The organism is Allobosea sp. OK403 (assembly GCF_900113835.1).
Lineage (GTDB): Bacteria > Pseudomonadota > Alphaproteobacteria > Rhizobiales > Beijerinckiaceae > Allobosea.
In genome coordinates this window covers 98467-211369 of record NZ_FOQV01000005.1, presented here as the reverse complement: position 1 = coordinate 211369, position 112903 = coordinate 98467, and the positions used below count along the sequence as shown (strand labels likewise).

104 protein-coding genes, 2 tRNA genes, 1 other RNA gene and 1 pseudogene are annotated in these 112903 nt (G+C 65.1%); 54 read left to right on the top strand and 54 right to left on the bottom strand.

Annotated elements, in window-relative coordinates; translation table 11 throughout:
* Positions 1 to 79: 79 nt before the first annotated feature.
* Positions 80 to 1069 (bottom strand): threo-3-hydroxy-L-aspartate ammonia-lyase, encoded by a 990-nt coding sequence (locus BMZ97_RS18965; protein ID WP_092173011.1) that lies wholly within the window; start codon positions 1067 to 1069, stop codon positions 80 to 82.
* Positions 1070 to 1261: 192 nt separating this feature from the next.
* A complete protein-coding gene (locus BMZ97_RS18960) occupies positions 1262 to 2668 on the bottom strand; it encodes a sodium:proton antiporter (RefSeq protein ID WP_244546501.1) in 1407 nt (468 codons plus the stop codon).
* Between the two features lie 174 nt (positions 2669 to 2842).
* Between BMZ97_RS18960 and BMZ97_RS18955 the strand changes: the two genes are divergently transcribed.
* Together BMZ97_RS18955 and BMZ97_RS18950 are read left to right on the top strand one after the other, a co-directional pair.
* A complete protein-coding gene (locus BMZ97_RS18955; protein WP_092173005.1) occupies positions 2843 to 3322 on the top strand; it encodes a hypothetical protein in 480 nt (159 codons plus the stop codon).
* Positions 3323 to 3551: 229 nt separating this feature from the next.
* A complete protein-coding gene (locus tag BMZ97_RS18950; protein WP_092173002.1) occupies positions 3552 to 4340 on the top strand; it encodes a class II glutamine amidotransferase in 789 nt (262 codons plus the stop codon).
* Positions 4341 to 4380: 40 nt separating this feature from the next.
* Here BMZ97_RS18950 and BMZ97_RS18945 read toward each other — a convergent pair whose 3' ends face one another.
* Positions 4381 to 5214, bottom strand: coding sequence for a hypothetical protein (locus tag BMZ97_RS18945; RefSeq protein ID WP_092173344.1), 834 nt, complete (start codon positions 5212 to 5214; stop codon positions 4381 to 4383).
* Between the two features lie 213 nt (positions 5215 to 5427).
* Here BMZ97_RS18945 and hrpB point away from each other — a divergent pair, with 213 nt between their 5' ends.
* On the top strand, positions 5428 to 7935 hold the full coding sequence (hrpB, locus tag BMZ97_RS18940; protein WP_092172999.1) for an ATP-dependent helicase HrpB: 2508 nt from the start codon (positions 5428 to 5430) through the stop codon (positions 7933 to 7935).
* A gap of 146 nt (positions 7936 to 8081) precedes the next feature.
* Here hrpB and BMZ97_RS18935 read toward each other — a convergent pair whose 3' ends face one another.
* The 3 genes from BMZ97_RS18935 to aroA form a co-directional block, all read right to left on the bottom strand.
* Complete coding sequence (locus BMZ97_RS18935) at positions 8082 to 8897, bottom strand: DUF1194 domain-containing protein (RefSeq protein WP_092173341.1); 816 nt, start codon at positions 8895 to 8897, stop codon at positions 8082 to 8084.
* Between the two features lie 136 nt (positions 8898 to 9033).
* Positions 9034 to 9720, bottom strand: coding sequence for a (d)CMP kinase (gene cmk / locus BMZ97_RS18930; protein WP_092172996.1), 687 nt, complete (start codon positions 9718 to 9720; stop codon positions 9034 to 9036).
* Complete coding sequence (gene aroA / locus BMZ97_RS18925) at positions 9717 to 11057, bottom strand: 3-phosphoshikimate 1-carboxyvinyltransferase (protein ID WP_092172993.1); 1341 nt, start codon at positions 11055 to 11057, stop codon at positions 9717 to 9719. The genes cmk and aroA overlap by 4 nt, the downstream gene beginning before the upstream one ends.
* Positions 11058 to 11222: 165 nt before the next feature.
* On the opposite strand from aroA, the gene BMZ97_RS18920 reads away from it, so the two are divergent.
* The 3 genes from BMZ97_RS18920 (at position 11223) to BMZ97_RS18910 (ending at position 12744) form a co-directional block, all read left to right on the top strand.
* The gene (locus BMZ97_RS18920; RefSeq protein WP_092172990.1) at positions 11223 to 11621 is read left to right on the top strand and encodes a TIGR02300 family protein; all 399 of its coding nucleotides are present in this window, start codon (positions 11223 to 11225) and stop codon (positions 11619 to 11621) included.
* 196 nt (positions 11622 to 11817) lie between these two features.
* Positions 11818 to 11893, top strand: a tRNA-Ala gene (locus tag BMZ97_RS18915).
* 272 nt (positions 11894 to 12165) lie between these two features.
* A complete protein-coding gene (locus tag BMZ97_RS18910) occupies positions 12166 to 12744 on the top strand; it encodes a hypothetical protein (RefSeq protein ID WP_139221258.1) in 579 nt (192 codons plus the stop codon).
* Between the two features lie 114 nt (positions 12745 to 12858).
* Here BMZ97_RS18910 and BMZ97_RS18905 read toward each other — a convergent pair whose 3' ends face one another.
* The 3 genes from BMZ97_RS18905 to BMZ97_RS18895 all read right to left on the bottom strand — a co-directional run bounded on the left by BMZ97_RS18905 (position 12859) and on the right by BMZ97_RS18895 (position 15011).
* Positions 12859 to 13110 carry a hypothetical protein gene (locus BMZ97_RS18905; RefSeq protein ID WP_092172985.1) on the bottom strand — a complete coding sequence of 84 codons (252 nt, stop codon included), beginning with the start codon at positions 13108 to 13110 and terminating at the stop codon, positions 12859 to 12861.
* Positions 13111 to 13671: 561 nt separating this feature from the next.
* On the bottom strand, positions 13672 to 13869 hold the full coding sequence (locus tag BMZ97_RS18900) for a hypothetical protein (RefSeq protein ID WP_139221257.1): 198 nt from the start codon (positions 13867 to 13869) through the stop codon (positions 13672 to 13674).
* Positions 13870 to 14399: 530 nt separating this feature from the next.
* On the bottom strand, positions 14400 to 15011 hold the full coding sequence (locus tag BMZ97_RS18895; RefSeq protein ID WP_092172979.1) for a histidine phosphatase family protein: 612 nt from the start codon (positions 15009 to 15011) through the stop codon (positions 14400 to 14402).
* A gap of 690 nt (positions 15012 to 15701) precedes the next feature.
* On the opposite strand from BMZ97_RS18895, the gene BMZ97_RS18890 reads away from it, so the two are divergent.
* Positions 15702 to 16214, top strand: a complete 513-nt coding sequence (locus tag BMZ97_RS18890; RefSeq protein WP_092172976.1) for a DUF4142 domain-containing protein — start codon at positions 15702 to 15704, stop codon at positions 16212 to 16214.
* 119 nt (positions 16215 to 16333) lie between these two features.
* Here BMZ97_RS18890 and BMZ97_RS18885 read toward each other — a convergent pair whose 3' ends face one another.
* From BMZ97_RS18885 to BMZ97_RS31295, 3 genes are all read right to left on the bottom strand, one after another.
* The gene (locus BMZ97_RS18885; RefSeq protein ID WP_092172973.1) at positions 16334 to 16528 is read right to left on the bottom strand and encodes a hypothetical protein; all 195 of its coding nucleotides are present in this window, start codon (positions 16526 to 16528) and stop codon (positions 16334 to 16336) included.
* A gap of 226 nt (positions 16529 to 16754) precedes the next feature.
* A complete protein-coding gene (locus BMZ97_RS18880; RefSeq protein WP_092172970.1) occupies positions 16755 to 17342 on the bottom strand; it encodes an SCO family protein in 588 nt (195 codons plus the stop codon).
* Between the two features lie 36 nt (positions 17343 to 17378).
* Entirely contained in the window at positions 17379 to 17555 is a 177-nt protein-coding gene (locus tag BMZ97_RS31295) for a hypothetical protein (RefSeq protein WP_158516160.1), read from the bottom strand.
* An 806-nt stretch (positions 17556 to 18361) separates the two neighbouring features.
* Here BMZ97_RS31295 and BMZ97_RS18875 point away from each other — a divergent pair.
* Positions 18362 to 19450 carry a hypothetical protein gene (locus BMZ97_RS18875; protein WP_092172967.1) on the top strand — a complete coding sequence of 363 codons (1089 nt, stop codon included), beginning with the start codon at positions 18362 to 18364 and terminating at the stop codon, positions 19448 to 19450.
* Between the two features lie 149 nt (positions 19451 to 19599).
* Here BMZ97_RS18875 and BMZ97_RS18870 read toward each other — a convergent pair.
* Positions 19600 to 19674 (bottom strand) — tRNA-Gly (locus BMZ97_RS18870).
* A gap of 344 nt (positions 19675 to 20018) precedes the next feature.
* Here BMZ97_RS18870 and BMZ97_RS18865 point away from each other — a divergent pair.
* Genes BMZ97_RS18865 through BMZ97_RS18850 form a run of 4 tightly spaced genes read left to right on the top strand, consistent with a single transcriptional unit; the run spans position 20019 to position 24586 of the window.
* On the top strand, positions 20019 to 20966 hold the full coding sequence (locus tag BMZ97_RS18865) for a DMT family transporter (protein WP_092172964.1): 948 nt from the start codon (positions 20019 to 20021) through the stop codon (positions 20964 to 20966).
* 34 nt (positions 20967 to 21000) lie between these two features.
* Entirely contained in the window at positions 21001 to 22059 is a 1059-nt protein-coding gene (locus BMZ97_RS18860; RefSeq protein WP_092172961.1) for a Glu/Leu/Phe/Val family dehydrogenase, read from the top strand.
* A gap of 8 nt (positions 22060 to 22067) precedes the next feature.
* Positions 22068 to 23171 (top strand): acetylornithine deacetylase, encoded by a 1104-nt coding sequence (gene argE / locus BMZ97_RS18855; protein WP_210188288.1) that lies wholly within the window; start codon positions 22068 to 22070, stop codon positions 23169 to 23171.
* 47 nt (positions 23172 to 23218) lie between these two features.
* Positions 23219 to 24586 carry an MFS transporter gene (locus BMZ97_RS18850; protein ID WP_092172954.1) on the top strand — a complete coding sequence of 456 codons (1368 nt, stop codon included), beginning with the start codon at positions 23219 to 23221 and terminating at the stop codon, positions 24584 to 24586.
* Positions 24587 to 24623: 37 nt separating this feature from the next.
* Here BMZ97_RS18850 and BMZ97_RS18845 read toward each other — a convergent pair whose 3' ends face one another.
* The gene (locus BMZ97_RS18845; protein WP_092172951.1) at positions 24624 to 25454 is read right to left on the bottom strand and encodes an AraC family transcriptional regulator; all 831 of its coding nucleotides are present in this window, start codon (positions 25452 to 25454) and stop codon (positions 24624 to 24626) included.
* 18 nt (positions 25455 to 25472) lie between these two features.
* Positions 25473 to 26102, bottom strand: coding sequence for a TetR/AcrR family transcriptional regulator (locus tag BMZ97_RS18840; protein WP_092172948.1), 630 nt, complete (start codon positions 26100 to 26102; stop codon positions 25473 to 25475).
* 272 nt (positions 26103 to 26374) lie between these two features.
* On the opposite strand from BMZ97_RS18840, the gene BMZ97_RS18835 reads away from it, so the two are divergent.
* The 9 genes from BMZ97_RS18835 (at position 26375) to BMZ97_RS18795 (ending at position 35931) form a co-directional block, all read left to right on the top strand.
* Complete coding sequence (locus tag BMZ97_RS18835; protein WP_175525618.1) at positions 26375 to 27154, top strand: IclR family transcriptional regulator domain-containing protein; 780 nt, start codon at positions 26375 to 26377, stop codon at positions 27152 to 27154.
* On the top strand, positions 27132 to 28241 hold the full coding sequence (locus BMZ97_RS18830) for an ABC transporter substrate-binding protein (RefSeq protein WP_210188287.1): 1110 nt from the start codon (positions 27132 to 27134) through the stop codon (positions 28239 to 28241). Before BMZ97_RS18835 ends, BMZ97_RS18830 begins: the two co-directional genes overlap by 23 nt.
* 105 nt (positions 28242 to 28346) lie before the next feature.
* Positions 28347 to 30053, top strand: coding sequence for an ABC transporter permease (locus BMZ97_RS18825; protein WP_092172942.1), 1707 nt, complete (start codon positions 28347 to 28349; stop codon positions 30051 to 30053).
* Entirely contained in the window at positions 30046 to 31122 is a 1077-nt protein-coding gene (locus BMZ97_RS18820; RefSeq protein WP_092172939.1) for an ABC transporter ATP-binding protein, read from the top strand. The genes BMZ97_RS18825 and BMZ97_RS18820 overlap by 8 nt, the downstream gene beginning before the upstream one ends.
* A 34-nt stretch (positions 31123 to 31156) precedes the next feature.
* A complete protein-coding gene (locus BMZ97_RS18815; protein ID WP_244546491.1) occupies positions 31157 to 32041 on the top strand; it encodes an HpcH/HpaI aldolase/citrate lyase family protein in 885 nt (294 codons plus the stop codon).
* A gap of 3 nt (positions 32042 to 32044) precedes the next feature.
* Entirely contained in the window at positions 32045 to 33271 is a 1227-nt protein-coding gene (locus BMZ97_RS18810) for a CaiB/BaiF CoA transferase family protein (protein ID WP_092172936.1), read from the top strand.
* Between the two features lie 51 nt (positions 33272 to 33322).
* A complete protein-coding gene (locus BMZ97_RS18805; protein WP_092172933.1) occupies positions 33323 to 34282 on the top strand; it encodes a Bug family tripartite tricarboxylate transporter substrate binding protein in 960 nt (319 codons plus the stop codon).
* 29 nt (positions 34283 to 34311) lie between these two features.
* Positions 34312 to 35178 carry an amidohydrolase family protein gene (locus tag BMZ97_RS18800; protein WP_092172930.1) on the top strand — a complete coding sequence of 289 codons (867 nt, stop codon included), beginning with the start codon at positions 34312 to 34314 and terminating at the stop codon, positions 35176 to 35178.
* A gap of 51 nt (positions 35179 to 35229) precedes the next feature.
* Positions 35230 to 35931: an RraA family protein gene (locus BMZ97_RS18795; protein WP_092172927.1), complete on the top strand. Its 702-nt coding sequence runs from the start codon at positions 35230 to 35232 to the stop codon at positions 35929 to 35931.
* Between the two features lie 260 nt (positions 35932 to 36191).
* Here the strand turns inward: BMZ97_RS18795 and BMZ97_RS18790 are convergent, their stop codons facing one another.
* Positions 36192 to 37544 (bottom strand): NAD(P)H-dependent oxidoreductase, encoded by a 1353-nt coding sequence (locus tag BMZ97_RS18790; RefSeq protein WP_092172924.1) that lies wholly within the window; start codon positions 37542 to 37544, stop codon positions 36192 to 36194.
* A 386-nt stretch (positions 37545 to 37930) separates the two neighbouring features.
* A complete protein-coding gene (locus tag BMZ97_RS18785; RefSeq protein ID WP_092172920.1) occupies positions 37931 to 38839 on the bottom strand; it encodes a LysR substrate-binding domain-containing protein in 909 nt (302 codons plus the stop codon).
* A gap of 391 nt (positions 38840 to 39230) precedes the next feature.
* On the opposite strand from BMZ97_RS18785, the gene BMZ97_RS18780 reads away from it, so the two are divergent.
* Positions 39231 to 40286 (top strand): TRAP transporter substrate-binding protein, encoded by a 1056-nt coding sequence (locus tag BMZ97_RS18780; RefSeq protein ID WP_092172917.1) that lies wholly within the window; start codon positions 39231 to 39233, stop codon positions 40284 to 40286.
* 23 nt (positions 40287 to 40309) lie between these two features.
* The gene (locus BMZ97_RS18775; protein ID WP_244546500.1) at positions 40310 to 42163 is read left to right on the top strand and encodes a TRAP transporter large permease; all 1854 of its coding nucleotides are present in this window, start codon (positions 40310 to 40312) and stop codon (positions 42161 to 42163) included.
* 188 nt (positions 42164 to 42351) lie between these two features.
* Here the strand turns inward: BMZ97_RS18775 and BMZ97_RS18770 are convergent, their stop codons facing one another.
* A complete protein-coding gene (locus tag BMZ97_RS18770; RefSeq protein WP_092172912.1) occupies positions 42352 to 43383 on the bottom strand; it encodes a 2'-deoxycytidine 5'-triphosphate deaminase in 1032 nt (343 codons plus the stop codon).
* A gap of 343 nt (positions 43384 to 43726) precedes the next feature.
* Here BMZ97_RS18770 and apaG point away from each other — a divergent pair, with 343 nt between their 5' ends.
* Entirely contained in the window at positions 43727 to 44119 is a 393-nt protein-coding gene (gene apaG / locus BMZ97_RS18765) for a Co2+/Mg2+ efflux protein ApaG (RefSeq protein ID WP_092172908.1), read from the top strand.
* Positions 44120 to 44163: 44 nt separating this feature from the next.
* Positions 44164 to 45294, top strand: coding sequence for an acetylornithine deacetylase (gene argE / locus BMZ97_RS18760; protein WP_092173331.1), 1131 nt, complete (start codon positions 44164 to 44166; stop codon positions 45292 to 45294).
* A gap of 200 nt (positions 45295 to 45494) precedes the next feature.
* Here argE (BMZ97_RS18760) and BMZ97_RS18755 read toward each other — a convergent pair whose 3' ends face one another.
* The 3 genes from BMZ97_RS18755 to BMZ97_RS18745 are packed head-to-tail and all read right to left on the bottom strand — an operon-like array spanning position 45495 to position 48724.
* The gene (locus BMZ97_RS18755) at positions 45495 to 46505 is read right to left on the bottom strand and encodes an Hsp33 family molecular chaperone (RefSeq protein WP_092172905.1); all 1011 of its coding nucleotides are present in this window, start codon (positions 46503 to 46505) and stop codon (positions 45495 to 45497) included.
* Entirely contained in the window at positions 46505 to 47452 is a 948-nt protein-coding gene (gene argF, locus BMZ97_RS18750) for an ornithine carbamoyltransferase (protein WP_092172902.1), read from the bottom strand. The genes BMZ97_RS18755 and argF overlap by 1 nt, the downstream gene beginning before the upstream one ends.
* Before the next feature lie 48 nt (positions 47453 to 47500).
* Entirely contained in the window at positions 47501 to 48724 is a 1224-nt protein-coding gene (locus tag BMZ97_RS18745; protein ID WP_092172899.1) for an aspartate aminotransferase family protein, read from the bottom strand.
* A 550-nt stretch (positions 48725 to 49274) separates the two neighbouring features.
* On the opposite strand from BMZ97_RS18745, the gene BMZ97_RS18740 reads away from it, so the two are divergent.
* A complete protein-coding gene (locus tag BMZ97_RS18740) occupies positions 49275 to 49829 on the top strand; it encodes a GcrA family cell cycle regulator (protein ID WP_092173328.1) in 555 nt (184 codons plus the stop codon).
* Positions 49830 to 49977: 148 nt separating this feature from the next.
* A complete protein-coding gene (locus BMZ97_RS18735) occupies positions 49978 to 51420 on the top strand; it encodes a C13 family peptidase (protein ID WP_092172896.1) in 1443 nt (480 codons plus the stop codon).
* Positions 51421 to 51538: 118 nt separating this feature from the next.
* Here BMZ97_RS18735 and BMZ97_RS18730 read toward each other — a convergent pair whose 3' ends face one another.
* The gene (locus tag BMZ97_RS18730) at positions 51539 to 52444 is read right to left on the bottom strand and encodes a hydrogen peroxide-inducible genes activator (protein ID WP_092172893.1); all 906 of its coding nucleotides are present in this window, start codon (positions 52442 to 52444) and stop codon (positions 51539 to 51541) included.
* A 194-nt stretch (positions 52445 to 52638) separates the two neighbouring features.
* On the opposite strand from BMZ97_RS18730, the gene katG reads away from it, so the two are divergent.
* Positions 52639 to 54816: a catalase/peroxidase HPI gene (katG, locus tag BMZ97_RS18725; protein ID WP_092172890.1), complete on the top strand. Its 2178-nt coding sequence runs from the start codon at positions 52639 to 52641 to the stop codon at positions 54814 to 54816.
* A 471-nt stretch (positions 54817 to 55287) separates the two neighbouring features.
* Here the strand turns inward: katG and BMZ97_RS18720 are convergent, their stop codons facing one another.
* The 4 genes from BMZ97_RS18720 to BMZ97_RS18705 all read right to left on the bottom strand — a co-directional run bounded on the left by BMZ97_RS18720 (position 55288) and on the right by BMZ97_RS18705 (position 60020).
* On the bottom strand, positions 55288 to 56337 hold the full coding sequence (locus BMZ97_RS18720; protein ID WP_092172887.1) for an amino acid ABC transporter permease: 1050 nt from the start codon (positions 56335 to 56337) through the stop codon (positions 55288 to 55290).
* Positions 56334 to 57497 carry an amino acid ABC transporter permease gene (locus BMZ97_RS18715; RefSeq protein ID WP_244546490.1) on the bottom strand — a complete coding sequence of 388 codons (1164 nt, stop codon included), beginning with the start codon at positions 57495 to 57497 and terminating at the stop codon, positions 56334 to 56336. Before BMZ97_RS18715 ends, BMZ97_RS18720 begins: the two co-directional genes overlap by 4 nt.
* A gap of 185 nt (positions 57498 to 57682) precedes the next feature.
* Positions 57683 to 58711: an amino acid ABC transporter substrate-binding protein gene (locus BMZ97_RS18710; RefSeq protein ID WP_092172881.1), complete on the bottom strand. Its 1029-nt coding sequence runs from the start codon at positions 58709 to 58711 to the stop codon at positions 57683 to 57685.
* A gap of 295 nt (positions 58712 to 59006) precedes the next feature.
* Positions 59007 to 60020 (bottom strand): AraC family transcriptional regulator, encoded by a 1014-nt coding sequence (locus BMZ97_RS18705; RefSeq protein WP_244546499.1) that lies wholly within the window; start codon positions 60018 to 60020, stop codon positions 59007 to 59009.
* A 370-nt stretch (positions 60021 to 60390) separates the two neighbouring features.
* Between BMZ97_RS18705 and BMZ97_RS18700 the strand changes: the two genes are divergently transcribed.
* The 4 genes from BMZ97_RS18700 to BMZ97_RS18685 all read left to right on the top strand — a co-directional run bounded on the left by BMZ97_RS18700 (position 60391) and on the right by BMZ97_RS18685 (position 64199).
* Positions 60391 to 61218 (top strand): hypothetical protein, encoded by an 828-nt coding sequence (locus tag BMZ97_RS18700; RefSeq protein WP_092172878.1) that lies wholly within the window; start codon positions 60391 to 60393, stop codon positions 61216 to 61218.
* Positions 61219 to 61470: 252 nt separating this feature from the next.
* Positions 61471 to 62268, top strand: a complete 798-nt coding sequence (locus tag BMZ97_RS18695) for a hypothetical protein (protein WP_092172875.1) — start codon at positions 61471 to 61473, stop codon at positions 62266 to 62268.
* Positions 62269 to 62309: 41 nt separating this feature from the next.
* Positions 62310 to 63143, top strand: a complete 834-nt coding sequence (locus tag BMZ97_RS18690; protein WP_244546489.1) for an acid phosphatase — start codon at positions 62310 to 62312, stop codon at positions 63141 to 63143.
* A 51-nt stretch (positions 63144 to 63194) separates the two neighbouring features.
* Entirely contained in the window at positions 63195 to 64199 is a 1005-nt protein-coding gene (locus tag BMZ97_RS18685) for a DUF1254 domain-containing protein (RefSeq protein WP_092172872.1), read from the top strand.
* Positions 64200 to 64677: 478 nt separating this feature from the next.
* On the opposite strand, the gene BMZ97_RS18680 is transcribed toward BMZ97_RS18685, so the two are convergent.
* The 6 genes from BMZ97_RS18680 to BMZ97_RS18655 all read right to left on the bottom strand — a co-directional run bounded on the left by BMZ97_RS18680 (position 64678) and on the right by BMZ97_RS18655 (position 70425).
* The gene (locus BMZ97_RS18680) at positions 64678 to 65277 is read right to left on the bottom strand and encodes a short chain dehydrogenase (RefSeq protein ID WP_092172869.1); all 600 of its coding nucleotides are present in this window, start codon (positions 65275 to 65277) and stop codon (positions 64678 to 64680) included.
* Positions 65274 to 65636 (bottom strand): MerR family transcriptional regulator, encoded by a 363-nt coding sequence (locus BMZ97_RS18675; RefSeq protein WP_092172866.1) that lies wholly within the window; start codon positions 65634 to 65636, stop codon positions 65274 to 65276. Before BMZ97_RS18675 ends, BMZ97_RS18680 begins: the two co-directional genes overlap by 4 nt.
* Before the next feature lie 171 nt (positions 65637 to 65807).
* The gene (gene rsgA / locus BMZ97_RS18670; protein WP_244546498.1) at positions 65808 to 66824 is read right to left on the bottom strand and encodes a ribosome small subunit-dependent GTPase A; all 1017 of its coding nucleotides are present in this window, start codon (positions 66822 to 66824) and stop codon (positions 65808 to 65810) included.
* Positions 66825 to 67020: 196 nt separating this feature from the next.
* On the bottom strand, positions 67021 to 68064 hold the full coding sequence (locus BMZ97_RS18665) for a GMP reductase (RefSeq protein WP_092172863.1): 1044 nt from the start codon (positions 68062 to 68064) through the stop codon (positions 67021 to 67023).
* A gap of 186 nt (positions 68065 to 68250) precedes the next feature.
* Entirely contained in the window at positions 68251 to 69186 is a 936-nt protein-coding gene (locus BMZ97_RS18660; protein ID WP_092172860.1) for an acetamidase/formamidase family protein, read from the bottom strand.
* Between the two features lie 144 nt (positions 69187 to 69330).
* The gene (locus BMZ97_RS18655; protein ID WP_175525616.1) at positions 69331 to 70425 is read right to left on the bottom strand and encodes a DMT family transporter; all 1095 of its coding nucleotides are present in this window, start codon (positions 70423 to 70425) and stop codon (positions 69331 to 69333) included.
* A 383-nt stretch (positions 70426 to 70808) separates the two neighbouring features.
* Between BMZ97_RS18655 and BMZ97_RS18650 the strand changes: the two genes are divergently transcribed.
* Positions 70809 to 71855 carry an AbrB family transcriptional regulator gene (locus BMZ97_RS18650; RefSeq protein WP_244546488.1) on the top strand — a complete coding sequence of 349 codons (1047 nt, stop codon included), beginning with the start codon at positions 70809 to 70811 and terminating at the stop codon, positions 71853 to 71855.
* A 15-nt stretch (positions 71856 to 71870) separates the two neighbouring features.
* On the opposite strand, the gene BMZ97_RS18645 is transcribed toward BMZ97_RS18650, so the two are convergent.
* Positions 71871 to 72677: a WecB/TagA/CpsF family glycosyltransferase gene (locus BMZ97_RS18645; protein ID WP_244546487.1), complete on the bottom strand. Its 807-nt coding sequence runs from the start codon at positions 72675 to 72677 to the stop codon at positions 71871 to 71873.
* Positions 72678 to 73341: 664 nt separating this feature from the next.
* On the opposite strand from BMZ97_RS18645, the gene BMZ97_RS18640 reads away from it, so the two are divergent.
* The 3 genes from BMZ97_RS18640 (at position 73342) to hemA (ending at position 76660) form a co-directional block, all read left to right on the top strand.
* A complete protein-coding gene (locus tag BMZ97_RS18640) occupies positions 73342 to 74088 on the top strand; it encodes an SDR family NAD(P)-dependent oxidoreductase (RefSeq protein ID WP_092172852.1) in 747 nt (248 codons plus the stop codon).
* 10 nt (positions 74089 to 74098) lie between these two features.
* On the top strand, positions 74099 to 75358 hold the full coding sequence (locus BMZ97_RS18635) for an allantoate amidohydrolase (protein ID WP_092172850.1): 1260 nt from the start codon (positions 74099 to 74101) through the stop codon (positions 75356 to 75358).
* 90 nt (positions 75359 to 75448) lie between these two features.
* Entirely contained in the window at positions 75449 to 76660 is a 1212-nt protein-coding gene (gene hemA, locus BMZ97_RS18630) for a 5-aminolevulinate synthase (RefSeq protein WP_092172848.1), read from the top strand.
* Between the two features lie 97 nt (positions 76661 to 76757).
* Here hemA and BMZ97_RS18625 read toward each other — a convergent pair whose 3' ends face one another.
* The 12 genes from BMZ97_RS18625 to BMZ97_RS18570 all read right to left on the bottom strand — a co-directional run bounded on the left by BMZ97_RS18625 (position 76758) and on the right by BMZ97_RS18570 (position 86490).
* Entirely contained in the window at positions 76758 to 77954 is a 1197-nt protein-coding gene (locus BMZ97_RS18625) for an O-succinylhomoserine sulfhydrylase (protein ID WP_092172845.1), read from the bottom strand.
* A gap of 116 nt (positions 77955 to 78070) precedes the next feature.
* The gene (locus BMZ97_RS18620; RefSeq protein ID WP_092172842.1) at positions 78071 to 78811 is read right to left on the bottom strand and encodes a pyrimidine 5'-nucleotidase; all 741 of its coding nucleotides are present in this window, start codon (positions 78809 to 78811) and stop codon (positions 78071 to 78073) included.
* Positions 78812 to 79144: 333 nt separating this feature from the next.
* Entirely contained in the window at positions 79145 to 80041 is an 897-nt protein-coding gene (argB, locus tag BMZ97_RS18615; RefSeq protein WP_092172839.1) for an acetylglutamate kinase, read from the bottom strand.
* A gap of 91 nt (positions 80042 to 80132) precedes the next feature.
* Positions 80133 to 80501, bottom strand: a complete 369-nt coding sequence (locus tag BMZ97_RS18610; protein ID WP_092172836.1) for a DUF423 domain-containing protein — start codon at positions 80499 to 80501, stop codon at positions 80133 to 80135.
* A gap of 3 nt (positions 80502 to 80504) precedes the next feature.
* Positions 80505 to 81263, bottom strand: coding sequence for an AAA family ATPase (locus BMZ97_RS18605; protein ID WP_092172833.1), 759 nt, complete (start codon positions 81261 to 81263; stop codon positions 80505 to 80507).
* A gap of 84 nt (positions 81264 to 81347) precedes the next feature.
* A complete protein-coding gene (gene yihA / locus BMZ97_RS18600; protein ID WP_069689186.1) occupies positions 81348 to 82013 on the bottom strand; it encodes a ribosome biogenesis GTP-binding protein YihA/YsxC in 666 nt (221 codons plus the stop codon).
* Between the two features lie 26 nt (positions 82014 to 82039).
* Positions 82040 to 82672, bottom strand: coding sequence for a CatB-related O-acetyltransferase (locus BMZ97_RS18595; protein ID WP_092172830.1), 633 nt, complete (start codon positions 82670 to 82672; stop codon positions 82040 to 82042).
* Positions 82673 to 82750: 78 nt separating this feature from the next.
* Positions 82751 to 84637 carry a membrane protein insertase YidC gene (yidC, locus tag BMZ97_RS18590; RefSeq protein WP_092173313.1) on the bottom strand — a complete coding sequence of 629 codons (1887 nt, stop codon included), beginning with the start codon at positions 84635 to 84637 and terminating at the stop codon, positions 82751 to 82753.
* 38 nt (positions 84638 to 84675) lie between these two features.
* Complete coding sequence (gene rnpA, locus BMZ97_RS18585; RefSeq protein WP_092172827.1) at positions 84676 to 85119, bottom strand: ribonuclease P protein component; 444 nt, start codon at positions 85117 to 85119, stop codon at positions 84676 to 84678.
* Positions 85120 to 85174: 55 nt separating this feature from the next.
* Positions 85175 to 85309, bottom strand: a complete 135-nt coding sequence (gene rpmH, locus BMZ97_RS18580; protein WP_067253664.1) for a 50S ribosomal protein L34 — start codon at positions 85307 to 85309, stop codon at positions 85175 to 85177.
* 222 nt (positions 85310 to 85531) lie between these two features.
* Positions 85532 to 85741 carry a hypothetical protein gene (locus BMZ97_RS18575; RefSeq protein ID WP_092172823.1) on the bottom strand — a complete coding sequence of 70 codons (210 nt, stop codon included), beginning with the start codon at positions 85739 to 85741 and terminating at the stop codon, positions 85532 to 85534.
* Positions 85738 to 86490: a COG4280 domain-containing protein gene (locus tag BMZ97_RS18570; RefSeq protein WP_092172820.1), complete on the bottom strand. Its 753-nt coding sequence runs from the start codon at positions 86488 to 86490 to the stop codon at positions 85738 to 85740. Before BMZ97_RS18570 ends, BMZ97_RS18575 begins: the two co-directional genes overlap by 4 nt.
* A gap of 121 nt (positions 86491 to 86611) precedes the next feature.
* On the opposite strand from BMZ97_RS18570, the gene BMZ97_RS18565 reads away from it, so the two are divergent.
* The 5 genes from BMZ97_RS18565 to recR all read left to right on the top strand — a co-directional run bounded on the left by BMZ97_RS18565 (position 86612) and on the right by recR (position 90339).
* Positions 86612 to 87178 (top strand): Chromate resistance protein ChrB, encoded by a 567-nt coding sequence (locus tag BMZ97_RS18565; protein WP_092172817.1) that lies wholly within the window; start codon positions 86612 to 86614, stop codon positions 87176 to 87178.
* 76 nt (positions 87179 to 87254) lie between these two features.
* Positions 87255 to 87351: signal recognition particle sRNA small type (gene ffs, locus BMZ97_RS18560), an RNA gene on the top strand.
* A 136-nt stretch (positions 87352 to 87487) separates the two neighbouring features.
* A complete protein-coding gene (locus tag BMZ97_RS18555) occupies positions 87488 to 89347 on the top strand; it encodes a DNA polymerase III subunit gamma/tau (RefSeq protein WP_092172814.1) in 1860 nt (619 codons plus the stop codon).
* Between the two features lie 52 nt (positions 89348 to 89399).
* Positions 89400 to 89720 (top strand): YbaB/EbfC family nucleoid-associated protein, encoded by a 321-nt coding sequence (locus BMZ97_RS18550; protein WP_092172811.1) that lies wholly within the window; start codon positions 89400 to 89402, stop codon positions 89718 to 89720.
* A gap of 13 nt (positions 89721 to 89733) precedes the next feature.
* Positions 89734 to 90339 carry a recombination mediator RecR gene (gene recR / locus BMZ97_RS18545; RefSeq protein ID WP_092172808.1) on the top strand — a complete coding sequence of 202 codons (606 nt, stop codon included), beginning with the start codon at positions 89734 to 89736 and terminating at the stop codon, positions 90337 to 90339.
* A gap of 22 nt (positions 90340 to 90361) precedes the next feature.
* On the opposite strand, the gene BMZ97_RS18540 is transcribed toward recR, so the two are convergent.
* A complete protein-coding gene (locus tag BMZ97_RS18540) occupies positions 90362 to 91060 on the bottom strand; it encodes an outer membrane protein (RefSeq protein WP_175525615.1) in 699 nt (232 codons plus the stop codon).
* Positions 91061 to 91244: 184 nt separating this feature from the next.
* On the opposite strand from BMZ97_RS18540, the gene BMZ97_RS18535 reads away from it, so the two are divergent.
* From BMZ97_RS18535 to BMZ97_RS18520, 4 genes are all read left to right on the top strand, one after another.
* Positions 91245 to 92750: a metallophosphoesterase family protein gene (locus tag BMZ97_RS18535; protein ID WP_244546486.1), complete on the top strand. Its 1506-nt coding sequence runs from the start codon at positions 91245 to 91247 to the stop codon at positions 92748 to 92750.
* Between the two features lie 36 nt (positions 92751 to 92786).
* Positions 92787 to 93836, top strand: a complete 1050-nt coding sequence (locus BMZ97_RS18530) for a YihY/virulence factor BrkB family protein (protein ID WP_092172799.1) — start codon at positions 92787 to 92789, stop codon at positions 93834 to 93836.
* A gap of 5 nt (positions 93837 to 93841) precedes the next feature.
* Positions 93842 to 95083, top strand: a complete 1242-nt coding sequence (locus tag BMZ97_RS18525; RefSeq protein ID WP_092172796.1) for an NAD(P)/FAD-dependent oxidoreductase — start codon at positions 93842 to 93844, stop codon at positions 95081 to 95083.
* Positions 95084 to 95207: 124 nt separating this feature from the next.
* A complete protein-coding gene (locus BMZ97_RS18520) occupies positions 95208 to 96089 on the top strand; it encodes a VOC family protein (protein ID WP_175525614.1) in 882 nt (293 codons plus the stop codon).
* Between the two features lie 15 nt (positions 96090 to 96104).
* Here the strand turns inward: BMZ97_RS18520 and BMZ97_RS18515 are convergent, their stop codons facing one another.
* The 5 genes from BMZ97_RS18515 to BMZ97_RS18495 all read right to left on the bottom strand — a co-directional run bounded on the left by BMZ97_RS18515 (position 96105) and on the right by BMZ97_RS18495 (position 99902).
* The gene (locus BMZ97_RS18515; protein ID WP_092172790.1) at positions 96105 to 96557 is read right to left on the bottom strand and encodes a GNAT family N-acetyltransferase; all 453 of its coding nucleotides are present in this window, start codon (positions 96555 to 96557) and stop codon (positions 96105 to 96107) included.
* Entirely contained in the window at positions 96554 to 97540 is a 987-nt protein-coding gene (cysK, locus tag BMZ97_RS18510; RefSeq protein WP_092172787.1) for a cysteine synthase A, read from the bottom strand. Before cysK ends, BMZ97_RS18515 begins: the two co-directional genes overlap by 4 nt.
* Before the next feature lie 84 nt (positions 97541 to 97624).
* Positions 97625 to 98077, bottom strand: a complete 453-nt coding sequence (locus BMZ97_RS18505; protein WP_092172784.1) for an RrF2 family transcriptional regulator — start codon at positions 98075 to 98077, stop codon at positions 97625 to 97627.
* Complete coding sequence (gene dut / locus BMZ97_RS18500; RefSeq protein ID WP_092172781.1) at positions 98074 to 98580, bottom strand: dUTP diphosphatase; 507 nt, start codon at positions 98578 to 98580, stop codon at positions 98074 to 98076. Before dut ends, BMZ97_RS18505 begins: the two co-directional genes overlap by 4 nt.
* Positions 98581 to 98582: 2 nt before the next feature.
* Positions 98583 to 99902: a phosphopantothenoylcysteine decarboxylase domain-containing protein gene (locus BMZ97_RS18495; RefSeq protein ID WP_092172778.1), complete on the bottom strand. Its 1320-nt coding sequence runs from the start codon at positions 99900 to 99902 to the stop codon at positions 98583 to 98585.
* Between the two features lie 1109 nt (positions 99903 to 101011).
* On the opposite strand from BMZ97_RS18495, the gene BMZ97_RS18485 reads away from it, so the two are divergent.
* The gene (locus tag BMZ97_RS18485; protein ID WP_244546485.1) at positions 101012 to 101347 is read left to right on the top strand and encodes a TIM barrel protein; all 336 of its coding nucleotides are present in this window, start codon (positions 101012 to 101014) and stop codon (positions 101345 to 101347) included.
* Between the two features lie 80 nt (positions 101348 to 101427).
* A pseudogene (locus BMZ97_RS31595) lies at positions 101428 to 101532 on the top strand (5-deoxy-glucuronate isomerase); the annotation flags it as partial.
* Positions 101533 to 101663: 131 nt separating this feature from the next.
* On the opposite strand, the gene BMZ97_RS18475 reads toward BMZ97_RS31595, so the two are convergent.
* The 3 genes from BMZ97_RS18475 to BMZ97_RS18465 all read right to left on the bottom strand — a co-directional run bounded on the left by BMZ97_RS18475 (position 101664) and on the right by BMZ97_RS18465 (position 105176).
* On the bottom strand, positions 101664 to 102980 hold the full coding sequence (locus BMZ97_RS18475) for an MFS transporter (RefSeq protein ID WP_092172770.1): 1317 nt from the start codon (positions 102978 to 102980) through the stop codon (positions 101664 to 101666).
* Positions 102981 to 103212: 232 nt separating this feature from the next.
* Positions 103213 to 104307, bottom strand: a complete 1095-nt coding sequence (locus tag BMZ97_RS18470; protein ID WP_092173309.1) for a mannonate dehydratase — start codon at positions 104305 to 104307, stop codon at positions 103213 to 103215.
* Positions 104308 to 104390: 83 nt separating this feature from the next.
* Positions 104391 to 105176, bottom strand: coding sequence for a FadR/GntR family transcriptional regulator (locus tag BMZ97_RS18465; RefSeq protein ID WP_092172767.1), 786 nt, complete (start codon positions 105174 to 105176; stop codon positions 104391 to 104393).
* Between the two features lie 209 nt (positions 105177 to 105385).
* On the opposite strand from BMZ97_RS18465, the gene uxuA reads away from it, so the two are divergent.
* The 7 genes from uxuA (at position 105386) to BMZ97_RS18430 (ending at position 112801) form a co-directional block, all read left to right on the top strand.
* Entirely contained in the window at positions 105386 to 106573 is a 1188-nt protein-coding gene (gene uxuA / locus BMZ97_RS18460; RefSeq protein ID WP_092172764.1) for a mannonate dehydratase, read from the top strand.
* Positions 106574 to 106584: 11 nt separating this feature from the next.
* On the top strand, positions 106585 to 107607 hold the full coding sequence (locus BMZ97_RS18455) for a phosphotransferase family protein (RefSeq protein ID WP_244546484.1): 1023 nt from the start codon (positions 106585 to 106587) through the stop codon (positions 107605 to 107607).
* A complete protein-coding gene (gene eno / locus BMZ97_RS18450) occupies positions 107604 to 108896 on the top strand; it encodes a phosphopyruvate hydratase (protein WP_092172761.1) in 1293 nt (430 codons plus the stop codon). The genes BMZ97_RS18455 and eno overlap by 4 nt, the downstream gene beginning before the upstream one ends.
* Before the next feature lie 4 nt (positions 108897 to 108900).
* Positions 108901 to 109830, top strand: coding sequence for a carbohydrate ABC transporter permease (locus tag BMZ97_RS18445; RefSeq protein ID WP_092172758.1), 930 nt, complete (start codon positions 108901 to 108903; stop codon positions 109828 to 109830).
* Positions 109831 to 109845: 15 nt separating this feature from the next.
* On the top strand, positions 109846 to 110685 hold the full coding sequence (locus tag BMZ97_RS18440; RefSeq protein WP_092172755.1) for a carbohydrate ABC transporter permease: 840 nt from the start codon (positions 109846 to 109848) through the stop codon (positions 110683 to 110685).
* Between the two features lie 39 nt (positions 110686 to 110724).
* Complete coding sequence (locus BMZ97_RS18435) at positions 110725 to 112002, top strand: ABC transporter substrate-binding protein (RefSeq protein WP_092172752.1); 1278 nt, start codon at positions 110725 to 110727, stop codon at positions 112000 to 112002.
* Between the two features lie 154 nt (positions 112003 to 112156).
* Positions 112157 to 112801, top strand: coding sequence for an RraA family protein (locus BMZ97_RS18430; RefSeq protein ID WP_092172749.1), 645 nt, complete (start codon positions 112157 to 112159; stop codon positions 112799 to 112801).
* Positions 112802 to 112903 lie beyond the last annotated feature (102 nt).

Here is a 112903-nt window from a genome sequence, read left to right as displayed (position 1 = left end):
CGCGGACCGTCGCGAGAGGCAGGCGTATAGTCGCTGCCGCGCCCGGCGTCAACGCCGGAATGCCCCGCGACCGCAGGTTTTAACCAGCCGGCGCGATGAAACGGGCAAAGCTCGCCAGATCGACGTTGCCGCCGCTCAAAATCACGCCGACGCGCTTGCCCGCGACCGGCACCGCACCGGTGAATGCGGCGGCGGCAGCCAGGCATCCGGTCGGCTCGACCACGAGCTTCATCCGCTCGGCGAAGAAACGCATCGCGTCGATCAGAGCGGCGTCGCTGACGGTGACGATGTCTTCGACCAGGGCCTGGATGATCGGAAAGGTGAGATCGCCCAGGAAGGCGGTCTGCGCGCCGTCGGCGATCGTCTTGGGCACCGCAATCTTGACGATCTTGCCGGAGCGGAAGGATTGCTGGCCGTCATTGCCGGCCTCGGGCTCGACGCCGAAGACACGGCAGCCCGGATTCAACGCCTTGGCGGCCAAAGCCGCTCCAGCCAGCAGGCCGCCGCCGCCGAGGCAGACCAGCAGGATGTCGAGGGGGCCGGCATCCTCGATAAGCTCCTTGGTCGCCGTGCCCTGCCCGGCGATGACATGAGGGTGGTCGTAGGGCGGGATCACCGTCAGGCCGCGCTCGGCCGCGAGCCTGCCGCCGATCACCAGGCGGTCCTGGCTGTAGCGGTCATAGCGCACGATCTCGCCGCCATAGGCCTGGGTCGCCTCGACCTTCGCCACCGGCGCATCCTCCGGCATGATGATCGTGGTGGGCACGCCGAGCAGCTTGCCCGCCAGCGCAATCGCCTGGGCGTGATTACCCGAGGAATAGGTCACGACGCCGGCGCGCTTCTGCTCCGGCGACAATGCGGCGATCGCATTATAGCCGCCGCGGAACTTGAAGGCGCCCATGCGCTGCAGGTTCTCGGCCTTGAAGACGAGGCTGGCGTCAGTGCGCCTGTTGGCGGTGGCCGAGGTCAGAACCGGGGTATGATGGGCGACGCCCCTGATGCGCACTGCTGCCGCCTCGACATCGGCATAGGTCGGCAGGGAGGGCTTGCTGGCGGCGGCGTCGGTCATGGAAGTGCATCCTGCGGCGTGATCGTCTCAACCCTATCTGCCAGCACAGGCAGCCAGGCTTCAAGTCAGAGACGGTGACATCAGCCATGCGTGGCGTTGATCAACGTGCAAGCCGCGATGCAAGCGGCCGGGAATCCGAGGCCCCCGGCAAGAGATGCGCGGATCAAGCCCGAGCCTGACGAGATCGCCGCTTCACCTGAAGAAAATCAGCGTCTGCAGCAGAAACAGCGGGATCAGGATCGCGCCTGACCAGAGCATGTAGCCGAAGAAGCTCGGCATCGCGACCTTCCGGTCCTTGGCGATGGCATAGACCATGAAGTTCGGCGCGTTGCCGATATAGCTGTTGGCGCCCATGAAGACCGCGCCGGCCGAGATCGCCGTCAGCGTCAGTGCACCCGTCGTCATCAACGCCTTGGGATCGCCGCCGGCGAGCTCGAAGAAGACGAGATAGGTCGGCGCGTTGTCGAGGAAAGAGGACAGCGCCCCGGTCAGCCAGAAATAGGCGATGTTGTTGGGCGTGCCATCGGCATGGCTGACCAGCGCGACCAGCGGCGCGAAGGCTCCGTTCCGGCCCGCCTGCAGCATTGCCAGCACCGGGATGATGCAGATGAAGATGCCGGCGAAGAGTTTCGCGACCTCCTTGATCGGCCCCCAGCTGAATTCATTGCCGGCGCGCACCGGACCCGGCGTCAGCTTCAGCGAAAGCCCCGCCAGCGCGAGCAGGATGACGTCGCGCGCCAGGTTCTGCCATTCCACCGCGATGCCGTGCACGGTGAAGGCGATGCCCGGCTTCCAGCCTGCCGACATCAGGATGGCGAGGATGACGCCGCCCAGCAGGGCAATGTTGATCTTGCCATAGAGCTTGATGTCGCGGTCCGGCGTCGGATCCTTGAGCGGCGGCAGGCCCTCCTCCTTGCGGTAGAACCAGCTGTCGAGCGCATAGAACAGCGCCAGCAGCACGATGACGGCAAAGCCGGTCTCCGGCAGCAGATGCGTGGTCGTCCAGAAGAAGCTCACCCCGCGCAGGAAGCCAAGGAACAGCGGCGGGTCGCCGAGCGGCGTCAGCGAGCCGCCGATATTCGAGACCAGGAAGATGAAGAACACGACGACATGGACGTTGAAGCGCCGCGCATCATTGGCGCGCAGGATCGGGCGGATCATGATGATCGAAGCGCCCGTGGTGCCGACGAAACTCGCCATCAGCGTGCCGATCGCCAGAAGGACCGTGTTGGTCGCGGGCGTGCCGTGCAGATTACCCATGATCAGGATGCCGCCGGCGATCGTGAACAGGGCGAAGAGCAGGATGATGAAGGGGATATAGTCGAGCAGCCCGGTATGGAGGAGCGCGCCCAGCGCCGGGTCGAAGCCGCGCGACAGAACCAGCGGCGCCAGCACCAGCACCGACCAGAAAGCAGCGAACTTGCCGTAGTTCCGCTCCCAGAAATGCGGAAACAGCACGGGGCCGAGCGCGATCGAGAGCAGCATGCCGGCGAAAGGCAGAGCCCAGGCCGCTCCCATCGTCGCGCCGCCGATATCGCCTGCGGCCAGCGCCGCGCTGGAGATCAGGCATAGCGCGAGCACCGCGCCGGTTCGTGTCAGAAAGCTCACTAAGGCCATCCCCCGCCCGCTTTTCGCGTGGTTGTCATCATCATCAATGCCTAGAGACTGTTATGGACTGTAGCTGGTTAGACGAGGAGCGAAAGCCTAGCAACCGAGGGCCAAATCAGTATAGGCCCGGTTGACGCAACGAGAGACGACGAGGGGATTTCGAGGATGCGAGCGCTTCTGCCAGTTCTGCTGGCCCTTATCTTCGTCCCGGCCCTGGCCAGTCCGGTCTTGGCCCAGGTCTCGGTCGCCGAGATCAGGGCCCAGATCTTCCTCGAACGCTCCGGCAAGCTCTCGGATAATCTCATTGGCGCCAACAAGTCGCTGCACAACACGGTCATCGGTGAGGGCGATGCCGGCGAGCCGGCAGATGCGGTTCTGGTGACATTGGTGTTCACCGGCGCAAAGAACACCAAATCCTCCGACAAGATCGCCCGCGACCTTGCCTCCATCACGGTCAAGCAGCGGACCAGGACCGGCGAGAAGACCCTGCTGCGGCGCGTTTATGGCGGGTTCCTGTTCGGCGAGAGCGGGCGCATCCACAAGGCCTTCCTGCTCGACAACGCGACCTGCGCGCCGCTCGATATCGAGGTCAAGGTCGGCCGCAGCGCCAAGAGCGCGAAGCTCGATTTCACCTGCGGCGAGTAGCCCGTCGTCATTCCGTGCCAGCCGCGGCACGGCGCGATGCCGTGCAGATGCGGGGCCGTCGTCAGGATGGGGCGCCCTCTCGTCTCGCGGTTCCGCATCCGCGCGAAGGCACTGCGCGCCGCAGCGCGTGCGGAATGACCCGCATTGGTCGATTGTTATGCCGGCATTCATCCCTGTAGAATAATCTCCTCCTAGCGGCATCCCGGCCGCGACCGATTCGGGACCGATCATGTGCCGTTTCCTTGCCTATTCAGGCGCGCCAGTCTTTCTTGAGGATCTCGTCGCGGCGCCCTGCCATTCGCTGATCCATCAGTCGCTCCATGCCGAGGAAACCAAGACCGGTACGAATGGCGACGGTTTCGGCGTCGGCTGGTATGGCGACAGGCGCGAGCCCGGGCTCTACCGGGAGGTCAGGCCCGCCTGGGCGGATGAAAACCTGCTCTCGATCGCGCGCCAGGTCCGCTCGCATCTGTTCTTCGCCCATGTCCGCGCCGCGACCGGCACTGCGACAACGCGGGCCAATTGCCACCCCTTCGCCCATGGCCACCACCTCTTCATGCATAACGGCCAGATCGGCGGCTACGGCCTGATCCGCCGCAAACTGGAGAGCCTGATTCCGGATGCGCTCTATGGCGTCCGCGTCGGCACGACCGATTCCGAGGCGATCTTCCTGCTCACCCTGGCCCGCATGGCCGAGGGAATGGCGCCTGGCGAAGCGCTGGCCTGGGCACTGGGCGAAGCGCTCGCCCTGATGCAGCAGGCCGGCATTCGCGAGCCCCTGCGCTGCGCTGCGGCGCTTGCCGATGGTGACAGCGTCCATGCCGTGCGCTGGTCCTCCGACCCCAAGCCGCCGACGCTCTATCTCTGCGACCGCGGCAACAGCGTCATCATCGCCTCCGAGCCGGTCGATGCCGCGCGCGATTGCTGGCAGGCGCTGCCGGCCAACACGCTGGTCACGGTGCGAACTGGCGCGGTCGTGCTGTCGCCCTTCGAGGTCGGGCTGAAGCAGGCCGCCTGAGGCGGAGATACCCGCCAAAGCGGGCTGTCTGCGTTCGAAACTAGGCCGGAAGCCTGACGATCCCATAGGGATTGAATTTGAATTCGTCCTCGTCATAGGTCGATGCGAATGACAGGCTCGCCTTGCGCTCGCGCAGCGTCGCCTCCAGCCCGCGCTTCGCGATCTCGTCGGCGACCTCGTCCATGAGCGCGACGACCGCCCGTTCGCTGCCCAGCGACTTCGGCGCATAGACCTCCGGCAGAGCGACGAGGTGAAAGCCGACGCTTTCCAGATAGCCCTTGGCCTCCAGCGGGCGTTTCGCGAAGGCCAGGCGGCAGATCCGGCCGAGCGCCAGCTTGTCGCCGGCTTCGCGTGCCATTTGCGCCTGCGCCGCCAGCTCCTGCCAGCGCGCCAGCCCATGCGCGATCCCGGCGCTTTCCCCTTTGACGGCCACCGCTCCGGCCTGGATGAGCCGTTGCACCAACAGCAAGGCGGTGGCGGAGGTCTCGACGGCCGTCTCGGCCGTCATTTGCGGCCCCATCACATAAAGCACCGAGCCATGCTCCGCGACGGCCCGCTCGTCCGAGGCCGTCCAGGCATTGGGCTGCACGCGGTCCCAGCACACCGCAAATGACCGCTCCATCCGGTCATCCGCCTCATCCTGGGAATAATCCGTGTCGATGCTGAAGCCCTTGGGCCCAGTGCCGATCACGTTGCGGGCGGCTTCGGACAACCGCGCCAGATCATGCGCGCGGCCGAGAAAACACAGGACATGGCGCGGCATGACGGAGGGTTGGGGCGTCGCGGGAATGGGCTTCGGTTCGCCGGCACGGGACGAGCCGCCCAGCGCCAGCGCGCCGATGAACCACATGAAGCCGCGACGAATGAGGCTCACATACATCTGATTTCTTGCATCTGATCTCTCGGAAGATGGGACGCACGTGGCGCCAGGCTGATGGTGCGATCCTGCCAAATCCCGCCGGCCCTGGGCAATCCCTTCCTGCTGCATGCAACCCCGATTGAGCACCAGGCCTTGCTGGAAACTCGGGCGCCGCATTCCGCTCAGAGGCTTGCGCTTCCCGTCTCGGCGCGCCACAGGCGAGGCGTCATGCGCGCCTTCGACACGAAGCTCCCCATCGATACCGTCTTGGACGAGCTCGCAGCCTCGCTGCGGGCGCGATCCAACGCCGTCCTCGTCGCGCCGCCCGGCGCGGGCAAGACCACGCGCGTGCCGCTCGCCTTGCTCGACGAGCCCTGGGCGAAGGGCGGCAAGCTGATCCTGCTGGAGCCGCGCCGGCTCGCAGCGCGCGGGGCCGCCAACCGCATGGCGCAGACGCTGGGCGAGCGCGTTGGCGAGACGGTCGGCCTGCGCGTCCGGCTCGGCTCCAGGATCGGCCCGAAAACCCGCATCGAGGTCGTCACCGAGGGCGTCTTCGCCCGGATGATCCTCGACGATCCCGGGCTCGACGGCGTAGCGGCCGTGCTCTTCGACGAGTTCCACGAACGCTCGCTCGATGCCGATTTCGGCCTGGCGCTGGCGCTCGATGCGCAGGCGGGCCTGCGCGAGGATCTGCGCATCCTAGTGATGTCGGCGACGCTCGACGGCGCCCGCGTCGCGCGACTGCTCGGCGAAGCACCGGTGATCGAGAGCCAGGGGCGGGCCTTTCCGGTCGAGACGCGCTATCGCGGCCGCGATCCGCTGAAGCGCATCGAGGACCAGGTCACGGAAGCCGTGCTTCTGGCACTGAACGAGCAGGCGGGCTCGCTGCTCGTCTTCCTGCCCGGGCAGGGCGAGATCCGTCGTGTCGAGGAGCGCCTGCGCGAGCGCATCCGCGAGGCTTCCGTCGAGATCACGCCGCTCTATGGCGCGCTCGACCAGGCCGAGCAGGACCGCGCCGTGCTGCCTGCGCCCAAGGGCCACCGCAAGGTCGTATTGGCGACCGCCATCGCCGAGACCTCGCTGACGATCGAGGGCGTGCGCGTGGTGATCGATTCAGGCCTTGCCCGCGTGCCGGTCTACGAGCCCGATATCGGCGTGACCCGATTGGAGACGCGCCGCGTCAGCCGCGCGGCGGCAGACCAGCGTCGCGGCCGCGCCGGGCGCACCGAGCCCGGCATCTGCTACCGGCTCTGGGAGGAGGCCGGCACCGGCGCGCTGGAGGCCTTCGCACGGCCCGAAATCCTCTCCGCCGACCTTGCCCCCCTGCTGCTCGATTGCGCCGCCTGGGGGGTGACCGACCCGACGAGCCTCGCCTTCCTCGATACGCCGCCCGCACCGGCCCTGAAGGAGGCGCGCGCCCTGCTGACGACGCTGCACGCGCTCGACGGCGATGGCCGCATCACGCCCGAGGGCAAGGCGCTCCAGGCGCTGCCCCTGCCGCCCCGGCTGGCGCGCATGGTCGTGGCAGCCGCGGGCTTCGGCCAGGCGAGCTCGGCCGCCGAGCTCGCCGCGCTGCTGGTCGAGCGTGGGTTGGGCGGCGATGCGATCGATCTGGCCGAGCGCCTGGAGCGTCTCGGTCGCGAGCGCGGCGGCCGCGCTGCGGATATGCGCCGGCTGGCCGAAGGCTGGGCGCGCGACGCGGAGAAAGCGAAACCGAAGCGGCGAGAGCTGGCACTGTCGCCGGGCCTTCTGCTGGCGCTGGCCTATCCTGACCGCATCGCCAGAGCACGCAGCGCGGGCTCCGGCCAGTACCTGCTCGCCAATGGCCGCGGCGCGGCGCTGGAGCCCTCCCAGCGGCTGGCGCGCGAGCCCTGGCTCGTGGTGGCGGAGGTGACCGGGGCCGCCCAGCAGGCGCGTATCATGGCGGCTGTGGCGATCACGGAGGCGGAGATCCTCTGGCTCGCGGGCGAGGGGCTCGCGCCTTTCACGATCGAGGAGCGCAGCGAGGTCACGTTCGAGCGGGCCGCGCGCGCGCTGCGTGTCCGCGCCGTCAGGCGCTATGGCGCGCTGCTGCTGGCCGAACGGCCCTTGCCGGTCGACGCGTCACTGGACAACGCCACGGCGCTGGCCGGGGGCATCGCAGCGCTCGGCATCGGGCTCCTGCCCTGGACAAAGGCGCAAGTGCAATTGCGCGAGCGCGTCGCTTTCCTGCGCACGGCGATGATGGCCTCGGGCGGCGACAATCCCTGGCCCGACCTGACGGATGAGGGCCTGGGGCTCGATGTCGCGACTTGGCTCGCGCCGCATCTTCTGGGGCGCTCATCGCTTGCGGCGATCCAGGCCTCCGATCTCGACGCGGCGCTGACCGAGCTTTTGCCCTGGGATCTGAAACGCCGGCTCGATGCCGAGGCTCCGACACATTTCGTCGCGCCGACGGGTTCCAACCTCGCGGTCGACTATGCCGCCGAGGCCGGCCCGACGATCTCGGTGCGGGTGCAGGAGCTCTTCGGGCTCGCCGTCCACCCGGCGCTGGCCGGCGGGCGCGTGCCGCTGGTGCTGGAATTGCTCTCGCCGGGGCACAAGCCCATCCAGATCACCCGAGACTTGCCTGGCTTCTGGCGCGGCTCATGGTCAGCGGTGAAGTCCGAGATGAAGGGCCGCTATCCGCGCCATCCCTGGCCGGATGATCCGGCCGCCGCTCCGCCGACGACAAGGGCGAAGCCGCGCGGGACTTGAGGCTCTGCCGTCATGCTCGCCCTTGTGGCGAGTATCCATGTCTTGAACACAAGCCTGGATCAGCGAAGACGTGGATGGTCGGGACAAGCCCGACCATGACGCAAGTCCGACCACGACGACGGAGTAGAATTCCCGCGTGTCGCTGTTCAATTCCCCATTCGGTCGCGCCATTGCCGCTCGCCTGCCAGGCAGTTCGGGTTCTGGCCCGTCGACTGCGCCTTCTGGACGAGCGCCTCGCCATCACGCGGCATCTCGGCGATCTCGCGCACCAGCTTGGTCCGCGTCGCATCGACGAATTGATGGCGCTCACGAATCGGGATCACGAAGGCGCCGATGCCGGTGACCACGCAGTCCTTGTAGTAGACGTCGAGGTTTTCGATATCGAAATAGCCCCCCTGCTTCAGCATGATCGGCAGGCCGTTGATGTTGATGCCCTTGGCGGCGGCTTCATCGCGTGCGCCGGTGACAGGGCGCCCGTCATTGTTGGCGCCGTCGCCGGAGATGTCGATGACCCGGCGCATCGCCGTAACGTTGGACTTTTCCAGAAGCGCCATGCCGAGGTCGATCGCCCCTGAGATCGAGGTGCGCCGGCCGCGCCGCGTCGGCGCCTCGCCCAGCTCCTCGGCGAAGGCCAGCGCCGATTGCGGCGTGTCGATGATCGTCCAGGACTTGACGATGTGCTGGAAGTCGGTGCCGGCCCATTCGAAATAGGTCACGGCGATCTTGCCGATCGCCCCCTTGGCGATGGCGTTATGCAGCTCCTTGGAGCGGAAGGCCTCGATATAGCCGTTTCGCTGCAAGGCGAGCTCGTCGATATCCATCGAATAGGACACGTCGAGCGCCAGGACGAGCGCGACATCGACCTCCTCAGTCGGTGCGGCGGGTTGCTGCGCCTTGGGCGCCGTACCGGTCAACAGACCCGCCGCCGTGAGACTCAAGAGACCGAACAGCCAACGCCGCATCGCCACCTCCGTCATCCTATCGTGACGGCAGTGTGCGCTTCGTATCAACTCCCGCCAAGGCCGAAAGCTGGGCAGGCTCAGTCGCTTATTATCGCATTCTCGTGACTTGGATTGGCGGGCGGATCGCCTGGAAAAGCTAAGAGCCTCCAGCAGAACCTGGAGGGCTCTCGACGCCAGCGCGACGGGCATCAACAATGCCGATCGCGGCCCCGGCCGCTTCCTCGATGGTCAGGGCCGAGGTGTCGAGCAGGACGGCGTCCTCCGCCAGCTTGAGGGGAGCGTCGCTGCGGCCGGAATCGCGCGCGTCGCGCCGGCGGATATCGGCCAGGATGCCTTCGAAAGTGGCAGGCTCGCCGCGTCCCGTCAGCTCGCGATGGCGGCGGGCGGCGCGCACTTCAGGCGTGGCGGTGACGAAGAGTTTCGCGCCCGCCTCCGGGCAGATCACCGTGCCGATATCGCGCCCGTCCAGCACCGCGCCGCCGGGTTGCCCGGCGAAGCGGCGCTGGCGCGCGATCAACCCGCTGCGCACGGCCGGCATCGCCGCGACAACGGAGGCTGCCTCGCCGATCTCGCGCCCGCGCAGGCTGTCATCGGGAAAGGCCGCTTCATCGAAGCTCGCGACGATCGCCGCGGCGGCATCCGCGTCCTGGATGTCGTGGCCCGCATCGAGCACGGCCCTGGCGACCATGCGGTAGAGCAGTCCGGTATCGAGATAGGGCAGGCCGTAATGCGCGGCGAGCCGGCGTGCCAGCGTGCCTTTGCCAGAGGCGGCCGGACCGTCGACCGCGATGACAAGCCGCTTCCGCCCGTCGTTCGAGCTCATGCGATGTCACCTCCAAGCCCATTCATCAGGGCGATGAAGCTCGGAAAGCTCGTCGCGATCATCGTGCCGTCATCGACCGTCATCGGTTTCCGCGTCGCCAGCCCCATCACCAGGAAGCTCATGGCGATGCGGTGGTCGAGATGGGTCGCGACCAGGCCTCCGCCAGCGACGCCGCCGCCACGCCCCTCGACGACGAGATCATCGCCTTCGATCGCGCAGGTGACGCCGGCGGCCTTCAGCCCGGCCTCGACGGCGGCCAGGCGATCGGATTCCTTGACGCGCAGCTCCTGCAGGCCGCGCATCCGCGTCGTGCCCGTGGCGAAGGAGGCCGCGACCGCCAGCACCGGATATTCGTCGATCATCGAGGGCGCGCGCTCGGGCGGAACCGTGACGCCCTTCAGGGCGCCGGCGCGCACGCGCAGCGTCGCGACCGCCTCGCCACCCTCATTCGCCTCGCTCTCGACGCTGATATCCGCGCCCATCTCGCGCAAAGTGGTCAAAAGCCCGCTGCGCAGCGGATTGGTCATCACGCTCTCGATCAGGATATCCGAGCCCGGCACGATCAGCGCCGCGACCAGCGGAAAGGCCGCCGAGGACGGGTCTGCAGGTACAACGATCGGCGCGGCCTGCAATTCGGGCTGGCCCTTGAGCACGATGCGCCGTCCATGAGCGCCATCCGGCGAAACCGAGACGTCCGCGCCGAAATGCCTCAGCATTGTCTCGGTATGGTCGCGCGTCGCCTCCGTTTCGATCACGGTCGTCTCGCCGGGAGCGGCCAGGCCCGCCAGCAGCACGGCGGACTTGATCTGCGCCGAGGCGACCGGCGTGCGATAGGTGATCGGCACAGCCTCCTTCGGCCCGCGCAGGGTCAGCGGCACGCGCCCGCCCTCCTCCTGCGCGACGATCGTCGTGCCCATCAATTCGAGCGGGTCGAGGATGCGCCGCATCGGGCGCTTGCGCAGCGAGGCATCGCCGTCGAAAACCGTGGTGATCGGGTGGGCGCCGCAGACGCCCATCATCAAGCGCGAGCCGGTGCCGGCATTGCCGAAATCGAGCACGCCGCCGGGTTCGCGCAAGCCACCGACGCCGACGCCGCGGACGCGCCAGCTGCCCGGCCTGTCATGATGGACAATCGCGCCGAGCGCGCGCGCAGCATCGGCCGTGCGCATCACGTCCTCGCCCTCGAGCAGGCCGCTGATCGTCGTCTCGCCGATGGCGAGCAGGCCGAAGATGAGCGAGCGATGCGAGATCGACTTGTCGCCAGGCACGCGCACGCGTCCCGCAAGTGGGCCCCTGCTGCGTGCGGTGACGGGGATCGGGGGCTGCGCGTGGGCCACTTTGGTCTCTGCCGGCTGGTCTGAGGGAAGCGCGGGCTGCCTAGCATGACCCTTAGCCAGGCGTCACGCGCGCCCCGGGGCGAAATCAACATTTGACAGGGGCGTCTGCCCCGACTAACGGACGCGCCTGCTTTTCAGAACATGAATGATTGAAGGTCCGACGCAGTGGCGAAACCGGAACTTGGCACTAAGCGCGTTTGCCCGACGACGGGCCGCAAATTCTACGACCTGAACAAGGATCCGATCGTCTCGCCCTATACCGGGCAGGCCTTCCCGCGTTCGATGTTCGAGCCCCAGGCGAAGGCGGCAGCCGTTGCCGCCAAGCCCGCCGATGACGAGGATGAGATCGAGGTCGCCGACGGCGCAGTCGAACTCGTTTCGCTCGACGAGGCCGATGCGGAAGCCACCGAGAAGGAAGCCGTCGTCACCAGCGAGGACGATATCGAAGTCGAGGACGACGACATCGCCCCCGAGGACGACACCTTCCTCGAGGAAGACGAGGAAGGTGATGACGACGTCGCCGACCTGATCGATGGCGACATCGAGGGCGACGAGGACGTCTGAGGATTCCGCCCTCTGGGCGGGGCTGTGAAGAAATGACGATTGCGCGACATTCTGCGCTTGAGTCTTCCGGCACTCCTGCCTATAGAGCGCTTCGTCGCTCGCAGCGGCGACAAGGACGGGACGGTCGATCACCGCAAAGGTGAGGAATGACCGCCCGGAAATATCCCGGCTGACCCCCAAATCAGCCGGCTAGCGTGGGGCCATAGCTCAGTTGGGAGAGCGCTTGAATGGCATTCAAGAGGTCGGCGGTTCGATTCCGCCTGGCTCCACCATCTCTTCTCCAAGCTGAATAGCTGGAACGCGGCGGGATTAGCCCGGTTCAACCGGGACTATCCCCGTCTTTACCCCCGACCGATCAGGATTGGCGACGGTTCCGACGAATCAGTCGGCAGCATGCTCCGCGACCGTGGCTAGTATCGGCCTGCGCGACACCGAGCTTTCGCCATAACCACTCGGGAAGTGGCTGAACGTCTTGTGCGGTTCGTACGGGGCGGTCACAAAATGACTTCCATAGTGCATGCGGAGCTCGCTGTTGGGGGGCGCCTTGGGTTTCTGGAGCAAGAAGGACACGCCGCCTCCCTCCCTGCCCAAGGAGTGGACCGCGGACCTATGGGACGAGTTCTCCCGCGAGAACCTTGCGACAAAGAGCTTCGTCGGCATAGACGCCATGGACACTGGGTGTGACATGGGCGACGCCGGTCGCCCCGCGGACATGAAGGTCCGATTTTTGGGGAGACTGGGCGCGGACGAGCAAAGTGCATTGAGGCAAATGCGGGTCCGCCTCGAGTTCAAGCCCATTTCCGAGCGCTTGCGCCTCGCCAGCCGGTTTGGTGAAGAGGCGATGGGTTATGGCCAGACGGCGGACGGAGGGATGTATAGGCCGCCCTGTCTGTATCTCCAGCTGTTTGGCACGGCACAACAGCAGCGGGCTCTGGAGGAGCTGTTTGTCCGGGCCAAGCTGCTGCGAATGCCGCACGTGGCCATGAACTTCTGGGGCACCGTCGTGGAGCCTTGGTGGGAGCCGCAAGCGACCTTCGTGCGTGTCTTCAGCCTCTCACGCGTGATCTTCGTCCAGAACCTCAGCTTGACCGGAGACGCGGAGGAGTCAGCCCTGTGGCTGTGAAGGATGATGCATCGCTGAAAGGCCACGCTGATCCCAGCTTTTATCCCCCACCCGATGAAATTGGTGACGGTTACCGGCGAATCAACCGGCATGCCGCGCGCCCTGCCGCCGCTGCTAGGTATCAGCCTGCGCGACGCCGAGCTTTCGCCGCAGCTGCGCTCGGTCCAGGCAGGAGACGTCATAGGTCACTTCGCGACCTTTGAATTCCTGATGAGTGGCGAGTTGTTGGGTCATGGAGCGCGTAATCTCGTCGATCCGCGCTTCGCAGGCTTCGACACTGGTGAAGCCCATCTCGCTGATTCGCGTTGCCATGCATGTCGGCTCCCCCGACACGCAGGCCATGATGACCATCGTAAAGGCGTCCATGACTTCACTCCCAAGATGGCTCTGTGCCGGGGGTGGCCTCTATCCGCTCAAAAGTGATGCATCATGGTTACCCGAGCCTTAAGAAGCCGCGCCGGGCATGAGGAGCAAATCGCGCGCCATCGCCGTCTTCACGGGGAGTGCCTGGCTGCGGCCGGAGCCGGATGCCAACCTGGGAGCCGGTTTTCGCATCCAGCTCTCAACTCTTGGGTGTGAGCTGGATGGCTCGTTGCCAGATGGCTCGTTCAATGACTCCCGCTCTTTGTTTTAGCGCGCCTTCTTCACGCGAACCGGCGTCCACTTCGCTCGAACACGCTCTGACGTCGGCGCAGCCGTCCGGCGCGCGCGCCTCCACCCGTCAGGTTGTCTCGCTCAAGCCGGTGGTTTGTCGCTGGTGGGCCCGAGCGAGCCGTGCCACCCCCACTGGCTCCGGGAGCTTCAGCGGGATCGGAATCAGCCGCGGCGTTTGCGTCGAGATGACGGCAGTCAAAGGCCCGGCCCTCCGAAAGGAGGCCGGGCCTTTTCTTGTTTCAGACTCCGAGGAGCATGCGGTGCGGCAAAATCTCAGCCGCCCATCGCCTTCGCGGCAGCGTCCATTGCCTTGGCCTTGGGATTGGCGGTGCAGTAGGATTTCATCTTCGTGTCGACCTCGGCCGCCATCTTGTCCGTCGCCGCATCGCCTGTCTTTGGCGTGGGGCCGGCGGATGCTGCCAGCTTGAGATAGTCGGCGCAGTTCATGTCGGGATCGGTCACCTGGGACATGGCTGCTGAGGCGCTCATGCAGATGAGCGTTGCCACGAGGATAGCGCGCATTGGGGTATCTCCAGAAAAAGATGCGGTGGTCAGGGCAGAAAGGTGAAGGTCGAAATCTCAGAGATCGACCTTGTGATTGGCCGAGAAAGCTGGCTTCGCAAGCAAGGCGGTAGCACGCGATCTGCAGCTTTCGTCTCGTGCGCTCTCCACAGATCTGACGCAACGGAATTCAGCAGGCGGGTTCGGTGACGGTTAATAGCGCGCCTGCGCCACGCAGCGCTGGCCGGGTTGGAAACGCGGGAAAGGGCGAGCGTCGGAGCGCTTGAGAGCGAAGTGGATACAGCTTCGCGTGAAGAAACGCGTCGAAACAAGGGGCTAGGGCAATTGAGCGATCCAGCTGGGTCGAACATTGGCCTAGAGCAGGATGCGAAAAAGTGGGAGCCGGTTTTTTGCATTAGATCCTGCTCTCACTTTTGATGAGAGACGGATTCAGATTTCAGCTGGGACCACTCCGTGATTCCAGCTGAAATCATCCGGCTCTAGGGGCTTGGGCAGGTCTCCGATTGCCCGTCCAACCCTTCGTGGCGACGCTCGAACGTCGCTTTCGTCACCCCATTCTCGCGGATGATCCGCACAATGTTGATGCCGTCGAAATCATCGCCGGCCCAAGCCGGCACCTGTTTGGGATCCCCGCTGTTGTTGCCGAGCAAGCTGCGGGTCAACTCCACGAGCTTTTTGTGTTCCCAGGCGACAAGGACGGTCGCGTTGCGATAGGCGGGGTCGTCCAGCGCCGTCTCCAGCTTCGATACCTGTTTGTAGCCGAAGCGGGTATCGACCAGCACGCCAGAGGCCTTGGAGACGGGTTCGACGATTTCCAGCGGTCGCAGGTAGTCGTATTTGACGCCCTTATCCTTCTTCCGATGGCTCGGATCAGAAGCGAAAATGGCATCGAGCTTGCCAAACTCGCGAGCCAGGACCGCTGGAAGCCGGATGGCGCGATTGCGGCCACGACAATCCAGTTGCCCCAGGCCCTCCGGCGGTTTTTCTCCGTGGCGGATGAGCACGATGGTTTCGGTCGTGGACGCCGCCAGCGCACAAGTGCTGCCGAGGCAGAGCGCGATGACCAAGGCCCGTATGGTTGGCTGTCTCATCTCAAACCTCGCTGGCTGGCAAAGTCGCCCCCATACGGTTTCCCCACTGCTTCAGCGCCGGCCGCGCTGATCGTCGCAGTCAGGGCCTGCGCCGCCGTCTGGTCCGCGCACGCCGGCGCCTGACGGCCTTCATCATCAGTGTCAGCATGGCGAGCAGCATATTCGACAACATTCGGTTCTGGAATTTCGCCCGGCATCCTCCCGATCGTCGAAGGCAGCCTTATGTCGAAAGGCTACATCGATGGCGGCACGTTTGAGGCAGCAGTCTGTGCGACCGCGGCGCTCGGCATGGCCGGTTCGAGCGATGTCCGATCCAGAATGTGGCGTGCCTTGTGAACCTGTTCCGGTTCTGCCGCGACTAACCGATCGGGCGTCGCGTTTGCGCAGCCTTGCCGCCCCGGTCCGTCCCCTCCCAGAGCATTGCGCGAAAAAGTGGGTACCGGTTTTTCGCGTGAGCAATGCTCTAAGCTTTTAGAATCGATCACGTTTCTCGCATTTGGACGGCATCGTCCGAATGCGACGTGATCGAGTGGTGGCCGGGGCGGCACCTGTCACAATCAGGCACTCTCGCCAGTCGAGGCCGGTTTGGACGCGTCTAACCCGCGGATGCCAGGCTTCGCGCGCAAATGAACATTTCTCGCCAGCGGACGTTCAACCCTTTTAAGTTTTAGCCAATCTGGGGAGCGTTTCATGGACCGTCGGACATTTGTGCAAGCAGCAATGGTTTCCGCTCTCCCCTCGGCAGCATTCGGACAAGGCGCACCGGCCGGGATTTCACCTGAACAGAAGCATGCTGCGGAAACCCTGGAAGCGAGCGCGATGTCGCTGGAGGCAAGCCATGCGGCTGCCACAAAGGCCGTCGATGCGAATGTCCGGCGATTTGCCCAGTTCGAGGCGGCGGAGCAAGACGTCGTGGCATCCGTGGTCAAGGCTGCCACCGGCATGTCGGAGACCGCACCTCCGCCCTTGAGTGCCGAGGCGAAAGCCATGGTCGAGATTCTGAAGGCGATGCCGTCCGGTCCGGAATTCGACAAGGCCTATGTGAAGGGGCAGGTCGAGGGACACCAGCGGCTCCTGCAAATTCAGGAGGTCTATCTGACCAACGGCAAGAATCAGACCCACCGCTCGATCGCGATGTTGATTCGCGGCCATGTCAAAGAGCACCTGGCTCAGCTGGAACTCATGCATAAGCTGCCGGCTTAGAGGCTGTTATGAGCTATGGGGTCGAAGGGTGATTGTCAGGCGGCCAGCCTGAGGCCTTCGACGCCGCGCTCTTGAACGCGGCTTCATGCGAACCGGTGTCCGCTTCGCTCGAAAGCGCCCTAATGCTTCATCTCAGCTCGGCTGAGGTTACGCTCGTAATCTTGAACCTCGCCGCGAAGCCTTTCCAGTTCGTCGCGCTCGGCCGTGTTCTCGGCGGATCCGGCAAGCTCCTGAATCCGCGTCATGGCCGCATTGTAGGACATCTCCGCTTGTCCCTCAGGCGCCAGTTTAACATTCGGTTTTGAATCGGCCATCGATGCCTCCAGCGGCGGTTCATGCCGTGCTGGTAACGCCGCGCCGGGCTTCACAGTTCCGCGCCTATGAGGCGGACATCCCTGGAAGATCCGCTTCTTCTCCAGGATAATGACGCAACGGCATGGTCCGTCAGTCGCCCGGGATGGCGTGAGGCGCCTGGAGTGATCGAAGCTTGCGCCGCGGGCCAGTTGGCTTCCCTATCGGCCCCCTGGCTCAGAACAGCCTCTAGAGATGCCGCAGCCACTCCGCCGCAGCTTCCGCCGGCGGCCGCTCGCTGTTGAAGGCGCCGACGAAGCTGCCGTCCTTGCCCATCAGATAGACCAGCGCGGTGTGGTCCATGGTATAGTCGCCATCCTTGAGCGGGACCTTCTTGGCATAGGCGCGATAGGCCTTGACCGTCGCGTCGATCGCCGCCTGGTCGCCGGTCAGTCCGACGATGCGCGGATCGAAGCTGCCGAGATAGCTCTTCAGGGTCTCCGGCGTGTCGCGTTCGGGATCGACGCTGATGAAGAGCGCGCGCAGCTTCTCGCCCTTGGGACCGGCGGCGCGCAGCATCTCCGAGATCTCGAACAGCTTGGTCGGGCAGATGTCGGGGCAATGGGTGAAGCCGAAGAAGACCAGGAAGGGCGCGCCGCGCAGCTCCTTGTCGGTCAGCGTCTTGCCGTCCGGGGTCGTCAGCGAGAACGGCCCGCCGACGCTCGCCGTTCCCGTCTGATTCTGCCGTGTCGGCGAAAAGGTGATGATCGCGGCTGCGGCGAGCGCGAGCGCCCCCAGAAGGAAGACGATCAGGGGCAGGATGAGGCGGCGTTGCACGGCGGACGATCCGGTTTCAGGGCGTTTGGATGGGGCTCAGAAGCAGGCGACGAGGGCGGCGATGAGACCGTCGGTAAAAAGCCGGTCGCCTTCGCGCCACCACAGCAGCAGCCCGGTCAAAAGCAGGCCGAGCGCGCCGCCGGCGAGCAGCAGGATGCCCGCGCGCGACGGCGGAGCCGTATCCTGCTGCGGATCGTCCTGCGCTTGCGTCATGGGCCAACTCATACCCCCGCGCAGCCGCGGCCGGAAGCGGCGTCCGTGACGCAGGTCATGAGCGCTGAGGGAGGGTTGGAGCGGGCGATCGGGATCGAACCGACGACATTCAGCTTGGGAAGCGGGGCTAAGCCTTTGATCTAACGTGCCCGCGTTCCCCAATAGGACAGCGACAAAACAGCCACAAGTGAGATTGGGGGCTGTCATTGCTAATGTCGGCTATGGGTCGGAAACAGACATTGCGCTTCCAGCATGCTATCTCCCGCGCCCCAAAAGACTTTCTCATGTGGGGTACGCATGGATGACGACAGCGAACACCGAGTGTCGGGTTTTTCGCCAATCGTGGAATTAAATGCTCTAGTCCCATGGGGCGATACGCCATCGGACATTGGCGACATCATAAACATATCATACGGAAGCGCGACGGGATGGAGGCTGATAATCTAATATTCGATTCGTCGTGATTCAAGTCTATGGGTCATTTTCAACAATATCACGAGTTTTAGATCTCAAGACGAGGGCGAGATATATTATTATTGGCGTATACGACACGACGAGGGCGTTCAGCCGGCTTTTGCCTGCGAGATTGATCGCAGTCCATACCTAAATGAAATAAATCTAGGTATAATGGGTCAGGTATCTCAAGCGCATCGACTTCGCCATTTCTTGATTGGCGGCCTTAACACCATTGTTGAAGTTATCGCTTTTGACCGCCCGAGCATCGCCCTCGCGAAGCCATGCCTTTCTTGAGCTAGTCCGCTATGGGTCGAAAGCGGCCCTTAACTCGCTCAGCGGATAAGACTGGCATGAGCAACGTAATTTTCTTGCAGTTTCCTACCGCACTCCTTGGTCGCTGGCGATCCGAAGACGATTACAACAGTGCGGAATACGAGATTGTCGTGGAGGGCGGTGGGCTCAAGATCACCGCCGTCGATGCCAATGACGGCGAGCATTTTGAGGTCTCCGGCGTTAAGTTCGACAGGGAGACGATCATGTTTGATACGCTGATGCCATCGACCGGCCGGATAGCGCATTTGGCTCTCAAAGCAATTCCGGGCTCGCAGCGTGCAACACTGACGCTGACATTCACCGACACGATAGAACTGACTAGGCCCGTGAGTGATGATCTGCTGCCAGGCCTGCGCGAAATCGGCTGGCGAAATTGGGACCCAATCGGTTTGCTCGCTGCCGGAGAGCAGTGGCATGAGAAGTCGTTCGCCGACGAATACGATGACTACCTTCGCAAGGTCGCAGCTGATTTTCGTGCGGGCGGATCACTTGCGCAAGCGGTCGAATATCTCCTTCGGATCGAGCGCGAACATATGGTGCTCGGCGTCCGCTCGGGTCAGGAAAAGCGAGCCGAGGCGACGGCGCAAGCAATCCAGCTCTACGTGGCAAGTTCCGCTCACGTCGAGGGCATGTACGATGGTTACGTCCCCGCTTCGGACTTTCTCGTCAAGGCCGCCAACGGCGAGGTGCCTCTTACCGGGACGGAGTTTGCCGAGCAGAATCTGCGCTTGCTAATTGGCTATACGAGCGACGCAGATACGTCGAACCGCGATTGGGCCACCCTGTTGTTGGCCGGGCTGGAGATAGACACACCCACAGTGCGAGAGGCGCTCTTGAAGGCGACCCAGGACTGTGATGCGTCCGTTCGTGCAGAGGCACTTCTTGGGCTGGCAGAGCGCGATTCGGTCTTAGCCCTCCCGCTTGTCTTGCGCGAGCTGGAGCGGAGTGAGTGTGGTTACGGCACGTTTCAGGCTGCCCATGCGATAGCCAACCCGTCGTTGCTTAGCGGGCTGCGCAAATGGTTGGGAAAGGGCTCTACCCCCTGGATCAACGACGAGATCAACGATGCCATTGCAGCGTGCGAAGCCGCGCTTGCCAGCAACTGATGATACATCTGCGACGGGTCGTGCGCGGGCACTAGCCGCGCGCGAGGGTTGGACTGCGGTAACACATCGAAATCATTTAACCCTGTCCCGTCAGATTCTGACGGCCAGCGAAGCCAAATGCGGGCAACCCGTTTAAATCAAAGGGATTTTGGAGCGGGCGATCGGGATCGAACCGACGACATTCAGCTTGGGAAGCTGACGTTCTACCACTGAACTACGCCCGCATGCCGGTTCGCGGGCAATGCGCCTGCCGCCGACATTGACCTCCATAGCGGGATCGTCGGCACGAGTCATCTCCCAATAAGGGCCAATGCACCATCTCGATTCGTGTGGGCATTGCCTGGCAAAGCGGCATCGTCGGTTCGCTGGGGCGATGAGGAGGCGGCGTTTCTTTTCCAAAACCCTCGATTTTCGCCAATAGCATCAGCCGCCTTTCGCATCACCCTGCCCGGAACGCTCAAAACGGCTGGCAGGGCATGGCGCACGGATTCCACTATCGCGATCTCGATAGGCTGCCGCTGACGACGAAGCGCGTCGGCGGCTGCTTCGCCTGCGAGGGAGCAGCATCGTGAGCGCGCGGGGCATCGGCGATCTCTGGCGCAGGCCTTATGCGCTGCTGCCGTTCCCGCCGCTGTTCTGGGCGGGGAATCTGCTCATCGGCCGGGCCTATGCCGGCGAATTGCCGCCCTTCGGGCTGACCTTCTGGCGCTGGGTGGTGGCGTCCTTATGCATTCTGCCCTTCGTCTGGCGCGAACTCGTCGCCAAGCGCCGGGACATCCTGGCGCATTGGCGCCTCATCGCCGCCATCAGCATCAGCGGCTTCGCCGGTTACCCGATCCTCAACTATGTCGCGTTGCAGACCACGCCGGCGGCCACCGCCGCGATGCTCAACTCCGCCTTGCCTTTGATGGTCCCGCTCTTCGCCTGGATCATCGCGCGCGATGTTCCGTCCCTACGGACGATCAGTGGCATCGTGATCTCCTTCATCGGCGTCGCCTGGATCATCGGCCAGGGCGACATCGCGGCGCTGGCCTCGCTCTCGGTCGGCGGCGGGGAAATCTTGGTCCTGCTCGCGGTCGCCGGCTACGCGCTCTATTCCGTCCTGCTGCGCTATCGGCCCAGGACCCTCTCCGACATGGCGTTCCTGGCGGTGATGTCGCTCGTGACCATGGTCCTGCTGCTGCCGTTCTGGATCGGCGAGGAGGCGTCGGGGCGGTCGCTGCCGTTCGAGCCTTACGCCGTCGCCTCGGTGCTGTTCATCGGCATATTCGCCTCGCTGGTCGGGGCTGCGTGCTGGAACCATTGCGTCGCGACGCTCGGGCCGACGCTGACCGGCGCGTCATTCCATCTGGTGGCGGTCTATTCGTCGGCGCTCGCCTTCCTTCTGCTCGGCGAGCCCGTCCGGGCTTTCCACCTCGTCGGCATCGCCTTGATTCTGCTCGGCTTCGCGATCGCGGTCCTGCCATTGCGCATGATCGGCTTCGGCCCGGCGCGCGAAACCTCAGCCAAGCCATGATCGATCCTTCCCCCGCTCAAGAGAGACCCCAGGCATGACGGTGTTCCGTTCCATCGACTTTTCCGGCCATGAGCAGATCGTCCATGTCTGCGATCCGGCGAGCGGCCTGCGCGCGATCATCGCGGTCCACAGCACGGCGCTCGGGCCGGCGATCGGCGGCTGCCGCATCCGCGCCTATGCCGACGAGACCGAGGCCCTGACCGATGTCCTGCGCCTCTCGCGCGGCATGAGCCTGAAAGCCGCCGTCGCGGGCGTGCCGTTCGGCGGCGGCAAGATGGTCGTGATGGCCGATCCGCGGCGCGACAAGACGCCGGCCTTGCTCCGGGCCGTGGGCGTGGCGGTCGCGCGGCTGGGCGGGCGCTACGTCACCGGCGAGGACCTCGGCACGACCGTCGCCGATATGGCCGAGATCGGCGCCGCCACCGACCATGTCCTCGGCCTGCCCGAGAGCCTTGGCGGCAGCGGCGATCCCTCGCCACGCACCGCGCTCGGCTGCTTCACCGGCATTGAAGCCAGCGTTCGCCATCGCCTCGGCCGGAGCGACCTCAAAGGCGTCCGCGTCGCCGTGCAGGGGCTCGGCAATGTCGGCTGGAATCTCTCCCGGCTGCTTGCCGAGGCGGGAGCCGAGCTCATCGTGAGCGATGTCCGCGAGGAGCTGGTGCAGGAGGCGGTCCGGGTCTTTCGCGCCAGGCCGGCCGATCCGCAGGCGATCCATGCCGTCGAAGCGGATGTCTTTTCCCCTTGCGCGCTGGGCGCGGTCATCAACGACATAACCTTGCCGGAGCTCAAGGTCTCGGTGGTCGCGGGCGCCGCCAACAACCAGCTCGCCGATGAGGTTCGCCACGATGCGATGCTGCGGGAGCGCGGCATCCTCTATGCGCCCGATTATGTGATCAATGGCGGCGGGATGATCCAGCTCGCGCTGGAGCGGATCGGCCTCGACCGGGCGGAGGCCGAGCGGCGCGTCCGCGCCATCGGCGAGACCTTGTCGGGAATCTACGAACTGGCGGACGAGGCGGGCATCCCGACGGCAGCCGCGGCGCGCAATGTCGCGCAGGAACGCCTGACATCGGCCAGGGCACGGGCGGCATGAGCGACCCGATGACGCCCGCCGCTTTGCTCCATCGCCTCGTCGCCTTCGACACGACCTCCCGCAACTCCAATCTGGAGCTCGTGGGCTGGGCGGCGGCCCTGCTCGAAACGGCCGGCGCCAGGATCCGGCTCACGCATGATGCCGGCGGCGCCAAGGCCAATCTGCTCGCCAGCTTCGGTCCGGATGTGCCTGGTGGGATCGTGCTCTCCGCCCATACCGATACGGTGCCAGTCGACGGCCAGAGCTGGAGCAGCAACCCTTTCGAATTGACGCCGCGCGACGGCCGCTTCTACGGGCGCGGCGCGACCGACATGAAGGGCTTCGTCGCCTGCTGCCTGGCTTTCGCGCCGCAATGGGGGCAGGCGCGATTGAAGCGCCCGGTTCACCTGGCCTTGAGCTATGATGAGGAGATCGGCTGCTTCGGCGTGCCGGGGCTCATCACCGATCTCGTCGCGAACCTGTCCAGGCCGGCCCTCGTCGTGGTCGGCGAACCCACGGGCATGCGCATCGGCGATCGCCATCGCGGCTATCTCGGCTTCCGGACGATTTTCCACGGCCATGCCGTGCATTCCGGCAATCCCGGCAAGGGAGTGAGCGCCATCGCGGCCGCGTCGCGGTTCGTCGGCCTTCTCGACGGGCACGGGGCTCACGACGCCGCGGGCGACGACCGGACGACGTTCAATGTCGGTCAGATCTCCGGCGGGACCGGCATCAACATCGTGCCGGGCCGCTGCGAGGTCCTCTGGGAGATAAGGCCGGCTGCGAGCGCCGACATCGCCGCATTGAGGAGCACGACCGAGGCGTTCATCGCGCGCGCGGCGCCGCCGGGCCTGCCGCCTGAAATCCGGGAAACCGTGACGATCCCGCCGCTGCGGCCGGAGGCGGACAATCCGGCGCTCGCGATCGCGCAGGAGCTCGGCGGCGCCTTGCCGCTGCTGGAGCTGCCCTTTGGAACCGAGGCCGGCTTCTTCCAGGCGGCGGGCATCCCGACGGTCGTTTGCGGCCCGGGCTCGATCGAGCAAGCGCATCAGGCGGATGAATGGATCGCGGCGGAACAGCTGGAGGAAGCGACCCGCTTCCTCGCTCGCACGACGCAATGGGCCGAGGCCTAAGGCAACACAAAAACAGCTTAAGGCAACACAAAAACAAGGGGATCTTCATGTCGGCAGAACAGATGCAAGCAGGCCTCGGGCAGTCCGGGCCGGTATCGGCGACCATGCGCGCCAAATCCCGTCGCGCCATCATCGCGGCGACGATCGGCAATATGCTCGAAACCTATGACTTCGCGGTCTATGGCTTCTTCGCGATCATCATCTCGCGGCTTTTCTTTCCCACTGGCGACGAGACGGTGTCACTGCTTCTCACGGTCGCGACCTTCGGCGTCGGCTTCTTCATGCGGCCCGTCGGCGCCATCGTGCTCGGCAGCATGGCCGATAGCAGGGGGCGCAAATTCGCGCTGTCGGTGACGATCCTGCTGATGGCGCTGGGCACCGCTATGATCGGTTTCGCGCCGACCTATGCCAGCATCGGCGCCTGGGCTCCCGCCATCATCGTGCTCGCGCGCCTGATCCAGGGCTTCTCGGCCGGGGGCGAAATCGGCGCCGCGACGGCTTTCCTGGTCGAGCACGCACCGCCCGGTCGCCGCGGCTTCTTCGCGAGCTGGCAGCAGGCCAGCCAGGCCTGCGCCCTGCTGCTCGGCTCGCTCTTGGGCGCCGCCATCACCGGCCTGCTCTCCCAGGAGGCGCTGGAGAGCTGGGGCTGGCGCATCCCCTTCCTGCTCGGCCTGCTGATCGGCCCCGTCGGCTTCTATATCCGCGCGCAGACCGAGGAAGCCGAGGAGTTCACGCAAGCCGCCGCCAAATTGCCCGGCTCGCCGCTGAGCGAGGCGCTGCGCTTCCATAAACGCAGCATCGCCACCGGCTTCGGCATCACGATCACCTGGACCGTCTGCACCTATTTCTTCCTGATCTACATGCCGACCTATGCGGTGCGCCAGCTTCACCTGCCGCAGAGCACGACCTTCCTGGCCAATGCGGTCAGCCTGGTCGTGCTGCTCGTGCTGGCGCCGGTCTTCGGCGCCTTGTCGGACCGCATCGGCCGCCGCCCGCTTCTGGTCGGTCCGGCGCTGGCCATCGTGGTTCTGACCTATCCCTTGCTCGCGCTCCTCAGCGCGTCGCCGACGCTATGGTCGCTGCTCGCCTTCCAGATCGTCTTCGCGACCCTGATCGCGGCCTTCACCGGAACCGCGCCGGCCGCGATCGCGGAAATATGCCCGGCGGAGATCCGTTCGACGGGCACCTCGATCGCCTACAATCTCGCCGTCACGATATTCGGCGGTTTTGCGCCGTTCATCGCGACCTGGCTCATCGCCAGGACCGGCAACGGCCTGTCGCCGGCCTGGTATGTGACTGCGGCGGTGGCGTTCAGTGCCGCGATCATCCTGGCGCTGCATGGCCGCCCGCGCGGAGCCTCCGAAAGCCGCGGGATGCCCGATCCGATCCTGGCTCCGGCCGGTCGCGAAGGCTGATTGCTCAAGGGCCGGGGGCGATAGCTCCCCGGCCCATTCAGCTGCGGGCGGCAGTGGCGAATTGCAGCGGGGTCAGGCCGTAGCAGCGCTTGAAGTGCCTGGTCAGGGCGCTCTGATCGTAGAAACCGCAATCGACCGCGACATCGGCGATGCCAGCGCCTTGGGCGAGGCGGCGGCAAGCCACGTCCAGGCGAAGCTGCGTGACATAGACATGGGGCGTCAGCCCCGTCGTCCGCTTGAACAGGCTGATGACCTGATACTGGGTCAGCGCCAGCACCTGGCTGAGGTCAGACAGGGACAGAGCCTCGTTCAGCCGCGCCCGGATCATCTCGAGGGCCGTCTTCAGCCTGACGCGATCGCGGGGCGCGGGCTCGATGCGGCCGCCGCCGCTGCCATAGCGCGCGAACAGCATCGCGAATGTCGAGATCATCAGCTCATTGGCCTGGAGCACGTCGCGCCCATCCTGGAGCACACCGTGCAACAGGAGGAAGCGCGAGATGAGGTCGAGATCGGCAAACAGGTTCCGGGTGAAATAGGGCACCGCATCGATGCCGAGCCCCCGCGCCACCTCATCGATCGCGGCTTGCTCGAGATAAAGCGAGCGGTAGCGCCATCTCCGGCTCGCTCCCATGCCGCCCGAATGCGGCTCGGCGGGGTTGAAGGCCAGCAAGGTTGAGGCGTTAGCCTGCTCGACGAGCCCCCTGCTCCTGACGACGGAGCCGCCGAACTCGGTCGCGGCAATGACGAAAGCCTCGTGGCGATGCGGGGCATAGTGCTGGGTCTGGAAGTCGGCACGCATCAGGCTCAGGCCATCCAGGCGGTGGTCCCGCCAGTAGTGGGCCACATTGAGTGGATCGATGCGCGCCATGGCAAAAACCCTCCTTGATCAATCCTTCGCCAGGATGTCCGCGGGCATCGCCATGGCAGGCTCAGCGCCCTGGACCATGCGCAGCAGCGCGTCGACGAGCTGTTGTATGAATGCCGGGTCCAGACGGCGCGTGCCGAGCAGGATTCGGAACCAGACGGCGCCCGAGAACAGGTCGATGATGAAGTCCGCGTTGTCGGGAAAGGCGATTTCCCCGCGCACAGCGGCTCGCTTCAGGATGGAGCGCAGAATCTCCCGGCGCGGCGCGACATAGGCGTCGTGCAACTGGCTGGCGAGACCGGGATCCGCCTGGGCCTCGGCGATCAGCCCCGAGAGGATGTTGCCGGCGGGCGTGTCCGCATAAAGCTCCGATAATCGCTGCAGGAGCCTCGTCAGATCGCTGGCCAGGCTGCCCGCATTCTCGGCCCCAAGGCCGGTGGGAACGAGCCGGCCATAGACCTCGATGAAGAGCGCGGCCTTGTTGGGCCACCAGCGATAGATCGTCTGCTTGCCGACGCCGGCCTGCGCGGCGATGTCCTCGATCCCTGCATGGCCGTAGCCGCGCCGGCCGGCGATGTCGGCGGCGGCCGCAAGCACGGCCTCATGGGACTGCGCCGATCGGCGGGGAGCGGTGATCGTGGCGGAGCTCATGTGCCAACGCTATGCGAGACGATACGTCTCGTCTAGAGCGTTACTCGCTGCCATGCATGCCTTTGACACCGCCATGGGCCGCGCTCAGGGCTCAGCACGATCATCCGCGTTCCCATAACCGGGACTAAAAAGCCGCGAAGATGTCCTGCTCCACACCGGCAACCGAGGCGATTCCAACCTTGCGCGGTTTGACAGCCCGGGCGCTCGGGCGCTATGGCTCATTCATAAAATAAAACACGTTCAAAATACTGAACGACGGGATGAGGCGACAGATGAGTGGGCGAGGCGCTGAGCGCATCCTCGAATTCATCGAATGGCTGGCGCGCCGCTACGAGCCGGCGACGCTTGCCGAGATCACGCAGGCGATGGCGGTGCCCAAGAGCAGTGCGCTGCTGCTGCTGCGCTCGCTGGTTTCGGCCGGCTATGTCCTGCGGCAGCCCGACGGGCTTTATGTGCTCATCCGCCTGCCGGGCGAGCCTTCTCCCGGGCAGCAGGGCTGGGGCACGATCCTGCGGGTCGTCGAACCCGTCCTGCGCGAAGCCGTCGATGCTGCCCGCGAGTCGGGCTTCATCGCCATCCTGACCGAAGGCAAGATCCGTTACCTCAACAAGCTCCTGCCCCTGCGCGAGATCCGCTACGACCGGGATATCTCGCATGCGCGCACCCTGCACGAGGTCGCCAGCGGCATCGTCCTGCTGGCGGGGATGAGCCAAGGCGAGCGCGAGGCCTATCTCGCCGGGCTCGATGAGGCGACGGCGGCCACCGTGCGGGCGCATGTCGAAGCCGCCAGGCGCGACGGCGCCTTCGTCAATCTCAAGGGCGTCGTCGAAGGCGCAGCCGGAATCGCGGCGCCGATCCTGTCGCAGGACGGCAGGGTCGTCGCCGCCCTCAACATCTCGGGACCGCGTGAGCGGATCGCGCAAGACCAAGAGCGCCTGAAGGCGCTGACCATCGCCGCCGCCGCGCAGGCAAGCCACGAGCTTGCGAAGCGCTCGGCGTTCTTTGCGAAAACCACAGGGAGAAACGACCGTGATCAAGGGCCTTCTGACTAGTTTGCTCGCTGCCGCCGCGCTAGTGGCCTCGCCCGGCATCGGCCTGGCGCAGGCGCCCGCCACGCCGAGCTATTATCCCGCCGATTACGGCGCGACGATCGAGGCATCGCGCAAGGAAAACGGGCTCGTCATCTATTCCAACATGGCGAACAACAACTGGAAGCCGGTGCTCGACGGCTTCCGCCAGGTCTATCCCTGGATCAAGGTCGAGACGCTCGATCTCGGCTCGGGCACCGTGCATTCGCGCTGGGAGGCCGAAGCCGGCAGCGGCGCGCGCACGGCCGATCTGCTGATCTCCGGCGCCAATGACCGCTGGGCCGCCTATGGCCTGGACGGGCGCATGCTCGACTACAGGAGCCCCGAGGCCGAGAAGGTGCCCGCCTTCGGCAAGCCCTATCCCGGCGTGTTCGTGGCCTCGTCCGATCCGCTGGTGCTGACCTACAACACGGTCCTTCTGAAGGAGGGCCAGCGGCCAACCGGCCTCGCCTCGCTCGCCAAGATGGCCGCAGCCGATCCCGGAACCTATAAGGGCCGGATCACCACCTATGATGCGGCGCGCAATTCCTTCGGCCTTGCGGCCTGGTGGCAGACCTTGCACGAGAAGGGCGATGCCGGTTGGACGGCCTTGCGCGCGATCGGGCCGATGATCCGCGGCGAGGTCTCGGGCGGGCCGATGAACGAGAAGATCGCGGCGGGCGAATATGTCGTCGGCATCGCGGTCTCCGGCATCACCATCTTCCCGCGCCTCGACGAGCCGGGCGGCAAGATCCTCGGCTTCGCCTTCCCCGATGACGGCACGCCGGTGATGCTGCGCGGCATGGGCATTCCAAAGCAGGCGGCCAACATCAATTCCGCCAAGCTGTTTCTCGATTTCCTGCTCAGCAACAAGGGCCAGACCCTGCTCGGCAAGGGCGGACTCGTGCCCTATCGCGAGGACGTGGCGGAGAGCGAGGTCCGCTACACCTATCAGGGCATCGCCCAGAAGGTCGGCGAGAAGAACATGATCGTCGTCGGCTTCGACAAGGCGCTGATCGAGCAAGCCAAGCCCTTCGTCGAGAAATGGAACGCCGCCATGCAGGGCCGCTGAGGCCGTCCGCACGCCGCAGCCGCAGCCGCCCCGGCGGCTGCGGCCACACTCTCCGATCACAAGGTTGCCGACCACAAGGTTGCCGATCACAAGGTTCGCCCCATCATGGATGCCGCCCTCGAGCGAACGGGCTTCGACCGTTCGCGCCTGATCTTCTGGAGCGTCGCCGCGCTGACGACGCTGCTCGTCATCGGACCGATCGCGCCGATCGCGATGCAAGCCTTCCTCAACAGGCCGCTCTATGACGCCTCGGCCACGCTGACCGCGGGCAATTTCGGCCGCCTGGTCACCGAGGCCGGCATCGGCGAGATCGCGCTCAACACGGTGATCTTCGCGGTTGTCTCGACCATCTTCGCCCAGGTCTTCGGGGCGCTCGCCGCGGTCGTGATCGGGCGCACCAACCTGCCGGGCAAAGGCTGGCTCGGCGAGATCCTGGTCTGGCCGCTCTTCGTCAGCCATCTCGTCATCGCCTTCGGCTGGCTCACCATGTACGGCCCCTCGGGCTACGTCACGCTGGCGGTCCGGAGCTGGACCGGCGTGACGCCGTGGGATCTCTATTCCCTCTCCGGCATGGGCGTCGTCGCCGGGCTGTCGCAGGCGCCGCTCGCCTATCTCATGTGCCTGGGCGCCGTCAGCAAGGCCGATGCGCAGCTCGAAGCGGCGGCGCGTTCGGTCGGAGCCGGTCCGTTCCGGGCGCTGTGGAGCGTGACCGTTCCGATGATGCGCCCGGCCCTGATCTATTCGACCGTGCTGAACTTCGTCGTCGCGATCGAGATGCTCTCGATCCCGCTCTTGTTCGGCGCTCCCAACAAGATCGAGACCATCACCAGCTTCCTCTATGACAAGGGCATCAACGCCGCCGTCCAGCCCGATTACGGCATCGTCGGTGCCGCCGCGCTGATCCTGCTCGCGATCGTCGCCTTCCTGGTCTGGCTCCAGGGCCGCCTCATGGTCGGCAGCAACCGCTTCGTTACCGTGCGCGGCAAGGCGAGCCGGCCCGCTCTGCTCGATCTCGGCCGCTGGCGCTGGATCGTCTTCGCGGCGGTGTTCGCCTATGTCTTCTTCACGATCGTCCTGGTCTTCGCCGGCACGCTGATGCGTGCGAGCGTCAGCTTCCTGACCCCGCTCGTGCCGTTCTGGACGCTGCTGACGACGAAGAATTTCGACCTGATCTTCCAGACACCGAACTATATGCGCTCGATCGGCAATTCGGTGCTGATCTCGCTGATCGGAGGCGTGATCGGTACCGTCCTGGTCGCGATCATCACGCTGGTCTCGCGCCGTTCCGAGTTCAAGGGCGCGCGCCCGCTCGAATACATCGCGCTGTTCCCGCGCTCGCTGCCCGGCATCATCGCCGGCCTTGGATTCTTCTATGCGGTGATCTGGGTGCCGGGGCTCGATGCGATCCGCGGCACGATCTGGATCCTGATCCTCGCCTTCATGGTGCGCTACATTCCGGTCGGCTTCGGCACGATCGCGCCGGCGCTGGCCCAGATCGGCGACGAGCTCGACCGCGGCGCGCGCATCTCCGGCGCCGATTGGTGGACGACGGTGACGCGGATCATCGCACCGCTGCTCAAGCCGGCGCTGTTCTCGACCTTCGCGCTGCTCTTCATCCACTTCTTCAAGGAGTATGTGACGGCCGTCTTCCTGTTCCAGCCCGGCTCCGAGATCATCGGTACGACCATGCTGCAGCTCTGGGCCCAGGGCGATAACGGCCCCGTCTCGGCTCTCGCGACCATCCAGGTCGTCATCACCGCCATCTTCGTGCTCGTCGCACGCCGCGTCCTGGGAGCCAAAATCTATGGCTGATCTCGTTCTCGACCGTCTCACCATCGCCTATGGCGACGTCAACGCCGTCGACGACATCTCGCTCACCGTCCCCTCCGGCGAGTTCCTGACGCTGCTCGGCCCTTCGGGCTGCGGCAAATCGACGACATTGTTTGCGATCTCGGGCCTGAATGAAGCGACCTCCGGCACGATCCGTATCGGCGACAAGGTCTTCTTCGACGGCGCCAAGGGCATTGCCGTGCCGCCGGAGGCGCGCAATATCGGCCTCGTCTTCCAGAGCTACGCGCTCTGGCCGCACAAGACGGTGGCGCAGAACCTCTCCTTCCCGCTGGAGCTGCGCAAGGTCGGCCGCGCTGAGCGCGACAGCCGCATCAAGGAAGGGCTCGATCTCGTCGAGATGGGCAAATATGCCGAGCGCTATCCCTTCGAACTCTCCGGCGGCCAGCAGCAGCGCGTCGCGCTGGCACGCGCCTTGGTCTACCGACCGCGGCTGCTGTTGCTGGACGAGCCCTTGTCCAATCTCGACGCCAAATTGCGTGAGCGGGCCCGCGTCTGGCTGCGCGAATTGCAGGAGCGCCTCAGCGTCACGACGATCTACGTCACTCACGACCAGTCAGAGGCGCTCGCGGTGTCCGATCGCATCGCGGTGATGAGCATGGGCAAGATCCAGCAACTGGGCACGCCGACCGACATTTATGAGCGCCCGGCCAACGCCTTCGTCGCCGATTTCATCGGCTCGGCGAACTTCATCGAGGCGGAGCTTGTCGGCCGCTCCGCCGGGCAGGCACAATTGCGGCTCGGCGACGGCACGCAGCTCGTCGCCAATTCCTGCCCCGACGCGGTCAGCGGCAAGCTCGTCCTGGCCGTCCGGCCCGAGCGCATCGAACTGACCGATGCTCCCGGCGCGAATGTGCTCGGGGCGCGGATCACGCACAGTTCCTATCTCGGCTCGGTCCATGAGCACGAGATGACCGGGCAAGGCTTCAGGCTTCGCGTTCAAACCAGCCGCGCGGCGAGCTCTCCCGAGGTGCTGATCCGCATCCCGCCGGAGGCGATCATGATCTTCCAGAATGGCCCCGAAGCGCTTTGAACAAGGGACCCGCTTTGAACAAGGGATCATCGCCATGCTGATGCGCAGCAAGCTCTTCGTCCCCGGCTCGCGGCCGGAATTGTTCGCCAAGGCAGCCGCCTCGGCAGCGGATTCGCTGTCCTTCGATCTGGAGGACGCCGTCGCCGAGGAACGCAAGGACGAAGCCCGGGCCCAGCTCGCGGCGTTCCTGCGCGCTCCCGAAGCCGCGCGCGGCAAGACCGTCGTCGTGCGCGTCAATGCGCTGGGCACCCGGCATTTCCAGGCGGATATGGCGGCGGTGGTCATGCCCAGCGTGCACCTCGTCAATCTGCCGATGGTCGAGGATGCCGAGACGGTGCGGGAAGCTGCCCAGTTGCTCGACACGCTTGATGCCGCGGCAGGTCGTGCCCAGCCCACCGGGCTGCTGGTCAATATCGAGACGCCGAAGGCCTTGCGCCGGGCGGCCGAACTCGCAACCGCCCATCCCCGCGTCGCCGGGCTCCAGATCGGCTATGCCGATCTGCTCGAACCGACCGGCATCGACCGGCGCGACGAGGCGGCGCTGGCGCATATCCGCATTGCCGTCCGCCTCGCCGCCGCTGAAGCCGGCGTTGCGGCCTATGACGGCGCCTTCGGCGGGGTCAATGACCCCGACGGATACCGCGCTGAGTGCGCGGCGGCCCGGCGCCATGGCTTCGCCGGCAAGAGCTGCATCCATCCGAGCCAGATCGCGATCGCCAATGAGAGCTTCATGCCCATGGCGGCCGAGATCGCCCGCGCCCGGACGATCCTGGCAGCAGCCGAGGAGGCGCAAGCCAAAGGCGTCGGCGCCTATCTGGTCGATGGCCAGATGATCGATGCGCCCTTCCTGATCCGCGCCCGCGCCATCGTCGCCCTGGCCGATGCGGCCGAACGTGCGCAAACCAAGCCGGACATCTGAGACATGAGCGAACTTCATCGCCGCGATTACGAGCCGGCCGCGAAAGGCAGCCTCGACGGTATCCGCATCCTCGATCTGTCGCGTCTCTTCGCCGGCAATGTGCTGACCCAGGTGCTCGGCGATTTCGGCGCCGAGGTGATCAAGGTCGAGCCGCCCGAGGGCGACACGCTGCGAGCCTGGAAGACCGAAGGCATCGAGACGCATTGGAAGGTCTATGCGCGCAACAAGAAGAGCCTGTGCCTCAACCTGCGCGACCCGCGCGCCTGCGCGCTGATCCGCGACCTCGTCCCAAGCGCCCAGATCCTGATCGAGAGCTTCCGGCCCGGTGTGCTGGAGAAGATGGGGCTCTCGCCGCAAGCGCTGCTCGCGATCAACCCCAGCCTCGTCATCATCCGCATCTCGGGCTGGGGTCAGGACGGGCCTTATGCGCAGCGCCCCGGCTTCGGCACGGTCATCGAGGGCGCCTCGGGCTTCGCCGCGATCAATGGCTTCGCCGATCGCGAGCCCGTGCTGCCGCCGATGTATCTCGCTGACGGCATCGCCGGGCTCTATGGCGTCTCGGCGGCGATGATCGCCTTGCGTGAGGTCGAGATCAATGGCGGCAAGGGGCAGGTCGTCGACCTGCCGCTGCTCGACCCGCTCTTTGCGATCCTGAGCCCGCAAGCCGCGAATTACCGCCTGACCGGCAAGGTCAAGCCGCGCACCGGCAGCCGCTCGACCAATTCCGCCCCGCGCAATGCCTATCGCTGCAGCGACGGTGCCTATGTCAGCCTGTCCGGCTCGATCCAGAAGATGACCGAGCGGCTCTTCCGCGCGATCGGCCGGCCGGACTTGATCGAGGACCCACGCTTTCACACCAACGCCGACCGATTGCGCCATGTCGAGGAGCTGGACGCCATCATCGGCGCCTTCATCGCGCAGCGAAGCCAGGCCGAGAACGTCGCCTTCTTCGAGAAGGCCGAGGTCACGATCGGCCCGATCTACGATACGCCGCAGATCATGACCGATCCGCATGTGATCGCCCGCGAACTCGTGGCTGATTATCCCGATGCGGAGATGGGCCAGTTGCCCATGCACCATGTCGTTCCGCGCTTGCTGGGCACGCCGGGCTCGATCCGCAGCCCGGCGCCGCGCCTGGGCGAGCACAACCGCGAGATCCTGGCCGGGCTCGGCCTGAGCGAGGACGCCTTGGCGGAATTGGCGCAGGCCGGCGTGCTCTGCAGCGGCTGATCCGACCCCATCAATAGTGCCAGACATGCAGATCCAGCAAGGACATCCAGAATGAATCAGACGCTGCTCCGTATCGCCGCTGTACTCCTTGCGTTGTCGCCAGTGCCGGTGCTCGCGCAATATCCGGACAGGCCGATCAAGATGGTCGTGCCCTATGCGGCCGGTGGCGGCGCGGACAGCACCGCCCGCATCGTCGGCCAGCAGATGAGCCAGGCGCTCGGCCAGCAGATCGTGATCGAGAACCGTCCGGGCGCCGGCGGCGTGATCGGCGCCGATTTCGTCGCCAAGGCTACCGCCGACGGCTACACGCTGCTCTTCGATGCCTCGGCCTTCGCCGCCAATCCGACCCTGCGCAAATTGCCCTTCGACCCCAAGGCGGATTTCATCCCGGTCTCGCTCGTCGTGATCGCGCCCAATATCCTCGTCGCCAGTCCCAAGGCGCCCTACAAGACGGTCGCGGAGCTGCTCGATTACGCGCGCAAGAACCCGGAGAAGGCGAGCTATGCCTCGGCCGGCGTGGGATCGGCCTCTCATCTGGCCGGCGAGGCGCTGAACCACGCTGCGGGTCTCAACATCGTGCATGTGCCCTATCGCGGCGGAGCACCGGCGCTCAACGATGTCATCGGCGACCGCGTCTCGCTCTATTTCGGCAATACGGCCTCCACGCTCGGCCAGGTCACCTCGGGCTCCGTGCGGGCGCTCGCCATCGGCTCCCCGAAGCGCTCGCCATTGCTGCCCGAGGTTCCCACGCTGATCGAAAGCGGCCTCAAGGATTTCGAGACGCAGGAATGGAACGGGCTCTTCGCGCCGAAGGGCACGCCGCCGGCCATCGTCGAACGCCTCTCGCGCGAAATCGTCGCCGCGGTCGCAAATCCGGAGATCAAGGCGAAGCTCGAAAAGCTCGGGCTCGAGCCGGTCGGCAACAAGCCAGACGCCTTCGCGCGCTTCCTGGATGACGAGATCGGCCGCACGGCCGCCACCGTCAAATCCCGCAACATCAAGATCGACTGAAAGCCGTCGATCACGCGGAGGAGCCGCCGATGGCGGATGATGGTCCGGTCCCCAACTCCGCAGGCATGGCGGCGCCTCGCTCCGCCGTGCCGGCCGGCGCGTGCGACGCGCATTGCCATATCCTGGATCCGCGCTTTCCGAGCCCGGATATGGCGAAGCCGACCGGCATGACGTTTGACGATTATCGGCTGCTGCAGGGGCGTCTCGGTACGCAGCGGGCGGTGGTCGTGCAGTCCAAATTCCATCGCCAGGACCATGCTTGCCTGCTCGACGCCTTGCACCGCTTCGGTGGGGCTGGTCGCGGCATCGGCGTGCTCGATCCCGGCGTCGGTGATGACGAGCTGAAGCGGCTCGACGCGGGCGGCGTACGCGGTCTGCGCTTCAGCGTCTGGAACCCGGCCGACACCGTCACGACCATCGCGATGATCGAGCCCTTGGCCCGGCGCATTGCCGATCTCGGCTGGCATGTGCAGCTTCACATGATGGGCGACCAGATCGTCGCGCATGCGGCGCTGCTCAAGCGCCTGCCATGCCCGATCGTCTTCGACCATATGGGGAGGCTGCCGCCGTCGCTCGGGCCGGAGCACGCAGCCTTCGCGGTGATCGGCGATCTGCTCGCCGCTGGCCGGGCCTGGGTCAAGCTCGCCGGCGCCTATCTCAATACGCAGATCGGCGCGCCGGATTACCCCGACGCCAGCAGGATCGCGCGCGCCTTCGTCGCTCTCGCGCCCGAGCGGCTCGTCTGGGGCAGCGACTGGCCGCATGTCACGGAGCCTGCCGGGCACAAGCCGGATGACGCCGTCCTGCTCGATCTCCTCGACGGCTGGTCCGGCGCAGAGGCGGTGCGGAGGCGCATCCTCGTCGATAATCCCGCAGAGCTATATGGTTTCGGCTGAGATCTCAGCCGTTTCGCTTCATACCCCGTCGAAACTGGACACGTACACGCCATGAGCAATGTCGGCTTCCGAATATTCCGAAGGATCAACCGCCCCGATCCGGGCCTGGTCCGAGCACTGGCCGTGATCCCGGTCGCCAACATCGCCGATGAGATGAACCGGCTGTTCTGCCTGGATGCCGCGATCCGGCCGTGGAACCGGGCGCTGATGGCGGGCTGTGCCTTCACGGTGCGGGCCCGGCCGGGCTGCAACCTCCTGGTCCACAAGGCGCTCGACATGGCCGCACCCGGCGATGTCGTGATCGTCGAGGATGGCGGCGATCTGACGACGGCGCTTGCCGGCGAGAACATGGTGCTCTGGGCGCGCAAGCGTGGCCTCGCCGGCCTCGTGATCGATGGCGCGATGCGCGATGTCGACGCCATCCGCGAGCTGGATTTTCCCGTCTATGCGCGCGGCGCCACGCCTCGCGGCCCGCATCGCAACGGGCCGGGCGAGATCAACGTGCCGATCTCCTGCGGCGGTGTCGTCGTCAATCCCGGCGATATCGTGCTCGGCGACGGTGACGGCGTCCTGATCGTTCCGCCGCGCGAGGCACAGGCCATCCTCGAGCGCGCCAAGGGCAAGCTCGCCAAGGAGCTCAAGACGCGCGAAAGCATCGCGGACGGCACATGGGACCGCTCGGCCTATGCGGACGAGGCCCTGGTGCGGATGGGCTGCGAAATCATCGACGCGGCGTTCGACCATAGCAGCTGATCACATGCAGACCCGGCCCTGTCTCTCGACAGGGCCGGCGTTGCGCAGGGCTTAGAGCATAATGGATTGGGATGGAAACGGTGCCGGTACGCTCTCTGTCCGCGGTCCTACCCTCCGCGTCATCCCGGACAAGCGGCGCAGCCGCGCAGCTCCGGGATCCATCATAGGGTTCGACAGCGCTCTACGATGGATCCCGGGACTGCGCTGCGCTTGCCCGGGATGACGCCGCGGTTCCGAGAAAAATCACCTCGCTCTGGCTGTCACACCGCGTTGGGCTGGCGGAAAGCCGCCTCCATCTCGCGCCGGACGCGCACGGCCTGGCTGTCGGGATCATAGACGACATCGTCCCATTTGATCCGCTGGCCCTCGGCGATCTCGGTCTTGAGCTTGACGTTGTGAGCCAGGCCCAGCGGCAGATAGCCCTCCTTCAGCGAGGCATCGGCCGGGGTCTGCTTGCCCCAGACGCAGAAGCCGCCTTCGCCGTCGAGCATCTCGCCGGGCGTCAGCTTGCGCTTGGCGGTGGCGACGACGTCGGAGTTGAAGCAGATCGGCGCGCCTGTCGATTCCTTGCGCAGCGCGGCTGAGGCGACCGAAATGCCGAGTTCCAGGCCGATCATATGGATCGGGCGATAGAGCGAGGCGTATTTGCCGGTCTTGTCGGGCAGCATGCTGTATTCGCGGAAGCACTCCTCGCTATAGGCGCTGTCGCTCTCGAAGACGACATAGGTGCCCATGACCAGCGAGTGCGGCACGTCGCTGCCGTCGCGATAGACCGAAGACGTCACCTCGGTGACGCCTTTGCGCTCCAATACGCCGCCATCCGCCTTGGGCTTGCAGATCTCGGCATGTTCGAAGCGCGTCGCCGGCGGGAAGGACAGGCCGTCGGCCTGCGAATGCAGCCCCGTGGCGTTGCAGACCGCCGTCATCTCGATGCCCGACTTCGTGCCGTCGACGAAGGAGTTGAACATCTTCGGATTGATCGAATTGCGATCCTTGATCTTCATGTATTTGTCGAGGATGTCCCAGACCGTGTCGGGCGTCGACTGGTGGTAGGTCGGGTGGTAGCGCGTGCCCTTGCCGGCGGAGACCACCTTGAAACCGGCGGCGCGAGCCCAGTCGACATGGTCGGCGATCAGGGCCGGCTGGTCGCCCCAGGCGAGCGAATAGACCACGCCGGCCTGCTTCGCCTTGCGCGCCAGGAGCGGCCCGGCGACGGCGTCGGCCTCGACATTGACCATGATGATATGCTTGCCGTGCTCGATCGCCTTGAGCGCGAAGCGGATGCCCGCGCCGGGGTCGCCCGTCGCCTCGATGATCACCTCGACGCCGGGATGCGTGATCAGCGCCTCGGCATTGTCGGTCACGATCGTTGAGCCGTTCTTGAGCGCGTCGTCGACAGAGGTCGCCGCATATTGCTGTTCAGGCCAGCAGCCGAGCTTGAGCTGCGAGCGGGCGCGGGTGGTGTTCAGATCGGCGACACCGACGAGATGCATGCCGTCGGTCGAGCGGACCTGCGACATGAACATCAGGCCGAACTTGCCCGCTCCGATCAGCCCGACGGTGACCGGCTTACCCGCGGCCTGACGCTCCAGCAGCATGCGATGCAGATTCATGACGTGTCCTCCAGAGCGTTTTCGAGCGAAGCGGATACCGGCTCGCGTGAAGAAAGCGCGTTAAAACAAAGGCCTAGAGCAATTGAGCGATCCAACTGGATCGGAAATTGCTCTAGGAGAGCAGATTTAACCGCGCCGGCCTCAACGCCGGATCGGGAGCGGTCTTTGGGAAAAGCGTCGCGAAGGCTCGGCCGGGAGAGACGCAGACAGCCGCCAGGGCCGTCGCCGGGCTTGAGGCGACATCCTCTTTGGTCATTGCGTTTCCCTGTCGAGCGGCGGGTTGTCGCGACCAAAGGTCAATATGCCCCGCCTTGCTACGACCTGGAGGTTAGGGAGCAGCCAGCATCGGGGCAATTCAGATTATCTGCGCCAACGATGTAGAACGGCTAAACTGTCGCGGCCTCAGTGTGCTGCAGCTGCGAACGCTCCCGCTCGGCCCGGAGCCAGTCGAGGAAGGTGCGGGTCTTGCGATGCCGCAGATGGTTATGCGGGCAGACGATCCATTGCGTCGCGACCATGATCTCGGGGGCATCGCGGACCGGGCGGATCAGGGAGCCGTCGGCAAGCTCGCGCCAGGCGAGCAATTCGCTTTCGAGCGCGATGCCCATGCCATTGGCGGCAGCATCGATCGCCATATGGCTGCGGTCGAAGAGAACGCGATGCCAGCGCCGCTCCGGCTCGACGCCGGCCTCGGCAAACCAGCGCGGCCATTGCATCTGCGATTTGACGGAGTGGATCAGGCGCTGCTCGGGCAGATCCGCGGCTGTGAGGCTGGCTGGCGCCAACAGCGAAGGCGAGCAGAGCGGGAAAAAGCGCTCCTTGCCGAGCCCCTCGATGAACAGGCCGGGCCAAACGCCTTCGCCATGCCTGATCTCGATATCGACGTTCTCCTTGCTGAAATCGGTCGGTTCATTGGTGCCGTCGAGCCGCAATTCGATATCCGGATTGGCGTCGACGAAGCTGTGGAGGCGCGGCAGGAGCCATTTGCTGGAGACGCTGGGCGCGGCCCGCACCGTCAGGGTCGTGGCCGAGCGGATGCCGCGCACATGCTGCGTCACATCGGCGATATGCTCGATCTCGCGCCCGACCATCTGGAAATAGCGCTCGCCGGCTTCGGTGAGCGTGATGTTGCGGCCGACCTTCAGGGTCAGCGCCGTTCCCAGATGCAGCTCCAGCGCCTGGATCTGCTGGCTGACCGCAGACGGCGTGACGCGCAGCTCCTCCGCGGCGCGCGAGACGCTGCCGGCGCGCGCCACCGCATGGAAGACGATGATCGAGCGGAACGGAATCTGCATCGCGAACCTTTAAGGTCAGCTAAAAGGACGCGAAATATAACTCAATTGTGCGCAGTGGCCAGCAATCTAGGCTGACGCTGCTGGAGACGGCCGCAAGGTCGGCGCCAGAAGGGAAAGCCTCCGTTCAGAGAGGCGTCAGGAACGCTGGATACCGGCCAAAGGTCGGACCGCCCAAGGAAGAGGACCGCTCGAACAGCCCCAATATCGCTGACCACGCGCAAGCTGAACACGCGCATGTCCCGCCGCGGGATGATGCCGGCGCCGCCATGCGCGCCGCCTGGCGCGACCGGCGCTCAGTCGGGACACGGCTTTCAGGCCAGGCGCAACCAGACACGAACAGGATACCGACGCGCATCAGCGACGCCGGAGACAAAATTCAGGAGGACCGTCCATGCCAGATCATCAGAAGCCTTCATCCGCGCCCCTATCGTCGCTAGGCGCGACGCTGACCCGGCGCAGCCTCCTCGCTGGTGCGGCCGCCATCCCGCTCGTCGCCATCCGCACCCGGCCGGCGCGCGCCGCCGAATTCGAGTACAAGCTCGCGACCGGGCAATCCCTGACGCAGCCGATCAACACCCGGCTGGGCGAGGCCGCGCTGCGCATCAAGGAGGCGAGCGGCGGCCGGATGGAGATCCGTTTCTTCCCCGCCTCGCAGCTCGGCTCCGATACCGATCTGCTGACGCAGATCCGGAGCGGCGGCGTTGATTTCCTCAACATCGCCGGCTCGGTGCTCTCCACCGTCGCACCGCTCGCGGGCATCGCCAATGTCGGCTTCGCCTTCGCCGATTACGGCCAGGTCTGGAAAGCGATGGATGGCGATCTCGGCAAGCTGATCGCGGCGCAAATCGAGAAGACCGGCGCGCTCGTCGTCGCCAAACCGGCCGACAACACCTTCCGGCAGATCACCTCCTCGGCCAAGCCGATCAAGACGCCGGCAGACCTCGCCGGCTATCGCATCCGCGTGCCGGTCTCGCCGATCTTCACCTCGCTGTTCAAATCGCTCGGCGCCAGCCCGACCTCGATCAACTTCAACGAGCTCTACACGGCGCTGCAGACCCGCCTCGTCGACGGCCAGGAAAACGGGCTCGTCACCATCGAGGCCGGCAAGATCTACGAGGTCCAGAAATACGTTTCCGAGACCAACCACATCTGGGATCCGTTCTTCATCCTCGGCAATCGCCGCTCGATGAGCGCTCTGCCCGATGATCTGAAGGCGATCGTCAAGCGCGAGCTCGACCGCGCCGCGCTGGAGCAGCGCGACGATACGACCAAGCTCAACACCACGCTGAAGGACCAGCTCATCGCCAAGGGACTGACCTTCGAGGCGGCCGACAAGGAGGCTTTCCGCAAGGGCCTCAGCGCGGCCGGCTTCTACAAGGAGTGGCGCGGCAAGTTCGGCGAGGATAACTGGAAGGCGCTCGAGGCTGTGGTCGGGGCGCTGGCATGAGCGCGGCGATCGGCGATCCCGACATGGTCGCACTCAACCCGGGGCGCAGCTCCGGGTTGATCGGGAGGATCGAGCGCGGCTTGCGCCTGCTCGTCGAAATCCCTGCCGCAGCGGTTGTCGTCGCCGAGGTGGTGATCCTGTTCCTCGGCATTCTCGCCCGCACCTTCCACCAGCCGCTGATCTGGTCGGACGAATTAGCCTCAATCCTGTTCCTCTGGCTCGCCATGCTGGGCAGCGCCATCGCCGTCCAGCGCGCCTCGCATATGCGATTGACCTTCTTCGTCTCGTTCCTCTCGCCGCGCGCCGAGGCCTGGGCGGCGACGCTCGCCGCCGGGGGCGTGGCGATCTTCCTCGCCCTGATCCTGCATCCGACCTGGGAATATATGGAAGACCAGTCCTTCGTTGAGACGCCGGCACTTGGCTGGCCCGGCACCATCCGCGCCGCCGCCATTCCGGTGGGCTGCCTGATCGCGCTGGCGAGCGTGCTCCTGAGCCTGGCGCGGCATTCCTGGCGCGATGTGCTCTCGGTTGCGGCGCTGTATGCGCTGATCGCCGGTGCGCTTTACCTCATCGGCCCCTCGCTGAAGGGGCTCGGCAACTGGAACCTGCTGATCTTCTTCGTCGGGCTGCTCGGGCTTGCCGTCATGGCGGGCGTGCCGATCGCCTTTTCCTTCTGCCTGGCGACGGCAGCCTTCCTGTTGATCACGACGCGGACGCCGCTGCTGGTCGTGGTCGGGCGCATCGACGAGGGTATGAGCTCGCTGATCCTGCTCGCTGTGCCGCTCTTCGTCTTGCTCGGTCAATTGGTCGAGGCGACCGGCATGGCGCGCGTCATGGTCGCCTTCCTGGCCTCGGTGCTCGGCCATGTCCGGGGCGGCATGTCCTATGTCATGCTGGGGGCGATGCTGCTGGTCTCGGGCATCTCGGGCTCGAAGACCGCCGACATGGCGGCGATCGCCCCGGTGCTGTTTCCGGAGATGCGCAAGCGCGGCATGAAGGATGGCGAGCTGGTCTCGCTGCTCGCAGCCTCCGGCGCGATGAGCGAGACGATCCCGCCCTCGATCGTGCTGATCGCGATCGCCTCGGTCACTGGCGTCTCGATCGCGGCGCTGTTCACGGCCGGCATCCTGCCAGCCTTGGTGCTGGCCTTCGTGCTGGCGCTGGTGGCGCGCTATCGCGCCGGCAAGGAGGAGGATGCCAGCGTCAAGATCGAGCGTGCGCCGATGTCGCTCGTGGCCAAGACGCTCTGGATCGCGATTCCCGCGCTGATCCTGCCCTTCCTGATCCGCAGCGCCGTGGTCGAAGGCGTCGCCACGGCCACAGAGGTCTCGACCATCGGCATCGCCTACAGCCTCGTATTGGGGTTGCTGATCTATCGCGGCGGCTTGGTCTGGCGGAATGCCTTGCCGATGCTGGTGCAGACGGCCTCGCTTTCGGGCGCGATCCTGTTCATCGTCGGCGCAGCCAGCGCCATGGCCTGGGCCTTGGCGCAATCGGGCTTCTCGCATGAACTCGCGGCCCGCATGGCCGGCGTGCCGGGTGGCGCCAATGGCTTCCTGCTGATCTCGGTGATCGCCTTCATCGTGCTCGGCAGCGTGCTGGAAGGCATTCCGGCGATCGTGCTGTTCGGGCCGCTGCTGTTCCCGATCGCCAAGCAGTTCGGCATCCACGAGGTGCATTACAGCATGGTCGTCATCCTCGCGATGGGGCTGGGGCTGTTCGCGCCGCCCTTCGGGCTTTGCTACTACGCCGCCTGCATCATCGGTGACGTGCCGCCCGACGCCGGCATGCGCCGCATCTGGATCTACCTGGCCTGGCTCTTCCTGGGCCTGCTGCTGATCACCTTCATCCCGTGGATCTCGATCGGGTTTCTGTGAGGGGATTGCCTGGTCCCCTCCATGCGGCGCCTCTGCCTGCCGGAGATATTCACGCGGGCGGCTGATGGAGCGCTTTCGAGCGAAGCGGAAGCCGGTTTGCGTGGAGAAATTGCTCTCACGCTTAGATGGGAGACACATTCGGATTTCAGATGGGACCACGCAATGATCCCATCTGAAATTATCCGGCTCTAGAAAAACTGCTTCGCGAGCTTCAGCCCCTGACCCTGATAGTTCGACTTTATCGACTGTCCATAGAGCTTGTCGGGGCGCTCGATCATGTTCTCGAAGACGATCGTGCCGACCCTCTGGCCATGGTCGAGCATGAACGGAACGTCGTGGCTCCGGATCTCGAGGACGATCTTGCTCTTGCCGGAGGAATCGGTGACCCGGCCGAAGAACGGGTCCAGGAAGCCGGCATAATGCACCCGCACTTCTCCAACCGCGGTGTCATAGGCGACCATCTCGGCCGCCTCGTTCTCGTTGATGACGATGTCCTCGAGCGAGGCCATGATGTAGAACTCGTCCGGGACCAGGACGAGTTCGCGCCGGCCCGGGCGGCATTTGATCGGCTCCCAGAAATCGTTCCGGTCGTATTCTGCGACCTTTTGCAGGTCGATCAGGCCGGTGGTCTTGCGGGCCCGGTACGCGATGACCCCGTCGGCTGCAGCGCCCTCCAGATCGATCGAAACGGAAATCGACCGGTTCGCCGGCTGCACTGCGTCGGAGGCGTGGTGGCGGAAACGCAACTGGCTCAGCGTGTCGCCGGCGCGCGCGATGATCGGAAACGAGCGCGGCACGACCTCCGCATAGAGCGGCCCGTCATAGCCCGCCGGGATCTCGTCGAAGGACGTGCCGCCATCGGCGATCAAGCGGACGAAGATGTCGAGGCGGCCGGACGAACTCTTGGGATTGGCGCGGGCGCTCGTATCCGCTCCCAGCGAGACGCGCTCCTGCAGCGGGATGATGTGGACGCAGTTGCGTTCGAGCACCTGCGGCTTGGACAGGTCGACCTCATGCGTCGCGAGATCCTTCAGCCTCTCCGAGACCGCTTTGCCCTTGCCCGGGAGGAAGCTGGTCGGAACCCTGAACGCCGTGGCGCCGAGCCGCAGATCGAGGCTCGCGGGCTGGATCAGATCCTCATGGATCGGAGAACTCGCGCGTATGGTCCCGTTCGCGATCGCCGAGCGAATGGTCTGCGAGGGCCAAATTCCGTAATTCATACTCAGATGTCCGATGAAGGGCTTGGCGAGAGCTTACAGCGAAAGCAAAGCGCATTCCGTGCTTCCGGCGCAGCCATCCACAGTGCTGTTTGGGTGTCCGGGCTGTTTTGGGCGTCTCGACGCGGCAAATCGGCGCTTGAACGCGCCAGCTGGGTCCTGGATCGGCATCGCCCGGCCTGGCTGCCGGTGCTGTGAACCGCTCCTTGGGCGTAGCTGCGGGCTTGCGCTTGCCGGTTCGGCCGCGTCAGGATTGACGCCGCCGCCGCCCGGTTCATAACAGGGGCCTCGCCCGCCGGCCACGATCGGGCCGCGCGGCGCCCGCGCCATCGAGGGAACCGTCACGATGTATCAAGCGGAGACGCATGGCGTGCGCGTGACCGCCGCGCCGAAATTCATGGAGGGGGAATCCTCACATGAGCAGCGCCGCTATTTCTGGGCCTATTCGATCGAGATCGTGAATCTGTCGCTTCAGACCGTGCAATTGATGACCCGGCACTGGTTCATCACCGATGGCCGTGGCGAGATTCATGAAGTGCGCGGCGACGGCGTCATCGGCCAGCAGCCGGTGCTGCGCCCGGGTGAAAGCTTCAGCTATACCTCCGGCTGCCCCTTGACGACGCCGGATGGCTCGATGAGCGGCTTTTACGCCATGCTTGGCGAGGACGGCGCGATCTTCGATGTCGTCGTGCCGCTCTTTCCGCTCGATTCGCCCTATGTGAAGAAGGTTCTGCATTGACTGCTTCCTCCCAGCCGACCGGGCAGCTTTACGCGCCGCTCGACATGCTCGCCCGCCTCGTCGCCTTCGACACGGTCAGCCATAAATCCAATCTCGATCTGATCGCCTTCGTCGAGGACTACCTCACCGGCTGGGGCGTTGCCTCCATACGCATCCCCAATGCGACCGGGGACAAGGCGGCGCTCTTCGCCACCATCGGCCCGCAGGATCGCGGTGGCGTCCTGCTGTCGGGCCATACCGATGTCGTGCCGGTCGAGGGCCAGGCCTGGAGCCGCGATCCGTTCACGCTGCATGTCGAGGGCGGCCGGGCCTATGGCCGTGGCGCCGTCGACATGAAGGGCTTCATTGCGCTGGCGTTGGCGCTGGTTCCGGATTTCCTCGCCGCCGATCTCAAGACACCGATCCATCTGTTCTTCTCCTATGACGAGGAGGTCACTTGCCTCGGCGTGGTCGACGGCATCGCGCGGATGGGTAAGGACTTGCCGCGCCCGCGCGCCGTCATCGTCGGCGAGCCGACCTCGCTCGACCTTGCCGACGCGCATAAGGGCATCCGCACCTTCTTCACCACGGTCACCGGTGTTGCGGCGCATTCGTCGAAACCGCATCTGGGCGCCAGCGCCGTCCATGCCGGTACACGACTGGCGGCCGGGCTGGTGGCGATGGCCGATGAGCGGGAAGGCAGGCTCGACCCGAGCGGCCGCTTCGACCCTCCCTACGACACCGTCCATGTCGGAAAATTCCATGGCGGCATCGCCCGCAACATCCTGGCCGATCGCTGCGACCTGTCCTGGGAGGTGCGCACCTTGCCAGGCTCGGATCCGGAGGATGTGCCGGCGCGCTTCAAGACCCTCTCGGACGAGGTTCTCGGCCGGATGCGCAAGACCGCGCCCTCGGCGACGATCGAGACGGTGATGAGCTCGGATGTGCCAGGCCTCGCGCCTGATCCGGGATCGGAAGCCGAGACGCTGGTGATGCGGCTCGCCGGCCGCAACAGCACCATCGCGGTCGCCTATGCCACCGAGGCAGGCCATTTCCAGCGCGCCGGCTTAGCTACCATCGTCTGCGGCCCAGGCTCGATCGACCAGGCCCATCAGCCCGACGAGTTCATCACGCTGGAGCAGTTCGCCGCCGGCGAGGCTTTCATGCGCAGGCTGCTGGCGGAATGCCGGGGGTAATCGAGCGTAGCGCTGAATGAAGGGGCGCGGGGAACCCTCTCCCGGAGGGAGAGGGCAGGGTGAGGGGTAGGCCGTTTGACGCTGTAGCAGTGCCCTCACCGCTGCTTCGCTGTGAGGTTTCCACGCAACTGGTCCGAGGGCCTACACCTCACCCCTACCCCTCTCCTTACAGGAGAGGGGTTCCCCGCGGTTCCAGCGCCTTACTCCGCCACCGGCAGCAGCCCCGCCTCGACCTCCGATGCCTCAAAAGTATAGCGCCGCGAGCAGAATTCGCAGGTCACGCCGAGCGTGCCGTCATCGGCGACCATCGCCTTGCGGTCCTCGGCTGAAAAGCCGCGCAGCATGCCGAGCACGCGCTCGCGTGAGCAGCGGCAGGCCTCCTGCACTGCGACCGGCTCGAAGACGCGCGCACCACGCTCATGGAACAGCCGGTAGAGCAGGCGCTCGCTCTCCAGCATCGGGTCGAGCAATTCATGGTCCTCGACCGTCTCGACCAATGAGCGCGCCTCGGCCCAGGAATCGTCGCTGATGCCGTCCGGATCGGTGTTGGTCAGGATGTCATGGCCTTCAGGCGCATCGCCGGGATGCAAATCCGCCGCGCGCAGCCGATCGGGCGAATGCGGCATGAACTGCACGAGCAATCCGCCGGCGCGCCATTCCCGGCCCGCGCCGGTGACGACGCTGCCGACGCCGAGCCGGATGCGGCTGGGAATCTGCTCCGACTGGCGGAAATACTGATGCGCCGCCTCTTCCAGACTCTGCCGGTTCAGAGCGACAACGCCCTGATAGCGCGTGGTCTGCGAGCCCTGGTCGACCGTCATGGCGAGATGGCCTTCGCCGAGCAGGTCGCCGGTGCTCAGATTGCCCGAGGCCACGGCCTGCTCCAGCTTGGCCTCGTCGATATGCGCGACGGCGCGATAGGTGTCGGGCGCGTTGAAATCGACGACCATCATCGAGATCGGCCCGTCGCTCTTGGTCTGGAGCTGGAAGCGGCCCTCGAATTTCAATGCCGTCCCAAGCAGCACGGTCAGCGCCGCCGCCTCGCCGAGCACGCGCGAGACCGGCTCGGGATAGTCGTGCCGGCCGAGAATGGTGTCGATCGAGGGGCCAAGCCGCACAACGCGGCCGCGCACATCGAGATCGGGCACGGTGAACGGCACCACCCGGTCGTCGAGCACGGCGACGCCGGCCCCCAGATCATCGGCCGCCATCAGGCGGAGACTCCGCCGAAGCACCAGGCCAGGATGCCCTTCTGCGCGTGCAGCCGGTTCTCGGCCTCGTCGAACACGGCCGATTGCGGCCCGTCCATCACGGAATCGGTGACCTCCTCGCCGCGGCTCGCCGGCAGGCAATGCATGAAGATCGCATCCTTCTCGGCGCGGTCGAGCAGGCGGTCATCGACCTGGTAGGGCCGCAGCAGATTGTGGCGCGTGCCTTCCTCGTCGCCCATCGAGACCCAGCAATCGGTGATGACGCAATCGGCGCCCTCGACCGCCGCTTCCGGCCGCGTCGTCAGCTTCACCCTGGCGCCCTGGTCGCGTGCCCAGTCGAGCAGTGCCGGTGGCGGCGCCAATTCCTCGGGCGTGGCGATGGCCAACTCGAAATCGAGCCGGCCGGCGGCATGGACCCAGGAGGTCAGGACATTGTTGGTGTCGCCGGTCCAGGCGATGCGCTTGCCCTTGATCGGGCCCTTGCGCTCCTCGAAGGTCATGACGTCGGCCATGACCTGGCAGGGATGCTGGCGCTTGGTCAGCCCGTTGATCACCGGCACGGTGGCGTATTTCGACATCTCGACCACGGAATCATGGTCGAGCATGCGGATCATGATCGCGTCGACATAGCGCGAGAGCACGCGGGCCGTATCAGCGATAGTCTCGCGCTCGCCGAGCTCGATCTCCTGGCCGGTCACCATCATCGGCGAGCCGCCGAGTTCGCGGATGCCGACATCGAAGGAGACGCGGGTGCGTAGGGAGGGCTGCTCGAAGATCATGGCAATGACCTTGCCTTCAAGCAAACGATCTCCGGCTGCATCGGGGGTGCGCCGGCGCGCCTTGATCTCTTCGCCGGCGCGCAGGATGGCGCGCAATTCCTTGGTCGAGAAATCGGAGATGTCGAGGAAATGGCGCGTCACGGGCGCTTCCTTCACGTCGTGGGTCATGGCAGGTCTTGGGTCATGGCAGGTCTTGGGTCATGGAAAGAGCGGGGCTTATTCGGCGGCGGGGCGCTTCAGCGTGGCCTCGACGCCGCGCGCAGCCTGGTCGAGCCGCGAGACCGCCTCGGAGACCTCGGCCTCGCTGATGATCAAGGGCGGCAGCAGGCGCACGACATTGTCGCCGGCGGCGACGACAAGCAGGCCGGCGGCCCGCGCTTCCGCGACGAAATCGGTGTTCGGTGTAATGAGCTTCAGCCCGAGCATCAGCCCCTCGCCCCGAATCTCCTCGATCACGTCGGGATGCTGGTCCTTGAGCTGGGCCAGCGACTGGCGCAGCCGCAGGCTGGTCTGCGCGACCTTTTCGATGAAGCCATCGCCGAGAATGACATCGAGCACGGCGTTGCCGACCGCCATGGCGAGCGGGTTGCCGCCAAAAGTGGTGCCATGCGTGCCGAGCGTCATGCCCGAGGCCGCCTCTTCGGTCGCCAGGCACGCGCCCATCGGGAAACCGCCGCCGATGCCCTTGGCGATCGACATGATGTCGGGCGCCACAGCGGCATGCTCATAGGAGAAGAACTTGCCGGTGCGGCCGACGCCAGTCTGGATCTCGTCGAAGATCAGCATCAGCCCGTGCTCGTCGCAGAGCTCGCGCAACTGCCGCAACATGCGCGGCGGCACTGAACGCAGGCCGCCTTCGCCCTGGATCGGCTCGATCATCAAGGCTGCGGTCTCCGGGCCGATCGCGGCCTTCAGCGCCTTTTCGTCGTCGAACGGCACCTGGTCGAAGCCGTCGACCTTGGGGCCGAAACCGTCGATGTATTTCTGCTGGCCGCCGGCGGCGATGGTCGCCAGCGTCCGGCCATGGAAGGCGCCCTCGAAGGTGATGATGCGATAGCGCTCGGGGTGGCCCTTCGCGGCATGGTACTTCCGCGCCATCTTGATGGCGCACTCATTCGCCTCGGCGCCTGAATTGGTGAAGAAGACGCGCTCCGCGAAGGTCGCCTCGCAGAGCCGGCGCGCCAGTTTCTCGCCATCGGGCATCGTGTAGAGGTTGGAGGTGTGCCAGATCTTGCCCGCCTGCTCGGTCAGGGCCTTGACCAGATGCGGATGGGCGTGGCCGAGCGAATTGACGGCGATGCCGGCGCCGAAATCGAGATAGCGCGTGCCGTCACGGGTGATCGCCCAGGCGCCTTCGCCACGCTCGAAGGCGACGGGGGCGCGGGCATAGGTCGGCAACAATACGGACGGGGCAGTGGAAACAGGAACGGCGGATGACATGGAGACGGTCCTCGCGACGGGGCGTATGAGAACGGAAGGGCGCTGAGCTTGAACGACAATCTGGGCGCGAGCCGGCATCTTGCCAGCATCATGCGACCCGACGGCGACGTTATCGTCGCAGCCAGTTCTTGATCTCTCGTCGCGCCGTCATCCGCATCGCAGGAGGACCCTGATCCGTCAAAAACATAAGCGCCGCCCAAAGGGGCGGCTCGACAAGGCCGACTATGCAAAAGCGGTCGGGCGCTGTCAATTGCGCCGCAAATGGATTCATGCCGCAACGTCAGCGTTGCCGAATGGATTCACTTGACGAGACATTCACGAATGGCCTGGGGAAAAGCCGTTTTCCGATTCGCTGACTCTTGTCGCCGAGTCCCGCCATCTTGTATGATCTCGTCAGTCAGATACGACATCTCGTGCGGCGTCCCCTGTACCGTCAGTTCCGGGTGTAACAGCTTCCGTTGAGCAACGGACGCTGCCGGTCATGGATTCCGTCATGAGCCACCCTAGTCCGGGCCCGCAAGGGGCTGGGCGGAGACGATAGGTGAAGCCGATGAACGAAGCCGGAGCATGGACGGAAGAACGCGTCGAGCTTCTCAAGAAGCTCTGGAGCGACGGCCTGAGCGCCAGCCAGATCGCGGGTGAGCTCGGCAGCGTCACGCGCAATGCCGTGATCGGAAAGGTCCACCGTCTCGGCCTGTCCGGCCGGGCCAAGAACCCCGCCGCGGCAAGCACGCCGCGCGCCAGTACGCCGCGCAAGGCGCCAACCCGCTCGCCGAGCCATCCGATGGCTGGCGGTCATGCCGGCATGACGCGCGGCAACACCGCGCTGGCTCCGCAATACGCCGCCGAGGCGGACGCTGAAGCCGAGCAGGAGACCGTCCTCTCCGAGGATGTGGTGGTGCCGTTCTCCGAACGCGTCACCATCATGGACCTGCGCGAATATATGTGCCGCTGGCCGATGGGTGATCCGACGACACCGGAATTCCGCTTCTGCGGCGGCCGTTCGCAGACCGGCATGCCTTATTGCACCTACCACTCGCGCATCGCCTACCAGCCGGCGGCGGACCGCAGGCGCGACCGCAGCAAGATGGCCGGACGGGGCTGAGGCCTGATGTCTTCGGGGATTTGAAAGGAGCCGGCCTTTGGGCCGGCTTTTTCTTTGAGAGCGATCGTGTTCTGGCAATTTGATCGAACTTGGCTCGGCAACCTTAAGTGGTGCGGCGTATTCTTGGCTCGTCCAGCGGAGCTGCCCGATGCCGTCCTTCCCGATCCTGTCATCTGTCATTCGCGCCGCTATGTGGCGTCGGTTTCCGCCGGCATTGCGAGAGCCGCATCCTGCGTCGGTTATCGCTCTCGCCTTACTGGCCAGCGGGGCCAGCGTCCTGCTCGAGCGTGTCTTAGGCGGCGAGGGCAGTTCGTTTCAGCTCTACGGCGTGAACTCGGCATTGCTTGGATCCGTCGTCACCATCGCCCTTGTCAGCCTGTTTGCTCCGTTTGGCCAACGATCGGCGGCCGTCGCCATCGTGCTGGGTCTCTCGATCCTGTCCGGCCTCGCGCTCTCCGGGCTGGTGCTGGCGGCGGCGCAGGTTTTTCCGGACGGCTCGGACACAGAATCATGGTTGCCGCTGATTTTCTGGATCGCGGTGATGATTTTGATCGTCGTATGGATGATCGGAGCGGTCGCAACCGTCCTGCGCAGCCTGGACCCCGGCACGGCACGGCGGCCAGTCCTTCGTTCCGTCGGCGTCCTGGTCGGCACCCTGATGGTGCTTGTGCTGCTTCCGTCCTGGCCGACTTTCGCCGGGAAGGATTTCAACAGCACAACGGCGAATATCTGGGAGCTGATTTCCGCGGCAACGGCGAGCAACGAGCCGCCTGCCAACTGGACCGCGCGGGAGGAATCCGCAGCGTCCATCGAGATGGCACAGCCAGCCCTGATGGAGAGCAAGATCGGTGGTCTTGCCGCGAGACGGGACGCCGAGCACAACATCTTTGTTCTCGGCATAGCCGGCTCCAACACCGAGACTGTGTTCGAGACCGAGATCAAGGCTTCGCTCGATGTTCTCAACCAGCGATTCAACACGCGGGATCGATCGATCCTCCTGGTGAATCCCAGAAAGGCCTTTCCCCGACTGGATCCGGTGGCATCGATTTCGAACATGTCCGTCGCACTGCGTGCCATCGGCCAGCGAATGGACAAGGATCGCGACATCCTGATTCTGGCGCTCACATCGCATGGCAGCAAAGCCGGCTTCGCGCTGAATTTCGGCTCCGTCGTGGATCGCACCCTTACGCCCTTCACGCTTCAGACGATGCTCGACATCGCCGGAATCAAGAACCGGATCATCATCGTCTCGGCCTGCTATTCCGGCGTCTTCGTGCCTGAACTGGCAGACGAGAATTCCGTGGTGATAACGGCCTCCTCCGCGACCACAAACTCCTTCGGCTGCTCGAATGAGCGCGACTGGACCTATTTCGGGGATGCCTTCTTCAACCAGGCCCTGAGAACGGCTCCGACGCTGTCCGCCGCCTTTGAACAAGCGAAGGCGCTGGTATCGGAATGGGAGAAGCGGGACGGGCTGACGCCGTCGCAGCCACAGATCCATGTTGGAGCGGCGATCAGCCAGCAATTCCCGATCGTCGGGACGCCGGAGAACGCGCCTGCCGCGCGCAGTGCGGCCGTCGTCGAGAACTAGCTTTTTGTTTTAACGCGTTTTCTTCACGTGAACCGGTGTCTACTCCGCTCGAAAACGCGCTAACGCGGCTTGCTAGGATGACGGCGCGTTGTGTGTTCGCATGCCGCGTTTGCGGGCTCTATGACTGAGCGGCCCCGGCCGACAGGCGCACAGCTTCGGAAATCTGCGAAAACTGCTTGGATAGCGGGCTCGTCTTGCGCCAGACCATGCCGATCGTGCGTGATGGCTGAGGTGGCTTGAAGCGTGTGACGGATACCGAAGCCGAGCGCGTCTCGACCGCCACGGCCATTTCCGGAAGCAAGGTGATCCCCAGACCCGCATCGACCATCTGCACCAGTGTCGACAGCGAGCTTGCATCCAGCAGATCGCGCGACTGCACCGCACGCGGGTTCTTGTTGCAGAATGAGAGGGCCTGCTCGCGAAAGCAGTGCCCTTCTTCCAGCAGCAGCAAACGCATTTCGCGAAGCGCTTCGGGGTTGGGAGCGGGTTTGCCCTCGTCCTCGCGCGGCCGGACGAGGACGAAGCTTTCCGTGAAGAGGGTGGTTTCAGTCAATGAAGGCTCCGATACCGGCAAGGCGACGATCGCCATGTCGAGCCGACCTTCATTCAGTTCCTGAACGAGCTTCGGCGTCAGCGTCTCCCTGACATGCAGGTCAAGGCCGTCATAGAGACGGTTCAGCTCGCCGATGAGGCTCGGCAGCAGATAGGGCGCGACCGTCGGTATCACGCCGATGCGCAGCCTCTCGACCAGCCCGCCGCGGGAGCTGCGCGCATAGTCTTCCAGCTCCTCGAGCGAACGCAGAATGTCCTTGCTGCGCAGGGCGATCTCCTCGCCGAAGCTCGTCAACCGAAGCTGGCGCCTGTCTCTCTCGAAGAGCTCGGCGCCGAGCTCTTCCTCGAAGGCCTTGATCTGCATGGACAGAGCCGGCTGGGAGATGGCGCAGCTCTCTGCCGCGCGCCCGAAATGACCGTGACGCGTCAGCGCCTCGAAATAGCGCAGCTGCTTCAGTGTCAGGTTCGTCATAATCTCAGCTTATCGCTACAATCAGAAAATCGGAATTAATATAATGAAGCTCCTTTGCTAAGAGGCTCTCAGCGGCGTTCCGCGCGTCCGACCCTCACTCGTCTAACAAGCCACGACATCGGATCGCATGCATGGGCACCGATCTGCTTGTCGAGAGAACCGCGCAACCGGCGTAACGTGAACTGGAGAGAAGCATGAATGCGAAGACTGAAGCGGGCGCGGGAAAATGCCCGGTCGCTCACGGGACCAGCGGCACCCAGAGCCGCGACTGGTGGCCCAATCAGCTGCGCGTCGATCTGCTGAACCAGCACTCGTCCAAATCCGACCCGCTGGACCAGGCCTTCGACTACCGCCGGGAATTCAGCAAGCTCGACTATGAGGAGCTGAAGAACGACCTGCGCAAGCTGATGACCGCCTCGCAGGACTGGTGGCCTGCCGATTTCGGCCATTACGGCCCCCAGTTCGTCCGCATGTCCTGGCACGCTGCCGGCACCTATCGCCTGAGCGACGGCCGTGGCGGCGGCGGTCGCGGCCAGCAGCGCTTCGCCCCGCTCAACAGCTGGCCGGACAACGTCAACATCGACAAGTCGCGCCGCCTGCTCTGGCCGATCAAGCAGAAATACGGGCAGAGGATTTCCTGGGCTGACCTGCTGATCCTCACCGGCAACGTCGCTCTGGAGACCATGGGCTTCCGCACCTTCGGCTTCGCCGCCGGCCGCGCCGATAGCTGGGAGCCCGATCAGGACGTCAACTGGGGGGCCGAGACCGCCTGGCTGACCCATCGCCCGCTCGACAAGTTTCCGGCCCCGCTCAGCGCCACCGAAATGGGCCTGATCTACGTCAACCCGGAGGGCCCGGGCGCCAATGGCGACCCGATCTCGGCCGCCCATTTCATCCGCGAGACCTTCGCCCGCATGGCGATGAACGACGAGGAGACCGTCGCGCTGATCGGCGGCGGCCATACCTTCGGCAAGACCCATGGCGCTGCGGCCGAGTCCCATAAGGGGCCCGATCCCGAAGCCGCCGATATCGAGGCGCAGGGCCTCGGCTGGGCCAGCAATTACGGCACCGGCCATGGCGCAGACGCCATCGGCAGCGGCATCGAAGTCACCTGGACACAGACGCCGGCGCAGTGGAGCAACCACTTCTTTGAGAACCTGTTCAAATTCGAATGGGTGCAGACCCGCAGCCCCGCCGGCGCGATCCAGTGGGAGGCCAAGGACGCCGAGGCCGTCATCCCCGACGCCCATGATCCGGCGAAGAAGCGCAAACCGACCATGCTGACGACCGACCTGTCGCTGCGTTTCGACCCGGCCTATGAGAAGATCTCGCGCCGCTTCCTGAACAATCCGCAGGCCTTCGCCGAGGCCTTCGCCCGCGCCTGGTTCAAGCTGACCCATCGCGATCTCGGCCCGCGCTCGCGCTATCTCGGGCCGGAAGTGCCGAGGGAGGAGCTGATCTGGCAGGATCCGGTGCCGGCCGTCGATCATCCCTTGGTCAATGACGCGGATGTCGCCGCGCTCAAGGCCAAGATCGCGGCCTCCGGCCTGACCGTGTCGGAACTCGTCGGCACGGCCTGGGCCTCGGCCTCGACCTTCCGCGGCGGCGACAAGCGCGGCGGCGCCAATGGCGCGCGCCTGCGCCTGGTTCCGCAGAAGGACTGGGAGGTCAACCAGCCCCAGCAGCTCGCTAGGGTGATCAGGGCGCTCGAGGACATCCAGATCGCCTTCAACAGGGAAGCGAGCGGCGGCAAGAAGATCTCGCTAGCCGACCTGATCGTGCTCGCCGGCAATGCCGGCGTCGAGCTGGCGGCGAAGGCCGCGGGCCACGACGTGACCGTGCCGTTTGCGCCCGGCCGCACCGACGCCTCGCAGGCGCAGACCGACATCCACTCCTTCGAGGTCATGGAGCCAGCCGCTGACGGCTTCCGCAACTACCAGACGGCGGCGCTCAAGGTTCCCGCCGAGGCGGCGCTGATCGACAAGGCGCAGTTGCTGACCCTGACCGCGCCGGAACTGACCGTGCTGATCGGCGGCCTGCGCGCGATCAACATCAATGCCGACGGCTCTGGCCACGGCGTCCTGACCGACCGGCCGGGCGCGCTGACCAACGACTTCTTCGTCAACCTGCTCGACATGGGGACGCAGTGGAAGGCGGTCTCCGAGGCCAAGGACGTGTTCGAGGGCACCGATCGCAAGAGCGGCGCTCCGAAATGGACCGGCACCCGTGTCGATCTCGTCTTCGGTTCGAACTCGGTGCTGCGCGCTTTGGCCGAGGTCTATGCCAGCTCGGACGCGCAGGAGAAGTTCGTGAAGGACTTCGTTGCGGCCTGGACCAAGGTAACGAACCTCGATCGCTTCGACCTGGTCTGATCCAGGCGGAAAAAGCCTTCAGCGGCCGTCCCTAGAGCGTTTTCGAGCGAAGTGGGCACCGGTTCGCGTGAAGAAAACGCGTTAAAACGAGGACCTAGGGCAATTGAACGATCCGATCGGATCGGAAATTGCCCTAGCGGCCGCTGAAGCTCTGCCCCCCGTGGGAACCAGAGAATGATGTCTTGATTTGGAAACACCGCCGTCATTCCGGAGCGGCCCGCAGGGCCGAGCCCGGGACCCCTTAATACGCGGCGTCTCCAGTTCGTAATGCTCGCCCTTGTGGCGAGTATCCACGCCTTGAACACGACCCTCGACCAGCGAAGAATCCTCGACCAGCGAAGACCTGGATGGTCGAGACAAGCCCGACCATGACGGATGACGTGGTGATCATGGGCTCAGGCCTGCGGCCTGCCCGGGAATGACGGCAGGGTTCCAGCCAAAATCATCAGGCTCCAAGGGTCGGCGTAGGTTTCAGCGCTGCCTTTGGCGGCCGCGACGTTCCAGCGCCCGGCTCCAACGCGACAGGCCGTAGCAGATCAGCCAGTAGATCCCGCCGGAGAAGAAATAGGCCTCCATGTTCATGCCGACCCAGTTCGGATCGGCGAGCGAGGCCTGGGCGATGCCGAGCAGATCGAGGATCGAGACCACCAGCACCAGCGTGGTGTTCTTCACCAGGGCGATGAACTCGTTCGTCATCGCCGGCAGCGAGATGCGCAGCGCCTGCGGCAGGATGATCAGCCCGGTCGCCTTCCAATAGGTCAGCCCGAGCGCTGTCGCCGCCTCGCGCTGGCCCGAGGGCAGCGCCTGCAGGCCGCCGCGCACCGCTTCCGCCATATAGGCCGCGATGACGAGGCCGAGCCCGATCACGGCACGCGCCAGCCTGTCGATGCCGACACCGCTCGGCAGGATCAAGGGCAGCAGCAGCGAGGCGAGGAAGATCACCGCGATGATCGGCACGCCGCGCCAGAATTCGATGAACAGGATGCTGACGAGGCGGATGACCTTGAGCTCGGATTGCCGCCCGAGTGCGAACAAAATGCCGAGCGGGATCGCGATCAGGCTGGAATAGACCGAGATGAACAGGGTCAGCATCAGCCCGCCCCATTCGCGCGTCTCGACCGGCCTCAGGCCGAAGCCCCCGGCCAGGAGCCAGATGCCGAGCGGCGGCAGGACGACCAGGGCAGACAGGCCCAGCCGCAATTGCAGGCGCTTGGGCGCGAAGACGATGGCCACGACCGAGAGCAGGAACAGGATGCCGGTCAGATCGATGCGCCAGCGCTCGTCGACGGGATAGAGCCCGTACATGAACTGGCCGAAACGGGCGCGGATGAAGACCCAGCAGGCGCCGCCGGCCGTGCAGTCGTTGCGCGACGTGCCCACCCAATTCGCATCGATCAAGGCCCAGCGCAGGAACGGCACCGCGATCCAGGCGATGCAGAACGCGATGACGAGCGTGCCGACAGCCGTAGCGGGCGTGCCGAACAGGCGCTTGCGCCAGAGCGGAAGCGTGGCTTCACTCATCGCGTCACCAGCGCGATCCGGGCATTGTACCAGTTCATCAAGGCCGAGACGGCCAGCCCGATGACGAGATAGACCGCCAGCGTCATGGCGATGATCTCGATCGCCTGGCCGGTGTTGTTCAGCGCCGAGCCCATGAACAGGCTGACCACGTCGGGATAGGCGATGGCCGCGCCGAAGGAGGAGTTCTTCAGCACGTTGAGATACTGGTTCGTCATCGGCGGCATCATCACCCGCAGCGCCTGAGGGATAGTGACGAAGCGCAGGATCTGCCCACGTCGCAGGCCCAGCGCCGAGGCGGCTTCGGTCTGACCATGCGGCACGGCCTGGATGCCGCCGCGCACGATCTCGGCGATGAAGCCTGCGGTATAGGTCACCAGCGCTGCCAAAAGCGCGACGAATTCCGGGATCACCACGAAGCCGCCGCGATAGTTGAAGCCGCGCAGGATGGGGATGTCCCAGCGCGTCGCGAGGCTGGCCCAGGCGATCGCGAGGATGGGGAGCACGATGACCAGCACGAGTCCGATAGCGACGACAGGCGCATCGCGGCCGGTGCGCTCCTTGCGCCTGCGCGCCCAGAACGCGACCAGCCACTGCGCCAGCCAGGCCAGCAGGATCGCGGCAAAGGCCCAGCGGAAATTAGCGGGCGCATCCGGCAGCGGGATCGTCAGCCCGCGATTATTGAGGAAGGCGATGCCGAAAACGCTCAGGCTGTCGCGTGGCGCCGGCAAAGCGGCGATCACGCCGAAATACCAGAACAGCACGAAGAACAGCAGCGGGATGTTGCGGACGAACTCGATATAGGCCCCAGCCAGCGTCGAAAGCAGCCAATGCGAGGACAACCTCGCGATGCCGAGCACGAAGCCGAGCAGCGTCGCCAGCACGATCGCGATCACCGTCACCAGCATGGTGTTGGCAACGCCGGCCCAGAACAGAGCGAGGATGTTGTCGGCCTGGGTGTAGCTCGTCAGCACAAAAGGCACGTCGATGCCCGAGGTGCGCCAGAGGAAATCGAAGCCCGAGGCGATGCCGGCCTTGACCATGTTCTGCGAGGCATTGCGCACGAAATAGACGGTCAGGACGACAAGTCCGGCGATGAGCGCGATCTGGTAGATCCAGTCGCGCACGCGCTTGTCGTTGATGAGGGCGAGGGCTCTGGTCACTGTGTCTCGGCTCGCAAGGTCTCTTCGTGAAACGCCGAGTCGTTCCGGGCGCAGCGAAGCGTAGACCCGGGACCCATGCCGGAACAGTTCAGGCATGGGTCCCGGATCGGCACCGCTACGCGGCTTGTCCGGGACGACGGCGCGTGTTCATGAATCCAGCGAGAAGCGGCAGAACCGCTCCGCTCTCACTGGAACGGCGGGGTGAAGAGCAGGCCGCCCTTGGTCCAGAGCTGGTTCTGGCCGCGCTCCAGCTTCAGCGTCGAGCCCTGGCCGACGGTGCGCTCGAAGCTCTCGCCGTAATTCCCGACCTGCTTGATGGCCTTGTACATCCAGTCGTCGGGCAGCCCCATCATCGCGCCGAAACCGCCTTCCGCGCCGAGCAGGCGGCGGACTTCGGTGTTCTTGGAATTGGCCTTCATCTCGTCGACATTGGCGGAGGTGATGCCGAGCGCCTCGGCGGCGATGGTGCCGTTCAGCACCCAGCGCACGATCAACTGCCAGCGCTCATCACCCCAGCGCGTCACCGGCCCCTGCGGATCGTTCGAGATCGGCTGGGTCAGGATGATGTGCTCATCGGGCACCTTGAGTTTGACGCGCTGGCCGGCGAGCGCGCCGACGCCGGCGGTATAGGCGTCGCAGCGGCCGGAATCATAAGCCGTGATGGCGTCGTCATTCTTCTGGAAATTGGTGATGGTGACCTTGAGGTTGCGTTCGCGGAACCAGTCGGCGGCGTTCTTCTCCTCGGTCGAGCCGGCGGCAACGCAGACCGAGGCGCCGTCGAGATCGGCCGCCGTTTTCACATTGGCCTTCTTGCGGACGATGAAGGTCTGGCCCTCGTAGAAATTGATGCCCTGGAAGTTGAGGCCCAGCGTCGCATTGCGCGAGAAGGTGATGGTCGAATTGCGTGCGAGCACGTCGACCTGGCCCGATTGCAGGATCGGCCAGCGCTGCTGCACCGAGGTCGGGGTGAACTTGACCTTGGTCGCGTCGCCCAGCACGGCCGCGGCCAGCGCCTTGCAATAGTCGACATCGAGGCCGGTCCACTCGCCCTTGTCATTGGCGAAGGAGAAGCCGGGCAGGCCGAGATGCACGCCGCATTCGATATTGCCGCGCGCCTTGATCGCATCGAGCGTCGGGCTCGGAGCCAGCTGCTGGGCATTGGCAAACGAAGCCCCTGCGGCCAGCAGTGCCGCGGCTAGAATTGTCGTCTTCATGATCGTCGCTCTCCCCGAAGCCGTGAGCGGCTTTCTGCGTTGAAGACGGGACTATGCAACAGACAGGGCGAGAGTGGTAGCGGGGGGCGCGATGACTGCTGCGGGTGGATGGCGGACTTCCCTTGTGGCAGGGCGGAGGTCCGGGTCGCGCCATAACCGGAGGTTGGCGCATTGCCCAAGAGCGGACGTTCGCATGCCTTGGGACGGCGACCGATGGCGCGCCCTTTTAGCGTGGTGCCGCTCATCCTGGCTCAAGCAGTTAGTTGGGCGGTTGGTGGCGCGAGGCGAAACATGCTCAGCCGAGTCGTGTTTGCGCACGAAACTGACGCGGCGTGACGCCGGTCATCCGGCGGAAAGCACGGCTGAAATGCGCCGGATCGGTGTAGCCGGAAGAAAAGGCGACGTCGATGATCTTGCAATCGGTGTCGCGCAAAAGCCTGCTCGCGTTCTCGTACCTGACAGTGTCGAGTAGGTCCGAATAGGACAAGCCAACATGAGCGAGCCTGCGTTGAAGCGTCCGCGTGCTGATACCCGCGATCTCGGCGACGTCGGCAAGAGCAGTTGTTCCCTCGTCGAGATAGGCCGGAAGCATCAGCTTGAGAAGGTCGACGATGGTGTAGGCGGACGGGCCGTCCTCATTGTCGCATGGCGGCGCAAACGAGGCGGCCGAACGGTTTGGCAGGCCGAGCAGCATGATCGGCACGCTGATCCAAGCGGCATGCTGGCCCGATAAAAACCGCACATTCGGCCAGCAGGATCGCGTCACAGGGCTTGGCCCATAAGACGATTCAAAGCCGATCGCCGCCGGCATCCAGTCGGACCCTGCGAATTGCCGGACGATGTAGACCGAGAAGATGTTCTGGATCCACTGCGCGTGTTTCAGCTGCAGGGGCCATGGCCCGGTGAGCCTGCTGCAGACCCGCACGTGATCCGTGTCATGTTCGATCCACATGCTCAGGATGGTGTCTTCCCCTGACGCCTCGCGGCAGGCGTGCCGGAGCGCGACGAGCAGCGTCGGTGAATGCGCGATGAAGGCCCGCGTCTTTTCCCGCATATGGGAGAATTGCAGGCGCCGGGCTGCGAGAAAGCCGAAATCCTCGATACCCTGGCTTCTCTGGGCGGTCTCGACGAAGCGCAGCGCCGGCAGAAGCGGCAGGTAGAGCTCGCTCTTCTCGGCCAGGGACGATGGCAGCCGCGACCTCTCCAGGAGCGTCTCCGTCGGCGCGCCGATATCGTCCAGGATGCTGACGAAGGGCAGCAGAAACTGGCCGCGCGTCAACGGGATGTCAGCCATCAAGTCCACCGTCATCACAGGATCAACACGTCCTCAGGCAGATCCCTGAATCGCCTGAGGAGTGCAGAATAGCCATTTGCGGGTGGCGTGAAATGGCAAGACCGACAACCCGCATATGCACCAAGTATTCAAAACAGAGCATGTCGGCTGAGCCGAAGGTGATCCGTCGCATGGAGCGTCCACTGCAGAAAACTTCCGTCTCACGGAATTCGGCAATGCGGCCTCCCTATTCGGAAATCCGGGACTTTCGCACCTTTTAGTTCTCATTCGGCGAGTGAGTGTCACCGCAAACCTCCAAATCCCACCTCGTGGGCCATTTGATCGCCATTGAATTGCTCGGCCATCCGCGGATGACCTCTGAGATTACAGATTGAGGAGTTGTTGAATGCTGTCGAGAATCAACCAACTGGCTGTGCTCTCGGCCTTCGCACTTGTTGGGCAAGGCATCGGCTTGACTGGTACCGGCGCTGCACTGGCGCAGGATGCGAATGCTGAGCTGGCGAAAAAGCTCAGTAATCCCGTGTCGTCGCTAATCAGCGTGCCTTTCCAATTCAACTACGACCGAGGCTTCGGACCGAACCGTGGCGACCGGAAAACGCTCGACATCCAACCCGTCATCCCGTTCTCGTTGAACGCGGACTGGAACATCATTTCCCGGACCATCGTCCCCGTCATCTGGCAGCACGATATTGCCGGCCCCTCCGGCTACCAGTCCGGGCTTGGGGACATCACGCAGAGCTTTTTCATTTCCCCAACACAGCCGACCGCCGGTGGGATCATCTGGGGCGCAGGTCCTGTCTTCCTCCTGCCGACGGCGACCGACGATCTGCTCGGAGGTGGCAAGTTCGGGACGGGTCTGACTGCCGTCGTTCTGAAGCAGGAAGGGTCATGGACGATCGGCGCACTTGCAAACCACATCTGGTCCGTTGCGGGGAAGGGAGACAGGTCCGACATCAGCGTGACCTACCTGCAGCCCTTCATCGCCTACAGGACATCGGACGCCTGGACGTTCACGCTCAATACTGAGAGCACCTACGACTGGAAGGCCGAACGATGGTCGGTGCCCATTAACGTCCAGGTTTCGAAGCTTATGAAATTTGGCGAGCAGCCGGTGAGTCTCACCGCAGGCGTGCGCTATTGGGCGGCCGCGCCAAAGAACGGGCCGCATGGCTGGGGCCCTCGTGTGGGGTTGACGTTCCTGTTTCCGACCTAGGTGCAGTTGGCGCTGCAACGCTGGTTCGGCCGCGCCGCGGTGAACTGACGATTCAGCAATTTGGTGCGCCGCCCCATGGGGAGGGAGCACAACCGGTCGCGATTGTCGCGAAATGGCAAGACGGGCAGGCTGCCCATGCACGAAATGCTCGCGACGACATTCGCCGGCCAATCGGGCCGCGATCACGTGCTGCAGCGAGCCGGAGCGCCCGCGCAGGTGCCGTTAGGCGGGTAAGGCAGGGGACAAGCAGCAATGTCAGGCGCAACGGCGCGCAATCTCGCCATCGGTTGGCTGTCGGCTGCGTTGTGCGGGCCCGCTTTGGCGTCCGATCTCCGGCAGCCTGCCGCGCCACCGGCGCCTGTCCTCGCATCGGCGCCGAGCTTCTCCGTCACCAGCTACATCTGGGCGACCGCGATCGACGGCAGGAGCGCGACGCTGCCGCCGCTGCCGCCCGCGGATATCAATCTGCGCTTCCGCGACGTGCTCAAGGAGTTGAACGGCGCGATGATGGCGTCCGCCGAGATGCGCATCGAGCGCTGGAGCTTCCTGGTCGACGGGCAGTTCTCGCAGGTGACGACGGGCGGCAATCTGCCCGGCCCCTTCTTCTCCGCGCTGAAGCTGCGCTCGCAGACCACGACCCTGCAGGGCTCGGCCTTCTATCGCGTCTATGAAGACACCGTTCTTGCGCTGGATGTGGGTGCTGGCGTCCGGTTCTGGAACCTCGACACCAAGCTCGAAATCCTGCCCGGCCTCGCCAATCTTCGCATCGACCACCGTCAATCGCAGATGTGGGCCGATCCGATCGTCGGCGCCCGGCTCGGCGTGAAGCTCGGCGGGCCGTGGAGTTTGACGGTAGCGGGCGACGTCGGGGGCTTCGGCGTCGGCTCGCGCCTGACTTGGCAGGCATTGGGCAGCGTCAACTACGCCTGGAGCGAAAACCTGACGCTGAAGGCCGGCTACCGGGCGCTCCATGTCGATTATCACAACGGCGGCTTCCTGTACGAGGTGACCCAGCACGGGCCCGCCGTCGCCGCAACATACCGGTTCTGACCGGGGCCTTGATGAGTTCGGCGATGTCGAAAGGAATGGGAATGTCGATGACCGCGAATGCGCTTCGGAGCGCTGGGGTTACCGCGCTTGCACTGCTCTCGCTCTGCGGGCAGGCCTTGGCACAGACGGGCGAAGCCCAGCCCAAGATCACCGACCCGCATTTCAAGATCGCTCCGGGCTATCTGAAGCGATCCGACCTGCCGAACAGCCTGATCCTGCTCGGCCCGCCACCCGAAGCAGGCTCGGCTGCTCTCGCCCGGGACGAGGAAGCGCGCAAGGCGACGCTTCCCTTGCGAAACACCGCGCGCTGGAACCTCGCCCGTACCGATGCCGATCTCGCCTTTCCGCAGGCTGCCGACAATTTCTCCTGCGCGCTGGGCGTGAAGATCGACAGCCGGCAGACGCCGCGCCTCTACGCGATGATGCAGAAGGTGCTGTCGGATTTCGGCCTCTCCACCTATGGCGTGAAGAACAAGTACAACCGGGTCCGCCCCTTCGTGGTTCACAACGAAGTGACCTGCCGGGCGGATCAGGAGGCCATTCTGCGGAATGACGGCTCCTATCCGTCAGGGCACACGGCCGCCGGCTGGGGCTGGGCCCTCGTCCTCGCGCAAATCAGCCCCGAGCACGCGGATGCGCTGCTCAAGCGCGGCATCGAGTTCGGGCAGAGCCGCGTGATCTGCGACGCGCATTGGCAGAGCGATGTCGATGCAGGCCGGATCATGGGCGCGGCGACCGTTGCGCGGCTGCAAACCGACCCGACCTTCCTCCCCGATCTCAAGGCCGCGAAGGCAGAAGTGAAGGCGGCGAAGGCGAAGCGGCCGCTCCCGGTATCCGAATGCGCCGCGGAGGCCGCTGCGCTGTCGGCGCAGTAACGACGAGCAAATGGATCAAAGACACCAATGAGGTACCGTTCGATGCGAATGATGTGGGTCTACAGCTTGAGTTTCCTCGTTCTCGCGCCGTGCGTGGCGTCCGCGCAACCGGTTGCGGTCAATGTCGACAACTTCAAGCGCGCCGAGTCCGATTTCTATATGGCCAAAACGGTCGATGCGGGCGCTCTCGGCAAGTTCGTCCATAACAGGACGCCGACGCCGATCGACAAGCAGCCCGTGGTTCGGATGAACCGGGATACGCTCTATTCTCAGGCGATCTTCGATCTCGACGCCGGCCCGGTGACCATCACCCTTCCAGACGCCGGCAAGCGCTTCGTCTCGATGCAGGTCATCAGCGAAGACCACTACACCCCGATGGTCGTCTACAAGCCGGGCCGCACGACGCTCACCAGAGATAAGGTCGGCACCCGCTATGTGTTCGTTGCGGTTCGTATCCTTGTCGATCCCAACGACACCAAGGACCTCGCGCAGGTTCACGCACTGCAGGATGCGCTAAAGGTGCAGCAGAAGTTAGTCGGCAAGTTCGAGGCCCCGAACTGGGACCTGGTTCAGCAAAAGAAGATCCGCGAGGCGCTGGAAACGCTCTCCGCTGCATCAGGCGACTTCAGCAACGCTTTCGGCCCGAAGGGGAAGGTCGATCCGGTCAAGCACCTGCTTGGCACAGCGTCCGGCTGGGGCGGCAACCCGGACAAGGACGCATCCTACCCCTCGGTGACCCCGGCCAAGAACGACGGCAGGACGGTCTACAAGCTCAGGCTCAAGGATGTTCCCGTCGACGCGTTCTGGTCGATCAGCGTCTACAACGACAAGGGCTTCTTCCAGAAGAACGATTACGACGCCTATTCGGTCAACAGCATCACTGGCACGAAGAGCACTGACGGCGCGATCGACATCCAGTTCGGCGGCTGCGACGGCAAGATCCCGAACTGCCTGCCGATCACGGAGGGGTGGAACTACACATTCCGGCTCTACCGACCCCGCGCCGCGTACCTGAACGGCACGTGGAAGCTGCCGGTGGCGCAGCCTGCATCGTAGACGGCATCAGCCTCGTCAGTTTGGTCTGGCAAGCAGCGGTAACTCGCCACCCAATCTTGCCGTTGGCCGAATGGTGGAACCAGCACGGCGGTCGCCCGCTGTTCCAGGGTCGTTACAGGTCCAACTACTCGGATCTGCCACTTGGCCCGAACCGGTCGTTACCAGAGTTGGCTATGAGCTAAATTCCCGACTCGCTAAGTTCGATTGACAATGTCCGAGATGGGTCGGGAGCGGACCCTTTGACCAGGCTGCACCGCCCCGCCCATCACCCCCCGAACACCGTGTTCAATTGGCTGCCGACCATGATGAAGGTGGTGCGCTTGGGCACCTCCTTGAGGCGGACCGCGTCGATATAGGTCATCGCCGAGCGCACCCACCCATCAATTCCGACATCGTGCCTTCGACCGGGCCGCGACAGGAATACCCGCGGCGTCCCAATTTGGCCGCCTCCGTCGCGAAGCCCGGGAATTCCGCGAATCTATTGGACGATGATCACTTTGCCGGTGATGGCGCCTTCCACGCTCTTTGCGTAGGCAAGCCCCACCCTCTTTGACGAAACGGGTTCATGTCCGGGGAACCATTCCCCGTATCTTGGCACGGAAACATCCAGGAGGCCGGGACTCACGACATTGATGCGAAGGCCGCGAGGCATCTCGATCGCCGCGCCAAGAACAAAGCCTCCAAGAGCGCCGTTTGCCGCCGCCGCGCCTGTTCCCATCCGGATGGGATCGCGATCGAGCACCCCACTTGTCAGCGTGAACGAGCCGCCATCGCTGACGCTCGCCAAACCTGCCAACACCAGATTCACCTGCCCCATGACCTTGTGGCGCAGGCCCAGCATGAATGTCTCTTCGGTGAACTCGGCAAGGGGGCCGAAATGGACGGTTCCCGCGGTCGAAATCACGGCATCGACCTTGCCGCATTTCGTGTACATGGCGTCAACCGAGCAGCGGTCAGCCATATCAACCTGAATATCGCCGCTCGACCGTCCGGCCCGGATGATGTCGTGGCGAGAGCCGAGCTCCTCACAGGCTGCCTTGCCGATATCGCCTTCAGCACCGACGACGATAATCCTCATGACGCCCTCTTCGCCAATTCGTCATATCGTTTGAGCTTGTAGGCGAGGAGTTCAGCGCAACGGTCCAAGGCAGCCCGGCGCTTTTCCAATTGCGCGGCGTGATCAAGAAGCACCGCCCTACGTTCGGACAGCGTTTCGTCTCCCTGCTGATAGAGCTGCGCAAAATAGCGCATCCGCTCCATGGGCATGCCCGTCTCGCGCAACGAGGACAGCAGAACAAGCCATTCTATATCTTCACCGGAGAAGGCTCTCCGCCTGTCGCTTCCTCGCCTGATTTTCGGAAGCAACCCCAATGTTTCATAGTAGCGGATGGTGTCGATGCTCAATCCGCTCGTAGATGCTGCTTCCGAAATACGCATATCCCTGCCCGTCGCCAAGCCAACCCCATGAGGCTAGCGAGCTGGAGTAGCTCCAGGTCAAGAGGGAAAGCGCTTCATTGGAGCTGACTGGGCTCGTCGCTTTAATCCCGACTGAAGCGACGGCAAATCGCCTGATCTCGCCCTCGCAGGCGCGATATGTGGCGACGCCGCCTACCGCCTCTTCCCCCTCGGCCCCTTCACCTCCGGCGTCTTTGCCCTGTTCTCCAGGTCGAGCTTGCGCCAGCGTGCCAGACGCTCAGGGTCGATCACGCCCTTGGCGACCGCCTCCTGAACCGCGCAGCCGGGCTCGTGCTCATGGGTGCAGTCGCGGAAGCGGCAGAGCGGGCTCAGTTCCGTGATCTCGGCGAACAGCGTTTCGAGACCAGAGGCTGCATCGCTGACATGGAGCGTGCGCATGCCCGGCGTATCAATCACCCAGCCGCCGCCGGCGATCGCATGCAGCGAGCGCGACGTCGTGGTGTGGCGCCCCTTGGCGTCGTGGGCGCGGATGTCGCCGGTCTGCTGCGGTTCGCCCTCGATGATGCCGGCAAGCGCGTTCACAAGCGTCGATTTGCCGACGCCGGACGAACCGACCAGCGCGAGGGTGCGGCCCTCGCCACACCAGGGCGCGAGCGCAGCCACCGCGTCAGGGCTGCGTGGATTGACGATTGCAACAGCCAGCCCGCGCTGCAGGGCGGCGGCCTGGTCGAGATAGGGCTGCACGTCCGGCACGAGATCGGCCTTGGTCAGCAGGATAACGGGATCGGCTCCGCTCTCATTGGCCAGCGCAAGATAGCGCTCCAGGCGCGCGACGTTGAAATCAGCATTGCAGGAGGTGACGATGAACAGCGTGTCGATATTGGCCCCGGCAAGCTGCGGCGTCATGCTGCCCTCGGTGCGCCGCGCCAGCACCGTCGCGCGCTCCAGCCGGCGCCGGAGCAGATGCGTGCCGGGCTCCACCAGAACCCAGTCACCCACCGTGAAGTCGCCCGTATTGGTATGGACCGGCAGTTCGAGCCTGATCGGCCCATCCGGCGTGATTGCGCTCATGCGGGCGCGGTGCACAGTGTCGATGCGCGCAGGCCGGAGGCCGGCGTCATCCGGCTCGCATTGATCTGCAAAGAAATCCGTCCAGCCCAGTGCCGCAAGTGACAGGGGTGCGGAGGCAGCATCGCCTTGCGTCACAATATCGCCCCACCGCTTGGCGTCCTCGTCATGGGCGACGATAGAGCGGGGTTTAGGCCGGCTTGCAAGCGCCGGAAGACGGAAAGTGCGCGTACTCCGTGTCGCAAGGGACGAGCTGGTTCGACGGGCGGCAGTCCGATGCAGCGTTCCAGAAAGCTGGAAGCCGCGCTGCGCCAGATGCGGACCTGCTAACCAGGCCTCATCCCCCGAACACCGTGTTCAGCTGGCTGCCGACCATGATGAAGGTGGTGCGCTTGGGCATTTCCTTCAGCCTGACCGCGCCGATATAGGTCATCGCCGAGCGCACCCCGCCCATCAATTCCGACATCGTGCCTTCGACCGGGCCGCGATAGGGCACCTCGACGGTCTTGCCCTCGGAGGCGCGGTATTTGGCGACGCCACCGGCATAGCGCTTCATCGCCGTGTCCGAAGACATGCCGTAGAAAGTCATGCCGACGGCGACCTTTTCGCCATCGCGCTCCTCATAGCGAATCTCGCCCTCGCATTCGTCATGGCCGGCGAGCATGCCGCCCAGCATGACGAAATCGGCGCCGGCGCCATAGGCTTTTGCGAGGTCGCCCGGCACGGTGCAGCCGCCATCGCCGCAGACCAGGCCCTTCAGCCCATGGGCCGCATCGGCGCATTCGATGATGGCCGAGAGCTGCGGATAGCCGACGCCGGTCATCTTGCGCGTGGTGCAGACCGAGCCCGGCCCGATGCCGACCTTGACGATATCGGCCCCGGCCAGGATCAGCGCTTCGGTCATGTCGCCGGTGACGACATTGCCGGCCATGATCGCGGCATCGGGAAAGGCGGCGCGCGTCGCCTTGACCGTGTCGACGAATTTCTCGGTGTAGCCATTGGCGACATCGAGGCAGATCTTGCTGATCGGCGCCTTCGCATGGACGGCCTTGAGCTTGTCATGGTCGCTCTCGGTGGTGCCCAGTGAATAGAAGGCGTTGGCGGATTGCGGCTCCTTGAAGAAGGCGATGAGCTCGTCGGCGCCGTAATGCTTGTGCAGGGCGACCATGGCGCCATGCTTGAGCAGCGCGCGGGCCATCGCCATGGTGCCGACCACATCCATATTGGCCGCGATCAGCGGAAAACCGCTCCATTCCGTGCCGGTATGGGCGAAGCGGAAGGTTCGGTTGACGTCGACATGGGCGCGGCTGCCCAGCGTCGAGCGCTTGGGCCTGATCAGCACGTCGCGGAAGTCGAGTTTTGGATCGTTCTCGATGCGCATGGGGCCTCCGACGGCAGCTCGGCGCACGCAGAGGGTCGCGTGCATCGATTCATAGCCGCTCGGGGCCGCGAGAGGCAATCCGCCGACCCCGTCATTGCGAGGAGCGCAGCGACGAAGCAATCCAGAGCCGTAGCGCTCGACATCCCCCTGGATTGCTTCAGCTCACGCTCGCAATGACGAGCCGGCTCACGCCACCAGGCTCTTCGCCAGCATACAATGCACGCCCTTGGAGCCGTTGACCGTCTGGGTCACGCGCAGATCGGCGGCGAGGCTGCACAGCATATAGGCCTCTTCGCGCGCGAGTTTCGTGCGCCCGACGATCAGCGCGATCATCTCGCGCAGCGCCTTCTGGGCGCAGATGTCCAGGTCGGGATCGATGCCCATGGTGATGTGGTGGGTCGGCGTCTCCGCGCGGGGCGTCGTGAAGGAGAGGTCCTCGCGCAGAATGAACTCGAAGGTGCCTTCGAGCGCGGTCTCGATCGCGGTGACGCAGACCTCGCCATCGCCCTGCGCGCCATGGCCGTCGCCGCAGGAGAACAGCCCGCCCTCGACGAAAACAGGCAGATAGAGCGTCGAGCCCGCGACCAGCTCCTTATTGTCGAGATTGCCGCCGAAGGCGCGCGGTATGAGCGAGGTCAACCGGCCCCAATGCGCCGGCGGCGCCGTGCCCATCACGCCGAAGAAGGGAGCGAGCGGCAGCTCCATGCCCCAGGGCAGATGCGCCAGATTGGTTTTCGCATCGAGCCCGATATGGATCAATTTATGCGTGTCGAACTCGTCGGGCAGCGTGCCCGAGAGCGGCTTGATCATGGTGTAGCCCCAGTCGGTGCGCAGCTTCACCTCGCGGATGCGCACCTCCAGCACCTGGCCGGGCCTGGCGCCCTTCACCGCGACCGGCCCGGTCAGGATATGGCCGGGCACCGAGCGGTCGGCCTTGGCATGGATCTCGTGGATTTCGGGCAGGACATGGAAGCCGGATTTCGGCTGCGCCTCCGCCGGACCGGTGACGGTGCGGATCGTGACGCTGTCACCGCTCTCGATCGCCAGCACGGGCTTGAGCGCGGCGTCGAAGAAGCCCCAATGGCAGGTCGAAAGGCCGGCCTCGAGCAGATGATGGGTCACGGGCGGCCTTTCCAAGGGGAGGTTTCAGGTCAGAGGCCGGGGCTAGGAGCCCGCGTCGGCTAGAGCCGGATGATTTCATATGGAATCACGGAGTGATCCCATATGAAATCTGAATCCGTCTCTCATCCAAGAGCGAGAGCAGGATCAATGCGAAAAACCGGTGCCCACTTTTTCGCGTCCTGCTCTTGCGTTCTTCCGGATGGTGTAGAGCGTCGCGCCGATGACGATGGCGGCGCCGATCCCGGTGGTCAATGCCGGGATTTCGGCGAAGAACACGAAGCCGGTGAAGCAGGACAGGATCAGCCGGGTGAAGTCGAGCGGCGCGAGCGCGGCCGCCTCGCCGACCTGATAGGCCCGCGTGAGCAGCCATTGTCCCGCGGTGCCGAACAGGCTGAGCACGACGAGCCAGAACCATTGCTCCGGGCTCGGCTGCGTCCAGAACCACCAGCACGGCGCGGCCAGCACCGCCATCAGCACGACGCCCTGATAGAGCAGGATGGTCTCGGTGCGCTCGGTCGCCGCCAGCATGCGCACGCTGACGGTGACGCCGGCGCCGAACAGCGCGCCGGCGACCGAGGCCAAGGCATAGATGTTGAGCCTGCCTGCGGAAGGATCGAGCATGATCATCACACCGGCGAAGCCGATAATGGTGGCGATCCAGCGCCGCGAATCCACCTTTTCCTTCAGCACGAGCACGGCGGCGATGGTGACGAAGAAGACCTGGCTGAAGCCGATCGCGGTCGCTTGCGCCAGCGGAATATGGATGACTGCCGAGAAGCCGCACAGCATCGAGGCGAGCGTGATGAGGCCACGCGTGATCTGAAGCCCGGGCCGTGTCGTTCGCATCAGCATCGGCAGCGCCGAGCCCGCGATCGCGACGATGACCAGGCTCATGATGATCTGGCGGATCATCAGGATCTCGATCAGCGGGATCGCGGCCCCGACATGCTTCATCGCGCCGACCATGACCGCGTAAACCAAGAGCGAGGACAGCATATAGACCGAGCCGCGCAGATTGGGGCTCGCAGTGAGCCAGCGATGGGCGAAGCCATGTCGCAGTCGGGCGATCCAGCCGCGCCGCGCGGGCGCCGCGACTTTGGATATCGAGCTGAGAACGATGGGTGGAGCCGCCTCCGGAGGCGGCGGCTCGTCGGCATGCAACGGACGGAACGAGGCGTCTACGGCGTCGTCATCGAAACCCGAACGGCCCTGCCGCCCGGTTAGTCGCTCTTCGCTCATCGCCCGAACCATCGGCCGCACTTTTTAGCGCGCGGCTCAGTTTCCATCCCCGATGCGAAACCATTGATGAAACGGGCATCTTCCGCCAGAGGCCCGGACACATGCCTGGGTTGTCCGCGGCGAGCCGGCCGATGCGTGGCGGCGGCAAGGATGGCGGCGGCAAGGATGGCGGCGGCAAGGATGGCATTCCGGCCCCGGTCTGTTGCGCCCATGCAAAGGCGTGTAGGAGGCCTCCATCTTCCGCGGGCGTGCGCCTGCATCACGCTTGCCGAGGTTCACGTCTTGCCAGGGTTCAAGTCGGACGTATGAGGGATCTGCTGTCGAGTCTGTCGGGAGGGCTTCGCGCGCTCGCGCCGGGGCGCTTGCCTTATCGGCGTTTCGCGTTGGCGCTGGTCCTTGGCGGTGTCGGCGGCTGGCTCTTCGTGCAGGGGCGGTTACCGCTGCCCTGGATGCTGGGCTCGATGGTGTTTTGCACGATCGCGGCCCTGCTGCGTGTGCCCGTCGCCGCGCCGCCGGTGATCCGACCGCCGATGACGATGGTGATCGGCGTCATGCTCGGCGCCGGCTTCAAGCCGGAGGTGATCGGCCAGATCCCCAACTGGCTGCCGACCATCGCCGGCCTCGTCCTGTTCATGTGCGCCTGCGGCTTTGCCTGCGTCGGCTATTTCCGCAAATTCGCGGGGTTCGACCCGGTCACCGCTTTCTTCGCCGGCATGCCGGGCGGCCTGGTCGAAATGGTCACGGTCGGTGAGGAAAAAGGCGGCGACGCCCGCATCATCGCGCTGATCCACTCCGCCCGCATCCTGCTGGTGGTGATGACGCTGCCCTTCATCGTGCAGTGGATCGGCGGCGTTCCGCTCGGCGGCACGCGGGTCGCGGGGCCGTCATTCCAGCAGACGCCGCTTTTCGCCGAAATCACCTTGCTCGCTTGCGGGCTCGCCGGCATCGTCGTCGGGCACTGGCTGAGATTGCCGGCGAAATTCCTGCTTGGGCCGATGCTGGTCAGCGCCGCGGTGCATCTGGCGGGGCTGAGCAACGCGGTTCCGCCTTTCGAGATCGTCAATGCGGCACAGCTCGTGCTCGGCGTCACCATCGGCTGCCGTTTCGTCGGCACGCCGCCGCGCATCATCCTGCGCGTGCTCATGCTCTCGGTCGGCTCGACGGTGCTCCTGCTGGCGCTGACCTTGAGCTTCGCCTGGCTGGTCGCACTGGTCTCGGTCCACGGCCATGTGCCGTTGATCCTGGCCTATTCGCCGGGTGGTCTCGCCGAGATGAGCCTGATCGCGCTGGCGCTGCACACCGAGGTCGCCTTCGTGGCAGCTCACCACATCATCCGCGTCTTCCTGGTGATGGTCTGCGCCGGCCCGCTCTTCGGCGTCATCATCGGACAACGCAAAACGGCTGATGGGCGAATGGCCAATGGCGAGTAGCGAATAGCTACGGTTTCATCGCGGGGATCGACGCTCGAACAACCGGGCACGCAGCATGCGCAGGACAAAGACCGGATTGCCGAGCACATAACGGCGCCAGAGCCGGCTGGGTTCCAGCCAGAGTCGGAAGAGCCATTCCAGCCTCAATTGGCGGAACGCCTCGGGTGCGCGCGGAACCTCGCCGGCCAGGAAATCGAACAGGGCGCCGACACCGGCCGCGACCGAACAATGCTGCGGTCCCAGCTTCTGCGAGATCCAGCGTTCCTGCCGTGGATTGCCCAAGGCGACCAGAAGCAGATCCGGCGGCGTGGCCTCCAGCTTCGCCAGTAGCGCGGCCTCCTCGCTGGGAGCGAAATAGCCATGGCTGAGCACGCTGAAGCGATGCTCGGGATATTGCAGGGACAGGCGCACGGAGGCGCGAGCGGCGATTCCGGGGCGCCCGCCGAGCAGGGCGACGCGCAGACGCCGCTTTCCCGTCGCGAGCAAGCCGGGGATGAAGTCCGTGCCGTTGAGATTGGCCGGGAAGCCGGTGCCATGCAGCAGCCAACCGCCGAGATCGACGCCGATCCCGTCGGCGAGGACCAGGAAGCCGGCCAAATCGCGGCGCAGCGCCTCGTCATGCGCCGCCAGGTTGACGAGATTGGCGTTGCAGAAGGCAAGTTTGAGATGCCGCTGGTTGACCATCGCGTCGTCGACTTCCGCAAGCGCAGCGGGGCGCGTCAGCACCGCGATCCCGATGCCGCCGATATCGCGCGTGGCGAAGCCCGGCTTGGCCGGAGCGTCCGCTTGGGTCGCGAGATGGAGGGACAGGGTGGCGGACACGGGTTCACGTCTTGCTCGATGGAACTGGAGCTTACGTCAGCGCCGATGGGGGCGATGGGTCAAGTTGAACCCAGCGGGAGGGTGAACGGCTTCTTCCTGCAATTGTAGCGTCCGGGTTAATTGAAAAGCGCCGCAAATCGAAGTTCTGTTTCGATCCGGCACGTTGTCGCTACGTTACTCACGTGATTACAACTAGGCGTTGAAAAACCTAACCTTTCCGAGTTGTGCGCTTCAGTTTGGCACGGCGGCCTGGCCGCTCGGCGATTGCTGGTATGGTTACTGAAATCTATCAGTTGGTATCCAATCTTAACGCGGCCCAGCTGAACGTGCCGCAGCTGGCGGCGCGTTCCCGGCTCGCTCCTCTCGAGCCGTTTCCGATCCAATCGGATCGCTCAACACCAGCCCTTTTGTTTTGACGCATCTTCGTCACGCGACCTGCTTCGCTCGAGAACGCATCTGTTCCAACCGCCGTCCCTGTTGCTGCCGAACCCGCACCTCCTGCGCGCGGGTCCTTACGTCGGGACGGGTTCACAAGCCGCGGCAGTCATGCAGGCGAGCCGGATGGCTCTCGTCTAAGAGCGAGAGCGGGATCAATGCGAAAAACCGGTTCCCACTTTTTCGCATCCTGCTCTAGGTTGCGGCACCACCGAGCCAGGGGCCGAAGATGAATCAAATCGATTTAAAGAACCGCGTCGCCATCGTCACCGGCGGAGCCCAGGGCATCGGCCGCGCCGTCGCCGAGCGTTTCGCCGCCAGCGGCGCCAAGGTCGCGATCTGGGATCTCGATGGCGATCTCGCGCGCAAGGCCGCGACCGAGATCGGCAGCGAGGCGACGGGCCTCGCCATCGACGTGACGGATGCGGCCGCCGTGAAGGCAGCGAGCGACGCGCTCGAGGCCAGACATGGCAGCGTCGACATCCTCGTCACCAGCGCCGGCATCGCCGGCCCCAACCTCAAGACCTGGGAATACCCGCTGGAGGAATGGGCGCGGGTCATGCGCCTCAATGTCGACGGCACGCTGCATTGCTGCCAGGCGGTGATCCCGGGGATGATCAAACGCAATTACGGCCGCCTCGTCCTGGTCGCCTCGATCGCCGGCAAGGAAGGCAATCCCAACGCCTCGGCCTATTCCGCCTCGAAGGCGGCGGTGATCGCGCTGACGAAGTCGCTCGGCAAGGAATTGGCGACGCAGGACATCGCGGTGAACTGCATCACCCCGGCCGCTGCCCGCACCCGCATCTTCGACCAGATGAGCGAGGAGCATATCGGCTACATGCTCGCCAAGATCCCGCGCGGGCGCTTCCTGCTGCCCGACGAGGTCGCCTCGATGGTCGCCTTCCTCGCCTCGGCCGAGAACAGCTTCACCACCGGCGGCGTTTTCGACCTTTCGGGCGGCCGGGCGACTTACTAAGCTTGATGACATGACTCAGATGCTTCCCTCCGCCGCCGTGCTCGGCGCGCGCGCCTTCGCTGCGCTTGCCGGCCTCAACCGTTTCACCGATGAGCCGGGCAAGCTGACGCGGCTTTATCTCTCGCCGGCGCACAGGCAGGCGGCCGAGTGGACCAAGGGCGCCATGGAGGTGGCCGGGCTGACCGCCTTCATCGACGCCGCCGGCTCCGTGCAGGGCCGGCGCGAGGGCGCGACGCCCGGCCTGCCGGCGGTGATGATCGGCTCGCATATCGACACGGTGAAGGATGGCGGGCGCTTCGACGGCAATCTCGGCGTCGTCGCCGGCATCCTGGCGGCGCAGGCCTTGCGGGATGCAGGCGTCGTCCTGCCCTTCGCGCTGGAGGTCGTGGCCTTCGGCGATGAAGAGAATGTCCGCTTCCCCACCCATCTCTCGACCTCTTCGGCGCTCGCCGGCGATCATGATCCAGCCTCGCTCGAGGCGCGCGATTCCGATGGAACGCGGCTCGCCGACGCGCTCGTCGCCTTCGGCGGCGATCCCTCCGCCGTCGCCAAACTGGCTCGCAAGCCCGGCTCGGTGAAGGCCTATCTCGAGGTCCATATCGAGCAGGGCCCGGTGCTCGAGGCGCAGAACGAGGCGGTCGGCATCGTCACCGCGATCAACGCGCAAAGCCGCGCGCGCATCCGCGTCACCGGCGAGGCCGGCCATGCCGGCACGGTGCCGATGAGCCTGCGCAAGGACGCGCTTGCCGCCAGCGCCGAGATGGTGCTGGCGCTGGAAGCGATCGCCGCCGCCCATGACCAGGCGGTCGGCACGGTGGGCGCATTGCGGCCCGACCCCGGCGCCACCAATGTCGTTCCCGGAGCCGTCGATTTCACGATCGATTTCCGCAGCCCCTCGAACGAGACGCTCGCGGCCATGGAGGCCGATATCTGCGCCCGCTTCGCCGAGATCGCGGCGCGCCGGGGCGTGACGATGACGCTGACGCCCTACGCCAAGGCCGAGGCCGTGCCGATGGACGAGAGGCTGCAGGAGGCATTTGCGGCAGGCATTGCCCGCACGGGCGCGAATCTGAACGCACGACGGTTGCCATCTGGGGCCGGTCATGACGCCATGACGATGGCGAAACTCTGCCCGGCTGCGATGCTGTTCGTCCGCAACGAGAAGGGCATCAGCCATTCGCCGCTGGAGAACATGACCGAGGCCGATGCCGGTATCGCGATCCGTGTGCTATTGGAGACGCTGCTGGATCTCGCGCGCCGGGAGGCTTGAGGCGCGATCGGGGCATTTCCCCCGCGACACCGCGTGCCATTTCCCGCTTGCGCCGGTTTGCGTAGGAGGTAGGCCGTCAGGAGGCTTCCGATGGACTACGAGAACTTCTTCCGCGCGGAGCTCGACGGGCTCCACAGGGAAGGCCGCTACCGGGTCTTCGCCGATCTCGAACGCCATGCCGGCCATTTTCCGCGCGCGACCTATCACGGCGCGCAGGGCCCGCGCGACGTCACCGTCTGGTGCTCGAACGACTATCTCGGCATGGGCCAGCATCCCGATGTGCTCGCCGCGATGCATGGCGCGCTCGATGGCTGCGGCGCGGGCGCCGGCGGCACGCGCAACATCGCCGGCACCAACCACCATCATGTGCTGCTGGAGCGCGAGCTTGCCGATCTGCACGGCAAGGAATCGGCCCTGCTGTTCAACTCCGGCTATATGTCGAACTGGGCTTCGCTCTCGACGCTCGCCTCGCGCATTCCCGGTTGCGTGGTCCTTACCGACGCGCTGAACCACGCCTCGATGATCGAGGGCATCCGCCATTCGCGCGCCGAGAAGCACGTCTTCGCCCATAACGATCCCGAGGATCTGCGCCGCAAGCTGAAGACGATCGACCCTGGTCGGCCCAAGCTGATCGCCTTCGAGTCGGTCTATTCGATGGATGGCGACATCGCGCCCATCGCCGCCTTCTGCGACATCGCCGACGAGTTCGGCGCCATGACCTATATCGACGAGGTCCACGCGGTCGGGCTCTATGGCCCGCGCGGCGGCGGCGTCAGCGAGCGTGAGAGCTTGAGCCATCGCCTGACCGTGATCGAGGGCACGCTTGCCAAGGGGTTCGGCATCATGGGCGGCTATATCGCCGCTTCCGCCGCGACCTGCGACTTCATCCGCAGCTTCGCCTCGGGCTTCATCTTCTCGACCTCATTGCCGCCGGCATTGGCGGCCGGTGCGCTGGCGTCGATCCGCCACCTCAAGCGGAGCCAGGCCGAGCGCCAGGGCCAGCAGGACCGCGTCGCCGCGCTGCGCGCCCGGCTCGACACTGTCGGCATCCCGCATCTGCCCAATCCCAGCCATATCGTGCCGGTGATGGTGGGCGACGCCGTGCTGTGCAAGCGGATCAGCGACGAATTGCTCGAGCGCTTCGACGTCTATGTCCAGCCGATCAATTACCCGACCGTGCCGCGCGGCACGGAGCGCCTGCGCATCACGCCCTCGCCGATGCATTCCGATGCCGATATCGACCATCTTGTCGGTGCGTTAACGGCGATCTGGAGCCAGGTCGGGTTGAAGCGCGCGGCGTGAGCTCAACGTCATTGCGAGCGTAGCGAAGCAATCCAGGAGGCGTAGAGCGCTGCCGCCTCTGGATTGCTTCGCTACGCTCGCAATGACGAGATTGGCCTCAGACCGTCGCCAGCGCCTGCTTGATATCCGCGATCAGGTCGTCGGGATGCTCGAGCCCGATCGAGAGCCGGATCATCCCATCGGTCACACCCATCGACGCCCGCACCTCGGGCGTGAAGCGTTGATGCGTCGTCGTGGCGGGATGGACGATCAGGCTCTTGGCGTCGCCGAGATTGTTGGAGATGCGGATCAGCTTCATCGCATTGAGCAGGCGGAAGGCCGCGTCCTTGCCGCTGGCGACCTCGAAGGCGATCAGCGTCGAGGGGCCGCTCATCTGCTTGGCGATGGTCGCGGCCTGGGGATGGTTCTTGTGGCCGGGGAAGATGACCTTGGACAGCTTCTCCTGGCCGGCCAGCCAGTCGGCGATGACAGCCGCGCTCTGCGCCTGCCTCCGCACACGCAGCGGCAGGGTCTCCAGCGCCTTCAGCATCACCCAGGCGTTGAAGGGCGACATCGCCGGGCCGGTCTGGCGCAGATAGGTCTGGATCTCGGTCTGGATGAGCTCTTCGGAGGCGAGCAGCAGCCCGCCGAGACAGCGTCCCTGGCCGTCGATATGCTTGGTGGCGGAATAGACCACGATGTCCGCGCCCAGCTCCAGCGGCCGCTGGAAGAGCGGCGTCGCGAAGACGTTGTCGACGACGAGCCTGGCGCCGACTTCCTTGGCGATCGCGGCCACAGCCGCGATGTCGATCACCTCCAGCGTCGGATTGGACGGACTCTCGAGGAAGAACACCTTGGTGTTGGGCCTGACCGCCTTGCGCCAGGCCTCGATGTCGGGCCCATTCACCAGCGTCGAGGCGACGCCGTAACGTGGCAGATGCTCCTCGACGACATAACGACAAGAGCCAAACAGCGCCTGCGCCGCCACGACATGGTCACCGGCGCGCACGAGCCCCATCACCGCGGCGGTGACCGCAGCCATGCCTGTCGCGGTGGCGCGGCAGGCCTCGGCGCCTTCAAAAGCGGCCATGCGCTGCTCCAGCATGGTCACGGTCGGATTGGAGAAGCGGGCATATTGGAAGCCCGGATCCTTGTTCAGGAAGCGCGCCTCGCATTGCTCCGCGCTGTCATAGACATGACCCTGCGTCAGGAACAGCGCCTCGGAGGTCTCGCCGAACTGCGAGCGCAAGGTGCCGGCATGGACCAGCCGCGTTTCGGGGTGCAGGCTCGCCGCACCGCCTTCTGAACCTGACATCACCGACACTCCGACCGTTCGTTATAACGGATACGGGGAATATCAGCTTCGCGATCGTTCGTAAAGACGAACGATTTTTCCTCTGAGGGGAACGTGACTGCGTCCGAGTCAGCGCTTCAGCCGGCCTGGCGGGGTCTCCCCAGCGGCACAAGGAAGCGGGTCAGGTCGTCCGTGACATAGTGCACATGTCCCGCCTCGATTGCGGTCTGCTCCCAGACCTCGCGGAAAGGATCGGGCGTGCGCGGAATGATCAGCACGGTCTTCATGCCCAGCGCGCTGGGAACGATGAGGTTCTTCTCGATATCCTCGAACATCGCGGCCCGCCCGGGGTCAACCGCATGCTTGGCGAGGAAGTTCTCATAGGTCGCCCGCTCGGGCTTGGGCAGGAAGCCGGCCTGGACGATATCGAAGATGTCCTCGAAATGATGCAGGATGCCAAGCTTGCCGGCGACGTTCTCGGCATGGCCGCGCGAGCCGTTGGTCAAGATCAGCTTGCGCCCGGGCAAGGCCGCGATCGCATCCCCCAGCGCCGGATCGGGATCGAGCAGGGTCAGGTCGATCTGGTGGGCGAAATCAAGGAAGTCGTCAGGATCGACGTCATGCTCCTCCATCAGCCCCTTCAGGGTCGTGCCGTAGCGCTCGTAATAGTAGCGGCGCAGCGCATGCGACGACAGGCCGTCGAGGCCGAAGAGTTCGAGCAGGAACAACGTGATCCGCTCGTTGACCTGCGGCCAGACCTTCGCTTCGTGCGAATACAGCGTGTTGTCGAGGTCGAAGACCCAGTGGTCGACATGCGCGAAGGCCTGCGGCTCGGGGGGGAGCGGGGTCGCGGCGGTGAATGTCGTGTTCTGGTTCATGGCTGGGGCATGTCATGTGGCGACGTCATCATGACATGCAAGACTCTTGCGAAGTTATTTCGACCGGGCTGCAACGGCTCTGCCGAGCGACCCGCGGGATCCCCTCTCCCGTGTGGGAGATGGGTAGGGGTGAGGGCAGGCCCGAAATAGTTAGGGCTCCCTACACCCGAACTGGCGCAGCGGATATCGCCAGCCTCATCCTGCAGCGTCCGGCCCTCACCCTGCCCTCTCCCACCAATCTCGGGCTTGCCCGAGATTGGCATAAACCGTGATCCAAGTCGGAAACATCCGACTTGGATTGGAGAGGGTTCCCCGCGCCCTATGAAGCAGAGCTCACCGCCGGATGATCGTGCCCGAGCCGGTATCGGTGAAGAGCTCGATCAGCGCCGCATGCGGCACCTTGCCGTCGAGGATCACGACCGCCTCGACGCCTTTTTCCAGCGCGTAGATGCAGGTCTCGATCTTCGGGATCATGCCGCCCGAGATCGTGCCGTCGGCGATCAACCTGCGGCATTCCTCCACCGTCAGCTCCGGGATGAGCTCCTTGTCCTTGTTCAGGACGCCAGGCACGTCGGTCAACAGCAGCAGGCGCTTGGCGTTGAGCGCGCCCGCGATCGCGCCAGCGAAGGTGTCGGCGTTGACATTATAGGTCTGGCCGTCGGCCGCCGAGCAGACCGGCGCGAGCACGGGGATGAGTTCGGCCTTCAGCACGGCGTCGAGCACCGTGGTGTCGACCTTGTCGGGTTCGCCGACGAAGCCGAGATCGAGGACTTCCTCGATCTTCGAATCCGGATCGACGATGGTGCGCGTCACCTTGCGGGCGGTGACCATGTTGCCGTCCTTGCCGCACAGCCCGATCGCCTTGCCGCCCTCGCGCGAGATGTAGCCGACGATCTCCTTGTTGACCGAACCGGCCAGGACCATCTCGACGATCTCGACCGTCGCCTGGTCGGTGACGCGCAGGCCCTGCTTGAATTCCGACTTGATGCCGAGCTTGGTCAGCATGCGCGCGATCTGCGGCCCGCCGCCATGGCAGACCACGGGCTTCACGCCCGACTGCTCCAGCAGCACGATGTCCTCGGCGAAATCCTCCGCCGTCGCGGCGTCGCCCATGGCGTTTCCGCCATATTTGATCACGACGACCTCTTGGTCGTAGCGCTGCATATGCGGCAGTGCGACGACCAGCAGGTCGGCCGATTGCGACGGTGTCAGAAGGGCGGGGTTGATCATCGGACAGGCTCCGCAAGCGCGCGCAAGACAGCCGCGCCGGTGCGCCTTCTAGAGCATCATGCGGAAAAGTGGAAACCGGTTTTCGACGGTCTCAATTGCGTGGCGCAAGTGCTGCGGCCACGGCCAGCCCGAGCCAGCCACCGAACATGAACCAGCCGCCGATCGGCGCGGCGCGCGGGAACAGGCCCTCGTTGAAAAAGCCCCGCCGCGTCAGGTCGGCCGCGAACAAGGCCGCGCCCAGGATCAGCCCAGAGATCGCCAGGCGCGCCACGAAATCGGTCAGGAAACCGGCCTTGCGGGCTGCGGTTGCGCCGAACACGGCAGGGGCGTGGAAGAGCAGGATCTGTCCGGCGGTCCCAACATTCTGCGTGCCGGTGACATGGGCAGCAGCTGCCAGCAATGCCACGCCGGCAAGGCCCATCAGGGCGGCGAGGGTGAGGTGAATCTTTGTGGCGGTCATCTCTCAGTCCTCAATCATCGTTTCCACAAAGACATCCGGATCCGCGCACAGTTCGCGCAGGATCTTGAAATGGTCCGTGTCTTGAACCCTAACGGGATCGAAGCCGTATTTTGTCAGTCTGAGCAGGCGCGCTCCCGGATAGGCCATGAGCATGGGCGAATGCGTCGCCATGATCACCTGGCAATGCCCGGCTCGATCCATGCGGCGCAGCAATTTCAGGAACTCAATCTGGCGCGCAGGCGACAGAGCGGATTCCGGTTCGTCGAAGATGAAGAGGCCTTGCTTTTGGCAACGTTCCTCGAAAAAGCGCAGAAAGCCCTCGCCATGCGAGTGCGAAAGGAAGTCAGGCGCAAGATACCCCGAGGACCGGGCAGCCTCATCGAGATAGCGGGCAACCGAGAAAAAGCTCTCGGCTCGAAAGAACCAGCCGTCGGTGATCTTCGGTAGCCAGCTTGCTTTCAAAGCCGAGGCAAGCTCGCCGCCCATGACCTCTGTGGCTTGCGAATGGTTGACTGGCCGGTAGCCTTTGCCACCGCCGGCTCCGTCGTAACCGGCGAGCGCCGCCACGCCCTCGAGCAAGGTCGATTTTCCGGTGCCATTCTCGCCTACAATGATCGTAATCGCCTTGTCGAAGGTAAGTTCGAAGTCGGTCTTCAAAAATGGCAGGCAGAACGGATATGCGGTCGGGTCTTCCACCGCGCTTTCATCGATCCAGATGCGTTTGAGGTAAGGAGGCGGCAAGCGAGTCGGGCGAGCTCTCATCCTGGGCCTCACTGGCGGTTGGCGCGCATCCTCGAGAAGCGCGTCGATGGCGTCATGTCGATGTCCGACCGCTGCTCGCGCGGTCTATTCCCGCTCCGCCAGCACGCGGCCCACGGCCGCCCGCAATTCCGGGATGCCGAGACCGCTCTCGCTGGAGGTCAGCAGCACCTCGGGGAAGGCGGCCGGGCGGCGCTTGATCTCGTCATAGGTCGCCTCGATCATGAACTGCTGGTCGGCCTTCTTGAGCGCGTCGCCCTTGGTCAGCACGACCTGGTAGGAGACGGCGGCCTTGTCGAGCGTCTCCAGCACCGCGCCGTCGACATCCTTGATGCCGTGCCGGGCGTCGATCAGCACATAGACGCGCATCAGGTTGGAGCGCCCGCGCAGATATTCATGGATCAGATTGGTCCAGGCCGCGACCTTGGCCCGGCCGACGGCGGCATAGCCATAGCCCGGCATGTCGACGATGGTCAGGCGCTCATCGGCGCCGACCTGGCGGAAGAAATTGAGCTGCTGGGTGCGGCCGGGCGTATGCGAGGTCCGTGCCAGCGCGTTGCGGCGGGTGACCGCGTTGATCAGGCTCGACTTGCCGACATTCGAGCGCCCGGCGAAGGCGATCTCCTGGCCGACCATGGGCGGCAGGTCGTCGACATGGGTCGAGGCCCAGACAAAGTCCCAGGGGCCCTCGAACAGCTTGCGCGCGCTTTCGATCTCATCGTCGCCATAAGGCGTGGTCAGGCTCGTCGTCATCGTGCTTGTCTACTCATCGTCCTTGCCTACACGGCCGCGCGCAGCGCGTCGATGTCAGCCGAGGCGATGACGCCGATATTGCGCGCGATTGTCTCAGGCTCCCAGTCCCACCAGCGGATGGAAAGCAACTGCGCCACAATCTCGGGCGCGAAGCGCATCTTCACGACGCGCCCGGGATTGCCGACCACGACGGCATAGGGCGGCACGTCGCGCGCGACCTGCGCCCGCGTGCCGATGATGGCGCCGTCGCCGACCGTGACGCCGGGCATGATCACAGCCTCGCGGCCGATCCAGACGTCGTTGCCGATGACGGTGTCGCCGCGAAAACCGGTGTTTTCACGGGTATAGCCAGGCGCGTTCTCGAAGCCGAACATGCCGAAGGGAAAGGTCGAGAAGCCGCCCATCGGATGGTTGGCGCCGTTCATGATGAACTGCGCGGCCTGGGCGATGGCGACGAATTTGCCGATGATCAGGCGGTCGCCGATGAAGTCGAAATGATAGCGCACGCAGCGCGCGACGAAATGCTCGGGCCCGCGCGAGTCGTCGTAATAGCTGTAGTCGCCGACCTCGATCAGCGGATTGTCGACGATCGCCTTGAGAAAGGCCGTTCCCTTCCAGCCGGGAATGGGATGTCGGGTCAGGGGATCGGGGAGGGGCATTTGGCTTCGCCAGGCAGTCGGGCTTGGGCAGTCGGCAGTCGATTTTTCCCTACTGCCGACTGCCCATTGCCGACTGCCTTACTTCTTGTTGCTGTTGGCCGGCTTGGTGGGAGCCGCGATCGCGGTGGCTGCCGCCGCTGGCGGCTTCTTGCCGAACAGGCCCTTGACGTTGTCGAACAGCTCGATCTTGGCGCCGTTCTTTTTCATGATGTAGCCCTGCTGGGTCACCGAGAGCAGGTTGTTCCAGCTCCAGTAGATCACCAGGCCGGCCGGGAACGAGCCGAGCAGGAAGGTGAAGAACACCGGCATCCAGGTGAACATCATCTTCTGCACCGGGTCCGGCGGCTCCGGGTTCATCTTCATCTGGATGAACATCGTGATGCCCATGAAGATCGGCCAGGCGCCGATATGCAGGAAGGTCGGCGAGGCGAAGGGCAGGAGTCCGAACAGGTTGACGATCGAGGTCGGATCCGGCGCGGCCAGATCCTTGATCCAGCCGAAGAACGGCGCATGCCGCATCTCGATGGTGATGAACAGGATCTTGTAGAGCGAGAAGAACACCGGGATCTGCAGCAGCACCGGCCAGCAGCCGGCGATCGGGTTGATCTTCTGCGTCTTGTACAGCTCCATCAGCGCCTGCTGCTGCTTCATCTTGTCGTCCGCATAGCGCTCGCGGATTGCGACCATCTCCGGCTGCACAGCCTTCATCTTCGCCATCGAGGCGTAGGATTTGCTCGCGAGCGGGAAGAACAGGCCCTTCAGCAGCAGCGTGACGCCCAGGATCGCGATGCCGAAATTGCCGACATGCTTGTAGATCCAGTCCATCACGAAAAACATCGGCTTGGTGATGAAGTAGAACCAGCCCCAGTCGATCAGCAGTTCGAAACGCTTGATGCCGAGGTTCTTCTCGTAGCCGTCGACCGCCGCGACTTCCTTGGCACCGGCGAAGAGATGCGCCTGGCTCGCCGCGCTCGCGCCCGGCGCAACAGTGACGGCCTCGCCGAGGAAATCGGCCTGATAGGTGCGCTGCGACCCGGTCTGGACCGAGGAGTAGCGGCCTTCATATTTGCGCGCCTGGTCGGGGGCGACCGCCGCGGCCCAATATTTGTCGGTGATGCCGACAAAGCCGCCGACGGCGTCCTTCCAGACCTTGCCATTGGCGCCGGGCGAGAGCAGCGGCTCCTTGTCGATCTTGTCGTAGGTGTATTCCTGCAGGCCCTGCTCGCCGAGATTGCCGATCAGGCCCTCATGCAGGACGTAGTAGCCGAGCGTCACCGGCTTGCCCTGGCGCACGACCTGGCCATAGGGGAAAAGCGAGACGGGCGCGCCGCCCTTGTTCTCGACCTGATCGTTGATCGTGAACATGGCGTTGTCGTCGATGGTGATGACGCGCTTGAACAGCAGGCCCTGGCCATTGTCCCAGGACAGCGTCAGCGGCGTGCCGGAACGCAGCACCGGCCCATCCGCGCTCCAGAGGGTCGAGGCGTTGGGCAGCGACACGGGCGCGCCGGGAGCAGCCACCCAGCCGAAATCGGAATAATAGGCATTGGGCCCGCCAAGCGGCGAGAGCAGGATGATGATGGCGCTGTTGGGATCGACCGTCTCGCGATAGGCCTTGAGCGAGACGTCGTCGATGCGCGCGCCGGTGAGCGCGATCGAACCGGCGATCTTGGCCGTCTCGATGCGCACGCGCGGGCTGCGGGCGAGCGCCTGCTCGCGGGTCTCGGAGGCCAGTGTCGCGGGCAGGGCCGCGGGGGCAGCCGTGCCGGCAGGCTGGCCGGGCACGGTCGAGGGGGCAGGCGTCGTGGCGGGCGAACCCGCGGGCGTGGATTGCGCCTGCTGGTTCTGCTGCGCGATCTGCTTCTGCTTCTCCATCTGCGGCACGCCGTAGAAGAACTGCCAGCCGAGCAGCACGACCACGGAGAGCGCGATCGCCAGAAGCAGGTTGCGGTTGTCTTCTTTCATCATGATCGGAAACAAATCTCGCTGACGCCCGACGGGGCTTAAGGTTTGGCGGTCGCGCTGCCGCTATCGGGCGCGCGTCGCTGGTCTTGCGGGGGCTTGCGGCCGGATCCGGCCGCAATGGGCTTGGCCGGACGGGGCTTGGCCGGCCGGGCGCGGTCGAGCGCGATCGAGAGATCGGCGACCAGGGCCTCGAAACCGGCGCTCAGCGTTTCAGTGCGCGCGATGATCACGACATCGCAGGCCCGCCCGGCCTGGGCGCCGAGCGCGAGCGCGGCGGCGGCGCGCAGACGGCGGCGGATGCGGTTGCGCTTGACGGCATTGCCGACCTTGCGCGAGGCGGTCAGCCCGAGGCGCAAGCCGTCGCGACCCACCTCCTCGGCAGCGTCGCGCACCTGCACCGTGAGCACCGACGAACGAAAACGGCGGCCGTGTTCGGCCGCCGCCAGGAATTGCTTGCGTTGGGTCAGACGGGCGAGGCGCATGGCGATTGGCCAGTCTTCCAGACAAGACGGCGCGCGAGGCTCACGCGCCGGCAGCTCAGGCCGAAAGCTTCTTGCGGCCGTGGGCGCGGCGGGCTGCGATGACCTTGCGGCCGCCGGCAGTCGCCATGCGGGCGCGGTAGCCGTGGCGGCGCTTGCGAACCAGCTTGCTGGGTTGATAAGTTCTCTTCACGATCCGTCTCCGGGGCCTTGTCAGCCCGGCGGTCGCGGCTTCCCTCGGGAAGCGTGACCATGCGAGCCTGTCATGCAAAAGGTTCTGCGCCGCCTACAAGGCTGCGCAAGTGGCGGGCTTATGGCGGATGGCTCCGTCCAAGTCAATGCCGAATGCCCGGCCGAATGTCCGGTTCGAGCGCGCCGGCCTGCGACCCTTCGTCCTTGGCGAAGGGCTGGGCGATCATTTCCTCGCGGCGCCTTGCCTGACGCTGACAACAAGGACGCCAAGGCAGCCGAACGTCAGCAGGGCCTCCACCAGCAAGGGCTGGCCGGGGAGGCCGAAGGCGACGAACGCGCAGAGGCCGACGACGGCGAGGATGGACACAGCGAGGCGCTCGTCATCGACGAACAGACCGGTGATCTCGCGCGCGATCAGGCGAAGGGCGTTCATCGGGCGATCTCCGGGGCAGTCTGGCGGATGAGGGCGGCAAGGCCGAGGCCAACGCCAAGGAAGATGGCGGCGAGGCCCAGGATGGCAAGATCGTGCCCAGGCCAGGTCGCGCCAAGCCCCTCGCCCGTCCAGTAGACGCCGAAGGCGGAGAGCATCACGCCGACGCCGAATTTGAGCGTGTTCTCGGGCACGCGCGCCAGCGGCTTGTGAACGATGGCGCCGAGGATCAGCACGAGCAGGCAGGCGGCAAGCGCCCCCAGGCTCGCCGGCCAGATCAGGTCGCGCCCGGCCCCGACGGCGATGACCACGAACACGACCTCGATGCCTTCGATCATCACGGCCTTGAAGGCGGTGAGGCCGGCCATCCAGTCGAGATGCCGGGCTTCGCGCTCGCGCTTTGCCGCAGCGGTGAGCGCATTCGTCTCCTTCGCAAAGGCTGCGAGCTCGTCATGCAGCGGGATGAAGCCGGCGGAACGCAGGATGGCCTTGCGCAGCCAGCGCAATCCGAACAGCAGCAGCAGGACGCCGATGAAGAGCTGCAGCCCTTGCAGCGGGATGCTGCCGAGCACGGGGCCGAGGACCAGCACCAGCAGAGCGAGCGCGGCAAGCGCGCAGGCGGTTCCGATCAGGGCCGGCCGCCAGCCGCGTACGGTTCCCACCGCAAGCACGATGGTGAAGGCCTCGACCACCTCGACGAGCGAGGCGAGGAAGGCGGCGGATATGGCGGGGGCGGCTGTCGTCCAGGTCATCGGCCAGGCCTTGCTTACAGGGGCGGCTGGCCGAGGGGTGGAAAGCCTGTCACAATGGCTCTCGCCCGGCGGTCAACTTGATCGCTTGTAAATGTAACAGCCGTAACATTCAAGAGGTTCCATGGCGTCGCTGGAGTGGCTGTTGCTGACCTATAAGATCCCAACCGAGCCGGCCCGCAAGCGCGTCTCGGTCTGGCGCAAGCTCAAGGGCATGGGTGCGGTCTATCTGCAGGGCGGCGTCTGCCTGTTGCCGAAGACGGACGATCATCTGCGGCGTCTGAAGGTGGTCGAGAATGAGATTGCCGAGGCCGAGGGCGAGGCACTGCTGCTGGCGACGGTCGGGCTCGACCAGAAGCAGCAGGAGAAGATCATCGGGCGCTTCAATGCCGACCGCGACGATGAGTACAAGGAGTTCGTCGAGAAATGCGTGGCCTTCGAGGCGGAGATCGCTGAGGAGACCCGAGTCTCGCATTTCACCTTCGCCGAGCTCGAGGAGAACGAGCAGGACCTGATGAAGTTCAAGAACTGGATCGAGAAGATCCGCAGGCTCGACTTCTACAAGGCCCCGCGCGCCGCCGAGGCGACCGAGCGCCTCGCCCGCTCCGAGGCCATCCTCGACGCCTACGCCCATAACGTCTTCGCGGCGCAGGAGGAGAACCGGCCCTCCGAGCCGCCCAGGTCGACTTGAACCAGGAAGTCGGCTTGAGCCGGGAACAGCGACAGGCGGGCTTGCGCTCGGGCGCGACATCCCCGATATAGCGCCCGGGAGGTTGGCGAGGGACGTCTCACTCGCCAACCGGGTCAGGTCCGGAAGGAAGCAGCCCTAACGAGACCGAACGGGTCTTCGTCCAGCCTCCCACCTCATGCATACGATCGGCATGCGGCCTGGCGGCGTGGTTGCGACATGTGCGACGCCCTTCAGGCCATCCGCGACAAGACCAGGCCTTGACCGTCACTAAGCGTTGACCGTCGCCTCGCGATTGGCGAAAGCAGTCTGATGACCGACGAGACCGACGCCGCCTCCACAGACGAACCTGGCTTTGCCGGCTTCGAACCGGCGCCTGCGCCCGCCCCGGCCGCGCCGACGCCTTACCGCGTGCTGGCCCGCAAATACCGCCCCGCCCATTTCGGCGACCTGATCGGCCAGGACGCGATGGTGCGCACGCTCACCAACGCCTTCAGCGCCGGCCGCATTCCCCAGGCCTGGATGCTGACCGGCGTGCGCGGCGTCGGCAAGACCACGACCGCCCGCATCCTGGCGCGCGCATTGAACTATCAGACCGAGGATGGCGGTGGCGCGCCGACGACCGACCTCACCCGTTTCGGCATCCACTGCAAGGACATCATCGAGGGCCGGCATATCGATGTGATGGAGATCGACGCCGCCTCCAATAACGGCGTCGACAATGTCCGCCAGATCAACGACGCAGTGCGCTACGCGCCGGTCTCGGCCCGCTACAAGGTCTACATCATCGACGAGGTGCACATGCTCTCGGCCGGTGCGTTCAACGCCTTCCTGAAGACGCTGGAGGAGCCGCCGCCGCATGCGCGCTTCATCTTCGCGACGACCGAGATCCGCAAGGTTCCGGTGACGGTGCTGTCGCGCTGCCAGCGCTTCGACCTGCGCCGTGTCGATGCGAGCCTGCTGGTGTCGCACCTCTCCGGCATCTGCAAGGCCGAGGGCGTCGATGCCGATGACGAGGCGCTGGCGGCCATCGCGCGCGCGGCCGAGGGCTCGGTGCGCGATTCGCTCTCGATCCTCGATCAGGCCATCGCCCATGCGGCGGGCCAGATCATGCTCGACGATGTCCGCTCCATGCTCGGCCTCGCCGACCGGGCTCGCATCATCGACCTGTTCGAGGTGGTGATGAAGGGCGACATCGCCGCCGCGCTCGGCGAACTTCGGGCGCAGTATGACGCTGGCGCCGATCCCGTCGTGGTGCTGACCGATCTCGCCGAATTCACCCATCTGGTGACGCGCCTCAAGCTCGTGCCCGAGGCGCTGAAGGACAACACGCTGAACCAGGCCGAGCGCCTGCGCGGCGGCGATTTCGCCCAGCGCCTGTCGATCCGCGTGCTGGCCCGGACCTGGCAATTGCTGCTCAAGGGCATCACCGAGGTGAAGCAGGCCGACAGGCCGGTGATGGCGGCCGAGATGGTGCTGGTGCGCCTCGCCCATGCCGCTGATCTGCCAACGCCGGACGAGGCCCTGCGGATGCTGCGCGACGGCTCCGGGGCGATGTCCGGCGGCAATGGCGCGCCCTCCTCCGCGCCACGCCCGCCCTCGGGCGGCGGCAACACGGCGCTCGCCGCGCGGCCGGTGCTCGCCAGCGCCAACCCGATGCCGGCTCCCGTGGCCGCCCCGCGCGCCATGGCCCAGCCGCTGGTGCAGGTGGCTTCGCTGGAGGATGTCGTGGCGCTCGCCTCGCAGCATCGCGACATCACGCTCAAGATCGCGCTGGAGCGCGATGTCCGCCCGGTGCGCTTCGAGCCGGGCCGAATCGAGTTCTCGGTGACCTCGGGCGCATCGCGCACGCTTGCCACCGACCTCTCTCGCAAGCTCAAGGAATGGACCGGCCAGACCTGGATGGTGGCGGTCGTCACCGCCGAGGGCGGCGCGACCCTGCGCGAGCAGGCCGAGGCCGAGAAGGACCGGCGCGAGAGCGACGCGGCCTCGCATCCGGCGGTCAGGGCGGTGCTCGAGCGCTTTCCGGGCGCGCGCATCGTCGATGTCCGCGATCCGCGCGCCGCGGCCTCCGAGACGCCTGCCGCGGCGTCCTCCGAGGATGATTATCTGCCCGAGGCCGAGCCGCTCTTCGACGATAGCGAGCCGGATTTCGACGGCATCGATTTCTGATTTTCCAATATCCGGTTTCCAGAGGCAGTCAGGGACTACGGGAGAAGCGACCATGCGCGACATGATGGGCCTGATGAAGCAGGCGCAGCAGATGCAGCAGAAGATGGCCGATGTTCAGGCCGAGCTCGACACGATCGAAGTCGAGGGCGCAGCCGGCGGCGGAATGGTGAGCGTCACCATGACGGCCAAGGGCGCGGTCAAGGCTGTGAAGATCGACCCCGCTTTGATGCTCGCCGATGAGCGCGAGATCCTGGAAGACCTGATCGTCGCCGCCTGCAGCGATGCGCGCAGCCGCTCCGAGCGGGTGATGCAGGAGCGCATGGCCGAGATCACCAAGGGCCTGCCGATCCCGCCCGGCATGAAGCTGTTCTGAGGTTCAGCCTCGCATGTCCCGCGCCATCGCCGGCCCCGAGATCGAGCGCCTGATCCAGCTCCTGGCCAAATTGCCGGGGCTGGGGCCGCGTTCGGCCCGGCGCGCGGCGCTGCACCTCGTCAAGAAGCGCGAGCAATTGCTCGGCCCGCTCTCGGAAGCCATGGCGGTCGCCCGCGAGCGCATCGTCGTCTGCTCGAGCTGCGGCAATATCGACACCAGCGACCCCTGCTCGCTCTGCCGCGACCCGCGCCGCGACGATGGGCAGATCGTGGTGGTCGCCGATATCGCCGATCTCTGGGCGCTGGAGCGCTCGGGCGCGGTCCAGGGGCGTTATCACGTGCTGGGCGGGATTCTGTCGGCGCTGGACGGCGTCAGGCCCGAGCATCTGACGCTCGATGCGCTGGTGGCGCGCGCCTCCGACCCGGCGGTCAAGGAAATCATCCTGGCGCTCAACGCCACGGTCGACGGCCAGACCACGGCGCATTTCGTCACCGACCTTCTGGCCCATCTGCCGGTCAAGGTGACCAAGCTCGCCCATGGCGTGCCGGTGGGCGGCGAGCTCGACTATCTCGACGACGGCACGCTCGCCGCAGCGATTAGGCAGCGTACGGGTTTCTAGGGCACGCCCGGACGATGCCTGCTCAGAACTTGTAGGCGAGGCTCGCCCGCACGGTATGGGTCTTCGCCTCCTGCTCGCTGGCGAGGCCCAGCGCGGAGTTCCGGGCAGTGGGGTCGAACTTGCCGTAATCGGTGTAGCGGTATTCCGCGCCCAGGATCAGGTTGCTGGTCAAGGCATAGTTCACGCCGCCGCCGAGCGTCCAGCCGGCCCTGGAAACCTGCGTGCTCCCGCCGAGGCCGGAGATGGGATCGTAGGATCTGAGATTGAATTCGGTGAAGGCCGCGCCGCCCGTGCCGTAGATCATCACGGTGTCGAAAGCGTAGCCGATGCGGGCGCGCAGCGAGGCCTGCCAGTCGCGCTGGCTGCGTCCGAGACTGAAGCCGCCACGCTCCTGCAAGGCTTCGAGATCGCCTTCGAGGCCGAGCACGATCGAGTCGAACTGAACATTCAGGCCGGCCTGCCCGCCGCCGAGCGCGCTTCCGGGCGTATCACGGAAGGCGCCGGCATAACCCAGCCCGGTGGTGGAGAGCTGCCTGATCTTGTCCGAACCCCAGGAATAGCCGCCCTGCGCGCCAAGATAGAAGCCGGTCCAGGAGTAGAAGCTCGGCAAGGCCGGCGCGGGCGGCAGTTGCTTGCCCGAAGACAGATCGGCAGCCATGGCGGCGGCGCTGCCGGTCAGGATCAGCAGGGCGGCCAGCGCAGTTCTCAGCGGCGTTGTCATCACGATCTCAACTCTCAAACGACATCTGGGACTCAAGGCCCAGGCGCCGCGCCTTGCAGCGCGGCCCTTCCGGAGCGTCCGAGCCATTCCGCGCCTTCGTCACGCGCGCCGGTCCTTGAACAGAAGAAAGCGTTAAGGTTAACAATCGCCTAAGCTGCTACGTCGGCGCTGACACGGAACAAGCGTGGCGCTGCATGGTTGCAGCCACGCTGTCGTCATTGCATTGAGCGCCGAAGGCCGAAGCCAGCGCTGGATCGCTCATGATCCCGCTGTCAAAAAAATGCGGCCGATGAAATTCCCAAGCGAAATAGAGACTCTAGCAATGACAGATGAGCCGATTAAAGCGCTTCTTCCAAAGCCGGGCGGTCACCAATTTGTAATGTATGGAGATTCGTGTTCCGGCGTTCCAGGTGCATTACATGAACGAACTTTTGCGGAAGTGAACGCTGTCGTAAATCGTTTAAGTCCTTACCCTGAGTTTATACTATTTCCAGGCGATGAAATTATTGGTTTAATCCCTGATCCGACTGCTTTGCGCGATCAGTGGAAACACTTTTTCGACGTAGAAATGGCCTGGCTCGATCGCCAGAAAACGCCGATGTGGCACACGACAGGTAATCACACGGCCTATGACAGGATGAGCGAGGATATTTTCAGGGAGGTCCTCCAGCTTCCTGATAATGGTCCAAAGGATCAAAAAGGCCTGTCCTATTGGGTCCGCCGCGGCGATTTATTGATGGTCTTCGTCCACACTCTTTGGTCTGGCCTCGGCGGCGAAGGGCATGTTGAAACCGAATGGCTGGAAGCCGTTCTCAAGCAGCACGCCGACGCAAAATATAAAATCGTGCTCGGTCACCATCCGGTGTTTCCAGTGAACGGGTTTTCCGGAACCTATCAACGCGAGATAGGGCATGAGTATGCCGAGACGTTCTGGAACATTTTGGTAGATGCCGGCGTCTTTGCTTATCTATGCAGCCATATTCTCGCTTACGATGTTCAGGTGCACCACGGCGTGCTTCAGATATGTACGGCAGGAGCTGGCACTGCGCACAGGATGCCGGAAGGCGTCGAGTATCTTCACTGTATTCAGGCAGCGCTTGATGAGAATGGGCTAAGATATCAAGTTCTGGACACGGGCGGTGTTGTGCGAGAACAGCTGCAATGGCCGCCGAAATCTATCGGTACGCCTGCTGAATGGCGACGTCTCGGCGTCGGCAAATCTGACGCGCTCTTTGCCGGATTGATGGGTACCGGACATAGTATCGAGCTTCATGTCACCGGGAGAACGGCGTTAGAGCCTTGGGCTCCAGAGCAGACGCTGTTCACAGCCCATTCCCCCGAGGCGATTGCCCCTATCTGGCTTGGTTTGCGCGGCCCGAACCAGACCCTTACGCTCATCGTCGGAAAGCAGCCGGGACGGAGCCCCTCATATTGGTTCGGGCCCGATCTGCCTGCCAACCACGATTTCGATTTCCATGTCGCGTTTTATCCAGAGATGGGGCCTGGAGGTATTCTCTATCGCGCACATCGGGAAACCGCATGGACATCGCTCAAGGCTGCCGCAGCAACAGGAATTGAAAGCGTTCGATGGCCCAACTCGTGGAATGTTGGGTATGGTCAGCATGGATCCGCTGACCGCCCGTTCAAAGGTCATGGCCTGACGGTGAATGTTTGCATGGGATCGTCTTAAGGTGTCATTTCACCCCCGACCTGACCTGATCAGCCAATGGCCTTCCTGAAACGCATTGCCGGGTTGGCCAGCGCAGCCGTTGCTCTGGGCTATGCCTATGGCGCGGTGTCACGGCGCGTTGCACGCACCGCGCGGGAAGCCGCACGCGGGCGCGCAGCCTCCTCCCCGCTGGAGATGACCTGGCTCGGCTGGAAGGACGTGCTGCTGCGCTTTTCCAGCAATGTCGCCGACAATCGGCTGGCCTCGCTTGCCGGCGCAGTCGCCTTCTACACCTTGCTCTCGCTGGTGCCGGCGCTCTCGCTCCTGGTGACGATCTACCGCTCCTTCACCGATCCCTCGACCATCGCCGAGCAGCTCGACGGCCTCACCCTCGTCTTCCCCCAGGCCGCGCGCGACCTGATCCATGAGCAGGCCATGCGGCTTGCCGGGCAGAGCGCCTCGGCCCTTTCGCTCACCGTCCTGATCAGCGTTCTCGTCGCCTTCTGGAGCGCGAACGCCGCTGTGAAGGCGATTTTCGATGCACTCAACATCATCTATCGCGAGCGCGAGAAGCGCAGCTTCCTCAAGCTCAATGCCCTGTCGCTGATGACGACGATCAGCGGCGTGGTGCTGCTGGCCGCGGCGCTGATCGTCATCGCCTCCGTGCCTGTCGTGACCGCGCTATTCCCCTTCGCCCATGAATTGGAACGGCTGTTGCGGCTAGTGCGCTGGCCGTTCTTCCTCATCGTCGCGATGCTCTCCATCGCCTGCCTCTACTGGATCGGCCCAAGCCGGCGCGCGGCGCGCTTCGCCTGGGTGATGCCCGGAGCGGTCGGCGCGGCCTTGCTCTGGGCCGCCGCGTCCTGGGCCTTTTCCTGGTATGTCGGAACGCTCGGCAACTACACTGCGACCTATGGGTCGCTTGCGACCGTCGTGGTGTTCATGACCTGGCTCTGGCTTTCGGCGGTGATCGTGCTCGCTGGGGCCGAATTCAACGCCGAGCTCGAACACCAGACCGCCCACGACACCACCATTGGCAACCCCAAGCCGCTCGGCCAGCGCGGCGCGACCATGGCCGATTCGGTCGGCGAACCGACGGCGGATTGAGGCGGATGCTCGATCCCGACACCACTCGCCAGGGCGATCTGCGCAGCGGTCGCGGCCCATGGCTTTCTGGCCCGGCACGCCCAGCCAGTGAAGAGCTGGAGGTAGATATCCAGTGCGATGTCGCGATCGTCGGCGGGGGCATCACCGGCGCGATGGTGGCGGAGCATCTCACCGCCTTCGGCCACAGGGTCGTCGTGATCGATCGCGAGCGTGAGGGTTTCGGCAGCACGGCTGCCAGTACCGCCATGCTGCAGTGGGAGATCGACCTGCCGCTGCGCCGGCTGGCGGAGCTTTACGGTTTCGACCGCGCCGCCGATGTTTATCGCCGCAGCTTCCGCGCCGTAGCAGGCCTCGGCGAGCTGGTCGCGCGGCTGGAACTCGGTGCGGCCTTCATCCCGCGCGACACGGTCTATCTCGCGGCCGGCGAAGTCGGCCCGCGTGAGCTTAGGGACGAGCATATCCTGCGCGAGCGGGCCGGGCTTCCCGGCGCTCTGCTCGACCATGCGACGCTGCTCGGTGCCTTCGGCTTCGACCGGGCGGCCGCGCTCGTCTCGCCGGGCTCCGCCGAGGCTGATCCGCTCAGCCTGTGTCACGCCTTGCTGGCGCAAGCCGCCGGGCGCGGGGCGCGCCTGATCCGGGACGAGGCGGTTGCTTTCGAGAGCAGCTCGCAAGCTGCCGCCGTCAAGCTCGCTGGAGGCCGGACCGTCGAAGCCGGCCATATCGTGCTCGCAACGGGCTATGTGATGCCCGCTTGCGTGAGGAGCGACCTGCACCGAACCGCATCGAGCTGGGCGATCGCGACCCTGCCGCAGCCGCCGGCAGCGCTCTGGCCCGGCCCTGCCCTCATCTGGGAGGCTTCGCAGGACTATATCTACTGCCGCACGACGACCGATGGCCGCATCGTGCTCGGCGGCGAGGATGAAGCGACCGAGGACCCCGAGCTGCGCGAGCGGCTGGGGCCGCAGAAGACGAAAGCGCTGCTCGGCAAACTCAAGGCTCTCCTGCCGCAGGCCGAACCGACGCTTGGCCATGCCTGGTCGGGCGCCTTCGGGCAGACTTCGGACGGGTTGCCATTGATCGGGCGGGTGCCCGGGCAGGCGCGCATGCTCGCAGCCTATGGCTATGGCGGCAACGGCATCACCTTCAGCTTCGTCGCCTCGCGCCTGCTCGCCTCGCTCATCGGCGGGGTGGAAGCGCCATGGTTCCAGCATTTCGCGATTGACCGGCGCGACCCGACCAAGCCCTGAGCCCGCCCGCGATTGCGCGGCTGCAATCATGAGCTTGCCACCGCCAGGGGCGACAAGGCGGGCGAAGATCGCCATCTTCCGGCTCACACGGCCAGTGAAGGCCGGCTCATTTTCGGAGGCTGCCATGGTCGCGGTCCAAGATTCCAACCGGGACGCCACATCCGCTTCGCCCGTCCGGCTCGAAGCGCTGGATGCGCCCTTCCATATCGGCGCGGTTACGCTGCGGGTTCACGATCTGGCGAAGCTGACAGCGTTCTATCGCGACGCGATCGGCCTTGCCCTGATCCATCAGGAGCCCGGCCTTGCCACGCTCGGCGTCGATGGCGAGGTTCTGGTGCGGCTGGAGGAGGGCGCCGAGCCCCCGACCTCGCCGACAGGGCTGTTCCACCTCGCCATCCTGCTGCCCTCGCGCGGCGCTCTCGCCGATTGGGTCGGCCATGCCGCCAATGCGCGCATCAAGCTCGAAGGCGCCTCCGACCATCTCGTCAGCGAGGCTCTGTATCTCTCGGACCCCGAGGGCAATGGCATCGAGATCTATCGCGATCGCCCGCGCGCCGATTGGCCGCGACGCGACGGAGCGATCAAGATGGCGACCGAGCGGCTCGATCTGCAGGCGCTGCTGAGCGAAGCGCAGGCTGGCCGCTATACCGGCATGCCGAGCGGCACGCGCATGGGCCATATCCATCTGCGCGTCGGCGATACGGCTGAGGCCGAGGCGTTCTACGCCGGCAAGCTCGGCTTCGACCTGATGGTGCGCTATCCCGGCGCGAGCTTCCTCTCCAGCGGCGGTTATCACCACCACATCGCCGGCAATATCTGGAACAGCCGGGGCGCCGGCGCGCGCGGCGAGGGCGAGGCGGGGCTCGGCTTTTTCGAGCTGCTCGCTCGCGATGCCGGGGATTTCGAGGCGATGCGCCAGCGTATCCTGGCAGCCGGCGGCAGCGAGGATGCCAAGGGACCCTCGATCGCCGATCCCTGGGGCAACAGGCTCGTGCTGCGTCGCTAACAGGCTGGCCGGGCTTCAGCGCTCCAGCAGATGCGTGCGCGTTGCGCCGCTGAGATCGCGACGGAAACCTTCCGCATCCCAGAAGGCGGCTGCGCGGTCATCGGCAGCGCGTAGGGAGAGCCGCGCAGCCACGGCAAAACCCTGCTGGATCAGGGCCGCCGCGATGGCGCGCCCAACGCCATGGCGGCGGCGGGCGGGACGCACATAGAGATGGCGCAGCCGGGCGAGATCCGGCTCCGGATCGTAAGGGTCGGGCGTGAGGCCGCCCAACCCCGCCAATTCGCCCTCCGCGAAGGCCGCGAAGAGCACAGGCAGGTCGCCATCGCCGGCATAGTCGCCGCGCGCGACCTCCTCGGCTAGCCGGTCGAGGAAGGCGTAATCCTCCCCGGCCGCCTCTTGTCGCAAGGCCTCGAAACCGTCCGGCAGCGCAGCGCTGACGCGAACGACCTGAATCCTGGCCGGTGTCACAGCCCCTCGAACAAGGCGCTCGAAATATAGCGCTCGGCGAAGGAGGGGATGATCACGACGATGGTCTTGCCGGCGTTCTCCGGCCGCGCACCAACTTCGAGTGCCGCCGCCACCGCTGCCCCCGACGAGATGCCGGCGGGAATGCCCTCGCTCTTGGCAAGGGCGCGCGCCGTCTCGAAGGAGGTCTGATTGCCGACGGTGACGACCTCGTCGATCACCGAGCGGTCAAGGATGCCCGGCACGAAGCCGGCCCCGATGCCCTGGATCTTGTGTGGGCCGGGCGCGCCGCCCGACAGCACCGGCGAATCCTCGGGCTCGACCGCGATGATCTTCACGCCGGGCTTGCGCGCCTTGAGCACCTGGCCGACGCCGGTGATGGTGCCGCCCGTGCCGACGCCGGCGATGAAGATGTCGACCTTGCCGTCAGTGTCGTTCCAGATTTCCTCGGCGGTCGTCTTGCGATGGATTTCCGGATTATGCGGGTTCTCGAATTGCTGCGGGATGATCGAGCCCGGAATCTCCGCCTTGAGCTCCTCGGCCCGCGCAACAGCGCCGCGCATGCCGCCGGGACCGGGTGTCAGCACGAGCTCGGCACCAAGCAGCGCCAGCATCTTGCGGCGCTCCAGCGACATCGTCTCCGGCATCACCAGGATCAGGCGATAGCCGCGCGCGGCGGCGACAAAGGCGAGCGCGATGCCGGTATTGCCCGAGGTCGGCTCGATCAGCGTGCCGCCCGGCTTCAACGCGCCCGACGCCTCCAGCGCATCGACCATATTGACGCCGATGCGGTCCTTGACGCTGGAGATCGGGTTGAAGAATTCGAGCTTGGCCAGGATCGTCGCCTTGACGCCGCGCTCGGCCGGTAAGCGGTTGAGCTTGACCAAGGGGGTGTCGCCGATGGTGTCGGTGATCGATTCATAGACCCTGCCGCGGCCTGGGGCCTTGCTCGGAGCGGGGTGGAGCTTGCGCACTGCCTCGGTCATGGGATCCTCCTGGGAATGATCGTGATTGATAGCGACGCTAGTTCAATTCACAGTCCATGTCGATGATAGGCTATATATACAAATTTAGATTGTGAAATCAGCGGTCGCGCCCGCCCCGTCAAAGGCCGCGCGCCGCTCCGCCTGCTGGCACAGCTCCTCGACGGTGACTCCATCCAATGTCGAGAGAAAGGCCTGCGAGGCTCGTTCCACCTGCGGGCCGACCACGAGGTCGATCAGGCGCGATTGCGGCATGGGCCCGAGTCCGTCCTCGCCAGCCTCCTGCATCGCCGCGCGCGCGATCTCGCCGGCAGTGATCCGGCGGCGCTCGCGCGCCAGCTCATAGCCGCCGCGCGGACCGCGAACGCCCTTCAGGATGCCGACCCGGACCAGCGCCTGCAGCAGCGTCTCGAGATGGCGCGGCGGCAGATCATGCCGCGCCGCCAGCATTTTGGCCGCGACCGGCGAGGGCCGCGCATGCAAGGCGATATCGACCACCGCCGCGATGGCGAGCAGGCTGCGGCGCGAGAGCAGGTTCACGCGTCGACTCCCTTGACCGTGTCGGATTTGGAGATATCCGAATTGGGCGCGTCCGAAACGCCCGTCGAGCCGAAGCCGCCGGCGCCGCGCGCGGTTTCGTCCAGGATTGTCGTCTCGACGAGATTGGCCTGCGTGACCGGCGCGATCACCAATTGCGCGATGCGGTCGCCGCGACGGATCGTGAAGGGCTCCTGGCCCAGGTTGATCAGGATGGCCGTGACCTCGCCGCGATAGTCGCTGTCGACCGTGCCCGGCGAATTCAGCACCGTGATGCCGTGCCGGAAGGCCAATCCCGAGCGCGGGCGCACCTGCGCCTCGAAACCGGCAGGCAGCTGCAGGGCAAGGCCGGTGGGAACCGCGATGCGCTCGCCGGGAGCCATGACGAGCGTGCCCTCCTCTGCCAGCGCCGCGCGCAGGTCGAGCCCTGCGGCGCCCGCGCTTTCATAGGCTGGCAGCGGCAGCCCGGCGCCATGCCCGACGCGGCGTACGGGGATCGTGACCATGCCTAGGCTCCCGCTTTCGAGACGCCCGTCAGCCCGGCCAGATGTGCGATCAGGCGGCTCGCGACCTCCTCCTTCGCCAGGGTCGGCCAGGTCTCAACGCCGTCGCGGGTGACGAGATGGACGGTGTTGGAATCGCCGCCCATCACGCCGGTGCCGCCGACATCATTGGCGACGATCAGATCGCAGCCCTTCTTGGCGAGCTTGGCGCGGGCATAGTCGATGACGTTTTCCGTCTCCGCCGCGAAGCCGACGACGAGCGCCGGCCGGCCGGTCTTGCGGTGAGCGACTGTCGCCAGGATGTCGGGGTTCTCGACCAGCGCCAGGGCCGGCGCCCCGCCAGCGCCCTTCTTCATCTTCTCCGGTGCGGCGTCCGCGACGCGCCAATCGGCGACGGCGGCCGCGAAGACTGCGATGTCGGCGGGTAGCGCCGCCTCGGTCGCCGCCAGCATCTCGCGAGCGGATTCGACATGGATCGTGGTGACGCCGGCGGGGTCGGGCAGGCCGACGGGGCCGGAGACCAGCGTCACGCTGGCGCCAGCGGCTGCGGCTGCGGCTGCTATCGCATGGCCTTGCTTGCCCGAGGAGCGGTTGGCGATGTAGCGCACCGGGTCGATCGGCTCATGTGTCGGCCCCGAGGTGACGAGCACATGCTTCCCGGCGAGCGGCTTCTGCGCGATTGCCGCGCCTCCCGGCGTGCGGCCGAGGAAGCCGATCGCGCGCGGCTGTGCCACCATATCGCCGGCCAGAGCGCGCTCGATCGCGGCCAGGATCTCAAGCGGTTCGGCCATGCGGCCCGGCCCGCTCTCGCCGCGCTCGGCCATGGCGCCGGAATTGGGCCCGACGACGAGCACGCCGTCCTTTTCGAGCTGCGCCATGTTGCGCCGTGTCGCCGGATGCTCCCACATCCTGGGATTCATCGCAGGCGCGATCAGGATGCGCTTGTCGGTGGCGAGCAGCGCGGTCGAGGCTAGGTCATTGGCGAGCCCCGTCGCCATCTTGGCGATGAGATCGGCAGTGGCGGGCGCGACGACGATGAGGTCGGTCGAGCGCGACAGCGCGATATGGCCGATATCGGCCTCGTCGGTCAGCGAGAACAGATCGGTGAAGCAGCGCTCGCCGGCCAGCGACGAGACGGAGAGCGGCGTGACGAACGCCTCGCCCGCCTTGGTCAGGATGCAGCGCGAGGCGATGCCGTGATCCTTCAAGCGCCGGATCAGCTCCAGGCATTTATAGGCGGCGATGCCGCCGCCGATGATCAGGAGAACGGAGCGGGATGCGGACAAGGGCGGAGTTCCTGAGCCGGGATGCCCTTCACCTAGCATCGAAAAAGCCAGGATGTCATGGGGGCGCGGGGAACCCTCTCCAACCCAAGTCGGATGTTTCGACTTGGGCCATTCTAGCTGCCAATCTCGGGCAGGGTGAGGGGCCGGCCGTCGGACGGTTTGACAGTGACCTCACCGTTGCTTCGCTGTGAGGCTGGCACCCGACTGGTCCAGGGGCCTACTCCTCCCCCCTGCCCCTCTCAGGCTCGCGTGACTATGCTGTATCGCTCGACGGACCGTCTCAGTCGTCGTGGCGCTCCCATGCAGAACCTGGCCCATAGCGCATCCCTCGATTCCTGTGTCGAGATTGCACCATCAAAGCTCGGGATCAAACAACTAGGTCGCCTCCTGGTACAAGGGGGCCTTTGCCTTCACCGGATCGAGCAGTGTCCAGTCGCCCCGGTCCCGCCGCTTCGCCTTCTCCACCCGTCTGCATCGTCTGGACGCCATGGGACACTGGAAAGCCGTCGCCGGCGTCGCTGCCTGAGCGGGTCTCCAGGCCAGTGCACCACTTTGCGCCCGCCGGAAGTTAACGTGACAACGCCTCGCTGTTTCTGTTCCAGAGGCCGTCTACGGTTCGTTCCGCCGCCTTGCGCAGGAACGCCTTGAGCTTCGAGAAGGCGTTCTCGATGGCCCTGGTGCACCGAGGCAATCAAGTGCTTTTCTGACTTTGCAGGGGTATCAGCGGACGCGCTCGGACTGCGGTCTGGCAATGAGCATGTTGCGGTTGGCGATGGCGATGTGAATGGCGACTTCGTTCTGTTGGGCGCCGAAGGTTCTCGAATTCAGCTTGCCGCCGTTGATCCTCTTGATGCGCGAGATGGCCGTATCGACCAGTGAGCGCCGTCCGTAAGGCAGCGCGTTGCAAGTCACGAACCGGAGGCGTGTCGAACGAGCGGAATGGGTCCGCACGCAGCGGGCTGGGTGGGGTTCGACACTTCACGGGCAGAAATTAGGCCCGTCGATCAAACGCCGGGGGCGATCGACTTGCCGTAGCGATCGAGCGTCCTCGCGATGTCACTGAGCATCGCTGCTAGCGGCCGCGTCCGCCCAATGCCGAAGTCAGCAGGGCGCCGGTCGAATATCGCGAAGCAGACCTGGCCGGGATCATGCCGCGAGAGATAGGCGCGACGGGCGAGGCCGTGCATCTGCTGCTCGACACCGGTCATGCGACCTGGGGCGGCGCCGACCCGGTGGCCCTCGCGGCGCGCTGTCGTGAGCGTATCAGCCATGTCCATGCCAAGGACGTGCGCAAGCCGGTCATGGCGCAGGCCGGTGTGGAAGGCTGGAGCTTGCTCGACGCGGTGCTTGGCAAGGGCAAGGAACTCGGCGTCTATACGGTTCCGGGCGACGGCATGGTGGACTACCCGGCGGTATTTGCGCTTTGCCGGGCTATTCGGGCTGGGTCGTGGCCGAGCAGGGCCCCGAAAAGGCGGATCCCCTGACCTATGCCAGGAAGGGCGTCGCCCATCTCAAGCCGGGCCTGAAGGAGGCCGGGCTCGCCTAAGGCCCGGGGACGCACATCATGTCGAAGCTGCTCGTCAAACCGTCGCGACCCGATGCCGAAGGGCGCATCCACGAGATCACTCCCGAAAGCGCGGACTGGGGCCATGTCGGCTTCGCCGTGCATTTGCGAGCTACGGTTAGGTCGGCTGGGGGGCCACCTACCGACGCCGAAGCGGCAGGGAACCGATCCTGGAAATCGCTGGAATCGAGCGAGCCCGTACCGATTTGGCCGAGCTCGCTAGACCCGATCCGGGCTCAGTCGTGGACTGAGCGATGCTTGATCAGCAGGACCGCCAGAATTGTCAGGGCGCAGCAGGCCATAAGATAGCCCGCGACTAGGGTTGGCTTTCCGTCCGCTGCGGCGACCAGTGACGCTGCAATGAGCGGTGTAGGTCCCGCGACGAGCACGCCGTTGAGCTCGCGTGACATTGCAAGGCCCGAGAAGCGATAGCGCGTCGGGAACAGATTCGTGAGGAAGGCCCCCTGCGCTCCTGCCATAGCTCCGAAGCCGATGCCATAGCCCAGAGCAATGCCTACCGTAGACCAGAGCACGCTATGCTTGTCGAACATCCAGAATAGCGGATAGGCGAAGAACATCATGAACAACGCGCCGCCGGCATAGACTTTGGCACTGCCGATGCGATCAGCCAGCGCGCCCAGGACCGGAACGCCAACGATGCCGAACAGCGAGCCGATAGTGACAGCGACCAGACCCTCAGTGCGTGACATGCCGACTGTATTGATCATGTAGCTCAGCGAGAAGGCGCTGAGGATATAAGCGTTCGCATTGTGGCCGGTGACGCTGAGAAAGCCGAACAGAACCTCGCGCGGGCTGTTGCGAAAGAGCTCGCCAAGCGGCGCGCGCTGCTCGTGGCGCCGAGCCTCAGCACGGGCCATCGCCGCAACATATTCGGGCGTCTCGTCGAGATGCTTGCGAATATAAAACGCGACCAGGAACAGCGCGCCAGAGATCAGGAATGGCACTCGCCAAGCCCAGCCAAGCAGCACCTCCTCAGGCAAATAGGAGATCACCAGGAAGGAGAGTGTAGCAAGCATGATGCCGACGAGCGTCGCGGCGTTGGGCAGCCCGGTGTAGAACGCGCGCTTGCTCGGCGGCGCATATTCGGCGACGAGGACAATGGCGCCGGCGAGCTCCGCGCCCGCGCCGAAGCCCTGGATAAGGCGCATGAGCACGAGCAGGACCGGCGCCGCGAGACCGATGCTTTCGTAAGTGGGCAGCAGACCCATCAGCACGGTCGCAAGGCCCATCAAGGTGATTGTCAGGATCAGCGCCGGCTTGCGGCCGAATGTGTCGCCGATATGTGAGATAACGATGCCGCCGACAGGGCGCGCGAAATAGCCGACCGCGAAGGTCGCGAAGGCCGCGAGCACGCCGGCTGTCGGCGACAGGTTGGGAAAGAACAGCTTGTTGATGATTACGCCCGAGGCGGCGCCGTAGAGTGCGTAGTCATACCACTCGATCACCGTGCCTACCGTCGCGGCCATCACGGCCTTGCCGAGATTCGCCTTGCCGGCGGCGGCTGCAAGCGTGGAAGCGTCTGTCGTCGTCATATCTGTCGGCACTCCTCTTTCGATTCTGTCCGGTCGTGGAACCTGCTCATATGATCCCAGTCTCGGTGAGGGGCGCAGTGGTCGGCTCGCCGACCAGGATCATGTTCGACATTGTTCTCGCGGCTCGCCTTGTCGAAGGCCGTCTCCCCTCGAACAGTTGAGGCTATTGTTGGCCGACGCTGCACTGAGTTGATCTCCCCAATACCGGGCGAGCTACCTGAGCTGGGACAAATCACCCGCCGCTTGCCGATCGTGACAACCCGAGTCCGTCGGCATTCTTGACGAGGCCACGCATGTAGCCCAGCGCGAACGCCATCCCGGCATGCCACGGCGCCGCGCATCTCATATCGGGAGTGTGGTCGGGAATAAGTACACCAGTGTAGTTTTCGTCGCGCAGAATGCGAACGATCTCCGCCATGTCGATGTCCCCCTCATCGACGAAGGCTTCGATGTAGCGTGGGAACTTGCCCTTCACATTGCGGAAGTGGATGTAGCCTATCCGTCCGGATCGCGCGAACCGCCTGACATGCTCGTAGATGTCGCCGCCGGGCATTTCCTGCAACGTGCCGAGGCACAGCTCGAGCCCGTTGGCGGGCGAGTCGACGATGCCCATGAGCCGATCGTATTTCTCCGGGCGATTGACGAGGCGCGCCGTTCCCCGCAGGCGATCAGCCGGCGGATCGTCCGGGTGAGCCGCGAGGACGACGCCGGCTTCCTCTGCCACGGGGACGATTTCGCGCAGGAAGCGTTCGAGCCGGTCCCATAATTGCTCGTTCGAAACGGTGACTGGCGCTGCGCCGTCGACAGCGGGCCGATACCGCATATTCCACACGAGCCCGTCGGGGAGGGGCATGTCGGGATCGACAGGCTCGATCCCGAAAGCGACGGAATGTGCGCCGCCCCGTGCGTAGGGGCCGCGCGTCCAGCCGAAGACGCCGGCAATGGAGAAGTTGTACCCGATGCAAGGCACACCTGCGCGGCCGGCGTCGCGCACCAGCCGCTTCAGGCCCTCCATCTGCCGCGGGCGCTCCGGTCCGTCGAGCAGGACATCCGCCCAAAACCGAGGAGAGAGGTTTTCGATCGCCGCGAGTTCGAGGCCAGCTGCGCGAACATCAGCGATCAATGCGGCAAAATCCTCGTAGGTCCACAATGCGTCGGATGAGCAGTCTCCCCAGCCGGCGCCGGGGTCGCCGCTGACGATTTGCGGGTCGCGACCGCTGAAATAATTCGTCAGATGCGCCACGATATGCGTCGCCCCGGCCTGGGAGGCGAACGCGAAATTGTCCGGCGTCAATTGCTCGCGGTAGAGACCGAGCCCGATCTTCATCTGCCTGTTCACCTTCACCGAGCGATCATCGACCGATCCGGCGCCCCCTCTCGAAGTTGCAGACGCCAGTGATGGAGCCGCCCTCATCCCCGCCGTGGGCGACCATCGTCGAAGGATGTGTGGCCTTCATCCAACCCGGGACCGGCCGCCTCGTCGCCAGTAACGAACCGCAGGGCGTATTCGAGGTGCCGGCTCATCAGATACGCGTAAGTGATCCTGTCCTGCTTCCGCAGAGCGTCGATGAGCTCCAGATGGGCTTCGTAGGACTGCTCTTGAGCAGGCGGGCTCGATTTGCCGAGATGCATGACCTCTTCGATCACCGGGCGCAGCATGTGGTAGACGCCGAGCATCGTCCGGTTGCCCGCTAATTCGACGATGGCTTCGTGGAATTCGTAGTCGCGCCGCGCCCGTTCTTCGATGGTAGCGGCTTCAAGCATGCTCAGATTCTTCTGCGCGAGCGCCGCGAAATCCTGGGCTGTCGCGCGCCGCATCACGGCATCCGCGATCCCGATCTCGACGATGCGGCGAAAACCCTGAACGTCCTTGAAGGAGTCCGGCGATATGGCGCCGTGGAACGAGAACATCTTGCGGATGGCGTCGCCGTGCCCCCCGCTGATGACGGCGCCGACCTTGGGGCGGGCCTCAACGATCCCATAGGCCTTCAGCACCTGAAGCGCCTCCCGCACCGTATTGCGGCCAGCCTGGTAAGCCTCCCCCAGCTCGCGCTCGGTCGGAAGGGCGTCGCCGACCTTCAGCCCGCGTTGGGCGATGAAATCGCGGATGAGCTCGACGAGCCGATCGACGGCGGACACGCGTCCGGGGGCGGACGGTTCCAGGGTCGTTTCCGCGCTGAGAGTCTCGTTCGTCATAGCGTTCCTTCTTCATAATTGTTGGACCAGAGATGTCGCCCCGTCAAGAGGCCTACACATCCTAAGGCAATTTGTCTTTTAATTTCAATATATTATGCAGGCCCCGGCGGGGGGTTATTTTCTCACTTGCCCTCTTTCCAGATTTTGCTCAATAGATAGGGAGAGTTGGCCCAACAAATAATTGGCGGTGAGCGAAAACGATGAGGCCCATGGAGGAGTGCTTTCGGTGGTATGGGCCGGACGATCCCGTGCCGCTCGACCATATTCGACAGGCCGGCGCCACCGGAATCGTGACCGCGCTGCATGAGATCTACGACGGCTCGGCCTGGCCGGAGGCGGCAATCTCCGAGCGTAAGCAGACGATCGAGCGCGCCGGCCTCGCCTGGTCGGTCGTGGAGAGCATTCCGGTCCACAACGCGATCAAGATCCGGAATGCCGAGCGCGATCGCTATGTCGGCTGGTACAAAGATTCGATCCGCGCGCTGGCGCGCTGCGGCGTCCACCTGATCTGCTACAATTTCATGCCGGTGCTGGACTGGACGCGCACCGACCTCATGTATCGCCTGCCTTCGGGTGGGTACGCGCTACGGTACGATGCGCTCGATTTCGCGGCCTATGATCTGTTCGTCCTCAAGCGCCCCCGGGGCGAGGACAGCTACGCGCCTGCGCAGATCCGTGCCGCGGAAGAGCGGTTCCGTGCGATGGATGCGGCCAAGATCGGCCGGATCGAGCGCAACCTCATTGCCGGCCTGGTCGCGCGCGAGCGCTCCTTCGACCGCCCCGGCTTTCTCGACGCGCTCAAGGAGTATGAAGGGGTTACGCCGGACGATCTGCGCTCGTCGCTCGTGGCCTTCCTGCGCGAGGTCGTGCCTGTGGCGGAAGAGGTCGGCAGCCGGCTGTGCATTCATCCGGACGACCCGCCGTTCTCCCTGTACGGCCTGCCGCGCATCGTCTCCGCGGCGAGCGACCTGCGGTACATCCTTGCCGCTGTTCCGAGCGCAGCGAACGGGCTGACCTTCTGCACGGGGTCGCTGGGGGCCCGCGCCGATAACGACCTCGTCGCCTGCGTCAAGGAATTCGGGCCGAGGATTCACTTTGCGCATCTGCGCAATGTCGCGCGCGAGTCCGACGGTTCTTTCTGCGAGGCCGACCATCTCGGCGGCTCGACGAACATGCCGGCTGTGATCATCGCGTTGATGCGCGAACAGGAGCGCCGGATTGCCGAGGGGCGCGCTGACTGGCGCATTCCGATGCGCCCGGATCACGGGCATCTTCTGGCCGACGACATCGGCAAGGAGCGGATCAATCCGGGCTACTCGCTGATCGGCCGATTGAAGGGCCTCGCCGAGATCCGCGGCGTGATGCACGGCGCCGCGGCGCTGTCAGCCGGCGCCTGAGGTCGCCTCGCATGGATATGCAGATCGACGAAGAGACGGTCGCCGGATTGAGGCAAGCGGGCCTCGTCCCTGCGGATGGCACGATCGACTGTCGGCCACTGACCGGAGGCGTCGCCTCCGATATCTGGCTCGTGCAGGGGGCGAAAGCGCCATTCGTCGTCAAGCGCGCCCTCGCGAAACTCCGCGTCACCGCGGACTGGCGCGCGCCGGTTGCCCGCAACGCGAGTGAAGTCGCCTGGCTGCGCTTCGTCGCAGGCATTCTGCCGGATTGCGTGCCCGCCATTCTGGCTCACGATCCGAAGCGCGGCTTCTTCGCCATGGAATTCCTGCCTCCGGACAGCTACCCGGTCTGGAAGAACGAATTGAGGAGCGGGCGCGTCGATGCCGACTTCGCCTGCGCTGTAGGGACCTCGCTCGCGACGATTCACGCGAGCACCGCGAGGCGGATCGACATCGCTCCGCAGTTCAATGAAGATTCGGTGTTTCGCGCCCTGCGCATCGAACCCTATCTCGAATATACGGCGACGAAGCACCCCCAGATCGGCGATCCGCTGCGCGTGCTCGGCGCCGGCGTGCTCGGGCGCCACGCGGTCTTGGTACATGGCGATATTTCGCCGAAGAACATTCTGGTCGGCCCCAAGGGGCCCGTGTTCCTTGACGCCGAATGCGCATGGTTCGGCGATCCGGTGTTCGACTTCGCCTTCTGCCTCAACCACCTCCTGCTGAAGTGCTTGTGGGCGCCCGCATACGCGGCGGCGTATGCGGCGAGCTACGACGCGCTCGCCGCGGCCTATCTGGCCGGCGTCACATGGGAGGATGCCGCCGCGCTCGAAGCGCGGGCGGCGGCGCTCCTGCCGGCATTGCTGCTGGCGCGCATCTACGGGCGCTCACCTGTCGAATACGTCGAAGACGATAGGCTCAAGGCGTTCGTCAGAGCTTTCGCCATTCCCCTGATCATGTCGCCGCCGCGCGATCTTTCGATGATCCGCAACGCCTGGATGACGGCGCTCCGGAATGACGGGATAGCCCCATGACCCATTCGATCGCACGCATTGTCGGCCGCCGCGTTTGGGACTCGAGAGGGCGCCCGACGGTGGAGGCGGATGTCGAGCTCTCGGGGGGCATCGTCGGTCGCGCCATCGCACCGGCCGGAGCCTCGACCGGTTCGGGCGAGGCGATCGAGCTGCGCGACGGCGGCGACCGTCTCGGCGGCTACGACGTGACCCGCGCGGTCGCCAATGTGAACGGTGAGATCGCGAAGGCGCTCTCGGGCATGGACGTGCGGGACCAGCAAGCCGTCGATGACGCGCTCGTGGCACTCGACGGCTCGCCGCAGTTAGCGCGGCTCGGCGGCAATGCCGTCATCGCCGTTTCCATGGCCGTCCTTCAGGCGGCCGCGGCGGCTGCACGGCAGCCGCTCTGGACCTATCTCGCTCAAGGCGCACCTGTGACGATCCCGCTGCCCGAGATTCAGATCCTCGGCGGCGGCGCGCATGCCGGCCGTCGCGTCGACATCCAGGATTTCCTCGTGATGTGTCCGACTGCGCGCGATTTCGGCGAAGTCATGGAGCGCACGGTCAACGTCCACGTTGCGGCCGGCAAGCTTCTGGCCGAAGCGGGGCGCAGGCAGGGTGTCGCCGACGAGGGCGGCTGGTGGCCGGCTTTCGACACGAACGAGGAGGCGCTGGACCTGCTGCTGCGCGCGATCGAGCGTGCGGGCTACACCCCCGGCGACGAGGTGAGCATGGCGCTCGACGTCGCCGCCTCGGAGTTCGGCAGGGATGGCCGCTATGTTCTCGGCCTCGAGCAGCGGGAACTCGACCGCGACGAGTTGGGCGAGATGCTGCTGCGGTGGGTCGACAAATACCCGATTCTGTCGATCGAGGATCCGTTCGCCGAGGACGACAAGCAGGGCTTCAAGGCCTTCACCGCTGCGGTTGGGCACCGCGTTCAGATCGTCGGCGACGATCTTCTGGTGACGGACCCGGCCCGCGTCGAGGAAGCCGCGCGCGAGAAACTGGCAACGACGGTCCTGATCAAGCCGAACCAGGCCGGCACTGTCAGCAAGACTCTGGCGGCCTTGCGGGCTGCGCAGCAGCTTGGGCTGGGAGCGATCGTCTCTGCGCGGTCGGGAGAAAGCGAGGACGTGACGATCGCTCACCTCGCGGTCGGCTGGAATGCCGGGCAGTTCAAGGTTGGCTCGACGACCCGTTCCGAGCGCATGGCGAAATGGAACGAGATCCTGCGCATCGAGGAGGCGATTGGCCCAGCCGCACGATTCGCGGGGCAGCAGGCCTTGGCGCTGTCACCGAAGCAGGGGTGAAGCGATGGCGACCGGCTCACACCTCCCGGCGGCTGCGAACGCGACGTCCGCGAGCGGCGATCCGAAACAGCGCGACTGGATCGCGGCTTATATCTTTCTGGCTCCGGCCGCCGCGATCTTCGCGGCATTGATTGCCTTTCCCTTCGCCGACGGCGTCGCCACGGCCTTCACGAACAAGGCGGTAGCTAAGCCGGGCGAGTTTGTCGGCCTCGCCAACTTCATCAGTCTCGTGAGCGATCCGCATTTTGCGGTCGCGGCATGGAACTCTCTCGTTCTGACCGTCTGCGTCGTATCGATCAAGCTGGTGCTTGGGCTGGCGAGCGCGGTCCTGCTGTCGCAACCGATGCCCCTACGCGGCCTGATGCGGTCGCTTGTCTTTCTGCCATGGGCGGTTCCCGGTCTCATCGCCGGCCTGAGCTGGAAATGGATATTCGACGAGCAAGCCGGCGTGCTCAGCGCCATCCTGATGGCGCTCGGCCTAGTCGATCAGCAGGTCTACTGGTTGTCGGATCCGCAACTGGCCATGGTCAGCATCGGTCTTGCGATGGTTTGGCATGGGCTGCCGTTCTTCACCATGATGTTCCTGGCTGCGCTGACCGCCATTCCGTCTGAGCTCAACGAGGCTGCAGCGATCGACGGCGCGTCGGTTTTCCGGCGGTTCTGGTCCGTGACGTTGCCGCAGATGCGCGAAGTGATCTCGGTGACCGTCATGCTGTCGGCGATCTGGACCTTCAACTCGTTCCACATGGTTTTCATCTTGACCGGCGGCGGCCCGGCGATGCGCACGCATATCCTGCCGACGCTCGCCTACGAATACGGCGTCACACAAAGCAAACTCGGCCTCGGCTCTGCCGTGCTGGTGTCCGTGATGCCGGTGTTCCTCGTGCTGATCGTTCTCTTGACGCGGCGAATGCTGCAATCGCAGGCGCGCTGAGAAGGAGTGCCCACCATGGTTGAAGGCAAGAGTGCGGCGGTCGCCCGGCGGATAGCGACCTATGGCGGCCTCTGTCTGGCGCTGTTCTGGGCCCTGGGGCCAATCTATTGGATCATCGTCACGTCGCTCAAGACGTCGCGCGAGATCTACGCACTGCCGCCAACTTTCGTGCCTAAAGCGCCGACCCTGTCAAACTACTGGACCGCGCTGGAGTCCGAGTTTCCGCGGTTCGTGCTGAACAGTTTCGTTGTGGCGATCGGGGTCACCGCGATCTCGGCCATCGTCGGAGCGCTGGCCGCCTATCCGATCGCCCGGATGCAATTCAAAGGCAGATCGCTCGTGTCACGCGCGATCGTCACCGCCTATCTGCTACCGCCATCCCTGATGTTCATCCCGCTGTTCATCGTGCTGCAGAACCTCGGGCTGATCGACACGCGCTTCGGTCTCGTCCTCGCCTACCTGACGTTCACCGTCCCGTTCTGCACCTGGATGCTTATCGGTTATTTCCGGACCATCCCGCGCGATCTTGACGAAGCTGCGCAAATCGACGGCGCAACCCGTACGCAAATTCTGCTCAAGGTCATCATTCCCGTGGCGGCTCCGGGTGTCGCGGTCGTAGCGCTATTTGCGTTCACGCATGCCTGGAACGAGTTCCTCTACGCGCTCGTCTTCGTCTACTCGCCCAACACCAAGACGTTCACGGCGGGCCTCACCGGTCTGACGATGGGCGATACGTTCATCTGGGGCCAACTGATGGCGAGCTCCGTCATCGCCATCGTCCCGATCTTCATCATCTACGTCGTTGCCCAGCGCCATATCGTCGAAGGCCTGTCTGCCGGCAGCGTCAAGGGCTGAGCCAGGGCAGCACATCAATACAAACAAAGGGAGGATGCCATGAGACGGTTTTTCACCACGGTTCTGTCACTGGCGGGGGTGCTGCTGGCAGGGCCTGTCCTGGCTGCGGACCTGACGATCTGGGGCCTGCAGGCCTTCAATCCGAAGGCTGATCAGCACCTGGCCAAGATGGCCAAGGATTTCGGCGCTGCGCGAGGACTGAGCGTCGAATACGTGGTCGTCCCGGCCAACGTAATCAACGAGCGCCTGGCTGCGGCCTTCGAGGGCAAGGCGGCGCCCGACGTGTTCATGCAGGCCGGGCAGCAGGCGCTCTACTATGCCTCGCTCGGCCTCACCGAGCCGCTCGACGAGGTCGTGGCGAAGATGCGCAGCCAGCCCGGCGGCATTTACGAGCGCGTGATGCCGCAGGCCATGTACAAGGGGCAGGCCCATGCCGCGCCGGTCGAGGTCGATCTCTTCCCGATGTTCGTGCGCACCGATCTGCTCAAGGCGGTCGGTCTCGGCATCCCGAAGACATGGGACGATGTCCGCACCGCCATGGCCGCGATCGTCAAGGCCAATCCGCAAGTCTCCGGCCTCGGCATCACGTTGTCGAACGCCACTGACGCCGAAATGCAATTGCGTATGCTCGTCTGGTCGTATGGCGGCGCCATGTTTTCGCAGGACAACAAGACGGTGACGTGGAGCTCGCCGGAGACCGTCGCGGCCTATAAATATCTCGCGGACATGTACGCGAAGGGGCTGATTCCGAAGTCGGCGCTGACCTGGGACGATGCGGGCAACAACACCGCCTACCAGACGGGGCGCAGCGCGATCATCATGAACCCGCCGAGCGTCTATTCCTGGATGCAGCAGAATGATCCGAAACTGCTCGCGGACAGCGAAATGGTCTCGATTCCGAAGGGGCCGGGCGAGAAAGGCCGTTCCGCCTCGATCCTCAGCTCCTTCTCCTGGCTGATCAACAAGGACAGCAAGCGGAAGAGCGACGCCAAGGCCTGGCTCGACTATTTCTTCGAGGTCAAGAACTACGAGCCGCTCATCGACATCACCGGCGGGCGCTGGGTGCCGATCTATCCGGCGCTGACGAAGTCGATGCCGCTGTTCGCCAAGACGCCGGCCTTTGCCGCGTTCGACGACCTCGCACGGAACGGGCTCGTCGACGGTCATGCAGGCGAGGCCTCCGCCGCCTCCGCGGCCGTGTTCCAGGCCAAGGTGGTCACCCAGTCGGTGCAGAAGATGCTCGTCGACCGTACGAGTCCTGAAAGTGCCGTCGCCTGGGCCCAGGAACAGATCGAAACCATCGCCAAGGCGAAATAGAAACCTGCGCGAGCTCCCGTATCCGGGAGCTCGCGCCTCTCATCGAGACTGAAGCACGGCGGCGGCCGGACAGGGCGCTTCTGCAAGCGTGTCGAGATGCACTCACCGAACGTATCATTTCACCCTCGCGCATCCAGCGTGAAAGGACCTGCTTATGAATTTCGCCGATCGACTCGACGCCTGCCATTCCTCGGTCGTTCACGACGTGATGAAGGATCTAGGCCTGCCGCTACGGGTCCTGCCGCGCACCATCATCGGGCTGGAGCCATGGATGCGCTGTGCGGGGCCGGTCTTCACGGTGCGCGGCCGGCCCGACCCCACGCTAGACAAGCACAATTCGCTGCTCGAATGGGCGACGCTGCTATCGCGTGTGCCGCAGGGCCGCGTGGTCATCGTTCAACCGCAGGACGATCGGCGGGCGCTGTTCGGCGGCCTGTCTGCGGAAGCTCTCAAGATCAAAGGTGCGCGCGGCTATATCGCCGATGGCGGCTGCCGCGATATCGACGCGATCGCCAAGGAACGCTTCCCCGTATTCGCGCGTTACGCGACGCCGATCGATATCGTTTCCGCCTGGCGCGTCGAAAGCTATGAGGAACCGATCGCGGTCGGCAACGAAATGGTCCAGCCGGACGACTACGTCCTCGCGGACAGGGATGGCATCATTCTCGTCCCGGGCGCTGCCGTTGAAGCCGTTGTGGCAGCAGCCGAGCAGAAGATGGAAACCGAGGGCGAGATGGTCAAAGCCATCCGTGCCGGAGTGGATCCGCTTGAGGCTTATCTGAAGCATCGGGTTTTTTAAACGCAATGCCGAGCCCTACTCAGTTTCGAAGCAGGCTCTGAGCCTCGCGTGGCGTTGCGGCATTCGCCCTCGGCTATTTCGGCGCGCCGAGTTTGCCGAAGT

What these genes read in the sequence shown, in the direction of transcription:
- BMZ97_RS18755 (WP_092172905.1), bottom strand. Translation starts at nt 46,505, where the DNA reads ATGGCGGCCGATGATCTGGGGGCCGGCGTCGCCGTGCTCGACGACCGG.
- uxuA (WP_092172764.1), top strand. Translation starts at nt 105,386, where the DNA reads ATGGAGGAGTGCTTTCGGTGGTATGGGCCGGACGATCCCGTGCCGCTC.
- BMZ97_RS18575 (WP_092172823.1), bottom strand. Translation starts at nt 85,741, where the DNA reads ATGAACGCCCTTCGCCTGATCGCGCGCGAGATCACCGGTCTGTTCGTC.
- BMZ97_RS18555 (WP_092172814.1), top strand. Translation starts at nt 87,488, where the DNA reads ATGACCGACGAGACCGACGCCGCCTCCACAGACGAACCTGGCTTTGCC.
- BMZ97_RS18860 (WP_092172961.1), top strand. Translation starts at nt 21,001, where the DNA reads ATGACGGTGTTCCGTTCCATCGACTTTTCCGGCCATGAGCAGATCGTC.
- BMZ97_RS18825 (WP_092172942.1), top strand. Translation starts at nt 28,347, where the DNA reads ATGGATGCCGCCCTCGAGCGAACGGGCTTCGACCGTTCGCGCCTGATC.
- BMZ97_RS18815 (WP_244546491.1), top strand. Translation starts at nt 31,157, where the DNA reads ATGCTGATGCGCAGCAAGCTCTTCGTCCCCGGCTCGCGGCCGGAATTG.
- BMZ97_RS18905 (WP_092172985.1), bottom strand. Translation starts at nt 13,110, where the DNA reads ATGGACGCCTTTACGATGGTCATCATGGCCTGCGTGTCGGGGGAGCCG.
- BMZ97_RS18570 (WP_092172820.1), bottom strand. Translation starts at nt 86,490, where the DNA reads ATGACCTGGACGACAGCCGCCCCCGCCATATCCGCCGCCTTCCTCGCC.
- BMZ97_RS18735 (WP_092172896.1), top strand. Translation starts at nt 49,978, where the DNA reads ATGCCGTCCTTCCCGATCCTGTCATCTGTCATTCGCGCCGCTATGTGG.
- BMZ97_RS18635 (WP_092172850.1), top strand. Translation starts at nt 74,099, where the DNA reads ATGACTCAGATGCTTCCCTCCGCCGCCGTGCTCGGCGCGCGCGCCTTC.
- BMZ97_RS18680 (WP_092172869.1), bottom strand. Translation starts at nt 65,277, where the DNA reads ATGAGGATTATCGTCGTCGGTGCTGAAGGCGATATCGGCAAGGCAGCC.
- BMZ97_RS18565 (WP_092172817.1), top strand. Translation starts at nt 86,612, where the DNA reads ATGGCGTCGCTGGAGTGGCTGTTGCTGACCTATAAGATCCCAACCGAG.
- argE (WP_210188288.1), top strand. Translation starts at nt 22,068, where the DNA reads ATGACGCCCGCCGCTTTGCTCCATCGCCTCGTCGCCTTCGACACGACC.
- BMZ97_RS18850 (WP_092172954.1), top strand. Translation starts at nt 23,219, where the DNA reads ATGTCGGCAGAACAGATGCAAGCAGGCCTCGGGCAGTCCGGGCCGGTA.
- BMZ97_RS18955 (WP_092173005.1), top strand. Translation starts at nt 2,843, where the DNA reads ATGCGAGCGCTTCTGCCAGTTCTGCTGGCCCTTATCTTCGTCCCGGCC.
- BMZ97_RS18655 (WP_175525616.1), bottom strand. Translation starts at nt 70,425, where the DNA reads ATGAGCGAAGAGCGACTAACCGGGCGGCAGGGCCGTTCGGGTTTCGAT.
- BMZ97_RS18540 (WP_175525615.1), bottom strand. Translation starts at nt 91,060, where the DNA reads ATGACAACGCCGCTGAGAACTGCGCTGGCCGCCCTGCTGATCCTGACC.
- BMZ97_RS18900 (WP_139221257.1), bottom strand. Translation starts at nt 13,869, where the DNA reads ATGTCCCAGGTGACCGATCCCGACATGAACTGCGCCGACTATCTCAAG.
- BMZ97_RS18470 (WP_092173309.1), bottom strand. Translation starts at nt 104,307, where the DNA reads ATGAAGATCGGGCTCGGTCTCTACCGCGAGCAATTGACGCCGGACAAT.
- BMZ97_RS18495 (WP_092172778.1), bottom strand. Translation starts at nt 99,902, where the DNA reads ATGCTAGGTGAAGGGCATCCCGGCTCAGGAACTCCGCCCTTGTCCGCA.
- BMZ97_RS18780 (WP_092172917.1), top strand. Translation starts at nt 39,231, where the DNA reads ATGCCAGATCATCAGAAGCCTTCATCCGCGCCCCTATCGTCGCTAGGC.
- BMZ97_RS18705 (WP_244546499.1), bottom strand. Translation starts at nt 60,020, where the DNA reads ATGACGGTGGACTTGATGGCTGACATCCCGTTGACGCGCGGCCAGTTT.
- BMZ97_RS18435 (WP_092172752.1), top strand. Translation starts at nt 110,725, where the DNA reads ATGAGACGGTTTTTCACCACGGTTCTGTCACTGGCGGGGGTGCTGCTG.
- BMZ97_RS18640 (WP_092172852.1), top strand. Translation starts at nt 73,342, where the DNA reads ATGAATCAAATCGATTTAAAGAACCGCGTCGCCATCGTCACCGGCGGA.
- BMZ97_RS18890 (WP_092172976.1), top strand. Translation starts at nt 15,702, where the DNA reads ATGGACCGTCGGACATTTGTGCAAGCAGCAATGGTTTCCGCTCTCCCC.
- BMZ97_RS18740 (WP_092173328.1), top strand. Translation starts at nt 49,275, where the DNA reads ATGAACGAAGCCGGAGCATGGACGGAAGAACGCGTCGAGCTTCTCAAG.
- hemA (WP_092172848.1), top strand. Translation starts at nt 75,449, where the DNA reads ATGGACTACGAGAACTTCTTCCGCGCGGAGCTCGACGGGCTCCACAGG.
- BMZ97_RS18525 (WP_092172796.1), top strand. Translation starts at nt 93,842, where the DNA reads ATGCTCGATCCCGACACCACTCGCCAGGGCGATCTGCGCAGCGGTCGC.
- BMZ97_RS18845 (WP_092172951.1), bottom strand. Translation starts at nt 25,454, where the DNA reads ATGGCGCGCATCGATCCACTCAATGTGGCCCACTACTGGCGGGACCAC.
- katG (WP_092172890.1), top strand. Translation starts at nt 52,639, where the DNA reads ATGAATGCGAAGACTGAAGCGGGCGCGGGAAAATGCCCGGTCGCTCAC.
- BMZ97_RS18895 (WP_092172979.1), bottom strand. Translation starts at nt 15,011, where the DNA reads ATGAGACAGCCAACCATACGGGCCTTGGTCATCGCGCTCTGCCTCGGC.
- argF (WP_092172902.1), bottom strand. Translation starts at nt 47,452, where the DNA reads ATGACCCACGACGTGAAGGAAGCGCCCGTGACGCGCCATTTCCTCGAC.
- hrpB (WP_092172999.1), top strand. Translation starts at nt 5,428, where the DNA reads ATGCGCGCCTTCGACACGAAGCTCCCCATCGATACCGTCTTGGACGAG.
- BMZ97_RS18530 (WP_092172799.1), top strand. Translation starts at nt 92,787, where the DNA reads ATGGCCTTCCTGAAACGCATTGCCGGGTTGGCCAGCGCAGCCGTTGCT.
- BMZ97_RS18620 (WP_092172842.1), bottom strand. Translation starts at nt 78,811, where the DNA reads ATGAACCAGAACACGACATTCACCGCCGCGACCCCGCTCCCCCCCGAG.
- BMZ97_RS18455 (WP_244546484.1), top strand. Translation starts at nt 106,585, where the DNA reads ATGGATATGCAGATCGACGAAGAGACGGTCGCCGGATTGAGGCAAGCG.
- BMZ97_RS18800 (WP_092172930.1), top strand. Translation starts at nt 34,312, where the DNA reads ATGGCGGATGATGGTCCGGTCCCCAACTCCGCAGGCATGGCGGCGCCT.
- yihA (WP_069689186.1), bottom strand. Translation starts at nt 82,013, where the DNA reads ATGACGACGAGCCTGACCACGCCTTATGGCGACGATGAGATCGAAAGC.
- BMZ97_RS18935 (WP_092173341.1), bottom strand. Translation starts at nt 8,897, where the DNA reads ATGCGGCGTTGGCTGTTCGGTCTCTTGAGTCTCACGGCGGCGGGTCTG.
- BMZ97_RS18885 (WP_092172973.1), bottom strand. Translation starts at nt 16,528, where the DNA reads ATGGCCGATTCAAAACCGAATGTTAAACTGGCGCCTGAGGGACAAGCG.
- BMZ97_RS18785 (WP_092172920.1), bottom strand. Translation starts at nt 38,839, where the DNA reads ATGCAGATTCCGTTCCGCTCGATCATCGTCTTCCATGCGGTGGCGCGC.
- BMZ97_RS18520 (WP_175525614.1), top strand. Translation starts at nt 95,208, where the DNA reads ATGGTCGCGGTCCAAGATTCCAACCGGGACGCCACATCCGCTTCGCCC.
- BMZ97_RS18625 (WP_092172845.1), bottom strand. Translation starts at nt 77,954, where the DNA reads ATGTCAGGTTCAGAAGGCGGTGCGGCGAGCCTGCACCCCGAAACGCGG.
- BMZ97_RS18675 (WP_092172866.1), bottom strand. Translation starts at nt 65,636, where the DNA reads ATGCGTATTTCGGAAGCAGCATCTACGAGCGGATTGAGCATCGACACC.
- BMZ97_RS18720 (WP_092172887.1), bottom strand. Translation starts at nt 56,337, where the DNA reads ATGAGTGAAGCCACGCTTCCGCTCTGGCGCAAGCGCCTGTTCGGCACG.
- dut (WP_092172781.1), bottom strand. Translation starts at nt 98,580, where the DNA reads ATGGTCACGATCCCCGTACGCCGCGTCGGGCATGGCGCCGGGCTGCCG.
- BMZ97_RS18445 (WP_092172758.1), top strand. Translation starts at nt 108,901, where the DNA reads ATGGCGACCGGCTCACACCTCCCGGCGGCTGCGAACGCGACGTCCGCG.
- BMZ97_RS18605 (WP_092172833.1), bottom strand. Translation starts at nt 81,263, where the DNA reads ATGAGAGCTCGCCCGACTCGCTTGCCGCCTCCTTACCTCAAACGCATC.
- BMZ97_RS18430 (WP_092172749.1), top strand. Translation starts at nt 112,157, where the DNA reads ATGAATTTCGCCGATCGACTCGACGCCTGCCATTCCTCGGTCGTTCAC.
- yidC (WP_092173313.1), bottom strand. Translation starts at nt 84,637, where the DNA reads ATGAAAGAAGACAACCGCAACCTGCTTCTGGCGATCGCGCTCTCCGTG.
- BMZ97_RS18775 (WP_244546500.1), top strand. Translation starts at nt 40,310, where the DNA reads ATGGTCGCACTCAACCCGGGGCGCAGCTCCGGGTTGATCGGGAGGATC.
- BMZ97_RS18770 (WP_092172912.1), bottom strand. Translation starts at nt 43,383, where the DNA reads ATGAATTACGGAATTTGGCCCTCGCAGACCATTCGCTCGGCGATCGCG.
- BMZ97_RS18610 (WP_092172836.1), bottom strand. Translation starts at nt 80,501, where the DNA reads ATGACCGCCACAAAGATTCACCTCACCCTCGCCGCCCTGATGGGCCTT.
- rnpA (WP_092172827.1), bottom strand. Translation starts at nt 85,119, where the DNA reads ATGCGCCTCGCCCGTCTGACCCAACGCAAGCAATTCCTGGCGGCGGCC.
- cysK (WP_092172787.1), bottom strand. Translation starts at nt 97,540, where the DNA reads ATGACCGAGGCAGTGCGCAAGCTCCACCCCGCTCCGAGCAAGGCCCCA.
- BMZ97_RS18965 (WP_092173011.1), bottom strand. Translation starts at nt 1,069, where the DNA reads ATGACCGACGCCGCCGCCAGCAAGCCCTCCCTGCCGACCTATGCCGAT.
- BMZ97_RS18690 (WP_244546489.1), top strand. Translation starts at nt 62,310, where the DNA reads ATGTCGATGACCGCGAATGCGCTTCGGAGCGCTGGGGTTACCGCGCTT.
- BMZ97_RS18485 (WP_244546485.1), top strand. Translation starts at nt 101,012, where the DNA reads ATGCCGCGAGAGATAGGCGCGACGGGCGAGGCCGTGCATCTGCTGCTC.
- BMZ97_RS18950 (WP_092173002.1), top strand. Translation starts at nt 3,552, where the DNA reads ATGTGCCGTTTCCTTGCCTATTCAGGCGCGCCAGTCTTTCTTGAGGAT.
- BMZ97_RS18795 (WP_092172927.1), top strand. Translation starts at nt 35,230, where the DNA reads ATGAGCAATGTCGGCTTCCGAATATTCCGAAGGATCAACCGCCCCGAT.
- BMZ97_RS18595 (WP_092172830.1), bottom strand. Translation starts at nt 82,672, where the DNA reads ATGCCCCTCCCCGATCCCCTGACCCGACATCCCATTCCCGGCTGGAAG.
- BMZ97_RS18820 (WP_092172939.1), top strand. Translation starts at nt 30,046, where the DNA reads ATGGCTGATCTCGTTCTCGACCGTCTCACCATCGCCTATGGCGACGTC.
- BMZ97_RS18840 (WP_092172948.1), bottom strand. Translation starts at nt 26,102, where the DNA reads ATGAGCTCCGCCACGATCACCGCTCCCCGCCGATCGGCGCAGTCCCAT.
- BMZ97_RS18875 (WP_092172967.1), top strand. Translation starts at nt 18,362, where the DNA reads ATGAGCAACGTAATTTTCTTGCAGTTTCCTACCGCACTCCTTGGTCGC.
- BMZ97_RS18550 (WP_092172811.1), top strand. Translation starts at nt 89,400, where the DNA reads ATGCGCGACATGATGGGCCTGATGAAGCAGGCGCAGCAGATGCAGCAG.
- BMZ97_RS31295 (WP_158516160.1), bottom strand. Translation starts at nt 17,555, where the DNA reads ATGACGCAAGCGCAGGACGATCCGCAGCAGGATACGGCTCCGCCGTCG.
- apaG (WP_092172908.1), top strand. Translation starts at nt 43,727, where the DNA reads ATGTATCAAGCGGAGACGCATGGCGTGCGCGTGACCGCCGCGCCGAAA.
- BMZ97_RS18465 (WP_092172767.1), bottom strand. Translation starts at nt 105,176, where the DNA reads ATGACGAACGAGACTCTCAGCGCGGAAACGACCCTGGAACCGTCCGCC.
- argE (WP_092173331.1), top strand. Translation starts at nt 44,164, where the DNA reads ATGCTCGCCCGCCTCGTCGCCTTCGACACGGTCAGCCATAAATCCAAT.
- BMZ97_RS18695 (WP_092172875.1), top strand. Translation starts at nt 61,471, where the DNA reads ATGTCAGGCGCAACGGCGCGCAATCTCGCCATCGGTTGGCTGTCGGCT.
- BMZ97_RS18805 (WP_092172933.1), top strand. Translation starts at nt 33,323, where the DNA reads ATGAATCAGACGCTGCTCCGTATCGCCGCTGTACTCCTTGCGTTGTCG.
- BMZ97_RS18665 (WP_092172863.1), bottom strand. Translation starts at nt 68,064, where the DNA reads ATGCGCATCGAGAACGATCCAAAACTCGACTTCCGCGACGTGCTGATC.
- BMZ97_RS18685 (WP_092172872.1), top strand. Translation starts at nt 63,195, where the DNA reads ATGTGGGTCTACAGCTTGAGTTTCCTCGTTCTCGCGCCGTGCGTGGCG.
- eno (WP_092172761.1), top strand. Translation starts at nt 107,604, where the DNA reads ATGACCCATTCGATCGCACGCATTGTCGGCCGCCGCGTTTGGGACTCG.
- BMZ97_RS18475 (WP_092172770.1), bottom strand. Translation starts at nt 102,980, where the DNA reads ATGACGACGACAGACGCTTCCACGCTTGCAGCCGCCGCCGGCAAGGCG.
- BMZ97_RS18710 (WP_092172881.1), bottom strand. Translation starts at nt 58,711, where the DNA reads ATGAAGACGACAATTCTAGCCGCGGCACTGCTGGCCGCAGGGGCTTCG.
- BMZ97_RS18790 (WP_092172924.1), bottom strand. Translation starts at nt 37,544, where the DNA reads ATGAATCTGCATCGCATGCTGCTGGAGCGTCAGGCCGCGGGTAAGCCG.
- BMZ97_RS18835 (WP_175525618.1), top strand. Translation starts at nt 26,375, where the DNA reads ATGAGTGGGCGAGGCGCTGAGCGCATCCTCGAATTCATCGAATGGCTG.
- BMZ97_RS18700 (WP_092172878.1), top strand. Translation starts at nt 60,391, where the DNA reads ATGCTGTCGAGAATCAACCAACTGGCTGTGCTCTCGGCCTTCGCACTT.
- cmk (WP_092172996.1), bottom strand. Translation starts at nt 9,720, where the DNA reads ATGAGCTCGAACGACGGGCGGAAGCGGCTTGTCATCGCGGTCGACGGT.
- BMZ97_RS18810 (WP_092172936.1), top strand. Translation starts at nt 32,045, where the DNA reads ATGAGCGAACTTCATCGCCGCGATTACGAGCCGGCCGCGAAAGGCAGC.
- BMZ97_RS18730 (WP_092172893.1), bottom strand. Translation starts at nt 52,444, where the DNA reads ATGACGAACCTGACACTGAAGCAGCTGCGCTATTTCGAGGCGCTGACG.
- BMZ97_RS18440 (WP_092172755.1), top strand. Translation starts at nt 109,846, where the DNA reads ATGGTTGAAGGCAAGAGTGCGGCGGTCGCCCGGCGGATAGCGACCTAT.
- recR (WP_092172808.1), top strand. Translation starts at nt 89,734, where the DNA reads ATGTCCCGCGCCATCGCCGGCCCCGAGATCGAGCGCCTGATCCAGCTC.
- BMZ97_RS18745 (WP_092172899.1), bottom strand. Translation starts at nt 48,724, where the DNA reads ATGTCATCCGCCGTTCCTGTTTCCACTGCCCCGTCCGTATTGTTGCCG.
- argB (WP_092172839.1), bottom strand. Translation starts at nt 80,041, where the DNA reads ATGATCAACCCCGCCCTTCTGACACCGTCGCAATCGGCCGACCTGCTG.